The sequence below is a fragment of the Ruania rhizosphaerae genome (genome assembly GCF_009805705.1).
Lineage (GTDB): Bacteria > Actinomycetota > Actinomycetes > Actinomycetales > Beutenbergiaceae > Ruania > Ruania rhizosphaerae.
The window spans coordinates 115,344-219,337 of the sequence record NZ_VSMB01000006.1; the positions used below are offsets into that span (position 1 = coordinate 115,344).

The following is a 103,994-nucleotide window of genomic DNA, read 5'->3' on the forward strand; positions in this document are numbered from 1 at the left end:
GTCATCGTCGCCCTCAGTGACCAGCTCGGCTCGGCCGTCGATGCGATGGCTCCTAAGCACTACGAAGCCCTCCGCGCAGAGCTGACCGAACTTGGGCGAAGCGTCGGTCCTCTCGATCTCACCGACGACCTTCGACTTCGGCAGGCTGACCTCACACCTCGGCTCCTGTGGCTCCTTCGCCACGTCTCCACAGAGCGAACGCGAAGACAGATCGACAACCGCCTAGCGGTCGATCCCACTGCTGTCCTGCACCGCGCCGTAGGCGACTATCGCGAGTTCGCCCGGGTCGTCGGCTCAGTACGGACGCTCAAAGTGGACACGCTCCGAGGAGCGCGCGCAGTGCTACCCACCGGTGGATGGGCAAGCGACATCAAGCTCGGGTCAATGCGAGCAAAGATTGCGAGCGAGATCGTCGCCGATCCCGCGCAATGGCCTGCCGACATCGTCCAGCGTGCCATTGACCAACTCGCTGCCGGGTTCGCCAGGTCAACCCCGCCCCTTGCCGAAGTCGCCGAGCACGACCGTTGGTTCCGAGCCGACAAACTATGAATCCGAGGGCGGTTGGTCAGCCGCGTGACTGAACCGGCGACTGCTGCCAGTCTCCAGCGTACCCAGTGCGGTTCAAACCTTCAACCGACGAACCGACGTGTTGCGCTCGACCTTGGAAAGTGCCCTGTCATGCGTGCTCTTGGGCCTTCAACGAGCCCAAGCTTTCCGCACCATACGGGCGATTCCGTCTACCTGCCCATCCGTGTCGACCCACCAGTTTGAAGCGCCGAGGTGAAGTACGCGGAGCCAGCAAAGTTTCCCTCTATTCTGTCCCGCTTGATGACCAATTGCTTTGAACGAGATCCGACAAACGACGTTCGAGTTCTTGCAGGTCGTCGGGCTTCGCCGCAGCGCCATCTGCCAATCCTCGTCTGAGAACAGAACTGATGGTTGCTTGTTTAGAGAAGTAGCCGAGCTTGTTTACCACTGAATTAAGGGCCAGTTTCGGATCTACCAGCTGCCGCGAGTCCGACTCCCAACGCCCATTAATCTCCGATTCAACTTCGCGCCTGACGTCGTCAAAAGTTTCAGCGGCGCGGCTATAGATCGCGGAGCGTGTCCTTAGCCACTGCCTGCCGTGTTCTTTTCCTTGGGGGGCGTCCTGCTCGCGCTTAGCGCGCGCCAGAACCCTATCGTTGGCAGTCGTGCTGATGACCTCGCCGCGCAGTTCTTGGACCGCAGACTCTAAAGCTTCTCGTACTCTGCTCTCCTCCAAATCCCACCCGACGGCTCTATAGGCGGAAGATATCAGGTTTTCGCTTAGGTATACGCTCTCCAGGTCTCGTCCTTGCCACACAAATAGTTGAGGGTGCCTCATTGTGAGTTCAGCGACCTCTTCGGCGGTACGCAGGTCTCGATCGATTACGCAAATCCATTTTACCCAGGAGCCGAGCGAAGTCAGAGTATCGCAGTATTTTAGCGCTCGATTAACGCCGCCCGCTTTTACGATCCGGACTCGACTTGAGATCAAAGGGAAAACTGAGCTAATGAATTCTTCATCCGAGCGACCCTCAACGACTACTAGCGCGTCAACCCCCAGTAGTTCAGGCACGCTGACGCCGAGCTCGCTGAGTATGTCAAAGTTGGCGTCTTCCTTCGCCCAGCGCAACTGGGTCTCGCCGGACGCGTGCGGCTTATCTAATACGAGAACCCCTGTCCCAGCAGCGGCTGCGATCGCTCCTGCCGCGTGGGAAACTACAAATATCTGTGCCTCTGGTGCTAGCTCGACCATCGAGGCCATGAGGGGTGCAACGAGTGTTGGATGGAGATGTTGCTCAGGCTCGTCGATCAGTAGAATTCCGCCTTGGGTTGCTACGCGTCGAACGTAGAAGAGCAGGGAGAGCATTGCGCGCTCGCCACTACTTAAGTCGTTGACTGAGTGTCTTTCTCCGTCGGCCAGCGTGGCCTCGAAACGCGCGGTCGATCCGACGGCGACCGAGGGAGCAACGATTTTCTTGCCGGTCGCCGTTTCGAAGACTCTGACGACGCGCTGAAGTTCTCCTCCCGCGATTTTCTCCCTAGTGGCAAGTAGATCTAGGTAGTCCAGCGCGGTCAGTTGACTCGAGACCGTGGGAGTTAGGAGAGGCTCTCCGCGCGAGAGGGCTCGATCGATGCCTTCTTCTCGCGAGCGACGAACTCGCTCCGGGTCCAAGGAGTCAAGTTCGAGTACCCCATGCCCGTTGGCCTGCACCGCTCGCACCGCTGGTAGGAAGCTGAGATCGACGAAAGGGTGGGAATCCCGGAAGTCCTCGTCGTTGAGAAGCGTCCACGCCCATTCATCGCCGACGAAGTGGAATTCGTTCTTGCTTCCCTTGACGCTTAGCTGGGCGCGATTGGTTACCTCCCCTGCGTGGGGTGACCTGCGCGCAGCCAGCCAGTCGGCGGCAGCCTGTAGTTCGGCCTCGTCGAAAACCACCGTCACCGAGGCTTCAAATTCTGAACCCCATGGGCCGACTGGATTATTCATCGGGCCGCGGTTTGTTAAAACTAGCGTCATCGCCTCGAGGAGCAATGACTTGCCCGTCCCATTCCGACCGGTCACGGTCAACACCGATTGCTGAGCGAGGCCGTGCAGTTCGGCACGACGAATCCCGCCATAGTTGGCTATGCGCACTTTGTCTATTCGCATCGTTCTTCGCCCTTTCCTCCGGTGGACTGTAGACTAGAAGGTACATGAACCGAGCGACTCTTTGGGGGAAGGGCAGTGCCTTCACGGGGCTCCGTGACGCCCTGGCCGATATGTCGGTCACGGTCGGCCGCTCAGATGTAGTTCGTGGACTGCAGGCCGGGGAGACTGGGTGTGTATTGCCCTCGCCAGTGAGCAGAGGTGGCGGCGCGTTCGTTGGTAGGTGAGGAACTGCCAGCAGGGGCACTCGGATGCGGCGAGCGCGGCGACGTGTTCCATGACGACGACGCGGGTCGCTCGAAATTCAGGCTTCGGCGATGGTGGAGATGGGTTGCGTTGGAGAAATTGTGTTCGTGTTTGGTTGGTCTGCTCAGGTCGACCTCGCTACGCGGGCGCAAGTGTTGGAGACGTTCGTTCACTCAGCAAGGGCGCGATCTTCACGTTCGCTGCGCTTGACGGACGCCTGCGCTGCGATGTGCATCGGGCCGGAGGTACTGTCGTTGGTGCTCGTCGGCTCTCGGCCGATGCAACGACGGTTCCTGTCACCCGGGACGCCACCGGTACAGTCCACTGGAAACGCGGTTCCGAAGGATCTGCGGCTGTGGGCCGGGCCGTAGCGGCGGGATGGGACGACCTAGCAGTTTACATCCGCAAGTGGCGATGAGCCCTGAACGCCGACGACGGCCACTGCCGCGCGGCCTACGTCGTCGAGGGTGCTGGCTCTACGCAGTAATTCCGACCCCACTACCACGTGGCGACGAACTCGCTTGCAACCTCCTGCACCTGGCCGGCTACGCCGTCGGCGTGCTCGTCCACCACCTCAGCAAGCGCCGCCTCCACCTCCGCCGGCTGCTGCGGATCTACGTCAGCGAGCCCGGGCAGGTCCGACCCCACGACAGCCTCCGCCCAGCTCGCACGGGCCGCCTCCGTCTCTCCGCCCTCGCTCGCCAGCGCCTCCGCCGCCTCGATCGTTGCGGCACACACCGCCTCCAACTCGGGCAGTGGGCACTGCACCCGCAACGACTCGGCGATCCTGTGGTTCGCCTCAGCCGCATCGCCCTCGGCCCGGGCGGTCAGCAGCGTCGGCACGGTCCCGCAGTAGCGGCGCACGGTGGAGAGCGGCGCCGTGAGCCCGGCGCGCAGCCCGGCCAGGGCCGCCTGATCGGCCTCGAACTGCTCGCTCTCCTGCGCCGTCGGCTCCACCTCGGCTGGCGCGGCCGGCGGCCCGGGCGCGAACTCCACCTGGTCGCCGTAGGCGGTGAGCGTGGTGCACGCGGCGTTCATGGCGTCCGCATCCGCCGCCTCAGCGGCACCGCCGGCCCAGACCGGGCTCAGCCACGTGGCCGGACCGGGGGAGAGGTCGACCTCCTCGGGAGTTGCGAGCGCCGTCGTCTGCTCGGACTCCCAGGCGCGCAGGTCCGCGTGCCAGGCCTCGAGCGCGACGGTGCGTTCGCCGTCGGAGCGCTGGGAGAGCGCCACAGCGATGACCACGGCAACCACCACCACGGCGGCGGTGACGATCAGGACACGACGGGAGGGCACACGCTCACCGTAGCCGCGCGCGGCTCCTCAGCCCTGCCGCCCGGGTGAGAGACTGGGGGCATGACCGAACCGGAGGCCACGGACGAGGGCAGCACCACCGACGCGCAGGACATGCGCGACCGCGGCGCATTCACGCGCTACCGGATCATGGCGTTCATCACCGGCGGGATGCTCCTGCTGCTGTGCCTGGAGATGCTGCTGAAGTACGTGGTGCAGGTCAATGGGGTGAACGCCGACGGCAGCGCGCGCCCGGTGATCGGATCCTGGGTGGCCTTCGTGCACGGCTGGATCTACGTCGTCTACGCCGTGACGGTCTTCGACCTGTGGAGCCGGATGCGGTGGGGCTTCGGCCGGATCGTCCTCCTCATTGCCGGTGGCGTGATCCCGGTGCTCTCCTTCGTGATGGAGCAGAAGGCCGGCCGGTGGGTCACCGAAACGCTGCAGGCGCGCCAGAGCGCGAGTTGAGTCCTCTGCCGAACCTCGGCCACTGACGCCGCTGCGGAGGTTCGAGCGGGCCCGTGGGGCCACTATCCTTCTCGGGTGAGTGCCGCCACTGATCCTGCCCTGCCCCGGCCCGTCCTTGTCGTCGACTTCGGCGCCCAGTACGCCCAGCTGATCGCCCGCCGTGTGCGCGAGGCGGACGTGTTCTCCGCGATCGTGCCCCACACCATGCCGGTGGCGGACATGCTCGCCAAGGACCCGGCCGCGATCATCCTCTCCGGCGGGCCCGCCTCGGTCTATGCCGACGGCGCGCCGGCGGTGGACCCGGCGTTGTTCGAGGCCGGGGTGCCGGTGCTCGGCATCTGCTACGGATTCCAGGCGATGGCGCGGGCGCTCGGCGGCACCGTCGCCCACACGGGCACCCGCGAGTACGGCGGCACGACCGTCACGGTGGACGAGGCAGGAACGCTGCTGCACGGCTCGCCACAAGCACAGACCACGTGGATGAGCCACGGCGACGCGGTGCACGAGGCCCCGGACGGCTTCGACGTGCTCGCCACCTCGCCCGGATCGCCCGTGGCCGCCTTCGAGGACCACCAGCGCCGGCTCTACGGGATGCAGTGGCACCCCGAGGTCAAGCACTCCGAGCGAGGGCAGCAGGCGCTGGAGAACTTCCTCTACCGGGCCGCCGGCCTCGAGGCCTCGTGGACGGCGGGCAACGTGATCGCCGATCAGGTGGCAGCGATCCGTGCCCAGGTCGGGGATGCCAAGGTCATCTGCGGTCTGTCCGGCGGCGTGGACTCCTCCGTGGCTGCCGCCCTCGTGCAGCGGGCGATCGGTGACCAGCTCACCTGCGTCTTCGTCGACCACGGGCTCCTGCGCAGCGGTGAGGCCGAGCAGGTCGAAGAGGACTTCGTCGCGGCCACCGGGGTGAACCTCAAGGTGGTGGATGCCTCCGAGCGGTTCCTCAGTGCTCTGGCGGGGGTTTCGGACCCCGAGACCAAGCGCAAGATCATCGGCCGGGAGTTCATCCGGGTGTTCGAGCAGGCGGCGCGTGAGGTGGTCGAGGAGGCCCACCAGTCCGGTGGTGACGGTGGCGAGGTGCGCTTCCTCGTCCAGGGAACGCTGTATCCGGACGTGGTGGAGTCCGGCGGCGGCGAGGGTGCGGCCAATATCAAGTCCCACCACAATGTCGGCGGCTTGCCTGACGATCTGCAGTTCGAGCTGATCGAGCCCCTGCGCACCCTGTTCAAGGACGAGGTCCGTGCCGTCGGGCTCGAGCTGGGGGTACCGGAGGCGATCGTCTGGCGTCAGCCGTTCCCCGGCCCGGGTCTGGGCATCCGGATCGTCGGTGACGTGACCGCGGACCGGTTGGAGACACTGCGCGCGGCCGACGCCATCGCCCGGGCCGAGTTGACCGCCGCCGGGCTGGACCGGGAGATCTGGCAGTGCCCGGTGGTCCTGCTCGCCGACGTTCGTTCGGTGGGGGTGCAGGGCGACGGCCGCACCTACGGTCACCCGATCGTGCTGCGCCCGGTCTCCTCGGAGGATGCGATGACGGCGGACTGGACCCGCGTGCCCTTCGACGTGCTCGCGCGCATCTCCACCCGCATCACCAACGAGGTCGCCGAGGTCAACCGGGTGGTGCTGGACGTGACCAGCAAGCCGCCGGGCACCATCGAGTGGGAGTGAACGTCCCGGCGGCATGAGCTGACGAGCGGAGGGAGCGCATCGTGCGTATCGTCCACATCTCCGACTGCTACGCCCCGCGCGTGGGCGGCATCGAGAGTCAGGTGGAGGATCTGGCGGCGCACCAGGTCCAGCGTGGCCACGCCGTGCACGTGCTCACCGCCACGGCGGCCGAGCCTGGCTCGGACTCCGCCGTGGGCCGCTACCGCGAGTCGGTGACCCAGGCCTCCGGGGTGCGCCTGCACCGGATGGCCTCACCGGTGACCTTCGGCCTGCCCGTCCACCCACGCGGACGTGCCCTCGTGCGGCGTGCCCTGCAGGTGCTGGATCCGGACGTGGTGCACGTGCACGCAGGCGTCGTCTCACCGTTCGCCTACGACGGCGCCCGTGCAGCACGGGCACTCGGCCTGCCGGTGGCCCTCACCTGGCACTGCATGCTCGACGGCGTGGAGCCCCTCCTCGCACTGGGATCCCGGGCCATGGGCTGGCGGCAGGCTCCGGTTGCGCTGAGCGCCGTCAGCGGGGTGGCGGCCGAACGTGTGGCCGCAGCGCTGGGCCGCACGGACGTCAGCGTGGTGCCGAACGGACTGGACCTGACGCCGTGGCGAGCGGTGGCCGCCCGGGGCGAGCGGCCGCCGTCGGGGATCGGACCGTTGCGGGTGGTGGCCACGCAACGGCTGGCGCCGCGCAAACGTGCCGTGCCACTGGTGCGCACCGTGATCGAGGCTGCCGAGCGGCTCGGGCCCGACGGCGCAGGTCGCCCGCGCATCCATCTCACCGTGGCCGGGGGTGGGCCCGCCGAGCACGGGGTGCGCACCGAGGTGGCGTCGGCGGGGGCCGAGGAGGTGGTGACGGTCCTCGGCCGCGTCCCGCGGCCGACGCTGCCGACCCTGTACCGGGACCAGGACGTCTTCCTCACCTCATCCACGCTGGAGGCGTTCGGGATCGCTGCGCTGGAAGCACGCGCTGCAGGCCTGGCCGTCGTGGCGCAGGCAGGGACCGGGGTGAGCGAGTTCGTCCGGGATGGACGCGAGGGGCACCTCGTCCGCGGGGACGAGGCGGCCACGCAGGCGCTGGTGCGGCTCGCCGAGGATCGGGAGCTGCTGGCTGGGATCCGGCGGCACAACAGTTCCGAACCGCCGCCGATGTCCTGGGAAGACGTCATCGGGCGGGCCGAGCGGGTCTACGCACGAGCCCGGGAGGCGGTGGGCCTCCCGGGCTCGGGATGAGGATGCGGCCGTCCCGATCCGTCAGCTCTTGGGCCGTCAGCTCGTGGGCCGTTAGTTCTTCGGGCGGCCACGTGCGGCGGAGACGAGCGCCCCTACTAGCAGGGTCGCTCCCGCGATCGCCAGGATCCCGATGAACACAGTGGCCGGGTCGAGTCGTGCACCCAGGCCGATCGCGATCACCACCGCTCCGAGCAGGATCAGCACCAGACCCCACACGACGGTGCGCAGGCGCGTGCCTTCCCGGGCGGGCTCCGGCGCCGCGGCGCCGTTGTACTCGACAGTGCTGGTGGATGACATTGGAACGGTCTCCTCGCGATCGACATTCTGGTTCATGAGGTACTCCTGGGGGCGTGCGCCCTGCTGCTCGGCATTCATCGGAGTGTCCGGGCCGGTGTTCATGACCGCTCCTCGATCACGATCTCGCCGAATCCGAGATCGACCTCCAGCCGCAGGGGCTCGACACCCTCCGGCGACTCGGACTCCGGTGAGTTCAGGGTGATCTCCCGGTTCCCGCCGAAGCGCCAGCCGTAGTCCAGCTCACCGTCAACGGTCTGGGCGGACCGGCCCTCGACCTGCGCCGTCCAGCCGTCGAGGTTCCGGGTGCTGATCTCACCGGTGACTGAGGTCTCGATGCTGATCGGCATGCCCTCCGGTACCTGGACGATGATCTGGCCCGCACCCATCTCGACCTCCACCGGATCGGCGACCGTGACCCCCTCGAGATCACGGAGGTCGACCCGGAGCGCACCGCCTGCCAACTCGTCGAAGCCGTCGGCAGCCTCGGACGCGGTGCCCGGGCGCCACGTCTCGTCGCTGTAGGCGGTGGAGTCGTTCCAGTCGAAACGGTGCACGACGTCCGCCGAATGCACCAGTGCCATCGGGACGGCGACCAGGGCCACCAGGGTCCCCAGCACCCCGAGGCTGCCGGAGCGGCGTCCCATCAATCCGGCGAGCACTGCGCCGAGACCGAAGAGCGTGACGGCGGAACCCAGCGCGAGTAGTTCCACGCTCCAGCCGCTGCCGGAGATGGCACCAGCCCACGGATCGATCCACGCACTGCTGAGGCCGGTGTAGTCGGCCGCGAGCAGGAGGGCGATCACGAGCAGGACCAGACCGAGGGTGACGCGGACGAGGGTGGCTCCGGGCCCGGGAATGCGCGGTTTCGGCGGTGGCGGAGGGGTAGGGGCCGGTTGGGGAGTGGGCGGTTGCGGCGGACCGGCCGGCGGGATTGGCGGGGTTGGCGGGATCGACTCAGTGGTGCCACCGGGGCCGCCCGGGTGCTGAGACTGCGCGGTGGCGTCGTCGTGGGTGGTGCTCATGGTGTCGGTTGGATCGCTCTCGGTCGAATCGCTCTGGTGGGCTTCATCGTTGTGGCGGGACTCGGCCGGGTCACCCGGATCGCCGGTGCCGGAGGAACTCTCCTGCAGTGGTTCGGCTGGTTCCTCGTGTGGCTGCCCCGTCGTGCTGTCGGTCATAGCGCCGGCTTCGGACGCGCTGCCCTCGGACGCGCTGCCGGAGAGCGGCCCATCGACCGTCGCAGGTGCAGGGACCGCCCGGCTGCCTGCGGCCGCGAACGGGACGGTCAGGGCTGACGATGGCTGGTTGTCCGGGGCAGTGGCGGGCGGCGGGCCGCTCTCCGGCGGGGGAGGAGGCGAGCCTGCGCCGTCATGCGATGGGCCGGTGGCCCCACCCGCGGGCGCTGGCGAATCCGCCTCCCCGGCTGCCCCTGTCTGGCCGGCACGGCGGCCCTGCTGGATGGCGAGCACCACGACGGCGGCCAGGGCGATCAGTGCGATCAGCCCGACGCTGAACGCCAGCCCATCCCAGCCGCCCCACCAGAAGCCGGCCCGGGAGAAGCCGATGATCACCATCACGATCGCACCAGCGAGCGCGGCGTCGAAGCGCCCGCGGAAGGCCTCCTGCAGGTGGATCCTGGCGTCGGACCGCTCGGGCAGGAGCGCCCAGGCCAGGCCGTACAGCAGCAGGCCCAGTCCTCCGAACAGCGTCACCAGGAGCAGAGCCCCACGCACGATCAGTGGGTCGACGCCGAGCCTGTGGGCCAGGCCCGCGGCCACACCACCGATCCAGCGGTCATCGGTGCGGGCGACGCCGATGCGTCGCAGCGAGTCGAAGAAGCTGTCCGCTGCCTGTGGAGGCGGCGGGGCAGAGAAGTTCGAAGTCATGACCACGAGTCAACTCCTCCGCGGCTTCGGGCGGTATCGGGGGACACCCTGAACGACCCCTGAATCGGCCAGGCCCGGACCGGGGCGCGACCCTGATCCGCCCCTGAGGTGCTGCTCCGAGAGCGTCTGTGAGCGCCGCCGCGTGCCACGATGTTGCTGTGACCCAGGCCGAGACTCCGAGGACGCACCGTGGTGCGGTGCCGCTGCGACGACCTGTCCAGGGCCGGCTCCTGCTCGGGGTGAGCGCCGGACTGGCGCAGCACCTGGCCGTGCCCGTGACCGCCGTCCGGTGGTTCTTCGTGATCCTCACACTGCTGTTCGGTGCCGGGGCCGTGCTCTATGCCTGGTTCGCGCTCACGGTGCCAGGCGGGGACCCGCAGGAGGCGGCGGCGCAGGCCCGGCCCACCAGGTTGACCCGGCTGGTGCCGCGGCTGCGTGCGGCGACGGCCAGCACCCGCGGGTCCGACCTGGTGATCGGTGCCGCCCTCCTGCTCGTGGCGGCGCTGCTGCTGGCCAGCCAGGTGCAGGACTGGTTCGGTGGCGCCTGGCTGCTGCCGGTGGTCGTGCTGGTAGCCGGCGCCGCGCTGGCGTGGAGCCAGATCGAAGTGACGGAGCGGCAGCGTCGCACCGGGCAGCCGGTGCGCCGGATGTCGGTGCTGCTCCGCGTCGGTGGAGGAGTGGCGCTGGCGCTGCTGGGCGTAGTGATCTTCGTGGCCCGCGGCAAGCCGCTCGGTGACGTGGTCAACGGTGTGCTGGCTGGGTTGGCCATCCTGGCCGGCACGGCCTTCGTGCTCGCGCCACTGGGCCTGCGGTTGTGGCGCGACCTGGTGGCTGAGCGAGCCGCGCGGGCCCGTGAGTCCGAGCGCGCCGACATCGCCGCGCATCTGCACGACTCGGTGCTGCAGACCCTGTCGCTGATCCGCGCCCGGGCGGATGATCCGGCGTTCGTGCGCCGGATGGCGCGGGGGCAGGAACGCGAGCTGCGGGACTGGTTGTATGCGGACCGGCCTGAGCCCGGGGAGTCGATCGCGCAGGTGCTGCGCGAGGCCGCCGGTGAGGTGGAGGACCACCACGGCGCCGAGATCGATGTGGTGACGGCGGGGGACGCCGTGCCTGACTCAGGCACGGCTCCGCTCGTGGCTGCGGCGAAGGAAGCGATGGTCAACGCCGTGGTGCACGGAGACCCGCCGGTCTCGATCTACGTCGAGGTCGGGGAGAAGGCGACCGAGGTGTACGTCCGTGATCGCGGGGACGGGTTCGACGTCGACTCGGTGAGCGAGGACCGGCACGGGGTGCGGCACTCGATCTTCGGACGCATGCAGCGGCACGGTGGTAGCGCGGACATTCGCAGCGATAGCACCAGGGGCACGGAGGTGCGCCTGCGGATGCCCCATCAGGAGCGAGAAGACCCAGGGCGAGAATACTCAGGCAGCAATGATCCGGGCAGTAGCGATCCGGGTACAGGAGGGACAGCATGAGCTTGCGGGTAGTTCTGGTCGATGACCATCGGATGGTGCGCGTCGGGGTCCGCAGCGAGCTGGCCGAGGACCTCGTGGTGGTCGGCGAGGCTGCCGATGTGCCCTCGGCCGTGGCCACGGTGCACGAGCAGCGACCGGACGTGGTGCTGCTCGACGTGCACCTGCCCGGCGGTGAGGGCGGAGGGGGCGCCGAGGTGCTCCGCCAGTGCTCCGATCTGCTGGGCGATGTGCGGTTCCTGGCGCTATCGGTCTCGGATGCCGCGGAGGATGTGGTCTCGGTGATCCGGGCCGGTGCGCGGGGATACGTCACGAAGGCGATCGCCGGGAGTGATCTCTCGGACGCCATCCGCCGCGTGGCAGGCGGGGACGCCGTCTTCTCGCCACGACTCGCGGGATTCGTGCTCGATGCTTTCGGTACTGCGGCCACCGATGTGGCCGTCGCCGATGACGAGCTCGACCGGCTCTCCGCCCGGGAGCAGGAGGTGATGCGCCTCATCGCCCGGGGTTTCACCTACCGCGAGGTGGCAAGTGAACTGTTCATCTCGATCAAGACGGTCGAGACGCACGTCTCGGCCGTGCTGCGCAAACTTCAGCTGAGCTCGCGGCACGAGCTCACCCGGTGGGCGGCGGTGCGGCGGCTGCTCTGAGGGACCACGGCGCTCAAGCGATGGGGTGGTGCTTGCACTCGATCTGAGCAGATAAGGTGAGCCTATCCAAAGTTTGGGAGGTCTCGATGTCTGCTCCTGCTGTCCGGCTGCGACTCATCGCTGCCGTTGCCGGCACTGTTGCTGCTCTTGTCTTGTCTGCGTGTGGCGGGGGCGGGGCTGAGGCCTTGCCTGAGGGCGGCGGTCAGCAGGAGACGCGCACGGTGGACCATGCGCTGGGCACTGCGGAGATTCCCACCGATCCACAGCGTGTGGTCCTGATGAACTCAGCCGGATTGGACATCATGATCGCGTTGGGCATCGATCCCGTGGGTGCCGCTTTGTGGGGCGGAATCAGTGAGCTCCCGGACTATGTGAGTACGCATCTGCCTGACGACTTCACCGTGGTGGGAACGTCCACAGAGCCGAACCTTGAGGCAGTTGCAGCACTTGAACCCGATCTCATCATCGGCATCGACAACATCGTCAGCGACAATCTGAGTGTTCTCGAGGGCATCGCCCCCACTGTCGCCTACCACCGGCGAGATGAGCAGGGCGTGGCGCTCGGCTGGACCGAGCACATCAACGAACTCGGTGAGATTCTCGACCGCGCAGATGAGGCGGACCAGCGCATCGCGGCATTCGAGGACCGGGTAGCCGACGTTGATGCGCACCTTGCCGACAGCGGTGAGACCATCGCGATGCTACGGGCACGACCCGAGGAAGTGCGCTTCTACGACACCACCAGCACACTGAGCTCCAACGTTCTCCAGAGTCTGCAGCACGTCACCCTGGTCGACCCGCCGTTCGGTGAGCCAGTCGAGGGTGGCGCCGCTCCGTGGCGGGTCATCTCGACGGAGATGCTGACCGACGTCCCCAGCGACTGGATCTATGTCGTGCCCGATAGTGAGGTCGATCTGGAGGCGTTGCGTTCCCAGCCCCTGTGGGAGCAGGTCCCAGCAGTTCAGGAGGGTCAGGTCTGTGTGGCCGAGGAGTTCGCGGCATGGTTCCAGCCCGGTCCGCTGGCTGCCGAGATCGTGGCCGACGAAGTCGAGGCCTGCCTGACCGCGGGTTGATACTCGCGCGCATACATTGGGTAAGGTGAGCCTATCCAAATTTCATGGGAGGTGTCTGTGTCTGCTTCTGCTGTCCGGCTGCGCGGCGTCGCTGGTGTTGTCGCTGCTGCGTTCCTCTTGTCTGCCTGTGGTGGAGGCGGAGCGGATGCCTCGTCTGACGGCGGTGATCAGCCGGAGATACGCACGGTCGAGCATGCACTGGGCACGACCGAGATCCCGGCCGATCCGCAGCGGGTGGTCACGACGGGATCAGCAGAGCTGGGCCACATGATCTCCCTGGGGCTCACTCCTGTGGCTTCCACTCTGTTCGGCGGATTCAGTGAGTTACCGGACTACGTGAGTGCGCATCTTCCTGATGACTTCACTACTGTCGGCACGCCTCGAGAGCCGAATCTCGAGGCGATTGCAGCACTCGAACCAGACCTGATCGTCGGTGTCGACTTCATCGTCAGCGACAATCTGAGCGCCTTCGAGGCCATTGCCCCAACGATCGCCTACCACGGGTTCGATGAGCAAGGGCAAGCGACCGGATGGACTGGGCACATCACCGAACTTGGTGAGTTCCTCGATCGTGAGGCGGAGGCGGAACAGAACATCGCAGACTTCGAGGATCGTGTGGCCAGCGTCGACGCACACGTTCCCGACAGTGGTGAGACCATCGCGTTGCTACGGGCACGACCCGAGGAACTGCGGTTCTACAACACGTCCAGCACGTTGAGTTCGTCGGTGATCCAGCACCTGCAGCACCTCACCCTCGTCGACCCCACGTTCGGTGAGGAGGCTGAGAGTGGGTCTGCATGGTCGGTGATCTCCACCGAGACTCTGACCGAGATCTCCAGCGACTGGATCTACATCGTGCCCGATAGCGAGGCCGACCTGGAGGCGTTGCGTTCCCAGCCCCTGTGGGAGCGAGTCCCTGCCGTACAAGAAGGTCAGGTGTGTGTGGCCGAGGAGTTCGCGGCATGGTTCGAGGGCGGGCTGCTGGCTGCCGAGATCGTTGCCGACGAAGTCGAGGCCTGCCTGACCGCGGACTGACCCGGCCCCAACTCGTTCATGCGCTCGTTCGAGCGCCATACCAGTACGTGAAAGGAAGTCCTATGGCTCGCGCTCTCCTGCGGGACAGCGACGTCTATCCGGTCGCGCTCCGTGAGCTGCGCGTCCTGCGGATCAGTGATGTGAACTCCCGGATGCGCCGGGTGACGTTGACCGGAGAACAGTTGCGTCCCTTCGATACCGGTGCGGTCCAGGTGCCGGAGTTCCGCAGCACCGGCTTCGACGACCACATCAAGCTCTACTTTCCCTATCCAGGGGAGTCAGAGGTGCTGCTGCCGGTGCAGAAGGCAGGGCGTCTCGACTTCGGCACCGGCCAGCGGCCGCTGATGAAGAGCTACACGGTGCGGCGCTGGGATCCGGAGGCGGAGGAGCTGGACGTCGACTTCGTCCGCCACGGCACCGGCGTGGCTACGACCTGGGCGTACCGGTGCACCATCGGAGACCGGATCCACATCGCTGGGCCGGGTCGCAGTCTCGGGCTCCCGCACAGTACGGACTGGCTCCTCATCATCGGCGACGAAACGGCATTGCCCGCGATCGGCCGCTGCCTGGATGATCTGCCGGAGGGGTACCGGGTGCGTGCGCTCATCGAAGTACCGGACCACCTCCACGAGCAGGACCTGCCGACTGCCGCAGACGCCATGATCACCTGGATCCACCGGCACGACGCCGAACCTGGGCAGCTGCTGCACGAGGCCGTCACCGGGCTCGACTGGTGGCCGGGAGCCGCCTTCGCATGGGTGGCTGCTGAGACACAGGCGGTTCGCCGGATCCGCTGGCATCTCCTGGAGGATCGTGGTGTGCCGAAGGAGGCGCTTCAGCACGTCGGCTATTGGCGGCGCCGCGAGGTGCGCGCGCGCCGCGACGACCCCTCCCTTCCCGACATCAACGCGGCGGAGAAGCTCCCCGGCATCCGGTTCCAGGCCATGGCGAGCCTCGCCACGCCGTTCGCGATCCGGGCCGCTGCCTCGCTCGGGCTCGCCGAGCTGATCGCCCGTGGCGTGGACGACCTGGATCGGCTGGCTGACCACACCGGCTCGGACCCCGCCGCGCTCGGCCGGTTGCTGCGCTACCTGACCACGGTCGAGATACTCTCCCGCACGCCACAGGGGCGCTACCGCCTCACCGAACTGGGGGAGTTCCTCGCCCACGAGATCATTTCTGACCGGCTCGACCTGAACGGGGCTGAGGCCCGTCAGGACCTGGCGTTCGCCGACCTGCTGGACGCAGTGCGCGGTGACGGCAAGGCCCACCAGGACCGCGGGCTCCAGGGGGCCCAACTGCGTGAGGACCCGAGCTTCCAGCACGGGCTCCTCGAACAGGCAGGCAGACAGGCTCAGCTCTTCGCACCGGCCCTCGCGGCGAGTGCCGCACTCTCCGGGGTCACCCATCTGCTGGTGCACGCCGACGCAGCGCACGTGATTGCCCAAGAAGCGCTCCGCCGTCACGAGGAGATGCGGCTCACTCTGGTCGCTCACCCGGTGCAGACCGGGCCGCTGCGTGCTGAGCTGGAGGAATCGGTGACCGATGCGGTGCGGGATGGCCAGGTACAGGTAGTCGAGCAGCCGGATACAGCCGCCGGGGCGGAGCCCGATGCGGTGCTGTTCGTGCAACAGCTCAGCCGTCTCGCTGATGCTGATGCCGTGCGCGCGCTGCGCCGGGCCGCCCAGGACGTTCGTGACGGCGTACCGGTGCTGGTCCTCGAAGCTCCCCTCGACGTTGCCGCACCGGAGGAGGGGAGTGCGGCCGTCGATTTGCGTGATCTCGCCCTCTACGGGGCAGGGCAACGCACCGACGGCGAGTATCGGGCAGTCTTCGAGGCTGCCGGGCTGCAGGTGGCCGATGCTGATCTCGTCGGGCAGGAGAACACCGTTTACGTTCTCCGCCCGCAGGGGTGAGTGGGCAATGACGCCATCGACCACTACTGCACGCGCCACCGGCGCCTCGCCGCGTCGGGGCGTGGCGCGGACCAACAGGTGGCGCCTCACTGGCCTGATCCTCGCGCTCTGCGGGCTGGCCGCCCTCGCACTGCTGTCCGTTGCGGTCGGGTCCCGGCCAATTCCGCTGTCAGAGGTGCTGGACGCCGTCTTCAACTACTCAGGACAGATCGAGGAACACATCATCATTGCGCAGATGCGCATGCCCCGCACACTGGTGGGGCTCGCCGTCGGTGCCGCGCTTGGTCTCGCAGGTGCGCTCATCCAGGCGCTCACTCGCAACCCACTCGCCGATCCAGGGATCCTGGGCGTCAGTTCCGGAGCTGCCTTCTTCGTGGCGCTCGGCGTCTCAGTCTTCGGGGTTGGCACGATCCTCGGATACGTCTGGTTCGCCTTCGCGGGCGCCCTGGTGGTCACGCTCGCGGTCTATCTCATCGGTTCGGCGGGTCGAGGGTCGGCGGACCCGGTGCGACTTACCCTGGCCGGTGTGGCACTCGGGGCCGTCCTTTCCGGGCTCACCACGGCGATGACGCTGCTGGACCCCACCGCCTTCGACCAGATGCGCCACTGGAACGCGGGAGTGATCGCGGGGCGCGGCTACGACATCCTGCTCCCGGTGTTGCCGTTCCTCTGCGCCGGAGTGCTGATCGCGCTGCTGGTCGCGCGCCCGCTGAACTCCATCGCGCTCGGTGAGGACCTCGCCGCCGCGCTCGGCACCAACACTCTCTGGACGCGGATCGCCGTCGTCGCCGCGGTCACCCTCCTGGCCGGTGGTGCGACGGCGATCGCCGGACCGATCGGCTTCATCGGGTTGATGGTCCCGCATATCGCTCGCTGGATCGTGGGTCCGGCGCAACCGTGGATCCTCGGCTACACGCTCGTGCTCGCCCCCGCACTGTTGCTGATCTCCGATGTGATCGGCCGGGTGGTGCTGCGGCCCGGCGAAGTGCCGGTGGGGATCATCACAGCGTTCGTCGGTGCACCCGTGCTGATCCTGCTGATCCGCCGTCGCCGGGCCAGTGGTCTATGAGCGCGCAGACTCACAACCATGCGCGCAGCACTGCACGCGTCGACTTCGGGCATGCGGTGGTCCAGATCCGGGGACGCCGGCTGTCCGTGCGCTTCGCCGTCCGCAGCGTCGTGACGGTCGTGGTGCTGGCCGCGTTGGCCGGAACGCTCGCCCTGGTGGCACTCACTCTCGGTGACTATCCGCTCACTCTCGAGGAGGTCGTGCTCGCGCTGACCGGGCAGGACGCCGGGATGGCCAACCTGGTGGTGGTCGAGTGGCGAGCCCCGCGGGCGCTGGCTGCGCTCGCATTCGGTGCGGCTTTGGGCGTCTCCGGTGCCATCTTCCAGAGCCTGACCCGGAACCCGCTCGCGAGCCCGGACATCATCGGATTCGCTACGGGGTCCTTCACCGGTGCTCTTGTGGTGATCGTCATCATCGGCGGCTCCTATGTGCAGGTCGCCGGTGGTGCGCTGGTCGGGGGGATCCTGACCGCCGCCGCGGTCTACGCCTTGTCCTATAAGCGAGGTGTCCAGGGGTTCCGATTCATCATCGTCGGCATCGCCGTCTCGGCCATGTTGGCAAGCCTGAACACCTGGCTGATGCTCCGCGCTGAGCTCGAGGTCGCGATGAGCGCCGCTGTGTGGAACGCGGGAAGTCTCAACGGCATCACGTGGGCGCAGGCGGGCGCGGGATCAGTCGCAGTGGTTGTCCTGATGTTGCTGGCTGCGGCTCAGTCGCCCGGGCTGCGTCAGATCGAGCTCGGGGACGACGCGGCGAAGGCGCTCGGCGTATCGGTCGAGCCGGTGCGCCTCGGACTGGTCATCACGGGTGTGGCGCTGACCGCGGCCGTGACCGCAGCGGCCGGTCCGATCTCCTTCATCGCGCTGGCTGCACCGCAGATCGCCCGCCGGCTCGCCCGCACACCAGGGGTCACCCTGGCTCCGGCGGCAGCGATGGGGGCGCTTCTTCTGCTCGCTGCGGACGTCCTCGCTCAGCACGCACTTCCCAGTTCTCTGCCAGTCGGTGTGGTCACCGTCGTCATCGGAGGTAGCTACCTCGTCTGGCTCCTCGTCCACGAAGCAAGGCGGCAGGTATGACCATCTCCGACACGCAGACCGGGTCCATCGCGGACAAGACCGCTCAGCCACCGGCGCGTCTCTACACCGACCGGGCCACACTCGGGTACGACGGCCGAGTCATTTCTGATGCGCTTTCGGTCAGCGTGCCCGATGAGTCCTTCACTGTGATCGTCGGAGCGAATGCCTGCGGGAAGTCGACGCTGTTGCGAGGCCTGTCCCGGCTTCTGAAACCGGCCGCGGGGCAGGTCGTGCTGGATGGCGAGATGATCACGAACTACCGGGCGAAAGAGGTGGCGCGCCGGCTCGGGCTGCTTCCGCAGTCTTCCCTTGCTCCTGATGGGATCACCGTTGCCGACCTGGTCGCTCGCGGCCGGTACCCGCACCAGGGGCTGCTGCGGCAGTGGAGCGAGGACGACGAGCATGCGGTGGCACACGCCATGGACGCCACTGGGGTGACTTCCCTCTCCGGGCGACTGGTCGATGAACTTTCCGGTGGGCAGCGCCAGCGAGTCTGGGTGGCCATGGTGCTGGCCCAGCAGACGAACATCCTGCTCCTGGATGAGCCCACCACCTTCCTGGACATCGCCTACCAGATCGAGCTCCTCGAACTCTTCACCGACCTCCACCAGGAGGGTCGCACGCTGGTGGCGGTGCTCCACGATCTCAACCATGCGGCACGCTACGCCAGCCACCTGATCGCTATGAAGGACGGAGCGGTGGTCGCCGAAGGCTCCCCGTCCGATGTCGTGACCGCAGAGTTGGTCGAGGAGGTCTTTGGATTGCGGTGCCTCGTGGTTCCCGACCCGGTCGTCGGAAAGCCCACGGTGGTGCCGCTGGGCCGCGATCGCAACTGAAGTCTGCTGGTCGGTCGGCCACGCCGCGCTGGTGCCCGGGCAGCGCCTGATGAGCTCGCTGCTGGCGCTCCCGTTGGCTAATTTAGGTTAGCCTTGCCTTATTGTTGATCGCAGTCCTGGGTCGCGTCACATCCATGTCGCGCCACTTGCCATCACCTATCGAGGAGGAGCAACCAATGACCGCAGTCTTGCCGAGGCCGCACCTGGATCACATCCGGCATTCCACCCGCCGCGCACGCACCCTGTGCTCCCACTATTCATCGGTGCGGGCCGACATCACCCGCCGCCACCTGTTCGGACTGGGGGCAGTGACGACGGCGGGGGTGCTCGCCGGATGCGGCACCACTGACGAGACGGGCCCGGGGGCCGGGAGCGAACTGCTCGACTACGACTATCTGGAGTTCTCCGGGCAGATCCCTGCCGATCCGCAGCGCGTGCTCGTGATCGAGGGCCGCGCCGACCTGGAGTTCGCCCTGACCTGCGGGTATCCGGTCATTGCCTCCGGGTTCTACTTCGGCCGCGACGGCGCACTCTTCGACGAGCTGGGCGAGCTGATGCCAGCTGATCTGGAGACCTTCGATTTCGCCGAGACGAATGAACCCGACTACGAGAAGATCGCCTCGCTCGAACCGGATCTGATCGTGATGCGACAGCCCGCGTGGGCCGGTGACTTCTACGGGAGGTCGCGATTGTTGGAGATCGCGCCCGTCCTGGCGGTAGCGTCCGGGAGTACCGGATGGCAGCAGACGATGCGCGACCAGGCCACCATGCTCAGGCGTGATCAGGTCGTCAATGATGAGATCGAGCGATACACCGACCTCATCGAGGAGATTCGTGCACGCTCGGGCCCCCAGCTCGACGCGACGACGCTGATCTATGGCACCGCCCTCGACGACGGCGGAATGTACGTCATCACCGATTCTCAGGCCAACGAGGTCGCGGCCGATCTCGGAATCGACGTTCCGCGGTATGAACCCGGAGCCGACGAGAACGGCTATCACGAGTTGTCACCGGAGAACCTCGACCAAGTCTCCGAAGCCACCACGTTGGCCATCTATGCCTATGACGAACGCCCGGCTCTCGGCCAGACCCCGACCTTCCAGCTATTGCCTGCAGCCCAAAGCGGGAACGTGCACAGTCTCGACCTCACGCTGAACCAGGGGCTCGCCCGCGCCGCATGTGCGATGGCGCGACGGCTCGAGGAGATCGTCACCGCATGAGGGTGAGCGCCACGCCGGCCCCCTCCCTTCGGCGCCTGTTCCTGTCCCTGGCGTTCGTGCTATCCGTCGGTGCCGCCGCCGCGTGCGGGAATGACCCGGCCGAGTCGACCTCACCGGCTGAATCGGACGGCTCCGACCTCGCGGCGGGCTTCCCGACGACCGTCGAGCACGGACTCGGATCGGCCGCGATCGACGATATGCCGGAGCGGGTCGTGACGCTGGGTGACTACAACGATCTGGACTCAGTGCTTGCGCTAGGCATCGAACCGGTCGCGTTCGGCTTCACCGATGCCTTTGGCACTGGTTTGGCATCGTGGCAACTCGCTGCCGGTGCCGACTCGATCGACCAGTTCGACGTGAGCACTGGGATCAGCGTGGAGGCCGTGGCAGCGGCTGACCCCGACCTGATCGTCGGGATGACCTCTCAGGTGGAGCCACTCTACGAGCAACTGTCGGCGGTGGCACCGACGATCGCAGTGCCGTTCGACACCACCTGGCAGGGCCAGCTCCAGGTCATCGCGCAGGCGACTGGCCGGACGGCCCAGGCGGAGGCCCTGGAAGCTGACGTTTCCGCTGCGCTGTCCGATGGAGCCGCACTACTCGACGAGTACGCAGACCGTCCGGTCATGGTCGCCTCCTACTATGGCGACACCTTCTATATCCAGGGCGAGCAGAGTTCGATGACCGGACTCCTGCGGGAACTCGGTCTCACCGTCGTCACCACGACGGATGAGCAACTCGAGGAGCAGTCACTCGAGGCCATACCGGTACTCGATCAAGCTGAGATCATCCTGTCCCTGGCCACGGACCGGGCAGCCACGATCACCGCTCAGGACAACCCGTTGTGGCAGTCGCTTCCCGCTGTGGAGGCCGGACGCTACACCGCGCTCACCGGCGGTCAGGCGCGTGGGGTCAGCGACGGTTTCAACGCGCTCTCATACCAGACCGTGATCGACGAACTCGTCCAGGTCGTCACGGAGACGGCGGACGGCAATGGCACACCGCTCTCATAGCCCGCGCCAGACACTCAGAACTAGTCATACCGAAGAAGGGACGCACGTTGATCGCTCGAGAAGGTAGGAACCTGACACGGGGCCGGACGTTGGGTGCCGTCGCCGTCGGGGCGGTCCTCGCCTTGGTGGCCGGTTGCGCTGCTGACGAGTCGCCCTCAGAGGAGGCCGCGTCTGCGGAGACCCGCGTGATCGAGACGCACTACGGGGAGGTGACAGTTCCGGCTGATCCGCAGCGCATCGCCGCGGTCTCGTACAACACTGTCTGGCAATTGCAGTCGCTCGACATCCAGCCGGTAGCCTCGCAGGACTACAGCCGGTGGGCGCAGGAGTACACCGATGAGCAGAATGCGTTCATCGACGGCCTGGAGACGGTTGGGTCATTCGGGGAGCTGAACTATGAGGCAGTGGCCTCGGCTGAGCCGGACCTGATCGTCGGGGACGCGTATGAGATCGACGACGAAGCCTACGAGCGATTGTCTGCGATCGCGCCGACGGCGATCTACTTCGGCGACAGTCGCGGCGACTGGCAGACGGTCGTGACCGGCCTCGCCGACGCAACTGGTGCGCAGGAGGCGCTGGGCCGGAACCGCGACGCCTATGAGGCGCGTATCGCCGATCTGCAGCAGTCCTATGCCGAGGTCATCTCCGGCCAGCAGTGGGCCCTGATCACCGCCGGCGACGGTGATGCCGAGTTCGCCGTACTGTTCCCGACCGGGGAGATCGGAGCGACGCTGAGCGATCTCGGTGTCTCGATCGCTCCAGGTGTCCCAGAGCCGGATGAAGAGCGTGCCGCCTTCGGTTACGCGAACTACTCCTTCGAGTACCTCGACCAGTATCTGGGCGAGGCCGACATCATCCTGACCCCGGCGAACGCGGACGGAAGCACGTGGCCGCCGCTGGACGCCGTCTTCAGCAACAGCCTGTTCCAGGCGCTGCCGGCGGCGCAAGAGGGCGATGTCTACGAGGTCTATGCCGGCATTCGGAGCTATTCAGATGCGCTGGAGTATCTCGACCGGCTCGAGGATGAGGCACTTGCGCACGTCCATCCGTAAACAGCGCCGCGGCGATCCCGCCGGTCTCGGGAGAGGGTGGCTGACGCGATGGCTGCCGGTGTTCGGGCGGCCACCGCGGCAGGCACCCGCTGCCGCTCCGCTGGCGGCAGGTGAGGCGACGACAGCACGGCGATTCACGCTCCGGGTGATCGTCGCGGCCCCGCAGTTGACGATTCCCGCCGCACTCCTGTCCACCGTCCACCAGGTCGGCGAGGCGCTGGTTCCAGTGGTGATGGGGCTGGCGATTGACCGGGGACTGGCGAGCGGAGACATGCGGCAGGCCGGGTTCTGGCTGCTCGTGCTCGGCCTGAACTTCCTGATGCTCTCACTGGGGTTCCGCTTCGCCGCCTTGCTCTCCACCAGGGCCGTGCAGCTGACCCAGCACCGGCTGCGTTCGATGTTGTCGGCAGCTGTGCTGCACACGCGGCACCGGGCGGTCAGACAGGCCGACGGCGCGGTCCTGTCGACGACGACCAGCGACGTCTCGGGCCTGTCCCTGGCCGTGACGATCGGGGTATTCCCCGTCGGCGGTCTGGTGGGGATCGGTTTCATCGCCGCGACGCTGTTCGCCATCTACTGGCCGCTGGGCGTGGCCGTCGCGATCGGTGCACCCTTTGCGGTGGTGGCGATGGGTGCGCTGAGCAGCCCGTTCGCCCGCAGCAGGCACCGCTCGCAGACGCTGCTCGCCGCAGCAGTGGGGCAGGCAACCGACATGGTGGCCGGCTACCGGGTGATCAAGGGGGTCGGCGCCGAACAGGAGGCGACCGCGCGATACCGGCGTTCCAGCCGTACGGCGCTTGCCGGTGCACACAGCAGCATCGGTGCGCTGGGCAGGTATCTCGCCGGAAGTAACGCGGTCAGTGGTGCCTTTGTCGCCATTATGGCGGGTTTGGCCGGGTGGTTCGCCGTCGACGGGCGGATCAGCGTCGGTGAGCTGATCGCCGTCGTCGGCCTCGCCCAGGTACTGCTGCCGCCGCTGAACATGCTGACCTCGGAGACGGTCACCTGGTGGGCGACCGCCGTCGCCTCGGGTGGCCGGATCCTCGACCTCCTGGCGGAGCCGAACCGATCCGCGCCGCCGAGCGGACCCGACGCGCACGACGCCACGCTGTCCGCACTGCCGCCGGTCGAGGTCCAGCTCGACGGTGATGAGCAGATCCGAGTGGAGCCGGGTGAGCTCGTAGGTGTCCATGCCGACGATCGAGTGGCGGCACGGATCGTCGCGGCCCTGCTCGACCCGGCAGCGGGGGAGGGACGTGTGTTCCTCGACGGTGTCCCGGCCGGGCGACTCGACGAGGACATCTACCGGTCGCAGGTGAGGGTTGCACCACATGAGGCTGTGCTGTTCAGCGGCACGATTGCGGAGAACCTCGACATACCCGGCGCCCCGCCCGGACTCAGACAGGCCGCGCTGAAGGCGGCGGCCTGTGACGATTTCGCGACCGTCGCGCTGGGCGGCGGGGACCGCCAGGTCGGTCAGAACGGCGAGCAACTATCTGGCGGACAGCGACAGCGCGTGGCGCTGGCGCGAGCGCTCGCCACCGATGCGCCGGTCCTAGTGCTGCACGATCCCACGACGGCGGTGGACGCGGTGACCGAGACGGCCATCGCCGGGGGCCTGCGCGAGATCCGGAATGGACGTTCGACCCTCCTCATCGCCTCGTCACCGGCGCTGCTCGGCAGGTGCGATCGCGTCGTCGACCTGCGCCGCGCGACGGCGGGTGTGTCATGAGCACCTCGATCCTGCCGATCGCCGGGGCCCGGGAGGTCTGGACAGAGCTGCGCCGCGCGAGCCACGGGCACCGGCTCATGATCGCCGCCGCCATCGGCCTTGGCCTCCTCTCCGCCGGGCTGGGGCTGCTCTTCCCCGCACTGCTCGGTGCCCTCGTCGACCTCATCGACGACGATGCCGCAGATCTCGGCACCGTCGTCACGATCACGGTTGCAGCGGTCGGCGCCACCATCGCCGGCGCTATCGGAACAGCGGTGACGATCGTGCTGGCCGCCCGTGCCTATCAGAGCATCCTGGCCGATCTGCGCGAACGGCTGGTCGCCCGGGCGATGGGGCTGCCGCAGGGCGTCGTGGAGCGAGCAGGTACCGGCGATCTCCTCGCCCGCGCCGGCGACGACGTCGCCCAGATCGCCGATGCCGCGCCCCGGGTGGTCCCGGCCCTGACGAGCGCGGGGTTCACGATCGTCGTCACCCTCGGCGGGATGACCGCCCTCGACTGGCGTTACGGGGCGGCGCTTGCGGTCACGTTGCCCGTCTACTTCCTCACCCTGCGCTGGTACCTCGCCACCGCGCCGCCCGTCTACCAGGCCGAACGCTCCGCGATGGGCGTGCGTGCTCAGCACATCCTGGAATCGCTGCGCGGTCGCGATACTGTGCTCGGTTTCGGGCTCGGCGAACGCCGTCACCACACGGTGATCGGGGCGTCCTGGGCCGTCGTCGGTCACAGCCTGCGGGCCCGCACAGTGCAGAACATGTTCTTCGGGCGGCTCAACTTCGCTGAGTACCTCGGCATGGCGGGCATCCTCACGGCCGGTTACCTGCTGATCAGCGCAGGACACTCCACCATCGGCGCGGCCACCACGGCCATGCTGTTCTTCCTGCGGCTGTTCGGCCCTATCAACCAGCTGCTGATGGTCGTCGACGTGCTGCAGTCGGCGCTCGCGTCGCTGGGCCGGATCGTCGGGGTGATCGCCATGCCCGGACCCGGGCGAGGTGATGTTTCCGGCCCCGGCGCGGCTGGGCGGGCTGGGCAGGCCAGGCAGATCTCAGGGGTGGCAGATGTGGTGGTCCGGCTGCGTGGGGTCACTTTCGCCTACGACGGTGAGCACGTGCTCCACGGCGTCGACCTCTCGATCGGGGCGGGGGAGCGACTAGCGATCGTCGGCGCCTCCGGGGCCGGGAAGACCACCCTCGCCAGAGTGCTGGCGGGCATCTACGTTCCTGCGACCGGCTCCGTCCAGCGCCCCCGGAACACCGCCATGATCACCCAGGAGTCACACGTGTTCGCGGGCACACTGCGGGAGAATCTCACTCTCGCCGCCCCACAGTCCAGCGACGGCGATATCTGGACAGCGCTGGAGGCCACCGGTGCAGCTGGGCTGCTGGAGCTGCTGCCCGATGGTCTGGACACTGCACTGGGCGCCGCTGGTGTGGAACTGACCTCGGCGCAGGCTCAGCAACTCGCCCTGGCCCGGATCATGCTGGTCGACCCGGAGATGGTCATCATGGACGAGGCGACTGCTGAAGCGGGATCGTCTGACGCAGGCGTCCTTGACCGTGCCGCGCAGCGGGTGCTTGACGGGCGGACGGGACTGGTGATCGCGCACCGGCTCTCCCAGGCCGCTGCCTGTGACCGGATCGTCGTGATGGAGCAGGGTCGGATCGCCGAGACCGGCACTCACGCCGAGCTTCTCGCCGCGGACGGCGTCTACGGGCGGCTGTGGCGAGCCTCGAGGTCCGGGTCACCCGCCGGTACGGGGACATGAGGCAGCCACTGCCGGTGTCGGCTGCCAAAGAACTAAGGTTAGGCTTAACTCACTTGTGCGTGACCGTTGACACGCACCGCGTGTTCGACCATGAGAGACGAGCGATCGGGAGAGATGGCGTGAGCAGATTCGGCATTCGAGGGGCACAGACGAGCCGGGATCGGGTGGAGCCTCGCCGGGCTCCGCGCCGGCGGGCGGTCGGTCGTGCGATCCTGGCAGGGTCGGCGTCAGTGGTGCTCCTGGTCGCAGGGTGCAGCGCCGGCGACGACGGGGGAGAAGCGGAGGCTCCGAGCAGCGAAGCCACGTCCTTCCCGGTGACCATCGAGCACACCTACGGCAGTGCGACGATCTCCGAACAGCCGGAGCGGGTGGTGACGGTGGGTCTCATGGACCAGGATGCGTTGCTCGCCCTCGGGATCGTGCCGGTCGCCACCACGGAATGGTTCAGCGCGCAGCCCGGCTCCATCCATCCGTGGGCGACGGATGAACTGGAGGCCGCCGGTGGAGAGCTGCCGGAGGTGGTCGGTGATTCGAGCGCCATCAATTTCGAGGGCATCCTCGAGCAGGACCCGGACCTGATCCTGGCGCTGTACTCAGGCATATCCGAGGAGGACTATCAGAGGCTCTCCGACATCGCCCCCACCGTCGCCCAGCCGGAGGGGCAGGTCGACTACGGCATCGGATGGGAGGAGCTCACCCGCACCGTCGGCGAGGCCGTCGGGATGCCGGACGAGGCGGATGATCTCATCGCGGACGTCGAGGCCCAGTTTGAAGCGGCGCGTACCGAGTACCCGGAGTTCGCCGGCGCGACGGCGGTGATGGCCATGCCGTACGAAGGCGTCTTCGTCTATGGCCCCGACGATCCGCGTGGCCGGTTCCTGACCGAGCTGGGGTTCGAGTTGCCGGCGGGCATTGCGGACCTAGCCGGTGACTCGTTCGGGGCGAGCCTCAGTGAGGAGCAGGTCGACCTGCTCGATGTCGATGTGATCGTGTGGATCGACTCGAGCGAGACGGATGAGGTCGGCGGTCCGCTGTATCGGTCGCTGCCGGTGCACACCGAGGGCCGGGAGGTCTTCGCCGACTCTGAGGACCCGGTGGGCGTCGCGACCTCGTTCGTGACTGTGTTGAGCCTGCCGTTCCTGCTTGAGGAGCTCGTGCCCGTGCTGGCGGACCGCGTCGACGGCGGAGCGTCCGACTGACCGATCTCTCGAGATCACGCGGGCGCAGCCGTCCAGTGGACGGGTTAGCGTAGGGCTATGTCTCGAATCGCTGTTATCGGAGGGCACGGCAAGATTGCCCTCCTGCTCTCGAAGACCCTCGCCGATCGGGGAGACGAGGTCACCTCGATCATCCGCAACCCCGAGCACACGGCTGACGTCGAGGCAACCGGGGCGCACGCCCTCGTGGCCGACGTCGAGCATCTCAGCGCGACCCAGATCGCCGAGGCGATCGCCGGTCACGATGCGATCGTCTGGTCCGCCGGCGCCGGCGGGGGCAATCCGGCTCGTACCTACGCCGTCGACCGCGACGCCGCGATCCGCACCATGGACGCCGCCCAGCTCACCGGGATCTTGCGCTTCGTGATGGTCTCCTACCTTGGCGCGGGCCCGGATCACGGGGTGCCCGAAGATTCGAACTTCTTCCCCTACGCAGAGGCCAAGGCGGCGGCCGACGAGCACCTGCGCGCGACTGCCCTCGACTGGACGATCCTGCAGCCGAGCCGGCTGACCGACGAGCCGGGCAGCGGGCATATCGCCGTCAGTCAGGAGCGTGGCGAGATCTCGCGCCAGGATGTGGCCGCGGTCGCGGCCCGGGTGCTCGAGCGGGCCGACACGGTGGGTGTCTCGGTTCCGTTCGTCGGCGGCCAGGTACCGATCGATGCGGCGCTGGACTCCGTCGTCGGGAATCAGGGCTCCTGACGGCGGCGGCCTCAGGAAAGAGGACCGAGATCGCAGGCTCGCGTGCAGCTGCTGGTCACGCCCGTCTGGGGTGGGCGATGGGTCGAGCCGGATGATCGGCTGTCCATGGCCTGGGAGTGCGACTGAGGATCAGCGGGACAGTCGCGCTATCTGCTGCGCGAGCGCGATGAGATTGTCCACGTCGACCTCGGACAGCGGCTCGATGTCGGCGGCTCGCCTGACCTCGGCGTCCGCGGCGAGCCCGTCACAGATGTAGATCAGTGCGCGAGCGACGAGCCGGTCGGGGACGGCGCCGGCCAGCGTCTCCCGCCAGGCGTCCTGGGCGCGCACCAACGCACGTGCGGCGCTCTGGTGTGCTCCGCGCGCGAGTACGGCGATCGCCGCGTAGTAGAGCTCGAACTCGGAGTCGGCGCGCGCGGACGTGCGCACGATGTAGTCGACCGGACCTGCCTCGGCGCTGCGCATCTGGTCGGTGTCGGCCGCGACCAGCTCGCCGAAGACGTCGGCGAGGCCCTCCGTCAGGTCGTCCTTGGACGGGAAGTGGTAGAGCAGGCCTCCCTTGGAGACGGAGGCGCGATCGGCGACAGCGTCGAGTGTGGCGGCCCGCTCACCCTGGGTCACGAGGATCTCTGCGAATGCGTGCAGCACCTTCGCGCGTGCTGCCGGGGGTGGCGGCATGCCGATCAGGGTACGCCAGGTGTCGGAGATCACTCGTCACTCCACCGTCCAGCCGGTATAGTAACGAATGTTCGTCGATCGCCGGTCTCGTCGACCTGCGCTGTCCGGGAGGTGTCATCCATGTCGCTCACGTTCGACCCCCAGGTCGATCCAGGTCACGACCGCGCGCTCACGCCGGCCACGCCGCTCTCACGCCGACGCCGGTGGCTCGCCCTGGCGGTGCTGATGCTCCCGGTGCTGCTGGTGGCCGTGGACAACACCGTGCTCAACTTTGCGCTCCCGCAGATCAGCGAAGCGCTGCAGCCGACCGGCACCCAGCTGCTGTGGGTGATCGACATCTACCCGCTCGTGCTCGCGGGACTGTTGGTGCCGATGGGGGCCGCAGCCGACCGATTCGGGCGGCGGCGCATGCTGCTGATCGGTTCCGCCGGCTTCGCGCTCGTCTCAGTCGGCGCCGCCTACGCTCCCACTGCCGCGGCCCTCATCGCCGCTCGCGGGCTGCTCGGGCTGTTCGGGGCGATGCTCATGCCATCGACCCTGTCACTGCTGCGTCACATCTTCACCGACCGCCAGGAGCGCCGGACAGCCATCGCCGTCTGGGGCGCCGGTTTCGGAGGAGGGGCCGCATTGGGGCCGGTCGTCGGCGGGTTCCTCCTCGAACACTTCTGGTGGGGGTCGGTCTTCCTGCTCGCCGTCGTCGTGCTCCTGCCGTTGCTCGTCCTCGCACCGCTGTTCCTGCCCGAGTCGGCCGACCCGCGCGCCCAGCCGGTCGATGCGGTGTCGGTGCTGGTGGTCCTAGCCGGGATGGTGGCACTCGTCCTGGGGGTCAAGACCTTCGCCAAGGATGGGGCGAGCATCATCGCCTTCGGAACCTTCGCCGTCGGGCTGGGACTTTTGACGGCGTTCGCGCGCCGGCAGCGGCGCGTGCGCCATCCGATGATCGAGCTCGATCTGTTCCGTCGCGGTGGATTCTCCGGCGCGGTGCTGATCAACCTGCTCTCGGTGGTCGCGCTCGTCGGCTTCCTCTTCTTCGCCTCCCAGGATCTGCAGCTCGTGCACGGCCTTGCGCCGATGCGGGCCAGCCTGGTGCTGCTGCCCGGAGTGCTCGGGATGGTCCTGGCGGGGCTGCTGGCCGCCCGGCTGGCGCGGCGGGTCCGCCCGGTGGTCATCGTGACCGGGGGCATGCTGCTGTCGGCGGGCGGGTACCTGCTGGTGGCGCTGGGATCGGCCGACTTGACGCTGCTCGGTGTGGCGTTCGCGATGGTGGCGATCGGGATCGGGGCGGCCGAGACGCTCTCGAACGATCTCATCCTGTCGTTGGTCCCGGCGGAGAAGGCGGGGGCGGCCTCGGCTATCTCCGAGACTGCCTACGAGGTGGGGTCGGTGCTGGGGACGGCGATTCTCGGCGGTTTGCTGACCAGTGCGTACACCCGCTCGGTGGTCGTGCCGGACGGTGTGGCCGGTGGGGACGCGGCGGCGGCCCGCGAGACCCTCGGTGGTGCGATCGAGGTGGCCGGCAGGCTTCCGGCCGAGCAGGCGCAGGCCCTGGTGGCCTCGGCTCAGGATGCCTTCGCCTCCGGGATCTGGCTCACGTCGCTCATCGGCTCGCTGCTGGTGCTGGGTGCGGCGGGGATCGCCGTCGGTGCGCTACGACGGGCCAGCTGAGGGTCGCGAGCCCCCACCCTCGAAAATCGCTCGTCGATCTGGTTGACCAGATCGACGAGCGATTTCGCGAATGGGCTGGTTCTGACGTAGTGTCAGAATCATGGACATCGTGTACGGAATTGTGTTGGTTCTCCACCTCATCGGGTGGGCGATGGTGCTCGGCGGGGCGATCTACGGGATGCGTAGCGTCGAGCTGAGCAAGGGAATGCTGCACGGCATCCTGACGGCGCTGGTCGCCGGGATCGTCATGGTCGGCCTGGCCTCGGCCGGGGTGGCAGGCAACGAGCCCAACAACATCAAGATCGGCGTCAAGCTGATCATCGCGCTGGTGGTGACCGGCATAGTCATCTACGGCGGCCGCAACAGCGAGAAGGTGACCCGCGGCTACCTCGGAGGGATCGCCGGTCTCACCACTCTCAATGTCGCCATCGCAGTGCTCTGGAGCTGAGCAGCCGCGTCGTCGTGATCGGCTGTCGAGGCGCATCGCGCCTGCCCCGTGGCCGATCGACGAGACCCCTGTCACATTTTGCCTGATGTTCACCTGATGTTCATCTAACGTTCCCCGTCCTGCCGGCGCGCTGACCTCCCCGGCACCGGTTGACTTGGACCGTGCCCACGACTGACGGGATTGGCGAGATGAGCCATCAGCAGCCCGAGCGAGACGCCACCTCAGACCTCGAGAGCCCCGTCGCCGGCACCGCGGTTCTCACCGCGGGCGAGGTGAGCGCCGACACGGCCTCTGAGAGCCCGCTCCGTGGGCCGTTCGACTCACTGATCGCCGAGGGGCGGGCCCGGTCGGTCGTCAACTGGCTCTCCGTCGTCGTCTCGGTGTACGTCCTGATCTCCGCCGTCGGGGTGATCGGCGCCGGCTTCAAGGCGGCCACCGGCGGCCAGGCCGAAGCACTGTTCGGCTTCGCCAGCAACCCGATCGTGGCGCTCATGGTGGGTGTGCTCGCCACCGCGGCCACCCAGTCCTCCTCCACCACGACCTCCATCACGGTGGGTCTGGCTGCTGGTGGGCTGCCGCTGGAGATCGCGATCCCGATCATCATGGGTGCCAACATCGGCACCACGCTCACGAACACCCTGGTGAGCGTCGGAATGATCCGCAACAAGGATGACTTCCGGCGTGCCTTCGCCGCCGCGACCGTGCACGACTTCTTCAACCTCCTCGCCGTGGTCATCCTGCTGCCGCTGGAGATCGCCACGGGCTTCCTCGAGCGCGTATCCGGGTGGCTTGCTGGTGCGCTCACCGGGGTGGGCGGGGTCGACACCGACAGCGTGGACGTGGTCGGTGCGGCAACAGCTCCGCTGGAGAGTCTCGTCGGCTCGCTCACGGAGCCGATGGCCGCGCCCTGGGGTGGACTGGTGATGATCGCCGTCGGGGTGGCGCTCATCGTCCTGTCGATCACCTTCATCGGGAAGGTGCTCAAGGTCCTGATGGTCGGTCAGGCCAAGCGGGTCCTGCATGGCGCGATCGGCCGCGGCCCGATCAGTGGCATCGCCTCCGGGGCCGTGGTGACGGCGATCGTGCAGTCGTCCTCGACGGCCACATCGCTGATGATCCCGCTTGCCGGTTCGGGCACGTTCACACTGCGTCAGATCTACCCGTTCACGCTCGGCTCGAACATCGGCACCACGGCCACCGCGCTGCTGGCGGCACTGGGTCTGAGCGGGGTCGACGCCGCCCTCGGACTACAGGTCGCGCTGGTGCACCTGCTGTTCAACCTGGCGGCTACGGCGGTCATCTTCGGGATTCCCTTCTTGCGTGCCATCCCGATCAAAGGAGCTACCTGGCTGGCCGGCCGATCGGCGGAGAACAAGTCCTTCGCCGCGGTATGGGTGCTCGGGGTGTTCGTCCTCGCTCCCGGCTTGTTGATCGCTGCCACCACCATCTTCTGAAAGGCCGATCGTGAACTCCACCAGCGACCACGATCCATCCACCCCCGAACCGGCCGATGAGCAACCGCCCCTCACCGAGGAGGACATGCCGCGTTCCCTCGAGGAGATCGACGCGGCCCTCGTGCGCCTGATGGCCGAGACTGAGGCGACAGTCAACCGGCTCCGCGCCGAGTTGGCCGAGCGTCGACAGCACGAGGCACAGCATGCCGAGATCGAACGGCTCGAACATCACCTTGCCGAGGCCACGGTGAACTGGTCGAAGGTCAAGGAGTTCTTCGAGGAGGTGCTTCGTGAGCTGACCGGCCGGCAGGCGGCCGATATGGGCGAGGACGAGCGCCCGGCCGGCCGTCCCGAAGGTGAGAGGCGGAACGACCCGGGAACGGAGGAGCGATGACCCCGACGAACCGGCGCACTGCGACAGTCACGCTGGCGGGTGCGGCCGCACTGGCACTCGCCGCCTGCACTGGAGAGGCATCCGCCACCGACCGGATCGAGATCTCTGGATCGTCCACCGTGGCTCCCATCACCGAGCACGTCGCCAGAACGGCCGGGCATGAGGTGTCGGTGACGGCGGAGGGCACCGAGGACGGGTTCGTGCGCTTCTGCGCGGGGGAGTCCGCGATCAACAACGCCTCCGAGGCCATCCCGCAGGAGTTCCTGGACGCCTGCGCAGCCTCTGGGATCGAGTTCATCGAACTGCCGATCGCCTGGGACGCCCTCGCCGTGGTGGTGCATGCCGAGAACGACTTCGCTGATGACCTCACGCTCGAGGAGCTGGGCGCGATCTGGGCTCCGGACTCGAGTGTGCAGACGTGGCAGGACGTGCGACCCGAGTGGCCGGACTCCGAGCTCACCCGCTACGGGCGACCGGACGGGTCGGGCACCTTCGCGACCTTCACGCACCACGTCAACGGCGAGACCGGCGAGATCGTCGAGGGAGTGCAGTCCTCGGACGACATCACCGAACTCACCGGCTGGGTCGCGGACGACCCGGGAGCGATCGCCTTCATGGGCATCGGCAACTACCTCGGCAGCGCCGAGACGCGCGATGAGATGACCACCGTGAGCATCGACGGCGTGGCACCCTCGCTCGAGCGTGTGCAGGACGGCAGCTACGAGCCGCTGAGCCGGCCGCTGTTCATCTACGTCTCGACGGCTGCGCTGGAGTCAGAGGACGTCACTGGGTTCGTCGAGGCATACCTGGAGCAGGCGCAGGCGTCCGCGGCCCTGACGTTCTTCTACGCTCTGGACGACGAGCTCACCGCGGCGGCGGCGCAGCGGTTCGAGGCACGCGTGGTTGGGTCGGTCTTCGATGGTGACCCGTTCGGTGAGGTCGACCTGCTGGAGGCGCTCACGTCCTGATGCCGATGGGCCGATTCGGGCGGCTACCTGACCCAGCGGGATGCGGCACCATGGGGCGCAATGACTGAGGCAGCTGAAACCGAGGTTCGCTCGCGTGGTTCCGTGGGTGAGGTGTTCTGGATCTTCCTCCGGCTCGGCTTGACCTCGTTCGGCGGACCGGTGGCCCACCTCGGCTACTTCCGGGAGGCCCTGGTGCAGCGGCGCCGGTGGCTGACCGACGCCGCCTACGCCGACATCGTGGCGCTGTGCCAGTTCCTGCCCGGCCCAGCCTCCAGTCAGGTGGGTATGGCGCTCGGCGTGCGCCGAGCGGGCATCGGCGGGATGCTGGCAGCTTGGTTCGCGTTCACGATGCCCTCGGCCATCGTGCTGGTGGCCTTCGCCTATGGCGTGTCCGCGTGGGGAGATCTCGACGGCGCAGGCTGGCTTCTCGGGCTGAAAGCGGCAGCCGTGGCCGTGGTCGCCCAGGCGGTGCTCGGGATGGCCAAGACGCTCACCCCGGATGCGCCGAGGGCTACCATCGCCGCCGCCGCCATGATCCTGGTGCTGTTGGTGCCGAGCACAGTGGTGCAGGTGGTGGTGATCGCGGCGGGTGGTCTGGCCGGGCTGTTGTGGCTGCGGGCACGGGAGGATGCTGTGCCCGGCGACGACGGCGACCTGGCACTCCCCGTGTCGCGCCGCACCGGGGTGATCTGCCTGAGCCTCTTTGCCCTGTTGCTCGCCTGCCTGCCGCTCGTCGTGGCGTTCACCACCGATCCCACCCTCCGGCTGGTCGACCTGTTCTACCGGGCCGGGTCGCTGGTGTTCGGCGGCGGGCACGTGGTGCTCCCGCTGCTGGAGTCCGAGACCGTGGCCACGGGGTTGGTCGGGCATGACATCTTCCTTGCCGGGTATGGGGCCGCGCAGGCGGTGCCTGGCCCGCTGTTCACCTTCGCCGCCTATCTCGGGGCCAGTGCCACCGCGGGACCGACGGGAGTTCTCGGTGGCGCGATCGCGTTGCTGGCGATCTTCCTGCCCGCGGCGTTGCTGGTGCTCGGGGTGCTGCCGTTCTGGGAGCGGCTCCGGCGGGTGCGGGCCGCGCGGCGCGCACTGCTGGGGATCAACGCGGCCGTGGTGGGCATCCTCGCCGCCGCGCTGTACGACCCGGTGTTCACGCAAGGTGTGACCTCCGCGACCGCCCTGGCACTGGCCGTGGCGGTGTTCATCGCGCAGACCTGGTGGAAGGTGCCCGCCTGGGCGGCAGTGATCGGTGCTGGGGTGGTCGGCTTCGTGGTCCTCTGATCGGACGCGGCACGACCGGACAACGGACGGGCGATTCCACGGTTCGAGGGAAGCTACAGGGAAGAGATCGCGGCACTCTCAGGAAACAGATCGTGGAGTTCTATCCTGCCGCGGACACGATGTGCGCTGCGTTGTGGACACACGGCATTCGATGTCGGACCGAGCGCATAGGCTCGGGTCGCGATGACATCACTGTTCGACGACCTGCCCCTGTTCCCCTCCGCCACGGTTCCCGTTGGCGGCGACTCCCACCTGCCCGGTGTGCCCTCCCCGGCTGTTGACGATGAGAGGCCGGCCGAGGCTAGCCCCGCGGAGGCGACACCTGGGGAGAGTGAGGGGCCGCCGTCGTTGGCCGCCGAGGCACTCCTGGACGGGCTGAACCCCCAGCAGAAAGCCGCAGTGGAGCACACCGGCGGGCAGCTGCTGATCATCGCCGGTGCCGGCTCGGGCAAGACCCGGGTGCTCACGCACCGGATCGCCTACCTGCTGGCCACCGGGCGGGCGCGCCCGGGGCAGATCCTCGCGATCACGTTCACCAACAAGGCCGCCGCGGAGATGCGCGAACGGGTGGCCGAGCTGGTGGGCCCGCGCGCGGCGGTGATGTGGGTCTCCACCTTCCACTCCGCGTGCGTGCGGATCCTGCGGCGGGAGGCGAAGACGCTGGGGATCCGGTCGTCCTTCTCCATCTATGACGCCGCCGATTCCCAGCGGTTGATGACGCTCGTGTGCCGCGAGCTGGACCTCGACCCCAAGCGCTACCCGCCGAAGGCGTTCAGCCGTCGCGTCTCGGACCTGAAGAACGAGCTGATCGACCCTGACAGCTACGCCGGCGAGGTGAGCGAGTCGAACCCCTACGAGCAGAACCTGCTCGCCGCCTACCGGCTCTACAACGAGCGTCTCCGGCAGGCGCACGCGCTCGACTTCGACGACATCATCATGACCACGGTCAGCCTGCTGCAGGCCTTCCCGGCCGTGGCCGAGCACTACCGCCGCCGGTTCCGGCACATCCTGGTGGACGAGTACCAGGACACCAACCACGCCCAGTACATGCTGGTGCGTGAACTCACCGGTGTCTCAGCCGAGATCGCCGACGGCGCAGGTTCCGTTGCCGAGGAGGGCGCCCTGGCGACCCTCCCGCCTGCCGAGTTGACCGTGGTGGGTGACTCCGACCAGTCCATTTACGCCTTCCGCGGTGCCACGATCCGCAACATCCTCGAGTTCGAGGCCGACTACCCGAACGCGCGCACCATCGTGCTGGAGCAGAACTACCGCTCCACCCAGACGATCCTCACGGCCGCGAATGCGGTGATCGCGAAGAACTCCGGCCGGCGCGCGAAGAACCTATGGACGGATTCCGGCAGCGGCACCCAGATCGTGGGGTATGTCGCGGACAACGAGCACGAAGAGGCGCGGTTCATCGCCGAGGAGATCGACCGGCTGATCGACGCCGGCGAGCTCAGCCCGCGGGACGTGGCCGTCTTCTACCGCACCAACGCCCAGTCGCGGGCGCTGGAAGAGGTCTTCATCCGCACCGGGCTGCCGTACAAGGTGGTCGGCGGCACTCGCTTCTACGAGCGCAAGGAGATCAAGGACGCGATCGCGTACCTGCGGGCGATCGCCAACCCGGACGATTCGGTGAACCTGCGCCGCATCCTGAACGTCCCCAAGCGCGGGCTCGGGGACCGGGCCGAGGCGATGCTCGCCGCCCACGCCGAACGTGAGCGGGTGTCGTTCGGGGCGGCGATCGAGGATCTCGACAACGTGCTCGGGCTGGCCACGCGATCGATGACGGCCGCGCGTGGGTTCGCGGACATGATGCGCGAGCTGCGGGCGCTCGCGGACGGCGGGGCCACACCGGCGGAGGTGCTGGACGCCGCGTTGGACAACTCCGGCTATCTGGGCGAACTGCGCTCCAGCAACGACCCGCAGGACCACTCCCGGGTGGAGAACCTGGCCGAGTTGCACGCGGTGGCCGCCGAGTTCACCGAGAACGAGCCCGATGGCGACCTCGGGGACTTCCTGGAGCGGGTCTCCCTCGTGGCCGATGCCGACCAGATTCCCGACGACGATGCCGGCATGGTCACCCTGATGACCGTGCACACGGCGAAGGGTCTGGAGTTCCCGGCGGTGTTCGTCACCGGGATGGAGGACGGCACGTTCCCGCACCAGCGGGCGCTCGCCGACCCGGATGAGCTCGCCGAGGAGCGACGGCTGGCGTATGTGGCACTGACGCGCGCCCGGGAACGGCTGTACCTGACCCGCGCCGGGGTGCGGACCTCGTTCGGGATGCCGAACGAGCAGCCCGCGAGCCGGTTCCTCTCCGATGTGCCGCCCGAACTCCTGGACTGGAAGCGCGAGGAGTCCTCGATGGCGACCCTGCGTGCCGGGCGTGGGGGATATGGCGGGTTCGGGGGCCAGGGTGGGGCCGGTAGTCAGGGTGGGCGGCGAGGTTCGCGGGGCCCGTCAGGTCCTGCGGTGACCACCACCCGAGGGGAGCGGCCCGCGTCTTTCGGCTCGGCCACGCCGCGCGGGGACGTGCCCACGCTCGACATCGGCGACCGGGTGACCCACGACTCCTACGGCATGGGGCGGGTGGTGGCCCTCGAGGGAACGGGGAGCAACGCCGTCGCGAAGATCGACTTCGGTGACAGCGGGACCAAGCGACTGTTGCTGCGGTACTCGCCGGTGGAGAAGTTGTGAGCGTGCGTCGGTGCTGAGCGGATCGGCCGACCATAGCGACTTTGCGATCGGCGCCAGGTGCACTGTTGACGAGCCCGGTTGGCCATGTTTTAATCGTCATTAAGCAAAGTTGCTGGTCGGGGACGGGTTTGATGAAACGCTTCGCATCTTTGATCGTGGCGCTGGCGCTCGGTGCTGCTGGATTGACATTGGTTACGCCAACGTCCGCTTCTGCGTGGGTTTCCACCGGATGCACCTGGGACATCGTGTTTGTTCGCTATAACATCTCGTCCGGATCATGGTCGCCGGGCATCAATGCATGGAATGCGGAGAGTATCCCACGCACGTACACGTCGAGTCCATCGGATGCTGTCGTTGGGCTAGGTACGCTGAACAATTCATCGGTATCTTACGACGGTATTGCGAACTGGACGTGTTCGTCTGGGACGACGACCTCCGCTACCGGGCGGATCAACACGGCTTATACGTCTGGGTACAGTTCAACGAAACTCCGAAGCCTTACTGTACACGAGTTGGGTCACATCCTTGGCCTGGACCATCCGTCGAGCGGCTGCATGATTATGCGGTCTTCCACGTCGACGAGGTACGGGACGTGTGGTCTATCGACGCCCGCCTCAGATGATATTGCCGGAGTGAACGCAATCTACTGAAGGGGAAGGTGCGTATCATGCGTCGGGTTCTAGCCACTGGCGTGCTCGGAGTTGTTCTACTTGCCGCGTGCTCCGATCCTGCGGGGGAATCAGAGGGTGACCAATCAGGTTCGGCTGAGGCAAGTTGGGTACACGCGTACCCAACTCTTGAGGAGATGACCAATCACTCCGATCTCGTCGCTGAGATCGAAGTCGTCGATATCCAGGCGACGGGAAGTATTCCGTCCGATGCTGGCGACCTGCCTTACGTGGACTTCGATGCCACGGTGATGGATCTGCTCGCAGGTAACGGTGCGTCGGGTCGCGAGATTGTCATCCGGCAGACGGGAGCCTATGGAGCTGATGGAGAGGTCGAGTTCGAGATATCGGACGACCCATTGATTCGCGCAGGCGATGAGTTTGTTGCTTTCCTGCACGAGTCTGAGGAAGGTGTCTACTTCATCGGAGGCGGCCCGACAGGCCGGCTGCCTATCGAGGGGGAGCGCGTGTACCAGTTGGATGGCAGCGAATTGCGTGCCGATGAAGTGCCGGAGTCGCTCACCGAACTGAGCCAGGCGATCAGCACGCAGTGATCAGGGGAATCTGCGCTGGCGTTGATGGTCTTCTGGTCGGCCGCTGCGCTGGTTGGTCGTGGCGGCGACAGTGCCTGGCACAGGTGCGCCGGCGCGAGGTAGGGAGTTGACACGTGCCCTTGCCGGAGAACTTTGACGGGAGTGCTGCCAACCAGCCAACGCGTGGCGGTATTCCCGTCGAAGTTGTGCCGCGCCTGGCACCGGAGGGCGACTCGACGCCGGGGGCGACAGGACGGAGGCGCGACGCGCCCTGCGTCTGACCGGGGGCGGCACTCGCCGCGCACTAGCCTGAGTGCGAGGCGAGGAGGACGGCACGTGGTTGCGCACATCGACGCTGGCCGGGCGGCACCGGCGGCAGCGCTCCGAAGAGGACGGATCGAGGGCCTGGATGGCGTGCGCGCGCTCGCCATCATCGGCGTGCTCATCTACCACCTGCGCCCCCACAGCCTTCCCGGCGGATACCTCGGCGTGGACGTTTTCTTCGTCATTTCCGGCTTCCTCATCACCACCCTGCTGATCCGCGAGCTCCGCGCGAACGGACGTCTCGACCTGCGTTCGTTCTGGACCAGACGCGCGAGGCGGCTGCTCCCCGCGCTCGTGACCGTCGTGGTGGTCTCGGTCAGCCTCGCCTACTTCGCCGGCGACGACCTCCTCGTCAACATCGGCCGCCAGGTGCTCGGCGCGCTGACGTTCTCCAACAACTGGGTGGAGATCGGCGCCGGGTCGAGCTACTTCAACACCACCGCCCCGCAACTGTTCGTGAACTTCTGGTCGCTGGCGGTGGAAGAGCAGTTCTACCTGCTGTGGCCGCTGCTGTTCGTGGTGATCATGGCCGTGACCAAAACCGGCCGCCAACGTGTGGGAGTGCTGCTCGCGCTCGCCGCGATCTCGGCGCTGCTGATGGCACTGCTCTTCACCCCCGGCCAGGACGCCACCCGTGTTTACTACGGCACCGACACTCACGCATTCGGGTTGATGATTGGTGCCGCCCTCGCGCTGAGCGGCGCGGGGGAGTCAGCGAACCTGTTCGCCCAGGCCTGGTACCGGCGGCTGCGGGTGCTGCTCGGCATCGCAGGACTCGCCGGCCTGATCGCGCTGATGATCTGGCTCGACCCCACACAGACCATCGCCTACCGGGGCGGGATCCTCGCTGCCTCCCTCTGCACCGCCCTCGTGCTCGGTGCCCTTCCGGGCCGCCCCAACGTGATCCAAGGGTTGTTCCAGCTGCGTCCACTGGCATGGGTGGGAGAGCGGTCCTACGGGATCTACCTGTGGCACTGGCCGGTGATCCTGCTGATCGCGGCCTTTGCCCCTCCCACCGCGCCGGACTCGGTGGCGAGCTGGGTGCAACGCGGTGCCGCCCTGGTCCTCACCCTCGCCGTCTCCGCCGCCTCCTACCGGTGGATCGAGACGCCGGTGCGGCGTCACGGCTTCCGTGAGAGTGCGCGCCGGGTCGGCGCGGCACTTGCTTCCCCCGGTCGTCTCACCGCACCCCGGACGGCGTTGCTCGCCTCGACCGCCTGCCTTGCCCTGTTCTCGGTGGCAGTCGCAACGGCACCCGACCGATCCCAGGTGGAGATCGCCATGGACGAGGCCGCCGGTGTGGTCGACGCCTCTGGAGGTGGGACGCAATCCATCGCCGGGGAGACCGGCGACAGCTCAGAGCGCGCCCCCGAGGCCGAATCGTCGCCCACTGAGGACGGTGCGGGAGCAGGCGATACCGGCGAGAGCACTGACGACGCGGATGGTGCTGAGGAGGGTACGTCGGCGGGTGAGTCCGGGGACACGGGAACCGGGGGAGAGGTGGCTTCCGACGATGGTGAGGGGACGCCGTCGGGAGACTCCGAGGAGGAGACCTCGGACGCGCCTATCGGTGAGCGGATCAGCGGGTTCGGCGACTCGATGATGTACGTCGCCGCCCCCGGACTGACCGCCACGTTCCCGGGAATGAGCGTCGATGCCGAATCGAACCGGCAGTGGCCCGCCGTCGCGGAGGTGGTGCAGTCGGCAGCCGCCGATGATGCCGTACGGGACATCGTGGTCATCGCGGCCGGAACCAATGCGGGCGTGCGCGATCCCGGGCTGGTACGCGAGACCCTCGACGCATTCGGCCCGGACCGCAAGATCGTGCTCGTCAACATCTACGGCTCGTCCTTCTGGGTGGAGGAGTCCAACGACAATCTCGACGCCATCGCGGCCGACTACCCGAACGTGGTGGTCGCGGATTGGTACACCGCCGCGGTGGAGCACCCCGAAGACCTGCAGCCGGACGGGATCCACCCCGACATGGAGGGTATGTACCTCTACGCCGAGGTCGTCCAGGCCGCCTTGGACGAGTTGCTCGAGTAGACCCGCCGGTGACGGCGGAGCTCATGCCGGCGAGGAGCGTGCGCCGACGTGACACATCGCACTGCCACGACCTCGGATAGCGTTTACCGGAGCCCCGCGGCAGGTATTTCGCGCGGTAGGGTGACTCGGGGAATAGTCCCGAGCGTCCCGAGATCCGGGACCAGCGTGTGGCGAGGAAAGGCGAGGCGCAGGTGGACCTGTTCGAGTACCAGGCACGAGATCTCTTCGAGAAGCACGGAGTACCCGTGCTGGACGGTGTGGTCGCCACCACGCCCGACGAGGCACGCGCCGCGGCCGAGAAGCTGCTGAACGCAGGCAGCTCCGTCGTGGTGGTCAAGGCACAGGTGAAGGTCGGAGGCCGCGGCAAGGCCGGCGGTGTGAAGATCGCGAAGTCCGCCGACGAGGCCGCCGAGCGCGCCGGTGAGATCCTCGGGATGGACATCAAGGGGCACACCGTGCACCGGGTGATGATCGCCGCCGGTGCGGACATCGCCGAGGAGTACTACTTCTCGATCCTGCTGGACCGCTCCGAGCGCCAGTACCTGGCGATGTGCAGCGTGGAGGGTGGCGTCGAGATCGAGCAACTCGCGGTCGAGCGGCCCGAGGCGCTCGCCAAGGTGGCCGTCGACCCGCAGACCGGAGTGGACGAGGCGAAGGCTGCCGAGATCGCGCAGGCCGCCGGATTCGGTGCTGAGGACGCCGAGAAGATCGCCGCGGTGCTGCGCACACTGTGGACCGTCTTCTCCGCTGAAGACGCCACGCTCGTGGAGGTCAACCCGCTCGTCAAGACCGGCGCCGGGGACATCATCGCCCTCGACGGCAAGGTCACCCTCGACGAGAACGCCGACTTCCGTCACCCCGAGCACGCCGACCTGGCTGACAACTCCGCCACGGACCCGCTCGAGCTCAAGGCCGCCGAGAACGGCCTCAACTACGTCAAGCTCGACGGCGAGGTCGGCATCATCGGCAACGGCGCCGGGCTGGTCATGTCCACGCTCGACGTGGTCGCCTACGCCGGAGAGGCACACGGCGGCGTCAAGCCCGCCAACTTCCTCGACATCGGTGGCGGCGCGAACGCGCAGGTGATGGCCGCCGGGCTGGACGTCATCCTCGGCGACGAGCAGGTCAAGGCCGTCTTCGTGAACGTCTTCGGTGGGATCACCGCCTGCGACGAGGTCGCCAACGGCATCGTCGGTGCTCTCGACCTCCTGGGCGACGCCGCGACGAAGCCGTTGGTCGTGCGACTGGACGGCAACAACGTCGAGAAGGGCCGGGCGATCCTCACCGAGCGCAACCACCCGCTGGTGACTCTCGCCGAGACCATGGACGGCGGCGCCGACAAGGCTGCCGAGCTGGCCCACGCCGCCGCGCCGGCCACCGCCTGACCCGCCCCGACTGCCCGAAAGAGCGATACAGACATGTCGATCTACCTGAACTCTGACTCCAAGATCATCGTCCAGGGCATCACCGGCGGGATGGGTGCCAAGCACACCGCCCTGATGCTCGACTCCGGCGCCACGATCGTCGGCGGCGTGAACGCCCGCAAGGCCGGCACCACGGTTGAGCACAAGGACCATGACGGCAATGACGTCACGTTGCCCGTGTTCGGCACCGTGTCCGAGGCCATGGCCGAGACCGGCGCGAACGTCTCCGTGCTGTTCGTGCCGCCCGCCTTCACCAAGGACGCCTGCATCGAGGCCATCGACGCCGGCATCGACCTCATGGTGGTCATCACCGAGGGAGTGCCCGTCCAGGACACCGCCGAGGTGTGGTCCTACCTCGAGGGCAAGAAGACACGCATGATCGGGCCGAACTGCCCCGGCATCATCACCCCGGGAGAGTCGCTGGCCGGGATCACCCCGCACACGATCACCGGCTCCGGGCCGATCGGGCTGGTTTCCAAGTCCGGCACCCTGACCTATCAGATGATGTACGAGCTGAAGGATCACGGGTTCTCCACCGCCATCGGCATCGGCGGCGACCCGATCGTGGGCACCACCCACATCGACGCGCTCGAGGCGTTCGAGAACGACCCGGCCACCGAGGTGATCGTGATGATCGGCGAGATCGGTGGAGACGCCGAGGAGCGCGCCGCCACGTACATCAAGGACAATGTCACCAAGCCGGTCGTCGGCTATGTCGCGGGCTTCACCGCCCCCGAGGGGAAGACGATGGGCCACGCCGGTGCGATCGTCTCCGGCTCCGCCGGGACCGCTCAGGCGAAGAAGGAAGCGCTCGAGGCCGTCGGCGTCAAGGTCGGCAAGACCCCGTCCGAGACGGCGCAACTCGCCCGGGACATCCTCGCCGGCTGACGCGCCACACCACCGGCGGACGTCCACCATCCGCGAATTGCACGTCGATGTGGCGCCTACGGGACGACCAGATCGACGTGCAATTCGCCGGGGACGTGCGAGTGCAGACGACACGCCGCCCCGCCATCCTCATGGCGGGGCGGCGTTGCCGCACCATGGGACCAATGAGCCCTGCCCGTACCCCGGCCCCAGCGCACGATGCACCTCGCATCGTGCCCCGGGTGGTCGAGCACACCTCGACGCGGCGCGCACTACGTACCCCGGAGGGGGCACTGCGAGGTCTGCTCGCCGGTGCTGAGGCGGTGCTCCTGAGCTGGCTGGTGGTGGTCGTCCCGGCCATCGCCACCTATGTGGCCACAGCATCCGCACCGGCTCTCGGGTCGGCCGGCTGGCTGGAGGCGGCCCGCGTCGGAACCGCCGCCTGGCTGCTCGGGCACGGCGCCTCGGCCTCGCTCGACGGACTGGACCTCTCACTCGTCCCGCTCGGCGTCACAGTCCTGGCAGTTGCCCTGATGGCCGGGTCGGTGCGGCGCGCACGCCTGCCCGGCTGGCCGGCGGCCACCATCTCGGCCGCGGTGTACGTCGCCTTCGCCATCTTGTTCGTCATCTTCGTCGGACTGCCTGGCGCGAACCGCGCCCTGGTGGGAGCCGTGCTGGTGGCGGGTGTGGGAACCGTTCTTGGATTGCCGACGGCGTCCCTCCCCTCTCGTCTGCTGGCAGCCCTGGCGAGGGTCCCTGGTTGGATACGGACGTCGTTCGGTGGTTCGTGGCGGGCGCTGGCCCTGCACCTGCTGATCGCAACGGCGGCGGTGGTGACGGCCGTCGTCGTGAATTTCGGCCAGGTCCGTGACCTGCACGAAGGACTGCATCCGGACATCGTCAGCGGGATCGTTCTGGTCCTCGCGCAGCTGTTGGCGTTGCCGAACCTGGTGGTCTACGCCGCTTCGTTCCTGCTCGGCCCAGGATTCGCGGTGGGGGAGGGCACGGCGTTCGCCCCGTCTGGTGTGGAGGCCGGGCCGTTGCCGATAGTGCCGGTGCTGGGTGCGCTCCCGGGGCCGGATTCCCTGGCCGGCCAGTTGCCTGTGCTTGGTGTTGTGGGGCTGGTGTCCGGGGTGGCTGTGGGTGTATGGCTGGCCCGCCGGCTGCGGGCCCGGACGTTGGTCGACGCGGTCGCGACGACGCTCGGCACGGCCCTGCTCACCGGCGGCGGGATGGCCACCCTCGCAGCGCTCGCCTCCGGCGCGGCCGGCCCGGGCCGGATGGCCGTGATCGGGGCGGACCCGTTCAGCGTGGGCCTGGCGCTGCTGTGGCAGGTGGGAGCGCCCGCACTGGTGCTGGTGCTCCTCTCACACCGGAGCACCGTCGCATCGGCGGGTCAGTTGACCGCACGCGCGCGCCGGGCAGGCGGCACCTGGTGGGAGCAGGTTCGCGGATAGGACTGGCTACTCGGTGCCGAAACGCTCTGCCACAGCTTCAGCGAACTCGGTCTCGCACTGCTCCTGGGCACCGAGCGTCAGGGCTGAGTCCAGGCACTCCTGACGCTCCAGCTGTGCCTCCCACACCGCAATCGGGGCGAGCGAGCTGAAGGTCAGCATGCCCGCCATCGCCACTCCGACGGCGAGGAAGATCATGAACGGGCCCGTCAGCCCCACCTTGCGGTGCACCAGCAGTGCACGGACACCGAAGACGATCCCTGCGAGGAAGAACAATGGAGCCGCGACCTGCCACGGAATCGGCCAGCGCAGCGCCAGCAGCCCGCAAAACAGCAGGACGCCGAACTTCAGCACCGAGCCGCTGGCCTTGCGCGCCTCCTCCGGAGTGGGAGTGCGACGTTCCTTGGGCGTGCCGCCTGCGCCGCGTCCATCATGGCCCGGGCCGCCGGATCCCTGCTCACCTGGATCGCCGTCGGGACGTCCCTGCGTATCCCGCGGCGGCCAGTGCCGTTCCGGCGGCGGTGGCGCATTCGGGTCAGGCGGCGCGTAGGGGTTGGGCACTGCTCTCCTCGGGTCCGTTCTCCGAGGAGCATTGTCCCAGAGCCCGTGCGGCTGCCTGAACTCGTACTCGAATCCACCTGCGACGCAGGAATCCCGCTCCGTGCACCCGTTCGGGGACTCGAACGCCAGATCGGGATTCGAGTGCGGCTGAGGTTTCGTACTCCGGATCGGGACCAGAGCCAGGCCCCGAGTCGATCGTGGCTGCGATCTCGCCGGTAGGGTGACCGATCGTGAGCACCCCACCCGGCCAGCGCCTTGTCGTCCTCATCTCCGGCGGCGGGTCCAACCTCGCCGCACTCCTCGAGGCCACCCGGGATCCCGGCTACGGGGCGCAGGTGGTCGCCGTCGGGGCGGACCGGCCCAGCGCCGCGGGCCTGGACCTCGCACGCGAGGCCGGCATCCCCACCTTCGTGGAGCGGGTGGGCGACCACCCCGACAGGGAGGCCTGGGACGCAGCCTTGACGGCCGCCGTCGGGGAGCATGAGCCGGACCTGGTGATCTCGGCAGGCTTCCTGAAGCTGGTGGGGGAAGGTTTCCTCGACCAGTTCGGTGGGCGCTACCTGAACACGCACAACTCGCTGCTGCCCGCCTTCCCCGGCATCCATGGACCGCGGGAGGCCCTGGAGTACGGCGTGAAGATCGCCGGCGCCACACTGTTCGTGGTCGACGCGGGTGTGGACACCGGGGTGATCATCGCCCAGACCGCCGTTCCGGTACACGACGACGACACCGAGGACACCCTCACCGAGCGAATCAAGGTGGCCGAACGTGCCCAGCTGGTGGACTCCGTGGGCCGGTTGGCACGTGAGGGGTGGCGCGTCGAGGGGCGCCGGGTGATCATCGGGCGGTGACGGGACCGACACAGATGCGTCGAGCCGTGCACCACTGTGCCGGGGCTGACGCTGGGATGTCCCTCCCGTCACGAACTCCGGGAGCCACTATCGTCCGCGTGAGCCTGCCACCGGACCGGGCAGACCCGGTAGGCTGGTCCCGGCCGTGACTGGCGTGAGGTGGAGTACCACCGGGGAGCGGCCCGACAGCAGCGACTTCGTGCACCGGCCGCCTGGGTGCCACGTCCCGAGCCGGAAGCGACCCCGCGTCCGGACCACCCCTCGAGACCCACCAGGAGTACGCCGTGACTGACCAGATCCCCCTTCGCCGGGCCCTCGTCTCCGTCTTCGACAAGACCGGCCTCGACGCCCTCGCCACCGCGCTGCACGCCGCCGGAGTCGAGCTCGTCTCCACCGGGTCCACCGCCGGCACCATCGAGGCCGCGGGCGTCCCCGTCACCCGCGTGGAAGACGTGACCGGCTTCCCCGAGTGCCTCGACGGACGCGTGAAGACGCTGCACCCGCGCATCCACGCCGGAATCCTCGCCGACCGTCGTCTGCCCGACCATGTCTCCCAGCTGGAAGACCTGGACGTGCGGCCCTTCGACCTCGTGGTGGTGAACCTGTACCCGTTCGCCGACACCGTCGCCTCCGGAGCGAGCGAGCAGGACTGCATCGAGAAGATCGACATCGGCGGGCCCTCCATGGTGCGTGCCGCCGCGAAGAACCACGCCAGCGTGGCCGTGGTGGTCGACCCGGCACGCTATGACGACGTGATCGCCGCCGCGCAGGCAGACGGCTTCACTCTCGCCCAGCGCCAGGCTCTCGCCGCCGACGCATTCCGCCACACCGCCACCTACGACGTGCACGTCGCCTCCTGGATGGGCAACGTCGTCGCCCCCGACGACGACGGCTCCGGATTCCCCGGCTGGATGGGTGCCACCTGGGACCGCACCAGCGTGCTGCGCTACGGCGAGAACCCGCACCAGCGGGCCGCGCTCTACACCACCGGCTTCGGTGACGCCGGCCTGGCCGGGGCCGAGCAGCTGCACGGCAAGGCGATGAGCTACAACAACTACGTCGACGCCGACGCTGCCTGGCGGGCCGCCCACGACCACGGCGAGCAGCCGACGGTCGCGGTGATCAAGCACGCCAACCCGTGCGGTATCGCCGTCGGGGCCACGATCGCCGAGGCGCACGCGAAGGCTCACGCCTGTGACCCTGTCTCCGCCTTCGGGGGCGTGATCGCCGCCAACGCCGAGGTCACGGTGGAGATGGCTGAGCAGATCGCCCCGGTGTTCACCGAGGTGGTGCTTGCACCGTCCTACACGCCCGAGGCGCTCGAGGTGCTCACCCGGAAGAAGAACATCCGCGTGCTCACCGTGGCCACCCCGCCCAGCGGCGGCGGTCTGCGCGAGATCTTCGGCGGCGTGCTGGTGCAGTCCCCGGACAAGATCGACGCCGAGGGCGATGACCCCACCACCTGGACCCTCGCCGCTGGTGACGCGGCCGACGAGGCCACGCTCGCCGATCTCGCTTTCGCGTGGCGGTCGGTGCGTGCCGTGAAGTCCAACGCGATCCTGCTCGCCTCCGGCGGTGCATCCGTGGGGGTTGGGATGGGGCAGGTGAACCGGGTCGACTCCTGCAAGTTGGCCGTGGAGCGCGCCAACACCGGTGAGGTCGAGCGTGCGCGCGGCGCGGTCGCGTCCTCGGACGCGTTCTTCCCGTTCGCGGACGGGCTGCAGGTGCTGCTGGACGCCGGGGTGAAGGCCGTCGTGCAGCCGGGCGGCTCCATCCGCGACGAGGAGGTCATCGCCGCTGCGAACGAGGCCGGGGTGACGCTCTACCTCACCGGGACCCGACACTTCGCCCACTGACGCTGGATCTCCCGCTCCTCGCTCCCACCAGGATTATGAGTTACGCTCCAACTCATAATCTTGGTGGGAGGGATTATGAGATTGCCTCCGACAGCAGGTGCATGGCCAGCACTCCAGTGGGAAGAGCGAGTCTGGGTCCCTGCGGGGCAGTGGGGTGTGCGAGCGACCACTCGTGGTAGCGAGCAGAGGTATCACGCCGCCGTCCCCGCGATGGTTGCCCACCGGCTTCCCGAGCTCTCGGCCGATGTCGCACGTGCAGCTCGAGATGCGGAACACGAACTGAGCCGGCTCGATGCTGAACTCGGCGCGCGCGTGAGTTCTTTCGCCCCCGTCCTGCTGCGATCGGAGTCGGCATCGTCGTCACAGATCGAGATGCTCACGGCGTCGGCACGGGCGATCTTCAGCGCCGATCTCGGGGTGCGGACGGGGCGCAATGCCGAGCAGATCGCGGCCAATACGCGCATGCTGGAATCGGCGATCGTCCTCGCCGACGACTTCTCGGCGTCGACGATCCTGCAGATGCACCGGGTGCTGCTGGAGAGTCAGACCGTACACACCCCTGGTCAGTGGCGCGATGAAGCGGTATGGGTCGGCAGGCAGGCGGACAGTCCCGTGGGGGCCGACTATGTGGCACCGCACCATTCTCGGATTCCTGCCCTGATCGACGATCTGGTGGCCTTCGCGGCGCGTGAGGACCTCTCGGCCATCGTTCACCTTAGTCTTGTCCACGCCCAGTTCGAGACCATCCATCCGTTCACCGACGGCAATGGGCGGACCGGCCGCGCGCTGGCGCAAGCCATGTTGCGCCACGCCGGCGTGACCCGAAACCTCGCGATTCCTGTGTCAGCGGGTCTGCTGGCAGATGTCGAGGGGTATCACCGTGCGCTGACGGCATACCGTGCCGGCGATGTGGAGCCGATCGTGCTGGCCTTCGCGGATGCGATCGCACGCGCCGTCGCCAATACGCGGGCCTTGGTGAGCCAGCTCGATCTGATCCGGGCTCAGTGGGAGAACCGTCTGCACGTGCGGCGCGACAGCCATGCCTGGCGGTTGCTGGATGTCGTGCTGCGCCGACCGGTGGTCTCGGCAGCGGTGGCTGCGACAGAGCTCGGCATCCAGCAGCCGAATGTCTATCCGCCGTTGCGGGCGCTCTCCGAGGCAGGCATCCTGACCTCGAAGCGTGAGCATCGGCTCGGGCCGTTCTGGCGTGCGGACGAGGTGCTGGCAGCGGTGGATGCGTTCGCCGAGCGAGCAGGCAGACGCGAGTCCGGTTGAGCTGGATCCGGCCGAGCTGGAGCACAGCCGTCGAGGTCACGGTTCGGTGGCGACGGCCTTCTTCAGTGGCGTGGCCGGGTCTGCCGCCAGGGCGCGATCCAGTCGCGGCAACTCACCCCGCCCGAGCAGCTTGCGCACCGCCGCCACCTCCCGTGGGACGTCAGCGATCACAGCACCGGTGAGCCGATCCCCCTCGAACGCCAGCGTCGTCCACGGTCCGCTGTCAGGATCGCCCCGGGTGACCTGATCGTCGGTCAGCCGCCCGAACACGGTCAGATGGTGGCCGAGCTGGGTGGAGTACACATAGGGGGCAGGCTCGGGCCGGCCATCCTCGGCCGTTCCCAGCAGCGTCCGGGCGAGCCGCGCCGGGTCCAGCAGCGCGGCCGACCAGTGCCCGCCAGGCGTCGGCCCGAACACCGGGTGCTCCCGTTCGGCCACGTCACCCACCGCCCACACGCGCGGGTGAGTCGTACGCCCAGAGGCATCCACCGGCAGGTGACCGGACGCCGTCAGCGGGAGAGTATCCGCGAGCCAGGCCGAGTTCGGTCGCGCACCGATCGCGCACAGCACCGTGTCGGCCTCCAGGCGGGTTCCGTCGTCGAGGGTCACGACGGCGTCCCGTGCGCTGGCCACGGTGGCATGAGTGCGCAGGTGGACGCCCTGGGCGGCGTACCAGGGGGTGGTGCGGGCGCCCAGGCCGGGGCCGAGCTGGCGGTTCAGGGGGCTGGGCCCGGCCTCGACGACCGTGACCTCACATCCCACGTCCGCCGCGACGCCGGCGACCTCGGCGCCGATCCACCCCGCCCCGACGATCACCAACCGGGAGCCGGGGGTGAGGCGCTCGCGCAGGCGAGCTGCGTCGTCGAGGGTGTGCAGGGTGAGCACACCGGACCAGTGGGCGGGCAGGGCGGCGTGCGAACCGGTGGCCACCACGATGGCGTCGGCTTCGAAGCGTTCGCCCGTGGCGGTCTCGACGGCGGGGAGGTCGCCCAGGTCGAGTCGCGTGGCGCGTGTGCCGAGGCGGACATCGTCGGCCAGAGTCAGGAGGTCCTGCGCGAGGTCGTCGGCGAGCCACACCGGGTCGGGGCGACTCAGCAGCTCCTTCGACAGCGGTGGGCGGTCGTAGGGGAGATGGTGCTCGCCGCCGAGGATGCGCAGGTGCCCAGTGAATCCGGACTCGCGTAACTCGGCGGCAGTGCGCAGGCCCGCGAGCCCGGCGCCCACCACCAGGACACGTTCTGGGAGCGGCGGTAGCGGTGTGGTCACCCGGTCACGCTACCCGCGGCGGTAGGCTCACTGGCGATGATCAGCACCCGGCCCGTCAGGCGGCCCGTCGAACCCGGCCACTGGCGCCGCTACGTGGTGATGTGGGTGGCGCTGGCGTGGATCGTGGTCGCGATGGTGACGATGAGCGTGGTGGGCGTGCGCGCCGGGATCCTGGTGCTCGCTGCGGAGCTGCTGGTGCTCGGGTTCGTCCGGGCGGTGTCACCCGCGCCCGGGCCGTACGGCATCACCAGTCGGTCGCGGGCGTTCGATGTCGCGATCCTGATGCTCAGTGGTGCTGCCATCGTGGTGCTGGCGCTCACCGCGACGGGGCTCGACCCCGCCTGGCCGGGCTGAGCAGAGACACAACCGACGGCCCTCAGCAGGTCTGTGCCAGATGTGGCACAGCCGGGCTGAGAGCCGTCGACTTGTGACGGTCAGGACTGCTTGGGCTCGCCCTCCGGCGCCTCGCCCTCGTCTTCCTGAGGGGACGTGAGGTCCGCGTCATCCAGCGTGGCGACGTCGAAGTCCTCGGTGAAGGCGTCATCGCGGTCCGGAGCCTGAGCGTCTGAGGACTCCTCCGCCTCCTCGGCGCCGGTCGGCTCGACGGATTCGTCGTCCGCGATCACCTCGACCGGCTCGTCGTCGCTGAGGAGATCGTCGTCCTCGTCCCAGTTCTCGTCGTCCCACTCGGCGTCGGCGGCCAGCGGCTCCGGCGCGAAGACGGTGAAGAGCATCGCCGCCAGCGCCGCACCGATCAGCGGGGCCACCCAGAACAGCCACAGATCACCGAGCGAACCACTCTCGGCGAAGATCGCCGCAGCCGCGGCACGCGCCGGGTTCAGCGCACCTCCGGTGAGGGTGTAAGTGGCGACCGACAGGCCCGCATAGGCCAGGCCGATCACCACCGGCGCGCCGAGAGCCCCGCGGCGCAGGTTGCGGCCGGCGGCCAGTGCGATCGCGACGAACAGTGCCGTGGAGATCGCCGAGATCAACAGCGTAGGAACGATATCGGTGGAGACGGCCCCGTCGGAGAGTCGGCCGAGCACCGAGTTCTCGCCGACGCCGCCCGCCAGTGGGGTGAACATCGACCGCGTCGAGGCCTGCCCGACAGCAGCGGGGAGTGCGGCCGGTACGGTCACGAACAGCAGCGCGGCGGCGCCGACGCCACCGATGAGCTGTGCCACCCAATAGGGGAGCAGATCAGCCCAGGAGATCCGGCCGGTGATGGCAGCGCCAAGCGACACTGCCGGGTTCAGGTGCCCGCCGGAGACGTGGCCGATGATCGCGATCGCCGCGATCGCTCCGGCGCCCCAGGCCAGCAGCTTCGCGCCGTCGTCGGGCGTTGAGGTCACCCCGGCGTACAGGGTGGCCCCGAAGCCGACGAGGACGAGGATGAACGTGCCCAGGATCTCGGCGCCGAAGCGTGGCAGCAACGGCCGCTCGGCTGGGGCGAGCTCGGGTGTGGACTCCGGTGCGGACATACGTCTTCCCATCGGTCGGATATGCGGCGTGCGAATCGCGATCGCCGGGCGAGCCTCCCAGCCGAACCTGGGAGTTTCCCGGGAGCCGGACCTGAGTGGTCACTCGTCCCTGCAGACGGTACAGGTCCATTAGCCTGGGACCACCGGGCGCCGTCGCGCCCTCAGGCCGTCAGCGAGGGCCGCTGCTACCTCAGGAGGAGACCTCAACCATGACTCAGCCCGTCAATGTGACCGTCACCGGAGCCGCCGGCCAGATCGGCTATGCGCTGCTGTTCCGGATCGCCTCCGGTCAGATGCTCGGCCCCGACACCCCCGTGAAGCTGCGCCTGCTGGAGATCCCGCAGGGTGTGAAGGCTGCGGAGGGCACCGCGATGGAGCTCGACGACTGTGCGTTCCCGCTGCTTGCCGGGATCGACATCTTCGACGACCCGACCACCGGGTTCGACGGCACCAACGTGGCCCTGCTGGTGGGCGCCCGCCCGCGTGGAGCGGGCATGGAGCGCGGTGACCTGCTCGAGGCCAACGGCGGCATCTTCGGCCCGCAGGGCGCGGCCATCAACGCCGGCGCCGCCGACGACGTACGCGTGCTCGTGGTGGGCAACCCGGCCAACACCAACGCGCTGATCGCCTCCGCGCACGCCCCGGACGTGCCAGCCGAGCGGTTCACCGCGATGACCCGGCTCGACCACAACCGGGCACTGAGCCAGCTGGCGCAGAAGACCGGCACGCCCGTAGCCGACATCGCGAACCTCACCATCTGGGGCAACCACTCCGCCACCCAGTACCCGGACATCTTCCACGCCACCCTCGCCGGCAAGCCCGCGGCCGAGGTCGTCAACGACCAGGACTGGCTGGAGAACACCTTCATCCCCACCGTGGCCAAGCGTGGTGCGGCGATCATCGACGCTCGTGGTGCCTCCTCCGCCGCCTCGGCGGCCAACGCGGCCGTGGACCACGTCCACGACTGGGTGGCCGGCACTCCCGAGTCCTCCTGGACCTCCGCGGCCATCCCCTCGGACGGGTCCTACGGAGTGCCCGAGGGGATCATCTCCTCCTTCCCGGTTCGCTCCACCGGCGGAGCCTGGGAGATCGTGCAGGGGCTGGACATCAACGACTTCTCCCGCGGCAAGATCGATGCCTCGGTGAACGAGCTGGTCGAGGAGCGGGACGCTGTGAAGGGGCTCGGTCTGCTCTGATCAGACTCCTCCTGAGTCGCTCGATCTCAACAAGATGCGCGAGGCCGCACCGTTCTCGGTGCGGCCTCGCTGCATGCCGGGCAGTGCCCATCGTTCTCGCCTCCGCGAACGGCTAAGTTGGATCGTGGCCGACGCCGTCCTACCCGAAGGTTGACCGTGCACGATACGACTGCCCGCACCGAGCACCGCCTGCGCCGCTTCATCGCCGAACGCCTGCTCCCGGCGAAGTACCGCGCCCGGGCGCCCCTGGCGATCACTGCCTGGGAGGTGCCGGACGAACCTGTGCCGTTCACCGAGGCGGTGAACCAGGAGTACCGGCCATTCGAAGTCGGCACCCCGTGGGGCCGCCCGTGGAGCACCGTCTGGTTCCGGCTCACCGGCGCCGTGCCTACCGAGTGGGCGGACCAGATCGGCGAGGAATGCGAGCTCGAGCTGGTGGTCGATCTCGGTTTCACGACGGCGCAACCCGGCTTCCAGGCCGAGGGGGCGCTCTGGTCACCGGACGGGCGCATCCTCAAGGGCCTCGAACCGCGCAACCAGCACCTCGGCCTCGCCGCCGACACCCACGAGCTGGACGTGTACGTCGAGGCCGCGGCCAACCCCGACGTCCCGGACGGGCAGTGGATCAAGCCCACCCCGATGGGCGACAAGGCCACAGCCGGCACGAACCCCATCTACACCTTCACCGCCGCCGACGTGGCGCTGCTGGACACCGACGTCTTCGGCCTCACTGCCGACGTCCTCGCCCTGCAGGGCCTGATGCTCGAGCTGAACCCGGCCTCCCCGAGGCGTGCGCAGATCCTCCGTGCCCTCGAAGACATGATGGACGCCGTCGACCCCGACGACGTCGCAGGTACCGCCGCACAGGGCCGTCGCCTTCTGGAAGGGGTGCTGAGTGCCCCGGCGACGGCGTCCGCCCACCAGGTGCACGCCGTCGGGCATGCGCACATCGACTCCGCGTGGCTGTGGCCCGTACGCGAGACCGTACGTAAGTGTGCTCGCACGTTCTCGAACGTGCTTGACCTGATGGACCGTGATCCGGAGTTCACCTTCGCCTGCTCCTCCGCGCAGCAGTACGCCTGGATCAAGGAGTACTACCCCGAGTTGTACGCCCGGATCGCCGAGCGAGTGCGTGAGGGCCGGTTCATCCCTGTGGGCGGCATGTGGGTGGAGTCCGATACCAATATGCCCGGCGGGGAGGCGATGGCCCGGCAGTTCGTGACCGGCACGCAGTTCTTCATCGACGAGTTCGGGGTGGAGCCGCGCGAGGTGTGGCTGCCCGACTCATTCGGCTACTCCGGCGCACTGCCGCAGATCGCCAAGGCCAGCGGGAAGGAGTACTTCCTCACCCAGAAGATCTCCTGGAACGACACGAACACCATGCCCCACCACACCTTCGACTGGCAGGGCATCGACGGCACCCGCATCTTCACCCACTTCCCGCCGGTGGACACCTACAACTCGATGCTGGACGCCACCGAGCTGGCCCGCGCGGAGCGGCAGTACGCCGAGAAGGGACGAGCCAACACCTCGCTCGCCCCGTATGGCTACGGCGACGGCGGGGGAGGGCCCACCCGTGAGATCGTCGCCCAGGCGCGCCGGGTGGCGAACCTGGAGGGCTCTCCGCAGGTGGTGCTCTCCACACCCGACACCTTCTTCGACACCGCCCGCGCCGAATACCCGAACCCGCCGGTGTGGACCGGGGAGATGTACCTGGAGTACCACCGCGGCACCTACACGTCCCAGCACCGCACCAAGGCTGGCAACCGGCGCAGCGAGCACCTGCTCCGTGAAGCCGAATTGTGGGCGAGTACCGCGACCGTGCGGGTGGGCGCCGAATACCCCGCCGAGGCGTTGCAGCGGCTCTGGCGGCTGGTGCTGTTGCAGCAGTTCCATGACATCCTCCCCGGCTCCTCGATCGCCTGGGTGCATCGCGAGGCCGAGCGGCACTACGAGGAGATCGCCGCGGAGCTGAACCAGATCATTGAGACCGCCATCGGCCACCTGGTGGGGGCCGGGGACAGGGACCTTTCCCTGAATGCCGGACCGTACGCCGTCGGGGGTGTGCCTGCCCTGGGCGGGGCGACCACGGCCGAGCCCCACGCTGAGGCACGGGTGGAGGCCGTGGGTGGCGACTGGGTGCTGACCAACTCCCGCGTGCGCGTGACGGTGGACGAGCGCGGACTGATGACGTCGCTCGTCGATCTGGCGACCGATCGTGAGGTGATCCCGGCCGGGCGCGCGGCGAATCTGCTGCAGGTACACCGGGACATCCCGAACGAGTGGGACGCCTGGGACATCGACGCCCACTACCGCCACGTCGTGATCGACCTGGTGGAGGCGGACGAGATCACCACCGAGACCCACGGACACACGGTGGCGGTGGTGGTGCGGCGCTCCTTCGGATCGTCCACGATCACCCAGCGCATCGAACTCGCCGCCGAGGGGGACGTGCAGATCACCACCGAGGCGGACTGGCACGAGCGGCAGAAGCTCCTCAAGCTGGCCTTCCCGCTGGACCTGACCGCCGAACGCGCCACCTCCGAGATCCAGTTCGGGCACATTCATCGCCCGACGGCGGTCAACACCTCCTGGGACGCCGCACGTTTCGAGACGGTCGCCCACCGCTGGGTGCACGTGGGGGAGCCGGACTTCGGCGTTGCCGTGGCCAACGACGTGACTTACGGTCACGACATTCACGCCGACACCGACGACGCGGGGAACCCGATCACGGTGGTGCGGCAGTCGCTGCTTCGCGCCCCGCTCTTCCCGGACCCGGACGCCGATCAGGGCATGCATGTGCTGCGCACGACGCTGGCTGTCGGGGTGGGCATCGATGGGGCCGTGCGTGCCGGGTACGTGACGAACCTGCCGGTGCGGCGCGTGCACGGGGAGCGTGAAGTCGCACCGCTGCTGGCCGTGGACCACCCGGGTGTGGTGGTGGAGGCGGTCAAGCTCGCCGAGGACGGTTCCGGTGACGTGGTGGTACGGCTCTACGAAGCCCACGGGCGGCGTGCCGAGGCGGTGGTGACAGCTGGGTTCGGGACCACTGGCGCAATGGAGACCGACCTGCTGGAGCGGCCGGGGCCGACGCGAGCCGGGGTGCGGGCCAACGGAGAACGGGCGCACCTGAGTCTGCGCCCGTTCCAGCTCTGCACCCTGCGCTTCCCCCGGTCCTGACTGCCTCCGCTGGGCTCGTCCTGGGTTCGCCCGGTCTGCTCTGCGCGCGTCCCGCCCTGGTGCCGAGCGCTGAGTTGTTCGGCGTCTGGCGCCAGAACGCCGACCAACTCAGCGCTCGCGCCAGGTGGATGGGGAGATCTCTCAGGCTTCGCTGGGTGTGCCGCGCGGCGGGTCTCGCTACAGTGCGCATATGGCGCAGCGATTCAACCCACCTCCGGGCTGGCACGTTCCTGCCGGCTTCACACCGACTCCGGGCTGGCAGCCGGATCCGTCGTGGCCGGCGGCTCCGACGGGCTGGAACTTCTGGGTGGACGACGCTGCCGGCTACGGCTCGGCCGAGTACGACTCGGCCAGTGGATATGGCATGGGCGGTGGATATGGAGGTACCGGTGGGTATGGCCAGTCCGCCGCCGGTCCGGGCATGCACCACGCCGGCGGCCCTGGGATCGAGGACCCGCGCAACCCCGGGATGCGCGCGGCGGGCTCGCCCGGTGTGCACAGTCCCGGTGGTGCGTACGATCCCGCCCCTTCCACCGGCGCGGCAGGACCGTACGATGCGGGGCACGCAGGCTCACACGGGAACCCGTACGACCCGTCTCCGAACACCGGGCAGCCGGGCCAGTACGACCCGTCGTCGGTGTCTGGCAGCGCTCATCTGGCAATCGCCGAGAAGAAGGCGAAGGCCGCCGGTAGGCAATCGTTGATGGGCATCGTCTTCGTCGCGCTTGCGGTGGTCATCAACCTCGTGAGCGGCGAACGCGCAACGTTTCTGTGGGGAGTCCTGCTCGTCGGGGTGTTCATCACGATCCGCGGGATTGTGGCTTATGTGAAGGCGAAGAAGGAACTCGCGGCCGCTCGTGCCGCAACCGGGGGTGGACTCTACGGATCCGAGATGGGCGGAAGCGATCTTCCAGGGTTCGGCGGCAGCCGGAACGACGACCTCTACCGCTGACGCGCGTCAGCACCACGTGGCAGCCCACATGGCTCGACCGTCGCGGCTCGCGCGGCCCGGAACCGTCGCGTATCGCCATGCTCCGCCGCGTGCCCGTTCCTTCACCTGCCCACCGCCTCCACCTGCCCGTCCCTCCGCTTACCCATGCCCGTCCACGGGCCGAACTATCGACCCCTTCTCGGGTTCGACCCTGAATTTCGGACCCTCCAAGATGGGGCCACGTCTGGGCCCGAGCACTGCGGCAGATGAGGTGGTCAGCGCCGGCCGAACCGAGCACTCAACAGGAACCGACGGGGAGATCTCCCCGTCGGGGCGATGCGAGGATCGGGTCATCACTCGGTACTGTCAGCACCATGACACAGCGCTTCAATCCGCCGCCCGGCTGGCAGGTCCCTGCTGGATTCACGCCGCCACCAGGGTGGCAGCCGGATCAGTCCTGGCCGGCAGCTCCGGCCGGCTGGAGTTTCTGGGTGGACGATGCCGTCGGCTCCGCAACTGCCGGTGCCTATGGTTCGGGAGCTCCCGGCGCGGCCATGTCTCCCGGAATGGCTGACGCGGGGACCCCGGGAGTGCACGCTCAGGCGGGCGCCTATGACCCGGCGCCCAGCACGGGGCAACCAGGAACCTATGCGAGCGGTCAGCCGAGTGCGTACGGTCAGGCAGGTTCGTACGATCCCAGCCCCGCTACCGGTGCTGGTGCTTTCAATCCGGCGTCGGCCCCCGGTGCCGGCGGATTCGACGCCTCACAAGCGGCGGGCGGCGCCAGTATGGCGTTGGCAGAGCAGCAGGTGAAGAGCCAGAAGCGCACGATGCTCATCGGGTTCGGGGTGGCACTCGCGGTCATCCTCGTGGCCGTCATCTCGTTCGCGATCGCGGCGTCATCGCCCACCGGTGGAACATGGTACTTCCCCTGGTACTTCGGCCTTCTCGGCCTCGCGCTGGGAATCCGCGGCGCCATCATGCACCGCAAGGCGAAGAAGGAGCTGATGGCCGCGCAGGCAGCAGCAGGCGGGGGACTGTACGGCTCCGGGATGGGTGGCACGGAGTTGCCGGGTTCGGGTAGCAACCCGAACGGCGACCTGTACCGCTGACCCCCTGATGGGGTCCAACAAGCTCCAGCCTCGTCGACAGACTCTCGACTCGACCATCGGCAATCTCTCGACTGAGGAGCCGACAATCTCGCGACTGGTGATGTCGACAGATCTCTGGCCCATCGTGTCGCCAGGGTGAGACCTGTAGTGCACGCACTCGTCGTGCACCTGGTATCCGGGCGTGCCGGGTGACAGCCCGCCGGACTGAGCGTCAGCGGAAGATGACGGTGCGGTGCCCGTTCAGCAGCACTCGGTGCTCGGCGTGCCAGCGCACCGCACGGGCGAGCACGCGCCGCTCGACGTCCTGGCCGATCGCCACCAGCTCAGTGGCGTCGTCGGCGTGGGTGACGCGCTCGACGTCCTGCTCGATGATCGGGCCCTCGTCCAGCGACGCCGTGGCGTAGTGGGCGGTGGCACCGATCAGCTTCACGCCGCGGTCGTGTGCCTGGACATAGGGGCGGGCACCCTTGAAGCTCGGCAGGAACGAGTGGTGGATGTTGATGACCCGGCCGGCCAGGGCGGTGCACACCTCGTCGGAGAGGATCTGCATGTAGCGGGCCAGCACCACGAGCTCGACGTCGAGCTCCTCAACGAGCGCCAGCAGCCGCGCCTCCGCCTCGGCCTTCGTCGCCTTCGTCACCGGCACGTGATGGAAGCCCACCCCGTAGAACTCGGCCAGCGGTCGCAGCACCGTGTGGTTGGAGACCAGCCCGACGATGTCGACCGGCAGCCGCTGGGACTGCTGACGGAACAGCAGGTCCCCGACGCAGTGCTCGGTGGTCGAGCCGAGCATGAGGGTGCGCATCGGCCGGCCCACCCGGTCCACCAGCCACGACATCCCGAACTGCCCGGCGACCGGCTCGATCGCCGCCTCCAGCTCGCCCTGCGTCAGGTCTCCTTCGACCTGCACCCGCATGAAGAACAGCCCGGTCTCCGGATCGCCGAACTGCTGCGACTCGGTGATGTTCCCGCCGCTGGTCGCGATCGCACCCGCCACGGCGTGCACGATCCCGGGCCGGTCCGGGCAGGAGAGGGTCAGTACCCAGTGGGTGGCAGGTTCGGGATTGGCTGCATTCGTCACATCCGCGAGCGTAGTGCGCCACAGGTCACGAGGTGGACACGCTCGCCCGATGCGGTACGCACGGAGTGCTCGGGGATGGAAGGATGGGCGCCATGGATGAGCTGAAGATCGACGTCGTGGACGCCGAGCAAGCCGGTGAGTTGCTCACCGTGCGCCGTGCCGCATTCGTGACCGAGGCCCAGCTCTACGACGATCCGCACATCCCTGCACTCACTCAGACCCTCGACGAGCTCGTGGAGGATCTGGAGCGCCCTGATGTCGTCACCCTTGGCGCCTGGGACGGTTCGCGCCTGGTGGGGTCGGTGCGGGTCGGCCTCGAGGAGGACCGTGCTCTGCTCGGCCGGCTCGCCGTCGCCCCAGACCTGCAGGGCCAGGGCATCGGCACGCAGTTGCTGATGGCGGTGCTGCACTACCTGCCCGAGCAGACCCAGGAGGTCTGGGTGTTCACCGGTCAGGACTCCAAACAGAACCTCTCGCTCTACGCCAAGCATGGGTTCGAGCACCAGTACGACCAGAATGCCGGCGACCTCACCTACGCCTACCTGCGCAAGATCCTCGGGGGGATGGCAGGCGAGGAGGAGAGTTCCGCCGTCGGCGGCTGAAGAACCTCACGACGGCGGCCCTCACCCTGGCTAGGCAAGGTGCCACGTGCGGGATGCCGGGGTGGCCATGCGCCTGGGTGAGGTGAACGCGAAAAGCAGGTGTTCGCCGTCGGCGGCTCTTGCTAGGCTGATCCCATCGCGACTGGCGCAGGTGGATCACCACCGGGGAGCGATGCAGAAGACGAGCCTCACGGTCGCCCGCCTGGGCCGCGAGGGACCCGCCGATGCATCCACCTGGAGGATTCATGACCCAGTCCGCCGTGCACCCGTCCACCCCGGTGCGTGACCAGAGCCTCGCCGAACTCGACCCCGAGATCGCCGCCGTCCTCGAGGGGGAGCTGGGCCGCCAGCGCGACACCCTCGAGATGATCGCGAGCGAGAACTTCGTCCCCCGCGCCGTCCTGCAGGCCCAGGGTTCGGTACTCACGAACAAGTACGCCGAGGGCTATCCCGGCAAGCGGTACTACGGTGGCTGCGAGCAGGTTGACATCGCCGAGAACCTCGCCATCGACCGAGCCAAGGCGCTCTTCGACGCCGAGTACGCGAACGTGCAGCCCCACTCGGGAGCGACGGCCAACGCCGCCGTGCTGCACGCCTTGGCCACCCCGGGCGACACCATCCTCGGGCTGTCCCTCGCCCACGGTGGGCACCTCACCCACGGGATGAAGATCAACTTCTCCGGCAAGCTCTACAACGTGGCCGCCTACGGCGTGGATCCCGAGACGCACCGGGTGGACATGGACGCCGTGCGCGAGGCTGCGCTCGAGCACAAGCCGAAGGTGATCATCGCCGGCTGGTCCGCCTACCCGCGCCAACTCGACTTCGCCGCCTTCCGCGAGATCGCCGACGAGGTCGGCGCCTACCTGTGGACCGACATGGCGCACTTCGCAGGCCTGGTGGCAGCGGGGCTGCACCCGAGCCCGGTGCCGCACTCCGACGTGGTTTCCACCACTGTGCACAAGACTCTTGGCGGCCCGCGTTCCGGCCTGATCCTGGCCCGGGACGCCGAGGCCTTCGGCAAGAAGCTGAACTCGGCTGTCTTCCCCGGCCAGCAGGGTGGCCCGCTGATGCACGTGATCGCCGCGAAGGCGGTCGCGCTCAAGGTCGCCGCGGGCGAGGAGTTCAAGGCGCGCCAGGAGCGCACGATCGAGGGTGCGCAGATCCTCGCCGAGCGGCTCACCGGATCCGACGTCGCCGGCGCCGGGGTGTCGGTGCTCACTGGCGGCACCGACGTCCACCTCACCCTGGTGGACCTGCGCGAGTCCGCTCTCGATGGGCAGCAGGCCGAAGACCTGCTCCACACTGCCGGCATCACCGTGAACCGCAACGCCGTGCCGTTCGACCCGCGCCCGCCGCGGGTGACCTCGGGTCTGCGGATCGGTACCCCGGCGCTGGCCTCCCGCGGGTTCGGCGAGACCGAGTTCCGCGAGGTGGCCGACATCATCGCCACCGTGCTCGCAGCCGGCCAGGGCGCGGACATCGAGGCCGCGACGGCACGCGTGAAGGCGCTGACCGACGGCTTCCCGCTGTACCCGGGACTGCAGCAGTGAGCGCGGGCGTGACCGGGCAGAGCGGTGCCCGGATGCTGCCAGGCAAGCCGGTGGCCGAGGCGGTGCTTGCTGACCTCGCGCCACGGATCGAGGCGCTCGTCGCCGCTGGGCACAGGCCAGGGCTGGGCACGATCCTGGTGGGCGACGACTCCGCCTCAGCCGGGTATATCCGGATGAAGCAGGACAAGGCCGCCGAGCTCGGCTTCACCTCCCCGCACATCCACCTGCCGCAGGATGCGACGCAGGCGGACGTGTTGGCGGCGATCGCGGAGATGAACGAGGCAGACGACGTGGACGCGGTGCTCATGCAGCACCCGACCCCGCCGCAGATCGACTTCGATGCTGCGCTGCTCGCCCTCGACCCGGACAAGGACGTGGACGGTCTGCACCCGGTGAACATGGGGCGACTCGCGCTGGGCATGCCCGGTCCGGTTCCGTGTACGCCGGCTGGGATCGAGACGCTGCTGGCGCACTACGAGATCCCGATCGCTGGTCGTGAGGTGTGCATCCTGGGCCGGGGAACCACGCTGGGGCGTCCGCTCGCTCTGCTGCTCTCCCAGAAGCGCCCGACGGCGAACGCGGCCGTGACCGTGGTGCACACGGGTGTTCCGAACTGGGCCGACTACACCCGACGTGCGGAGGTGGTCATCGCCGCGGCCGGCGTGCCGGGCATCCTGCAGCCGGAGCACCTGACGGCGGGGGTCACCGTGGTCGGGGGAGGCGTGCGTTACGAGGGGCGCAAGTTGCTCCCGGATGTGGATGAGGCGTGCGAGGCCGTAGCCGGCGCGATCACACCGCGTGTGGGTGGTGTGGGACCGACGACGATCGCGATGCTGTTCAAGAACGCCGTCGAGGCTGCCGAACGCCGGGCGGGGACCGGCGGTCGGTAAGTACATCGCCGGGCGGGGACCGGCGCTTAGCAGAAATCGCTCGTCGATCTGGTCGCCAGATCGACGAGCGATTTCTGTCTCCGGTGCTGCTCAGCCGAGGAAGCGGATGAGGAGTCTGCGCAGGTCGGCGAGCTCGGCGTGGTCAAGATCGTGCGTGACGAGCCCGGCGATGGCGTCAGGAACGTTGAGTGCAGTGAGTGCGCCGTAGCCCTCGCCGGTGATCTCCACGATGTGCCGGCGGCGGTCATCGGGGTGGGGGGAGCGGCGCACATATCCGGAACGCTCGAGCCCGGCGACGATGCGGCTGGTGGTTTGCTCCGTCACGTCGAGGTGCTCGGCGATCTCCCGCTGGGAGCGCGCCCCGCCGGCGAGGATGGCCAGCACCGGCACCGAGGCGTGGCTGAGTGACCACTGGGCGAGGTAGGCGTCCCAGGCTCGTTCGACTCGTCTCGCTGCGGCAGACAACAACCGCCCGGTGGGCCACGCCTCCGGGGGGTCGGCAACGCCGGGCCCTGGTGTGGGCTCGTCGTGGTCAGGCGGGGACGGGTGGGGCACGGTTCCATCCTGGCACGCAGGGTTGGCCGGGTTGGCCGGGTTGGCTGCGTTAGCCGGGAATCGACTGGCTATCCGCCAGCTCGTGCCGTCGGGGGCGACAAGGCGGTATCCCCGTCACGTTCTCCCGCTTGCGTCGAAGGCGGCACCGTGAGCACAATACTCAGCATGCTGACCAATTCGCGTCGCGGCACCCTGCTTCGCTCTCTTCTCGTCGCGTGCGCCCTCGTGGCCTGGCTGGCGGTCGGTGCCTTCGGTGGGATGGCTCAGGGGCAGCTATCCACCGTGCAGGAGAACGATCCCTCGGTATTCCTGCCCGAGAGCGCCGAGTCCACCCGCGCTTCGGAGATCATCGACGAGTTCTCCGTTGACGAGACCTTCCCAGCGCTGGTGGTCATCGAACGCTCCGACGGAGGCGCCCTCGACCAGGACGATCTCGCGGCTGTCGGTGACATGGCCCAGTCGATCCCGGGGCTCGATCTGCCCGATGGCGGCTCGATTGAGGACTACCTGAGCGCCGAGCAGGTCCCCGCGATCCCGAGCGAGGACGGTGAGGCGGCGCTGCTGCCGGTCTCGCTGGACGCCGCCACGGCCAGTGACCTCATCGAGGAGGAAGACCGGGTCTCGGTCGCCGTCGTGGATCGGCTGCGCGCGGAGGTGAGCCAGACACTGCCCGACGCCGGGCTCGAGGGGTGGGTGACCGGGCCCGCTGCCGGTGCGGCCGACCTGGTCTCCGCCTTCGCCGGCATCGACGGAATCCTGCTCGGCGTAGCACTCGCAGTGGTGTTGGTGATCCTCGCGTTCGTCTACCGCTCGCCGCTGCTGCCGTTCGCGGTGATCCTGACGTCGGTGTTCTCGCTGTGCTTGGCGGCGCTGGTGATCGTGCCGCTCGCCGGGGCGGATGTACTGCTTCTGAACGGGCAGAGTCAAGGCATTCTCTCGATCCTGGTGATCGGTGCGGCCACCGACTACTCGCTGCTGCTGGTGGCGCGCTATCGCGAGGAACTCACCCGCCACGAACATCCCGCCGCAGCGATGCGGGCGGCCTGGCGGGCGACGCTGGAGCCGATCGCTGCCAGCGCCGGCACCGTGATCGTGGGGCTGCTATGCCTGCTGCTCTCGGACCTCGGCTCCAATGCGAGCCTCGGCCCGGTGGCCGCTATCGGCATCGTCGCTGCCGTGTTCGGGGCGCTCACACTGCTGCCGGCGTTGCTGCTCATCCCTGGTTCCAGGGCCAGGGTGATGTTCTGGCCCAAGCGGCCCGTTCTCGACGGCGCAGGTCGCCACCGCGAGCAAGGTTCCCTCGGTCTGTGGGCGCGGGTGGCAGACGTGGTCAGCCGCCGGGCCCGGCGGGTGTGGGTCCTCACGGCGATGGCGCTGCTCGCCCTGGCCGCGTTCGTCCCCACCTTCGACGCCGCAGGCACCAGCGATAACGACGTCTTCCTCAACGAGACCGAGTCGGTCACCGGGGAAGAAGTGCTGGCCGACCACTTCGCTGTCGGGACTGTGCAGCCGGTCGAGATCGTCGCGGACGAGTCGGCTACTGCCGACGTGGTCGCAGCCGCTGAGCAGGTGCCCGGAGTTGTGAGCGCATCGGTGCTCACGGACTCCGACCAAGGGAACTCGGACCAAGGCGGATCACCACCGGGTGGGCCGGACGAGGCAGGATCGGGTGAGGACGGCTCTGGTGAGGGAGCGCCCGCAGAGGGTGAGGCGCTCGTGGTCGAGGGCCGGGTGCTCGTGGAGGTCATCACCTCCGACTCCGCCGAGAGTCAGGAGGTGCTGACCACGGTGACCGCACTGCGGGAGGCGATGGCCGCCGTCGAAGGGGAAACGTTCGTAGGCGGGGCGGCAGCGGAACGCCTGGATACCCAGGAGACCGCGGAGCGGGATCTGCGCACGATCGTGCCGGTCGTGCTCGTGGTGATCGCGCTGATGCTGATGCTGCTGTTGCGTTCGCTCGTGGCGCCACTGGTGCTGCTGGCCGCCAACGTACTCTCCTTCGCTGCCACGATGGGACTGGCGGCGATCGTCTTCAACCATGTGCTCGACTTCCCGGGGGCCGATGCCACCGTGCCGCTGTACGGGTTCGTGTTCCTCGTCGCGCTGGGCATCGACTACTCGATCTTCCTGATGACGCGGGTGCGTGAGGAGTCCTTGCAGCTGGGTACCAGGCAGGGGGTGCGACGGGGCTTGGCAGTGACCGGGGGAGTGATCACCTCCGCCGGACTGGTGCTCGCGGCCACCTTCTCGGCGCTGTGGGTGATCCCGCTGCTGTTCCTCGCGCAACTGGCGTTCATCGTGGCGGTGGGTGTGCTGATCGACACCTTCGTGGTGCGCAGCCTGCTGGTGCCCGGTGTTGTTCACGACCTGGGGCGTCGCTCGTGGTGGCCGTGGGCGAAGCGGGTGCCCTCCGACCCTCAGTGACATCGCACGTCGATACGGTCGCCATATCGACGTGCAATTCTGTGGGTTGGTGGGCTGGGGCGAGGTGTTGGTGGGTGTGTCGGTGGGTCGTGATGGGATGGATCCATGCCGACAACCTCGCTGAGTATCGCCACGTTCAACGTCAACGGGATCCGCGCCGCCTTCCGGCGTGGGATGGACGCATGGTTGGCCAAGCACTCGCCTGATGTGCTCCTCCTGCAAGAGGTGCGCGCCACCGACGAGATCGTTGAGGGCTACCTCGGAGAGGGCTGGCACCTCGCCCACGAAGAGGCCAGTGACAAGGGCCGGGCCGGGGTGGCGATTGCCTCCCGGCTCCCGCTCGACGGCGTCCGGTTCGGTGTGGGCGATCCAGCCGCCCGGGCCGATGGTGAAGTGGGCCGTTGGGTCGAGGCCGACGTGCAGGAGGGGGGCCGGCCGGTCACCGTGATCTCGACCTACATCCACTCCGGGACCGTGGGGACGCCGTCGATGGATGAGAAGTACGCCTTCCTGGACAAGGTGACCGCGCGGATGGGGGAGCTGGCTGAGCAGGGCAGGGCCGCCGTCGTCGCGGGGGACGTGAACATTGGCCACACCGAGCGTGACATCAAGAACTGGAAAGGAAACCGGAAGAACGCAGGGTTCCTGCCCGAGGAGCGTGCCTACCTCGATCGATGGACCGCGGAACTCGGCTGGGTGGACCTCGGGCGGCGTTTCGCCGGGGATGTCGACGGGCCATACACGTGGTGGTCGTGGCGGGGCAAGGCATTCGACAACGACTCCGGCTGGCGTATCGACTACCAGTTCGCCAGCCCCGCGCTTGCGCCGTTCGCGGCTGAGGCGGTGGTGGACCGCGCGCCGGCCTACGACCAGCGGATCTCCGATCATGCGCCACTGCGGGTCAGGTACGAACTCGAGGGGGCAGCGTGAGCGAGTGAGCGTGCTCCGTGTGCGGGGGATGCGTAGACTTCCGGCTCGTGCAGTTCGATACCCGGTTCGCCGCCTATGGCGTGATCATCGAGTCCCGCCGCGGCAGCGAACACATCCTGCTTGCGCTCTGGAACGAGTCCGACCGACCTCGCTGGAGCATGCCCGGGGGTGGAGCGGAACTCACTGAGACCGCCGAGCAGACAATCGTCCGGGAGGTGTGGGAGGAGACTGGCTATACGGTCGAACCAGGCCGGTTGCTCGGCATCGATACGCACCATGTGCCTGCTGAGCGGCGCCTGCACGGTGTCGGCCCGATGAAGGCAGTGCGGGCGATCTACGGGGCCACGATCATCGGTGGCGAACTACGGCACGAGATTGATGGCAGCACCGACGAGGCGCGTTGGATCCCGCTCTCGGACGTGCACACCCTGGACCGGGTGGAACTCGTGGACGTGGCGATCGACCTGTGGCGATCCGAGACGCACTAGACATGTCGCGGTCGGAGCCTCTCGTCTACCGTGGAGGGTGAGCGGAAGGGGCGGACCACCATGTCGGATCAGCTACCCCGCGCACCCGGCGCGGCAAGGGCACGTGCGGATGAGGTGAGTCGGCGTCGGCTCATCGTCCACGCGATCAGGCTCGTGGTACCCGCCATCGGACTCGGTTGGGCACTTGGTCTGATGTTCCTTGCTCCCGACTCCTCAGTGCTTGTCGGGCTCGGGTTGGTGGGGATCATGGCTGCTGCCATCTGCGACGCTCTCCGGCGTCTGCTCCGCGACATGACGGGATATCCCTGGCGAGAACTGAACGTCACAATGTGCGCATGGCTCGCGGTAGCGGGGATCACCGCCGTGGCTGGCTCGGTCACGCAGTTCTGACGACGGGGCTGTTGGGCTCGGATGGCACGAGGCTAGGCGCGGCTCAGGGCGCGTCCTGCTCGTGCTCTGGAACGAGTCAGACCGACCGCTCTGGAACTAGTCCGACCGCGCTGGAGCATGCTCGGCGACGAAACCGACCCGCCGAGATCGCTTCCGCCCGGGCCGGAGTACCGCGCTGGTAGGTGACGACGATCGTCGGTTCCGCGGTGACAGAGCGACAGGCGATGGCGCCTCGGACACCGCTCGACGCGGTAGGCGGTCTTCCGGGTCGGTGGGTGTCAGCCGCTGTCGGTCCGGTGCGTCGGTGACGAGAACTGATGGCGCCTACCCGGCACGAGAACTGATGGTGCCTACCCGGGCTGGAGGCCCGGATCAGTGCGCCGGGCCCGACGCGGTCGCCGTCAGGAACGCCGGCGCACCAAAACCGGCGTCCGCAAAAGCCTGCTTGACCGCCGCCGACACGGCCTCACCGGTACCTGCCTCGATCAGCGCGATCGCAGATCCGCCGAACCCGCCGCCGGTCATCCGGGCGCCCAGTGCGCCAGCCGAGCGAGCGGCCGTCACAGCCACGTCGAGCTCCGCGCACGAGACCTCGTAGTCCTCGGCGAGGGACGCGTGCGAGGCATCCATCAGGGGCCCCACCTCACGAACCCGTCCGGCGTCGAGCAGGGCGACGAACTGCTGCACGCGCTCGATCTCGGTGACAACGTGCCGCACCCGCTTACGCGACTCCTCGTCGGGCAGGGCGGCCAACGCCCCGTCCAGCCGGTCTGGCGAGATTTCCCGCAGTGTCGGCACCTCGAGCGTCTCCGCCGCTGCTTCACAGGTCGCGCGCCGTTGCGCATACTGACCGTCCACGAGGCTGTGCTCTGCTTTGGTGTCGATCACCAGCAGTTCCAGCCCCGCCTCGGTGAGGTCGAACGGGATGTGCCGCACGGACCCGTCCCGGCAGTCCAGGAGCAGCGCGTGACCTTCTCGGGCGCGCAGCGAGGCCGCCTGGTCCATCCCGCCAGTGTTGGCACCGGCGATCTCGTTCTCGGCACGGATGGAGGCGTCTACCAGCTCGACGCGCCCGGAATCCGTGCCGGCGTCCGGGCCCGTCCAGCCCGGCACATCGGCGAACGCGACTGCGAACGCGCACTCCAGTGCCGCCGAAGAGCTCAGCCCCGATCCATACGGGACGCATGAGGCCACCGCAGCGTCGAAACCGCCGACCCGGTGCCCGGCCTGCTCCAGCGCCCAGGCCACCCCGACCGGATACGCTCCCCAGCCCTGAACGGCGCCGGGCGCGACCGCGTCCAACTCGGCCGACCACACGCCAGGCTCCCGCTCGGAGACCAGCTGGGCTGCGCCGTCATCGGTGCGCCGTAGCGCCACGTACGTGCGGTGGGGCAGTGCGATCGGCAGGCACAGGCCACCGTTGTAGTCGGTGTGCTCACCGATGAGGTTCACCCGGCCTGGCGCCGACCACACGCCATCGGGCTCGCCGGTGAAGGTGCCGGCGAAGGTCTGGCGGGCTTGGGCCGCGCCCTCGTCCTCGGTCCAGGCGTGGACGGTGGTGCTCACGCTGTGCCCTCCTCGCGTGCCGCTGCCTCGCTGCGGCAGGTCTCGTTCCTTGCCCTACCTCCGCGGGGGCTCCGCGCGTTCACGAAATCTCCTTGAGCCGGTCGGCAATCTTCTCCGGGGTGGTGTCGCTGATCCAGGCTCCCATTCCGGACTCCGACCCCGCCAGGAACTTCAGCTTTCCGGGCGCGCGGCGGATCGAGAACAGCTGCAGGTGCAGGCGCAGATCGTCCCGGCCGTGGACCACGGGAGCCTGATGCCAGCCGGAGATGTAGGGCAGCGGCATCGGCGTGCCGTCGGCGTCGACGAAGAACTGGTCCAACCGGCGCAGCAGGTTCAGGTATAGCTCGGCGAAGTCGGTGCGTTCGGCGTCGGTGGTGGCGGGCAGGTCCGGTACGTCCCGGCGCGGTGCCACGTGCACTTCGACCGGCCAGCGCGCCGCCGCCGGAACGTAGGCGACCCAGTGCTCGGACTCGCCGACGATCCGCCGTCCCGAAGCCAGCTCGCCCTCGAGCACGTCCTTGAGGAGGTTGCGCCCCGTGCGCTGGCGGTGCGCGACGGCCTGGTGCAGCATCGTCTGGGTCTTCGGGGTGAGGAACGGGTAGGCGTAGATCTGCCCGTGCGGGTGGTGCAGCGTGACGCCGATCTCCGCGCCGCGGTTCTCGAAGCAGTACACCTGCTGCACGCCATCGATCGCGTGCAGTGCCGCAGTCCGGTCCGCCCACGCCTCCACGATGGTGCGCATCCTCGTGGGACTGACTGAGCTCAGCGAGGCGTCGGCGTCCGGGGAGAAGCAGATCACCTCACACCGCCCGACGGCGGGGCGCACCGGGTACAGATCGTTGCCATCGAGGCGGGTGGTCTCGTCCGGTTCGCCGGGGACCCGCATCAGTGACGGGAAGCGGTTCTCGAAGACGACGACGTCATAGTCGGTGGCAGGGATCTCACCGTCGGTGTAGTCGGCGCCGGGCTTGGCCGGGGCGAGCGGATTGGTGTCCGGCCCGGGTAGGAACGTGCGATTCATCCGGTGCGAGGCCATCGGGATCCACTCGCCGGTGAGCACGTCGTAGCGCATCTGCGGGCCGGTGACGGGCTGCGTCGATCCGTCCGGTCCCTCGATCGGGGCGAACCTGTCCGGCAACGGGCGCGGATCGTCCAGGCGGCGGGTGTGCTCGCCCGAGACGTACGGCTCGGAATCGTCGTAGTAGAAAAACTCACGACCGTCGGCCAAGGTGGTGGGTGTGCGGCGCACGCGCGTGGTGCTGAGGTCCGGGAGTCCAGTCACACCACCAGTGTGTCACAAGTTCGCACTAGTTCGCACACAATGTGACATGGCGGTAGGAGGGGATCAGTGGTCAGCGAGGTCGTGCACAATACGACGATGAGGTTCCGGCCGAGTCCCCGACGGAGCGTGCGATGACGCACGGCCAGTCGACGACGATACGCGCGAGCGACCCTGTTGCGTCCGAGACGGCAGCGACGAGCGCTCCCGACCCGACCGTGCCTCCACCGCCGGTCGGGGTCCCCGTCCCACCCGGCCATGTGCGCATCGGCGTCGCCATCCCTGTGCCGGAGCCGTATGCCGCCAGCCTCACCAGGGCGAGGTTGCGTGCCGACGACCCGCTGGCTCGTTCGATTCCCCCGCACATCACGCTGCTGCCTCCCACCGACATCCCGGAGGACGCAATCGCCGACGTACAGGCCCACCTCGCGCGGATCGCCACCGATCAGCGGCCCTTCGTGGTCGAACTCAACGGCACTGACACCTTCCGGCCGGTCTCGCCGGTCGTGTTCGTTCAGCTCAGCACCGGAACCGATGCCTGCGCCGCGTTGCAAGAGGCGGTCAACGACGGGCCGCTGGCACAGCGGCTCCGCTTCCCGTTCCACCCGCACGTCACCCTGGCCCATGCCGTGGACGAGTCCGCCCTGGACGAGGCGGCCGACACCATGGCCGAGTTCGACGCGGTCTTTCCTGTGGCGCACTTCTGTCTCTACGAGCATGGCGAAGACGGCGTCTGGCGCGACGTGTGCACCTACGCCCTGACCTCCTGACGGCGTTCGGGGCACATTCCGGACGACACCGACGGGAACATGCCACGCGGGCCGCGCAGAGCACTCGATGGCGGTGTACCGGTCAGTTCCATTCCTGACAGGTAGATGCATCGTCGGCCCGGTTTCGACATGCTGGACCCATGGCAGGCACGAACACCGGACTGGCAGGCTTCATCGACTGGCTGAAGAAGACCCGCGTGATGCGGGCGCTCTCGAGATACGGGGCAGCCAACGGCAACCTCCTCGCGGGCGGGATCGCGTTCGCCGGGTTGTTCTCGGTGTTCGGTGCCCTCACCATCGCCTACACCGCGTTCATGAAAGTGCTGGGCGGGAACGAGGAGCTGCGTCAGCAGGTGATCGACGCTGCGGCCGAGTCGCTACCCGGACTGATTGAGACCGAGGAATTCGACAGAGGCCTGATCGACCCCGCCAGCCTCGAGTTCGACACCGGCACCGGGATCGCCGGGATCGTCGCCACCCTTGTCCTGATCAACATGGCCTTCCGCGTGCCCGCTGCGCTCCGGTCCTCGATTCGCACCATGTTCGGTCTCGTCTCCCCGCCCGAGCATCCGGTGCTCGGCAAACTGCGCGATGTGCTCGGGTTCGTGGGGCTGGTGCTCTCGGTGATCCTCACCTCCGCCATGGGCATCGCCGCCGGAGCGGCCGGTGAGTGGCTGCTCTCGCTCGCCGGCTGGGAGAGCACCAGCGCCGGGCAGTGGCTGCTGCGCATCTTCGGGCTGGTGATCGTGCTGCTCGTGGACTGGGCCGTGTTCATGTGGGTCTTCCGCACCCTGGCCGGAGTGAGGCCCCCGAGGCACGACCTCGTGCTCGGGGCTCTGCTCGCCGCGATCGGTGCCGGTGCGCTGCGCTACCTCGGCACCTCCGTGGTCGGGGGCAACCTCAGCGAGAACCCGATCTTCGCCTCCGCGGCCGTGCTCGGCACCCTGCTGCTGTGGATCAACCTGGTGGTGCGAGTCACGTTGATCGTGGCGGCGTGGACCGCGAACGCGCCCGCCCACCCCGAGGTGGCGGACGAGATGATCACCCACTTCGACGAGACGCCGAACTACGTCACGCTCAGCGATCCCAGGACCCTCGAGTGGCAGCACGACCCGGTCACCGGGCGGGTGCAGCCCGAGTTCCCGCCACCGCCGGAGCCCTACTGGGGCGGCCTGATCGGCTGGGTCGGGCGCAAGATCAGCGGCGCGCGGCGGGCCTGAGCGTTCGGGCGCGTACGGGTGGGTACGGAATCGACGGCCGTGACCGGTGCCGTGCCACATGAGGCACGGTGTGGCTGAGGATCGTCAGTTCGGTACGGGTGGATAGGCTCGGCCGATGACGCAGTCCTTTCATGCCATCGTGCCTGCCGGGGGAGCAGGGACCCGCCTGTGGCCGCTCTCGCGGCAAGGGAACCCGAAGTTTCTCCACGATCTCACCGGCACGGGCCGCACCCTGATCCAAGGCACCCTGGACCGGCTCGCCCCCCTCAGCGACAGCGTGCTCGTGGTCACCGGCGAGCCTCACGTCGACGCGGTCGCCGACCAGCTGCCCGAGCTCCCCGCCGAGAACGTCCTCGTCGAACCCTCCCCGCGGGACTCCATGGCTGCGATCGGGCTGGCTGCCGCTGTGCTGACCAGGCGCCATCCCGGCACCGACGTGATCCTCGGTTCCTTCGCCGCCGACCACGTCATCACCGATCACGCCGCCTTTGCCGCCGCCGTACGCACTGCCGTGGCCACCGCTGCCGAGGACTATGTGGTCACTATCGGCATCAGGGCCACGGAGCCGTCTACCGCGTTCGGCTACATCCATGTCGGCGATCCGATTGCCACCGGTGCCCACCAGGTGCTCGGCTTCACTGAGAAGCCCGACGCGGAGACCGCCGCCGGGTATCTCGCCACCGGTGCCTACCGGTGGAACGCGGGGATGTTCGTGGTGCGGGCGCGCGTGCTGCTCGACCATCTCGCCCGGCTCCAACCAACCCTCGCAGCCGGGCTGGAGGAGATCGCGGCTGCATGGGACACCGCGGACCGCGACGCCGTCCTCACCCGGCTCTGGCCCACTCTGACGAAGATCGCCATCGACCATGCGATCGCCGAACCTGTGGCCGCGGCCGGGGGAGTGGCCGTGGTGCCGGGCGAGTTCGACTGGGATGACGTCGGCGACTGGCGCTCCCTCGGACGGCTGCTGACCACCGGGGCCGATGGTGTGCGCACGCTCGGTGACCCGCAGGACGTGCTCTCCCTCGATTCGCCAGGATCGGTCGTGGCTCCCACCCCCGGACGGCGCGTGGTGCTCCTCGGGGTGCCGGACGCCGTCGTGGTGGACACCCCGGACGCCCTGTTGGTGACGACCCGCGACCAGGCACAGCGGGTCAAAGACGTGGTCGACCGGCTCGCCTCCGAGGGTGGAAGCCTCATCTGATCGCCGACGGCGCAGGTCACCGCTGCGGGCCCGGCGCCCGGCGCGGTGGTCACCTCGCAGGTACCCTCAGGCAGGTGCACACCAACACCCGCCGGCTCGCCACGATCCTCGACGACCTCGCCCATGAGCTGATCGCGTTCCGCCGAGACGTGCACGCCCACCCCGAGCTTGCTCGCACCGAGAAGCGCACCAGCGACCGGCTCGCCGAACGGTTCGAGCTGGCGGGACTACACGTGCACCGGTTCACCCCGACCGGGCTCGCCGTCGATATCGACCCACCTGGGACCAGCGCGGGACCAGCATCCCGCCGCCATCGCCGCGTGGCGCTGCGGGCCGATCTGGACGCCCTCCCGGTGCAGGAGGCGACGGGCCTGGAGTTTGCGTCGACGGTCCGCGGGGTGAGCCACGCGTGCGGGCACGACGTGCACACCTCCGTGGTGCTCGGCGCGGGCCTGGCTCTCGCCCGGCTCGCCGAGGAAGAGGGGCTCCCCTCCGGTGTGCGGTTGCTGTTCCAGCCGGCCGAAGAACTGCAGCCGGGCGGTGCGCTGGATCTGCTCAAGGCCGGGGCACTCGAAGGCGTCGACCGGATCTTCGCCATCCACTGCGACCCGAAGCTGGACGTGGGGCATGTGGGCACGCGGATCGGTCCGATCACGTCCGCCTCCGACACGGTTTCGGTCACTGTCACCTCCTCCGGCGGGCACACCTCGCGCCCGCACCTGACCTCCGACGTCGTCTACGCCCTCGGGCTGGTGGCCACCACCACCCCGGCAGTGCTGGGCCGGCGCCTGGATCCGCGGGCCGGGGTCAATCTCACCTGGGGCGCGATCAAGGCGGGTACGGCATCGAATGCGATCCCGACCACCGGCACCATCTCGGGGACGCTGCGCTGTCTCGACGTGCGCGCCTGGGATCAGGCCGAGCACCTGCTGCGGGAGGTGGTCGAGCAGATTGTCGCCCCGACCGGGGTGGAGGTGGACGTGCAGATCGTGCGCGGCGTGCCGCCGGTGGACAACGACGGCGAGAGCGTGCGGCTGATGGAGGACGCGGCCGAGGCGATCCTCGGCGAGGACGCGGTGCAGCTCACGGAGCAGTCGCTCGGCGGTGAGGACTTCGGCTGGTACCTCACCCACACCCGGGGGGCGATGGCGCGGCTGGGGACCCGCACCCCTGGCGGACGCAGCTACGACCTGCATCAGCCTGAGCTGATCGTGGACGAGCGAGCGATCGGCGTCGGGGCGAGGTTCCTGGCACAGGTCGCCCTGGACGCAGGCCGTCGATTGCACGAGGATCATGGCGCTACCAGCGAAGTACCAGTTCGATAACAACTGCCTCTGGTATCTCAGCATGTAACACAGCGGTCGGTGTGCCGGGCTATGGTCACAGACAGCCGCTCGGACGGACCGATGCCGAGCCGTCTCTCACAAGGAGTAGCGACGTGAAGAAGACCCTTCCCGCAGCCCTGGTGGCTGCAGCAGCCCTGACCCTCGCCGCCTGTGGCGCCGCGCCCGAGGAGGAGCCCGAGGCCACCGGTGAGGAGACCACCGCGGGGGAGGAGACCGGTGGCGAGAGCACCGACTTCACCGCATGTCTGATCTCTGATGAGGGCGGCTGGGACGACGCTTCCTTCAACGAGTCGGCGTTCAACGGCCTCACTCAGGCCGAAGCCGATCTCGGGATCGAGGTCCGCGATGCCGAGTCCACCGACCCGGGCCAGTACGCCGCCAATGCCGACGCGATGGTGCAGGCCGGATGCTCGCTGACGGTCGGCGTAGGCTTCGCCCTCGAAGACACCATCCAGGAAGTTGCCGAAGCGAACCCGGACCTCAACTTCGCCCTCGTCGACTCCGCGTTCTCGGACGCCGAGTTCAACCCCGTCGAGCTGGACAACGCCAAGCCACTGCTGTTCAACACCCAGGAGGCCGCGTTCCTGGCCGGCTACCTCGCTGCCGGGATGACCGAGACCGGCACCGTGGCCACCTACGGCGGCCAGCCGTTCCCCTCGGTGACGATCTTCATGGACGGCTTCGTCGACGGCGTCGCCGCCTACAACGAGGCGAACGGCACCGACGTCCAGGCGCTGGGCTGGGACAAGGAGGCCCAGAACGGGTCGATGACCGGTGACTTCACGAACACCGAGAACGGCTACAACACCACGCAGCAGTTCATCGCCGACGGCGCCGACATCATCCTCCCGGTGGCCGGTCCCGTGGGATCTGGATCGCTGCGTGCCGCCGCTGAGCACGAGGGCGTCTCGGTGATCTGGGTCGACTCGGACGGGTACGAGCAGCCGGCGAACGCCGACTACCAGCAGCTCATCCTCACCTCAGTGCTCAAGCAGATCCAGACTGCTGTCTACGACACCATCGACGCCTCGGTGGGCGGCGAGTTCTCGGCCGAGCCGTACGTGGGCACCCTGGAGAACGGTGGTGTGGGCCTGGCCCCGTTCCACGACTTCGAGGATGCAGTGCCGGCGGAGCTGCAGGCCGAGATCGAGGACCTGCAGGCGCAGATCATCGCCGGTGAGCTCGAGGTCACCTCGCCCAGCGCCAACTGATCGAATGACAGTGACGCGTGGCCCGGGTGCGAGAGCACCCGGGCCAGGCGTGTCTGCGGTGACGATGCGGGCTAGAGTGCGGCGAGACGGCACCGGCGCCGCAGGAGACAGGAAGGGACGAGATGACGCTCGAGCTTCGCGGGATCACCAAGCGTTTCGGCTCTCTCGTGGCCAACGACCGGATCGATCTCACCTTCGAACCGGGCCGCATCCACGCACTCCTCGGGGAGAACGGCGCCGGTAAGTCCACGATGATGAACGTCCTCTACGGGCTGTACACCCCGGACGAGGGCCAGATCCTCATCGACGGCGAACCCGTGACCTTCCACGGACCCGGAGACGCCATGGCCGCCGGGATCGGCATGGTGCACCAGCACTTCATGCTGATCCCCGTCTTCACCGTCGCCGAGAACGTCGTGCTCGGGCACGAACCCACGGGACCGTTGGGCATCATCGGCCTGGAGCAGGCACGCACCCTGGTGCGGGAGATCTCGGCCCGGTTCGGTTTCGACGTGGACCCGGATGCGAAGATCGAAGATCTGCCGGTCGGGGTGCAGCAGCGGGTGGAGATCATCAAGGCGCTCTCCCGGGACGCGAAGGTGCTGATCCTGGACGAGCCGACGGCGGTGCTCACCCCGCAGGAGACCGACGAGCTGATCGAGATCATGCGTCAGCTGCGGGACTCCGGCACGGCCATCGTGTTCATCACGCACAAGCTGCGGGAGGTGCGCGCCGTCGCCGACGAGATCACTGTGATCCGGCGAGGGAAGGTTGTTGGTACGGCCTCGCCGACCGACTCCCAGGCCGAGCTCGCGTCACTGATGGTGGGCCGGGATGTCTCGCTCGGTGTCGAGAAGGGTCCAGCCGAGCCGAACGAGCAGGCTCTGGAGGTTGCCGGTCTCAGCGTCCTGGACGCTGTGGGTTCGCCCGTGGTGCGGGACGTGTCGTTCACTATCCGGGGCGGTGAGGTGCTCGCCGTGGCCGGTGTGCAGGGCAACGGGCAGTCCGAGCTCGCTGAGGTGCTCCTCGGGCTACGTAAGGCCACCGCAGGCTCGATCACCCTGGACGGGACCGAGCTGCTGGGCAAGAGTGTGGATCAGGTGCTGCGCGCGGGTGTGGGATTCGTACCCGAGGACCGCAGCAAGGACGGACTCATCTCCTCGTTCTCGATCATCGAGAACTTCGTGCTGGACCAGTACGCCCAAGAGCCCTACGCGAAGGGTCCGGCGATGCAGTTGGGCGTCGGGCGGCAGAAGACAGCCGAGGCTGTTGAGGCCTTCGATGTCCGCACCACCTCGATCGACGATCCGGTCAGCACGCTCTCGGGCGGGAATCAGCAGAAGGTCGTCCTCGCCCGGGAGATGTCCCGCCCGCTGCGGCTGTTCGTCGCCTCCCAACCCACCCGCGGCCTCGATGTGGGATCGATCGAGTTCGTCCACCAGCGCATCATTGCCGAGCGCGACGCAGGAACCCCGGTGCTCATCGTGTCCACGGAGCTCGATGAAGTGCTCTCCATCGCCGACCGGATCGCCGTGATGTACCGCGGGTCGATCGTCGGCATCGTCGAGGCCGGCACCGATCGCGACGTGCTCGGATTGATGATGGCGGGCGTGCCACCCGAGGAGGCACGGCAGGAGGCCGTGGAGCACCCGACGGCGATGCACGAGGTCGAGGGCGAGGAACCGAGTTGAGCGAGAACAACGACGGGCGCGAGAAGCCTGAGAGGACGGGTGCGCAGCCGGACGCGGCGCAGCCGGATGCCGACGCACCCTCCCAGGCAGCCGCGCCCCAGCAGCCTGAAGCGCACACGGAAGCCGAGCCTGATGGCAGGGGGCCCGAGGACTCCGGTCGTGCCCGTCGGGCCGCCCAGGCCCCGGCCGTTCCGGACACCTCACCGCGACCGCACCCGGTGGACGACGGGCCGACGAGCAGCCAAGCACGCTGGGCGACGTTCCGGCACGAGATGCTCACTGGCAGCTGGCTCCTGACGCTACTGGCGATCGTCGCAGCCCTGGTGATCAGCTCGGTCCTGATCGCGGTGGCCGATGCCGATGTCCGCGCCTCGGCCGGGTACTTCTTCGCCCGCCCCGCCGATCTGCTCTCCGCCGCGTGGTCGAGCATCGCCGGCACCTACGTCGCTCTGTTCCGGGGCTCGGTCTTCGACTACACGGTGCTCACGGGCGGCGGGGTGGCCGAACTGGGCCGTGCGATCTCGCCGCTGACGAAGACGATGGTGGAGGCGACCCCACTGATCCTGGCGGCACTGGGCATCGGGATCGGGTTCCGATCCGGGCTGTTCAACATCGGCGCTCAGGGGCAGGTCCTCATGGGGGCCGCAACCGCCTCCCTCGTGGGATTCACGTTCGTCCCGCCCGGCACCGGCCCCTTCTCCTCCCTGCTGCACCTGGTACTGGCCCTGGGTGCGGCGGTGCTCGTCGGTGGGTTGTGGGCGGGGATCGCCGGCATCCTCAAGGCCCGCACCGGCGCCAACGAGGTGATCGTGACGATCATGCTGAACTGGATCGCCACCTACCTCGTGGCCTACCTGCTCACCACTGCGGTGTACCGAGTGCAGGCCAACCGCCCGATCGCACCGCACGTGGCCGAGACTGCCGAGCTGCCTTCACTCCTCGGCAGCTGGTCGCCGCTGCACTGGGGCTTCCCCCTCGCACTGCTCGCCGCCCTCGGCGTGTGGTGGCTCATGGAGCGTTCGACGATCGGCTTCCAGTTCCGGGCGGTCGGGGCGAACATGCACGCTGCCCGCACCGCCGGCATCTCCGTCAACCGGGTATTCGTGATGGTGATGGTCACCGCCGGTATGCTCGCCGGCGCCGGTGGAGCGATGCAGATCCTCGGTGTCGAGGGCACCTTTCGCGCCAGCAGTGCGGGCACGATCGGCTTCGATGCGATCACTGTGGCGTTGCTCGGGCGCAACCGCTCCGGCGGGATCGTCGCCGCGGCGATGCTCTTCGGGGCGTTGCGCGCGGGCGCCGCTCTGATGCAGACCGTGGCCGACACCCCGGTCGACATCATCCTCGTGATCCAGGCGGTGATCGTGTTGTTCATCGCGGCTCCGCCGCTCGTGCGGACGCTGTTCAGGCTGCCCGATCCGCAGCGCACGCGAGTCGCGGCCCGTGCGAAGGAGGCCACCAGATGAGTGTCAGCGCTCCTACCCGCCCGACGCGCGATCCCGTCCTTCTTGCCCCGATCTCCTGGCGCACGCCCATCATCATGACTGTGCTGGCGGCGCTCGCGTTGTTCGGGTTCGCGCTGTTCACACCGGCTGGGCTCGAGTCGACGATCGAACTCACTGGTGCGAGCGCCGCGTGGCAGTTGCCAGACCTGGTGATCGGCTCCCGCGCGGCGGCTCTGGCGCTGGTTCTGGTGGCGTTCGCCCTGGCTGGGCTGAGCTTCTGGACCGCGCAGAACCGTCGTCGCTCGATGGCCGTGCCGGTGGTGTTCGGGATCTGCCTGGTGTTCGCGTTCCTGATCTGGGCCGTGGCCGGGAATGCCTCTGGTCTCCCCTTGCCGTTCCTGCTCAGCACGGCCATGACGGCGGCGCTGCCGCTGATCTTCGGCGCATTCGCCGGGCTCCTGTGCGAGCGTTCCGGCGTCATCAACATCGCGATCGAGGGGCAGCTGCTCGCCGGTGCCTTCCTCACCGCCGTCCTGGCGACTGTGGCCGGCAACGCCTACGTCGGGCTGATCGCCGCCCCGGTTGGCGGTGCCCTCGTGGGACTGATTCTCGCTGTCTTCTCCATCAAGTACCGGGTGGATCAGATCATCGTCGGCGTGGTGGTCAACGTGTTGGTGCTGGGGCTGACCAGCTACCTGTTCTCCACGGTGCTCTCTGACGATCCGCTGCGTCTGAACAACCCTCCGCAGCTGCCTGCATTGCGTATCCCGTTGCTGGCGGACATTCCGGTGGTCGGTGAGGCCCTCTTCAACCAGAACATCATCGTCTACGCCATGTACGCGGCCGTGGTGGCCCTGCACATCGGCCTGTTCCGCAGCCGCTGGGGACTGCGCGTGCGGGCCGTGGGTGAGCACCCGAAGGCAGCCGACACGGTCGGTATCGACGTCAACCGCACCCGCTATCGCAACGTCGTCTTCGGCTCCGCCGTGGCAGGTTTCGGCGGTGCGTCGATGGTGGCGGCCGGGCTGGCGTTCACCAAGGAGGTCACCGAGGGGCGCGGCTACATCGCGCTGGCCGCGATGATCCTCGGCCGGTGGAGCCCCACGGGGGCGCTCGCCGCCGCCCTGCTGTTCGGCTTCGCCGACTCCCTGAACCGGGTGCTGAACAACATCGGCTCTCCGGTGCCGTACGAGATCCTCGCCATGCTGCCCTATCTGGCCACGATCTTCGCGGTGGCCGGCCTGGTCGGGCGGGTGCGCCCGCCGGCGGGCGCAGGGAAGGCCTACCCCTCATGACGGCGGAGCCTCCCGGCGAGGTGACCTCACCCGGCGGGGGGAGGGACGCCGTCGACTGGGACGCGTTGCGGGAGGCAGCCCAGCAGGTGATGCGGCGTGCCTACGTGCCCTACTCGCGCTATCCGGTCGGGGCGGCGGCGCTCACGGACGCAGGGGACGTCGTCGTGGGCTGCAATGTGGAGAACGCCGCGTACGGGGTGACCCTGTGCGCGGAGTGCTCGCTGGTGTCGGCACTGATCACCGGGGGCGGTGGTCGACTGGTGGCCTTCACGTGCGTCGACTCGCGCGGAGAGCAGATCATGCCGTGCGGGCGCTGCCGGCAGCTGCTGTGGGAGCACGGCGGCCCGGAATTGCTCGTCGATTCGGTGGCCGGGATCTGCACGATGAACGAGGTGCTCCCGGGCGCCTTCGGGCCCGAGGACTTGGGCCGGGGCCAGCGCGAGACCTGAGCCCACCGAAATCCGTCGTCGATCTGGTCGCCCACGGTAGCCAAATCGACGAGGGATTCCGGACCGATGCGAATCGCTCGTCGAATTGGTCGTTGAGAGGTAGCCAGATCGACGACGGATTCCGGGGGAGGCGGTCGTAAGGTGAGGCCATGAGCCACGACGCAGTCGACGTGATCCGGACCAAGCGCGACGGCGGGCAACTCTCGCCCGACCAGATCGACTGGGTGATCGACGCCTACACCCGCGGCGACGTGGCCGAAGAGCAGATGTCGGCGCTCGCGATGGCGATCCTGCTGCGCGGGATGACTCGCGCTGAGGTGGCACGGTGGACCGGCGCGATGATCGCCTCGGGGGAGCGGATGGACTTCTCCGGCCTGACCCGCCCGACTGTGGACAAGCACTCCACCGGCGGCGTGGGGGACAAGATCACGCTGCCGCTGGCGCCGCTGGTGGCCGTCTTCGACGTGGCCGTGCCGCAGCTCTCCGGCCGCGGGCTGGGGCACACCGGCGGCACGCTGGACAAGCTGGAGTCGATTCCCGGCTGGAGGGCGGCGCTGAGCAATGCCGAGATGCTGGCTCAGCTCGACGACGTCGGGGCCGTGATCTGTCAGGCAGGCTCGGGGTTGGCCCCGGCTGACCGCAAGCTCTACGCGCTGCGGGACGTGACCGGCACTGTGGAGTCCATTCCGCTGATCGCCTCCTCGATCATGAGCAAGAAGATCGCTGAGGGCACCGGTGCCCTGGTGCTCGACGTCAAGGTCGGATCCGGGGCCTTCATGAAGGACCTCCAGGACGCTCGCGAGCTCGCCCGCACCATGGTGGACCTTGGCACCGACGCTGGTGTGCGCACCAGCGCCTTGTTGACCGACATGTCCACGCCGCTGGGCCTGACTGCCGGCAATGCGCTCGAGGTGCGCGAGTCCATGGAGGTGCTCGCCGGGGGAGGCCCGCCGGATGTCGTCGAGCTGACCCTCGCGCTGGCACGGGAGATGCTGGAGGCAGCAGGTCGGCCCGACGCCGACCCGGCGGCGGCGCTTGCCGACGGCAGGGCGATGGATTCCTGGCGGGCCATGATCATCGCGCAGGGTGGCGACCCGGACGCACCGTTGCCCACCGCCCGGCATACCGAACACCTGCTCGCGCCCGCGGACGGGGTGGTGATGGAGATGGACGCCTACGCCGTCGGGGTGGCAGCCTGGCGGCTCGGCGCCGGCCGGGCGCGCAAGGAAGATCCGGTGCAGGCGGCGGCCGGAGTGGAACTGCACGCCAAGCCCGGCGCCATGGTCCGGGCCGGGGAGCCGCTGATGACGCTGCACACAGACACCCCGGAGCGCTTCACCCGCGCGATGGCGGTGCTCGACGATGCTGTGCAGCTGGCCCCCGAAGGAGCGCGCCCGGCCCGAGCCGGTATCGTGCTCGATCGGATAGGAAGCTGACGAGAGGGAGGCAGCAGGAGTGGAGCCGGCCGAGTACGACGACGAGCACGACGACCCGGACGAGGCCCGTTCCGCCGAGGGGGACGATGGCGGCGCCGAGGAGGAGGAGACCCGTCGTCCGCGCTCGGTGTATGGGGTCGGCACGGAACCCGATGTGCGATTCTCGCTCGCGAACGAGCGCACCGCGCTGGCGTGGCTGCGCACCGGTCTGACCCTCGTGGCCGGTGGTGTCGCCCTCACCACTCTCGCCTCCTTCGGTGAGGGCAACGAGGTGCTCGACATCATCGCCGGGATGGCCTGCCTGGCCGGTGGTGTGCTCGCACTGGCAGCGATCTCGGGCTGGCGACGGCGCGAGCGGGCGCTGCGCCTCGGGGAGCCGTTGCCCGCGCCACGGATCCTGCCGGTGCTGGTGGCGGCGGTTGCCCTGTTCGCTTTGGCCATGGCCGGGTATGCGGTCTACCAGGTGGTGACGTGAAAACTCCCGTGACCACGGCCGGGCTGGAGGGAGACTCTGGTGCGCAACCGCAGCGCACGATGCTCTCCTGGCACCGGACCGTGCTCTCGGTGACGCTTGGAACCCTGGTGGTTTCGCTCACCGCGCAGCGTCAGGAGCACTCGATCATCGCGGCGATCGCGGCGCTGGCGGCGTTCGCCCTGCTGGCCACCGTGCTGCGGAGCCTGCGACGGTGGGGGCCGTACGCCCCCGCCCGGTGGGATGTCCTGCGGCTGACGTGCGGCGCCGTGGTGGTGCTGGGGGGAATGGGGCTGATGCTCGCGATGGCGAACCTGCTGGGCTGAGGGAAGCCGACGGGCGTCTCCCGCGCATTCGAATCCCGCTGCGTCGCTGGAATCCCGCTCGAGGTAGCAGTACCGGGATTCGATCGAGGTAGCGGGATTCCCATGCGGTTGTGACTCGCGGATAGGCTCGGCTCATGACGCTCTCCCCGGACACCATCGCCGCACTGCCGAAGGTCCTGCTGCACGACCATCTCGATGGCGGGCTGCGCCCGGCCACGATGATCGAGCTCGCCGCCGAGGTGGGCCACGAGCTACCCGCCACCAACCCTGACGAACTCGGTCGCTGGTTCGTTGACGCCGCCGACTCCGGCACGCTGGTGCGCTACCTCGAGACCTTCGAGCACACCGTGGCCGTGATGCAGACCGAGGAGGCGCTACACCGGGTGGCCAAGGAGGCGGTGCTCGATCTGGCCACCGATGGCGTCGTCTACGCCGAGCAGCGGTACGCGCCTGAGCAGCACCTGCGCCGGGGCCTGAGCCTGCAGCAGGTGGTCGATGCCGTGCACGCGGGGATTGCCGACGGCGTAGCCCAGGCTGCCGAGGAAGGCATGCGTATCGAGGTGGGGACGCTGCTCTCAGCGCTGCGGCAGGCTGACAATGCCGACGAGATCGCCGAGCTCACGCTCGCGAACCGCGATGCCGGGACGGTCGGGTTCGACATCGCCGGGCCGGAGGACGGCTTCCCGCCCTCACGCCAGCTCAGCGCGTTCCGGATGCTGCGCGAGGCGAACATGCCCTACACCGTGCACGCCGGGGAGGCGGCCGGCGTGGAGAGCGTCTGGGAGGCGCTGCAGGTGTGTGGTGCGCTGCGGTTGGGCCACGGGGTGCGCATCATCGAGGACATCGAGGTCGAGACCGTGGAGGACGGGCTGGACGCCACCTTCGGTCAGGTGGCCGCCTGGGTGCTGGACCGCCAGATCCCGCTGGAGGTGTGCCCCTGCTCGAACCTGCAGACAGGCATTGCGCCGACGATCGCCATGCACCCGGTGAGCACACTGCGGGACCTGGGCTTCGCCGTCACGATCAACACCGACAACCGGCTCATGTCCGGCACGTCGATGACCCACGAGATGCAGCTGCTGACCGGCGAGGCCGGCTGGGACCTGGACGATCTGGAGGAGGCGACCCTGCAGGCCGCGTGGAACGCATTCGCGCCGTATCACGTGAAGCAGGCGATCGTCACCGACCAGATCATCCCCGGGTTCGAGGCGGCACGCGGCTGACACGCCGCACGAAGGGACGCCGGGCTCCATCTCGCGCGTGGGCTCCGGCTACACCTCGTCCACTTCGAGATTCCGGCGCAGGATCGGTACGCCCGGCCCGTCCAGTTCGTCGACGTAGGCGGTGCGGCCGGCCATGCTCATCACCAGGGCGAGCGTCGACCCGGTGACCAGGGGGCCGGATCCGGCGGAGAAGGCGCTGTCGTGCGCACGCAGTTCCACGTTCCGTACGTGGGTGCGGCTGTTCACCGCGAAGTCTCGCCGGGCGAAGAACTGCGCCACCGGTATCAGGGCCTCGGTGCTCGGGGTGTGAGGCAGGCCCAGCGGGCGTCGGATGACCTGCGCGTGGACGACGATCTCACCCAGATACGCCGCCGTGTGGCCCGAGGGCGCAGTGGTGCTGCCGACGATGCGGCGAAACCGGTCGAGCGTATCTGCTGGGGTCGGTCCGCGGTGGTCGGCGATCCGGCGGTCGTTGTGCACGTCGGGACGAAAGCGGGCGCCGAGCATACTGCGCAGCCAGCTCCATTGGTTCAGGCTCGCTGCGGTGATGAGGTGGGCCACGACGTCTTCGACGTCCCACTGGCTGCACAGGCTCTGGTGGCGCCACTGTTCGCTGCTCAGGCTGGCGAGATCCTCCGCGAGAGCGCTTCGCTCGTCACGTGCCAGGGCCCACAGGTCATCGTCCTGCCACGTTGTTGCTGTCTGTGCCACCACGGCTCCTTCTGCTGGGGGCTGACGAGAACCCCTCGCGCCTCTCGGAAACTATGAATAATGAAGTCAACACTTCGATAGTCATAGTACAATCTGGTCATGGTGTCTCGACGGTCGTACGGTTCGTACAACGACGGCTGCGCGTCTGCCCACGCGCTCGATCTCGTCGGGGACCGATGGACGCTGATCGTGGTCCGGGAACTGCTGCTGGGCCCCAAGCGCTTTTCCGACCTGGAGCGGGACATCATCGGAATCGGACCGGCCGTCCTCACCCAGCGCTTGCAGGACCTGACCGCCCGGGGAATCGCCGAACGCCGCCGGCTGCCCGGCCCGGGGCGGGCCGACGCCTACGAGCTCACCGCGTGGGGCTATCAGCTGGAAGCGGTCAATACGGCGCTCTCGGCCTGGGCGGTCGGCTCCCCAGGTCTTCCCCGCGATGCGGATATGAGCCCCGACACCCTCGTCCTGGCGATGCGAGCCCATGCACGGCCACTTCCCGGACTTACACACGAGTGGCGTGTGAGCCTGAACCTGAGTGACTCCCGGCGCGCCGACGCCGAGCCGGTGGAGTATCTGGCCCGAGTCGCCGAGCACGGTGCGGAGGTGGTCAAGTCGTTCTCCCCGCAACAGGTGGCCGCCACGGTCGCGGCCACCACGCGGGAGTGGAAGTCGTGCGTGATCGGCGGGGTCGCGCTCGAGGATGTCCCGGGTCTCCACGTCGAGGGGAGTGTTGATGCGGTGCACCGGCTGATCGACGCGACCTCACTTGCGGGCCCGAGCCTGCAGGCGTAGTCGCAGGCGTCCTGCGACGATCGCGCGTGCGTGAGACACCTCACCGCACGGTGCGGGTGGCGGCTGTCGATGACATACGCTCATCGGAGCTCAGCTCATCGATACGGCTGCGATCCAGCTATCACCCCGAGGAGATCACCGTGCGCGTACGCGCTCTCATCCCCGCCGTTGCACTCGCCCTCACCCTCGCGGCGTGCACGGACCCCAGTGGCAGCACCGACGGCGACGAGAGCCCCGGCGCCACCGACGCCTCGTCGCAGTGCGACGCCGGTGCCCTGCCGACCATCACGGATGGCACGCTCACCGTCGGAACGTCGGTTCCCTACGAGCCCTGGTATGTGGGCGAGGACCCAGCCACCGGTGAGGGTTTCGAGTCGGCGCTGGTGTACGCCGTGGCCGAGGAACTGGGCTACAGCGTCGATGACGTGGTGTGGGAAGAGGTGACCTTCGAGCAGATCGTCGCCCCGAGCATCAAGCCGTTCGACTTCGCGGCCTACCAGACCACCATCACCGAGGAGCGGGCCGAGGTGGTGGACTTCTCCTCCCCGTACCTGACCACCGCCCAGGGCGTGGTTGTGGACGAGTCGGGTGACTATGCGGACGCTGCGGCGCTCTCCGACTTCGAGGGCGCCCGGGTGGGCGTGACGGCCGGCCAGACCTCGATGCCGATCTCTGAGGCCGCGTGGGGTGACGCCGTCGAGCTCGTGCCCTATGACGATGCCGGCCAGGCGATGCAGGCGATGACCAACGGGCAGATCGACGCTGTGGTGATGGACGTCAACCAGGCGATGGCAGCTTCGACTGTGTACTTCCCGGATTCGGACGTGGTCGGCACGCTGCCCGAGGAGGGGGACCCGTCTCAGCTCGGGTTCGTGCTCGACCGGGACTCCGAGCTGACCTCGTGCATCTCGGCCGCTGTGGAGGCGCTCGAGGAGGACGGGACGATCGCTGAACTGAGCAGCGAGTGGCTGGGGACCGAGGGGATCCTCGAGCTCGGCTGATCCGACTCGCATGACCACCTGGCAGCCGTCCGAGAGAGCACTGCAGCGTGCCGCCTACCGGGCGGGACGCCGTCGGCGTTCCTTCGGCGTGGCGCTGCTCAGCACCGTGGTGGTGGCGGCCCTGGCGTGGTGGGTGCTGGTGACCTCGCCGGGCTGGGAGCGCGCACGGGAGACTTTCTTCGACCCGGCCGAATTCACCGACGTGCTGCCCGGCATCGCCGAGGGCCTGTGGCTGAACCTGCGGGTCTGGCTGATCGCCGGGGCAGTCTCGCTGGTGCTCGGATTGCTGCTGGCGATTGCCCGGACCACTACCGCGCCCGCACTGTTCCCGTTACGTGCCGCGGTGGTGGGGTACGTGGACATCTTCCGTGGTGTGCCGGTGCTGCTGGTGCTGCTGTTGGTGGGCTTCGGACTGCCGGCGCTGCGGCTGCCGTGGCTGCCGAACCAGGCGGCGTTCCTCGGCTCCCTCGCTCTGGTGCTCACCTATTCGGCGTACCTGTCGGAGATCTTCCGCGCCGGGATCGAGTCGGTGCACCCGTCCCAGGTGGCAGCCGCCCGGGCACTGGGTCTCACCCGTGGGCAGACCACGCGGCGGGTCGTGGTTCCGCAGGCGGTGCGCAACGTGGTGCCGGCGCTGCTGAACATGGTGGTGGCGTTGCAGAAGGACTCGGGGTTGATCTCGGTGCTGGGCGCCGTCGACGCGATCCGGGTGGCCGAGATCGCGGTGACCGGCAGCTACAACTTCACCCCGTACGTGGCCGCGGGCTTCCTGTTCCTGTTGGTGTCGGTGCCGCTGACGCGGGCAGTGGATGCGTACAACGCTCGCCGGGGCTGGCGGGGCGCGCGCGGTGCTGCGGTGGGCATCCGATGAGCACGAGGAGCACGACGGCGCCCCCTCCTTCCTCGTCCGGCTCACCTTTGCTGCGGGTGAGCGGGCTACGCAAGTCCTTCGGTGATCACGTGGTGCTCGACGATCTCGACCTGGAGGTCGCTGAGCACGGCTGTGTGGTGCTCATCGGGGCCTCCGGCTCGGGAAAATCAACCCTGTTGCGGGCGATCGACCTGCTGGAGGAGGTCGACGACGGGTCGATCGAGCTGCGCGGTGTGGACCTGGCCGACCCGTGGGTGGACGCCGATGCGGCCCGGGCGCGGATGGGGATGGTGTTCCAGGCCTACAACCTGTTCGGCCACATGAGCGTGCTGGACAACGTGACCCTCGCGCCGCGCCTGGTGCACGGGCGGGACAAGCGGGAGGCCGAGGCGGCTGCGGTGGAGATGCTGACCCGCGTGGGCCTGGCGGACAAGATCCGCGCCTACCCGGACCAGCTCTCCGGCGGTCAGCAGCAGCGCGCGGCGATCGCCCGGGCCCTGGTCAATGACCCGGAGCTGCTGCTCCTGGACGAGGTGACCTCGGCGCTCGACCCCGAACTCGTGGGGGAGGTGCTGGAGCTGCTCGCCGAACTACGCCGCGAGGGGATGACGATGCTCATCGCCACCCATGAGATGGCGTTCGCCCGGGACGTCGCCGACCAGGTGTGCTTCTTGCACGAGGGACGCGTGCACGAATCGGGCACTCCGGCGCAGGTGCTGGGAGGCCCGCAGCGGACCAGGACGCGGGAGTTCCTCGCGCGGCTGCACGCGTGAGCTGAACGCGTAGGGCGGCTGGTTTTCCACAGTCTTGCGGACATGTGCAGCACATGAAACCCTGATCGGGTGAAGATGCTTCAGGTACGCAACCTCCCGGACGAGCTGCATGCAGCCCTACGGGAGCGTGCCCGAAGCGAAGGGATGACGATGTCGGATTACGTGACGAAGGTGCTGGAGCGAGACTTGTCCAAGCCGTCGCTCGCGGAATGGATTGCCGAGCAGAGGCGGAACAATGAGCCGCGTCGGGAGATCGATGTGCTCGCTGCGCTGGATGCTGCGCGTACCGAGTACGACCCTGACGAGCGCTTCGACCTGCCCCGGTGACGACGTCCGTCAATCAGGTCAGCCGCTTCTCGAAGATGAGCGACGGCAAGCCTGCGGACACGGTTGTTCCGATCGGGACGAAACCTAGCGAAGTGTAGAGCGTGACAGCTGCTCGTTGCTGCTCCGTCGTATCGAGCACGAGCCGACGGAATCCGCATGCCCTCGCTCGGTCTTCGAGTGCATGGGCGATGGCACGACCTATTCCTCGACCTTGAATCCGTGGCAGTACGCGCATCCGCTTGATCTCGGCTGTCACGCTGTCGATCGGTCGGAATGCGCCCATCCCGACGACACCGTTTGCGAGCGTCGCCACCAGGAACTCCCCGCCCGCTTCCAGGTAGGTGGCATCGATCTTGAGCAGATCGTCGTCCCACGGCCCGGGTCCGGCATGGGCACCCGAGGCCAGCAGCGCCTCGTGGTGGAGGCTGAGCACCTCCGGAACGTCCTCGATGACGATCCGGCGGATGACTAGCCTCACATCCCCTTCGGGTGCCACACCGTCTTCGTCTCGGTGAACGCGAGGATCGACTCCAGCGACTGCTCGTCCTTCCAGTTCGGTTCGCTCTCACCGGCCGGCCGTCGCACCCGCTTGAGGTTCTCGGCGGCGTCCGCCTCCAACTCGCCCCAGGTCACGTCGGCGGCCCCGACGACGCCTGCCAGCTCGAGGGCGTTCACGTCCAGGTGTCGGGCCAGGGGAGAGGCGAGCTCCGCCGTCCCGCCGGTGAGCACGTTGACCACCCCGCCAGGCACGTCGGAGGTGGCGAGGACCTCACTGAGCGTGATCGCTGGCAGCGGGCGGTCCTCGGAGGCCACGAGCACCACGGTGTTGCCGGTCACCAGGATCGGCGCGAGCACGGACACCAGTCCGAGCAAGGAGGACTTCTGTGGGGCGATGGCAGCCACCACGCCGGTGGGCTCGGGCACCGAGAGGTTGAAGTACGGGCCGGCCACCGGGTTCGCGTTCCCGGCTACCTGGGCCACCTTGTCGGTCCAGCCCGCGTACCAGACCCAGCGGTCGATGGCGGCGGAGACGGCATCCTCTGCTCGCCGCGCCGAGAGCCCCTCACCGGCGGCCACATCGGCCACGAACTGGGCCCGGCGGCCTTCCAGCAGCTCGGCCACCCGGTACAGCACTTGCCCGCGGTTGTACGCCGTCGCGCCGGCCCATCCGGGTTGTGCCGCGCGGGCGGCGCGCACCGCGTCCCGGGCATCCTTGCGGGAGGCCTGCGCGGCGTTGGCCGCGAACCGCCCCTTGGCGTCGGTCACCTCGTAGGTGCGCCCGGACTCCGAGCGGGGGAACTTCCCGCCGATGAACAGCTTGTAGGTCTTGCGCACGTCCACCCGTGCCGCCGTCGTGGTGCTCGTCGGTGTCATCGCGACTCCCTCTGGTCTGAGCGCTGCGGTGCCTCGCTCCGGAGGCCCTCGTTCCTCACGCCGCCTATTCGTGGGCTCCTCGCGCTCATCCGATCCCTCCCTTGAGGTAGGGCGCCAAGCCGTGCCGCCCGCCTTCGCGCCCGTACCCGGACTCCTTGTAGCCACCGAACGGGCTGGTCGGGTCGAACCGGTTGAAGGTGTTCGCCCACACCACACCGGCGCGCAGCTTGTCCGCCATCGCGAGGATGCGCGACCCCTTCTCGGTCCAGATGCCGGCCGAGAGGCCGTAGGGGGTGTTGTTCGCCTTCGCCACCGCCTCGGCCGGGGTACGGAACGTCAGCACGCTCAGCACCGGCCCGAAGATCTCCTCCCGGGCGATGCGGTGCGCGGCGGAGACGTCGGTGAACACCGTCGGGGCGAAGAACCAGCCCTTCTCCGGCAGCGGGCAGTCGCTGGTCCATCGGGTGGCGCCCTCGTCCTCCCCGGCCTGCGTCAACTCGCGGATCCGGTCGAGCTGACGGGCCGAGTTGATGGCGCCCACGTCGGTGTTCTTGTCCAGCGGATCGCCCACGCGCAGCGTGCCGAGGCGGTCCTTGAGGCGGTCCACCAGCTCGTCCGCGATCGACTCCTGCACCAGCAGCCGGGAGCCGGCGCAGCACACCTGCCCCTGGTTGAAGAAGATGCCGTTCACGATGCCCTCGATGGCCTGATCCACCGCGGCGTCCTCGAAGACGATGTTCGCGGCCTTGCCGCCCAGTTCCAGCGTGGCCGGCACTCGTGATCCCGCCAGTTGGCGGGCGATCTGCCGCCCGACGGCGGTGCTCCCGGTGAAGGCCACCTTGTCCACTCCCGGGTGGGTCACCAGGGTCTGGCCGGTCGGGCCGGCGCCGGTGACGATATTGACCACTCCGGCGGGCAGGTCAGCCTGGCGCACCAGGTCGGCGAAGAGCAGTGCCGTCAGTGGGGTGGTCTCCGCCGGCTTGAGCACCACGGTGTTCCCGGCGGCGAGCGCTGGTGCGATCTTCCATGCCAGCATCAGCAGCGGGAAGTTCCACGGGATCACCTGCGCGGCCACGCCGCGGGGCTGCGGGTCCGGGCCGAAGCCGGCGTGCTCGAGCTTGTCGGCCCAGCCGGCGTAGTAGAAGAAGTGCGCCGCCGCCGTCGGCACGTCCACATCGCGTGCCTCGCGGATCGGTTTGCCGTTGTCGAGGGTCTCCAGCACCGCGAACTCGCGGGCGCGTTCGGCCAGCAGGCGGGCGATGCGGAACAGGTACTTCGCTCGTTCGGAGCCCGGCATCGGGCCCCAGACCTTCTCTTGGGCCTTGCGGGCCGCGCGGATAGCTCTTTCAATGTCCGCCTCGTCAGCTTCGGCCACCTCGGCGAGGACTTCCTCGGTGGCTGGGTTGACGGTCTTCATTGCCTGCCCGGAGGCGGCCTCGGTGAACTCGCCGTCGATGAACAGCCCGTAGGAGGAGTCGATGTCGACGACGGCGCGTGACTCCGGGGCAGGTGCGTACTCGAAGCGGGACATAGCAGCCTTCAGTCTCAGTCGATCGTGACGTAGTCGGGGCCGGAGTAGGCGCCGGTGGCGAGCTTCTGACGCTGCAGCAGCACATCGTTGAGCAGCGAGGAGGCGCCGAACCGGAAGAACTCCGGGTCCAGCCAGGCTTCCCCGGCCACCTCGTTCACAGCCACCAGGTACTTGATCGCGTCCTTGGAGGTGCGGATCCCGCCGGCGGGTTTGACGCCCACTTGCACGCCGGTGGCGGCGAGGAAGTCGCGCACGGCTTCCAGCATGAGTACGGTCACCGGCAGGGTGGCGGCGGGGGAGACCTTCCCGGTGGAGGTCTTGATGAAGTCGGCCCCGGCGAGCATCGACAGCCAGGAGGCGCGGCGGACGTTGTCGTAGGTGGCGAGTTCGCCGGTCTCCAGGATCACCTTCAGGTGCGCGGGTTCTCCGGCTCGCTGCTGGCAGATCTCACGGACGGCGATGATGTCGTCGTAGACCTTGCGGTAGTCACCGGAGAGGAATGCGCCGCGGTCGATCACCATGTCGATCTCCTCGGCGCCGGCCTCCACGGCGTCGGTGGTGTCGGCGAGTCGGGCGGTTCGACCCGCGCGACCGGCGGGGAACGCCGTCGCCACGGCGGCCACGTTGATCGGTGCCGATCCCAGGGCCTGCTTCGCCACGGTCACCATGTCCCCGTAGACGCAGACGGCGGCCGGTCGCGGGCAGCTCGGGTCGCCCGGTTCGGGGTTGAGTGCCTTCGCGACGAGTGAGCGCACCCGGCCGGGGGTGTCGGCACCCTCGAGGGTGGTCAGATCGGTCATGGCGATCACCGTGTCGAGCGCCCACGCCTTCGACGTGGTCTTGATCGAGCGGGTGCCGAGCACGGTCGCACGCCCGTCCAGGCCCACCTGATCCACGCCGGACAGACCGTGCAGGAAGGTGCGCAGGGCGCGGTTGCTCAAGTCTGCCGAGCCGACGACGGCGGTCGCGTCCGCAGCGACCTGATCGGCCGTGCGCGTGGCCGGGTGGGTGCCGCCGCTGGTCGAGCGCGCCGGGGTGGTCGAGCGCGCGGGGGACGTCGCAGTCATGCGCCCGAGTCTACGTCCTGTGCGACGCGGTGCCCGGGGTAGCGGGCGTGGGGTAGGAGCGAACGCGGTGCGCGTGCTGCCGGCTGGCCGGCGACTGCCACTGTGCGGTTCTCCGCGGTCATGGGATGACTGCACAGAACCGCATAGTGGATGTCCCGGCGTAGGTCCGCGTGCACATGTGGGTAGCGAGGCGGAATCGGGCCACTCGGTGGTCGCGAGGCTCGCTCGGTCAACGCCCGGAGGTGTTCGACCCGAACGCCTGCAGGTAGCGCGGTCCACGAGTGGAGAGCTCGGACTTGAACTGGCGCGCCCAGGCCGAGTACGGGCGGGCGGCGAGCTGCTCGTTGGCGAACCGGTCGTCGTCGGAGATCTCGGTGGTGCAGAACGCCGGGATCGTCAGATCGGTGACGGGGCTCTCGCGCTCGCATTCGGCGATCACCAGCGGGGCGTTCGTGCCGAGGAACTGGTCCAGCACCCAGCCGTCCTCTCCGAGCCAGACGGCGTGCCGGAGCTTGATCACCTTCGCCCCGCCGCGACGCACCATCTCCTCGGCCACGATCGGGTCCAGCTCGCGCTCGGCCTCGTAGCGGGTGCCACCCGCAGCCGGGCCCTTCGCGGTGAGGGTGCACAGCTCCCACTGCCCGGTGAGCTCGTTGAGGACCGTGGCGGCGTCGGTGGCCGTGTCGGCGCGGGCGAGTAGCGCAGGGGCGGGTGCCTGCAACCGCACCCGCAGCGCGTACCCCTCGGAGGCGAGGAAGTAGGACTGCACGATCACGTCCGGCGTCGGCTCGTCCCACAGGTCTGTGGGCAGCGTGCGCACGAAGAACTTGCGCTCGAACTCGAAGTCGCCGTATCCGGCCTCACTCATGGGGCACACGCTACCGCCTGCCCCGGAATCGCCTCAGATCCCGCGCCGGAGGATGCTCGGATGGATCGAGATGCACTCTGGATGTTCGTTGGCGTCGATGAGAGGGTGGAGAGCGTGCGCACGAAGGTCACCAACGCCGGCGTGGGCGAGACCCGGACTGTCGTCGCGTTGCCGGACTTTCACTATGAGGGTGGGCTCCAGCCGCATGTCGATCTCTATGACAAGGACCTGATGGCCGACCTCGAATCTTGGCCCACGGCCTGAGCAAACGGTCGGCGCGTCAGGTGCGCGTCTCGTGCCGTACTGGCTTGAGCCGCTGCGGTGCATCGGTGGCCGGGCTCCATTCGCAGGTGAAGGTGCCGCGGTAGCCGAACAGGAACCCGAACACCGAGTTCACCACCCGCAGGTCGATGTGGAACTGTTCCTCATCGTCGTCGTACCACTCCCGCAGGCGCGCTCGTCCGCTGAACAGCATCGGGAAACTGAACCCGACCGGGCCGGCGTAGAAGCGTTGGGCATCTGTGGTGATGACCAGTCTGCCGCGATCGTCGGCGTGCATCTGCAGATCGACGGCGAGATGCTGGTGCGTGCCGAGGTAGTCCACGATGTCACCGCCGGCGAGGGTCATGGTGGCATCGAATCGTCGCGGCCGGCCGCCGATCGTGTACTCACGCACCATGGTCACGGTCTCCCGGCCGAAGGGGTCGCGGTAGGGATAGTTCTCGATCGTGAACGGCACGTCCCGGCCCACGTCCGGCACCAGGATGTTGCGCAACCGGCCGATCTGCAGGAACGGGACCGTCCACCACGGTCCGCGGCGGATCTCCCACATCACCCCGCGCCCCGTGCAGGCCTCGCCGGAGTTCAGCCCCACACCGAACCGGCGCTGCAGCATCGGGTGCAGGCGCTCGAACTCCGGGCCCATCGCGCGGGCGAAGATCGACGTCATCGGTGGTGTCCCTTCGGGTCGGCCAGCGAGGCGAGCGTGGCAGGTGCATCCGCCAGGTTGTCGGCCCGACGACGTCCCCCGGCCCACCGGGCGTGCAGGGCTGGGTCCTGGCTCAACTGCCAGACCCGCTCGGGGGGTGCCGCGATACTGATCTCCACATAGATCCCCCGGTGCCCCATACCTGCCGAGCGTACGCCCGGGCGAGCCGTGATCGCCCGGGCGTGCTCCGCCGTCATGGTCTATACCCACTGCACCAGCTGGAAGATCACCCCGTTCGGGTCGCGCATCTGGAAGTAGCGCTCGCCCCAGGATTCGGTCTCGATCGGGGTGGCGATCTCGACCCCCTCGCCTCGTAGCCGGGCGTACTCGGCGTCGATGTCATCCACCACGAAGACCACCAGCAGGCCATCGGCGTGGCCGGCAGTCGAGGGCGGCTGGAAGGTGGACAGGCCCGTGCGCAGGTAGATGAGGTTGAACCCCGCCTCGGGGTGGGTCAGGGAGGCGAACCCGTCGGCTGACATCTCCTCGGCGAACCCCAGGTGGCGTGTAGCCCACATGGCCGAGGCGGTGACGTCGTCGACATTCAGGCTCAGGGCGGTGGCGGTGATGGGCATATGTGACTCCAATCTCTGTACGATGTACGGAGATAAGAAAGCTGGGAGGGGAGGATCTATTCCATGGCCGATCCAGATCGCTTGCTGACCTTGCTGTGGCGTCACGACCTGCCCACGCATCGTCGGCGCGGGCCAGTGCCTGGGCATTCAGTTGATGAGCTCGTGCGCGCTGCAGTGGCCCTCGCAGATCACGACGGCGTCGCTTCGGTCACGATGCGCGCCCTCGCCCGGGAGGTCGGGATCGCCCCGATGTCTGTCTACACGCACGTACCCGACCGGGAGGCGCTGCTGGCACTGATGGTCGACCACGTGCTCGGTGAGCTACCGACCGCCTCGTGGGGCCGCCTCGGATGGCGGCGCCGGGTGCGGCAGGTAGCCGACGCGCACCTGGCCCTGCTTGCGGCACACGCCTGGCTCACCGACGCCGACGCCCTGAACCGGCCCTCACTGGGGCCGGGCGGCCTCGGAGCCTATGAGTGGGAGCTGGGAGCGTTCACTCCCCTCGGGCTCGACGATCTGAGCACCGACCGCGCCCGGGCGCTGGTGCTCGCCTTCGTGCGGGAGAACGCCCGGTCGGGCCGGCAGGCGCGAGCTGCTGCGGCTGCGCAGAGTGATCAGGATTGGTGGGACGCACACGGGCCGGTGCTCGCGCGCGTGGCCACCGCGGACCGGTATCCGCTCGGGACCCGCATCGGCTCGGCGGCGGGTCAGGCGCAAGGGTCGGCCTATGACGGCGACGGGGCGTACGAGTTCGGGGTGGAACGGATCATTGACGGTCTCGCGGCGTCCGTCTCGAGGAGGCTGGGTCAGGGGCCGAGTAGCGCGAGCGGCACGACAGCGACGCCATCGTCACGACGATAGGCATAGGGGCCGGTGGTGACGATGACTCGGTCGATCAGCGCGTCGCCCAGCTTGTCGTGCAGCCAGTTGAGATGCCGGACATCACGATCGTTGATGGCCTCGGTCAGTTTCACCTCGATCGCGATCACGTCGCCATCATCTGTCGTGAGAATGATGTCGACCTCGTGGTCACCCCGGTGGGTGCGTAGGTGTGCGACTTCTAGCTCCAACGGCTGGGCGTAGACGCGGACACTGAGCGTCACGAGCGACTCGAACAAGGAGCCGAGGAGTGGGCCATCCCGGAACTTCCGATACTCCGGCCGGCGGTCGACGTCCGTGGTGCCGCCATAGAGCGACTTCTCGGTAGCCCCAAGCAGCCGCGCTGTCAGCGCAGGGTCGGCCAGTTGGTGTTTCGGGGCCCGGCCGAGTCCGGAGATTCCCGCGCCCCGGGGTTCCCATGCAGGGACCGGGTCCAGTAGCCAGAGCTGTGTCAGCACATCTCGGTAGTCGATGACTGTGCTCCGCGTCGGGCGCGATGTGGGGGACACGGCGTCCGCGATTGCCTCGAACGAGGCTGTCGTCGAGGTGGCGGCCGAATAGGCGCGGAGCCAGCCGCGCAGGGACTCAGGTCGTCGGATGATGTTCCCGAGCGCTGGAACCTCCTCAGTGAGAGCGTGGTCGAGGTAGCTCGTCAGCTGCCGTCGTCGGAATGCTGGTGCGTCTGAGCGGATCCCTGGTAGCCCGGAGGCGAGGATTTCGCGGGTGTAGTCAGCGAGCGTCAGAGTCGTATGGCCCTCGATCCTGTCGTCGTTGCCGTTGACGAGATCGGCCAGGCTCACGCTCGTGGACTCGAGCTGACGCTCTGCGAAACTGAGTGGCCGCATCCGTAGATTGACGATGCGTCCGGCGCCCGAGTGGATTCGCGTGTCTCGAGGGATTGCGCTCCCTGTGAGGATGAACCGTCCCGGGCTCCTGTCGAGGTCGACGCTGCGACGGACCGCGTCCCACACAGGAGGATCGAGCTGCCACTCGTCAATGAGAACGGGGGGATCGAGCCGATCGATGACGCCTCGGTCGCCTCGGAGTGTTGCCAGTTGAGCGGGCCGGTCGAGTTCGAGCGTGGTTGCGGCCAAGCGCTGTGCGCTCGCGGTCTTGCCTACACCTTTCGGGCCTTGGACGGCGATGGCTGGTACGCCGCCGACGAGAGCAACGAGCTCGCCGTCGATTGTGCGGTCCACGTAGGAAGCCATGCTCGGACGCTACAGGATCGCGGGCTCAAACTCTACAATTTTGTACCTTGTAACTGTACAAATTCGTCCCACCATACTTGACAGATTCGTCGACGACGATCACCTTCAGGTGAAAAACCGGAACAACGGCGAGTCCGGGGAGATCACCTCGTAGTGGAGCCCGGAGGCATCCATCCGCTCGCGGAGGGGCTCATAGCCGTCCGCCGAGCCGAGCGTCAGACCCACGAACGCCGGCCCGGTCTCCCGGTTGGAACGCTTGGTGTACTCGAACAGGGAGATGTCGTCGTCCGGTCCGAGCACGTGGTCCAGGAAGCGGCGCAGGGCTCCGGGCTCCTGCGGGAAGTCGATCACGAAGTAGTGCCGCAGGCCGGAGTGGAGCAGGGCACGCTCCTCCACCTCGGCGTAACGGGAGATGTCGTTGTTCCCGCCGGAGAGCACGCACACCACGGTCTGGCCCGGGTGGATCTCCACCGGGGCCCCTGATCCGGCTGGGCCCACGGCAGCGAGTGCGAGCGTCCCGGCCGGCTCGGCGACGATCCCCTCGGTCTGATACAACGCCAGCATCTCCGCGCAGAGCCTGCCCTCAGGCACCGTGGTCATCACCAACTGCAGTGCCGAGGCGATCTCGAACGGGACCTGGCCGACCTGACGCACCGCGGCGCCGTCGACGAAGGTATCGATCTCCTCCAGCCGCACCGGTCCACCGGCCGCCAGCGCAGCCGCCATACTCGCCGCCCCGCCCGGCTCCACGCCGACCACGCGTGTGCCCGGGCACGCATCGGCGAGATAGGTGCCCATCCCGGCGATCAAGCCACCTCCGCCCACCGGCACGACCACCAGATCCGGAGCATGGCCCAGCTGGTCGTGCAACTCTTTCGCCACCGTGCCCTGCCCAGCGATCGTGCGCGCGTCGTCGAACGGGTGCACCTGCACGGCACCGTCCGCCTCCGCGAAGTCCCGCGCCGCGGCCGACGCTTCATCGAATGTCGACCCCACGGGCACCAGCGTCACCTGCTCGCCACCCAGTTCGGCGATCCGTTCCAGCTTCTGTTTCGGCGTGGTCCGAGGAACGAAGATCCGCCCGGCGATGTCCAGCTCGTGGCAGGCCTTCGCCACACCCTGCGCATGGTTCCCTGCACTCGCGCACACCACCCCGCGAGCCCGCTCGGACTCGGTCAGGCGCAGCATCAGGTTGAAAGCGCCCCGCACCTTGTACGAGCGCACGCTCTGCTGATCCTCACGCTTGAGCAGCACCGCGGCGCCGGTGGCGATGCTCATCCGCTCCCACCGTTGCAGCGGGGTGCGTTCGACGGCGTGCTGGACCCGTTGCGCCGCCTCCCGGACGGCAGCAGCGGTCACGGTGGGAGAGAGCGCGGGCATGAACCGGAGTCTAGAAGGTGGTCGCGGCGGGCGCCGATTCCGTCTTGTCGGGGGCATGTGTTAGACCGGGGGCATGGATGCCTGGCTCGTTGCCCTGATCGCGATCGCCGCCGCTGTGGCGGGTGTGGTGGTCGTGCTCCTCATCGCCAACGTGATGCTGCTGCGCATCGGGCGCCGGATCCGCCTCGTCCGCACCGCCTGGTTGAAGATGCGACGTCCGCTGGCCGCGCTGCTGCTCTCGATCGCACTGCGCGTGGCGGTATCCCAGACGCTGGAGGACTCCACGCTGCGGACGGTGGCGATGCACGCGCTGCTGATCGCCATCCTCGTCTCAGCCGTCTGGTTCGTCGAACGGCTCGTCCTGGCCTGGCTGGTGCACCTGCAGGAGCACATGATGGCGCGGATGCACGACGACGATCGCGCACGACGCCGGGTCGAGACGCAGATGATCCTCATCCGCCGCATCGTGGATGTCGCCTTTGCAGTGATCGCCGTGGCGATGGTGCTGCTCACTTTCCCGGGCGTAGAGCGGATCGGTGCGACCGTCCTGGCCTCGGCCGGTCTGTTCTCCGTGGTGCTCGGTATCGCCGCTCAGTCCACCCTCGGGAACGTCTTCGCCGGTCTGCAGCTCGCCTTCACCGATGCGATCCGCATCGGGGACGTCGTCGAGGTCGACGGTACGTGGAGCACGATCGAGGACATCACCCTCTCCTACGTGGTGGTCAGCATCTGGGACGAACGCCACAAGGTGCTGCCCTCCACCTACTTCACCACGACCCCGTTCATCAACTGGAGCCGCACAGGTGACACCGTCACCGGTGTCATCTACTTCTCGCTCGACTGGCGGGTCGATCTGACCCGTCTGCGTGCGGCCTTCGAGAAGATCGTCGACGAGAGCGGACTGTGGGACGGGCGCGCGCGCTCGATCCTGGTCACCGACTCCACCGGGGATCGGCTGACAGTGCGGGCGCTCGTGACCAGCGTCAACAGCGACGCCGACTGGACCCTGCGTTGCTATGTGCGTGAGCACCTGGCGATGTGGGTACGTGAGAACAACCCGGAGGCACTGCCCGTGCAACGGGTGATCCTTCCCGACGAGCTCGAACGCGCCACCGTGGAACGACCGGCCGTTCGACGGGACTGAGGGGTCGCCGACCTCCCGGGGATCTGGCCGCAGCACGGCCACCGGCCCGAGATCGCACCAGCCCGGGACGGCACCCGTCCGGTTCAGAGACCGGCTGCCTCGCTCACGTCGGCGATGAGGTCCTGCAGCCTGGCCGCCGCCCGAGCACGTGCCGACGCCACCGGTTCGCAGTCCTCCACCGGTTCGACCACCTCCAGGTAGCACTTGACCTTCGGCTCGGTGCCGCTGGGGCGCACGATCACGCGGTCCCCGGCCTCGGTCAGGTACAGCAGCCCGTCCGTGGGCGGCAGGTCCGGCTCGCCTGGAGCGCCGCCGTCGCGCAAATCCACCGACTTCACGACGGCGGAGCCCGCCAGTGCGGTCGGCGGCGCCTGCCGTAGGCGCTCCATCGTGCGGGAGATCCTGGCCAGATCGCTCACGCGCACCGTCAGTGGTGCTGTGGCGTGCACTCCGTGCGTGCGTGCTAGATCATCGAGAGCGTCGAGCATCGTTCGCCCCTGCGCATGCAAGCCGGCGGCCAGGTCCGCGATCCGGACGGCGGCGCTGATGCCGTCCTTGTCGCGGACGGCGCCGGGGTCGACGCAGTAGCCGAGCGCCTCCTCGTAGCCGTACACCAGGCCCGGGACTCGGCTGATCCACTTGAAGCCGGTGAGCGTGGCACGATGCCGCAGCCCGTGCGCAGCGGCGATCGAGGCCAGCATGCGCGAGGAGACGATCGAGCTGGCGAGGACGGGGACCCCGACTGCACCGACCACAACCTCACCCCGGGTGAGGTTGTGGTCGGTGTGGGTCGGATAATCGACGTCAACTTCACCCCCGGCGAGGTTGCCGTCGGTTCGAGGGGGTCCGCCGACGGCCAGGCGTGCCGCCTGCTCCCCGAGCAGGGCGCCGACCTCGTCGCCGGTGAGCTGCCTCCAGCCGCCCTCGGCTGCTGGATCCGGGACGGCCACCGAACACCGGTCCGCGTCGGGGTCGTTGGCGAGCACCAGGTCCGCATCCTGCGCTCGCGCCGCCGCGAACGCCAGGTCGAGTGCCCCGGGCTCCTCCGGGTTGGGGAAGGTGACGGTCGGGAAGTCGGGATCGGGGTCAGCCTGCTCCCGGACAAGCTGGACGTCGCTGAACCCTGCCGTCCGCAACACCTCATGCGCAAGCGCGCCACCCACCCCGTGCATGGGAGTGAGCACGATCCGCAGCCCTGCCCGGGCCCGATCCGACACCTCGTCATTGGTGAGGGATGCGGCCCGGGTGAGGTACGCCGTCGTGAGATCCTCCCCGAGCACCTCGATCGTGCCGCCGGTGCGCTCAGCATCCTCGGCAGCACGCGGGACGGACGCCACGGAGGCCACCGCCGCGATGTGAGCCGCGATCTCAGCATCGGCCGGTGGCACGATCTGCGCCCCCTCACCGGAACCTGTGACGACCCGTCCGCCGAGGTAGACCTTGTACCCGTTGTCCTCGGGTGGGTTGTGCGAGGCGGTCACCATCACCCCGGCATCGGCACGCAGATACCGGACGGCGAAGGCGAGCACCGGCGTCGGCAGCGCCCCGGGGAGCAGCAACGCCCGCCCTCCCGCACCCGCGACCACCTCGGCGGTGTCCTGTGCGAAGGCCTGGGACCCGTAGCGGGCGTCGTACCCGATCGCCACCGTCGGAGCGGCGCCCCGGAGAGACTCGCGCAGGAACGCTGCCAGCCCCGCGGCGGCACGGATCACCACCGCCCGGTTCATCCGGTGCGGACCCGCGCCGAGCCGTCCGCGCAGCCCCGCGGTACCGAACGTCAGCGGCCCGGAGAACCGGTCAGCGAGGCCGGCCAGCGCGGCGTCGCGCTCGGATTCCTCCACCCCGCCGCCCTCGGCATAGGCCAGCAACTCGCGCAGTTCATCCACCGAGGCCGGGTCGGGATCGTCCTCGATCCAGGTGCGCACCTGGGTGAGGAGCGCCTCGTGGTCGCCCCCGGCGTTCATGGCAGCGCCCGGCGCACGATCTGGGCCAGCAACTCCGAGATGCGGGGTGCCGCAGCCTGACCCGCTTCGATCACCTCCGCGTGCGAGAGCGGTTCCGGCGAGATCCCCGCCGCCAGGTTGGTCACCAGCGAGACGCCCAGCACCTCCAGCCCTGCGTGCCGGGCCGCGATCGCCTCCAGCGCCGTCGACATCCCCACCAGGTCGCCCCCGAGCCGGCCGGCCATCTGCACCTCCGCGGGCGTCTCGTAGTGCGGGCCACGGAACTGGCAGTAGACGCCCTCGTCCAGGCTCGGATCCACCTCTTGGGCGATCCCGCGCAGCCGCGGGGAGTACAGATCGGTGAGATCGACGAACGTCGCGCCCTCGAGCGGGGAGGTCGCGGTGAGGTTGAGGTGGTCGCTGATCAGTACCGGCGTGCCGGGCGCCCACTCCGCGCGGAGCCCGCCGCACCCGTTGGTCAGCACCACGATCGAGGCGCCGGTAGCCGCCGCTGTTCGCACGCCGTGCGCCACCCGCCGCACGCCACGGCCCTCGTAGAAGTGCGTTCGCGCGCCCAGCACGAGAGCGTGCCGGCCGGTGCCCGCGGCGTCGGTGTAGCGCACCGAGCGCAACGTGCCGGAGTGGCCCGGTACCCCCGAGCGGCTGAAACCGGGAACCTCCTCGGCCGGGATCTGCGCGATCGTCTCGCCGAGCACGTCCGCCGCCGGTCCCCACCCGGAACCGAGGACGAGGGCGATGTCGTGCCGTTCGACCCCGGAGCGGTCGGCGATCACGGCAGCTGCCTGCCGCGCTGCCTCCATCGGGTCGGTCGCGGGGTCGTCAAGGTCGAGGGGAGTGCCGGTCTCGGGCGTCGTCTTGCTCACAGGAGCGAAGATACCTGCGCAGACGGCACAATGGGCCGGGTGACGACGACACCAGATGCACCAGCAACGTCCGAGCAGAGCAGTGGAGTGGGCAGGTCCAGCACGCGGGAGGGGTCCCGCGTCGTCATCGTCGGGGGAGGACCAGGCGGCTACGAGGCGGCGCTCGTCGCGCGCCAGCTCGGTGCCGACGTCACCCTCGTCGAACGCCAGGGCCTCGGCGGATCCGCCGTGCTGACCGACGTCGTCCCCTCCAAGACCCTCATCGCCACCGCCGAGTGGATGACCCTCACCGAGAGCGCCGGCGAGCTCGGCATCCGGCCCCGAGCCGACGAGGAGATCTCCTACGACGCCGACTTCGGCACCGTCAACGCCCGTGTCATGGCGCTCGCGAACAAGCAGAGCGCCGACATCCGCACCCGGCTCGAACGCGAAGGCGTCCGCGTGATCGACGGCACCGGGCGCCTGAACGGCCCGCACGAGGTGATCGCCACCACCCGGCACGGTCAGATGCAGCTTCCCGCCGACGTGGTGCTGCTCGCCACCGGCGCCAGGCCGCGTGAGCTGGCGACGGCGCAGCCCGACGGCGAACGCATCCTCACCTGGACCCAGCTGTACCACCTGAACGAGATCCCGGAGCGACTCATCGTCGTCGGTTCCGGGGTGACCGGGGCAGAGTTCGCGGGAGCCTACAACGCCCTCGGCGCCGACGTGGTGCTGGTCTCCAGCCGCGACCGGGTCCTACCCGGTGAGGATGCCGACGCCGCCGAGCTGATTGAAGAGGTTTTCAAGAGGCGAGGGATGGAGGTGCTCTCCCGATCCCGCGCAGCGTCCGCACGGCGGACCGAGGACGGGGTGGAGGTCGAGCTCGCCGACGGGCGGATCGTGACGGGGTCGCACTGCCTCATCGCCGTCGGCGGGGTGCCCAATACCGAGGATCTCGGACTGGCCGAGGCCGGGGTCGCAGTGAACGAGCGTGGCCACATCCAGGTCGACCGCGTCTCCCGTTCGACCGTCCGGGGTGTGTACGCGGCCGGCGACTGCACCGGCGTCCTGCCGCTGGCCTCGGTGGCCGCGATGCAGGGTCGGATCGCGATGTGGCACTCGCTCGGGGATGCGGTCTCACCGCTCGACCTCGGGCAGGTCTCAGCGAACATCTTCACCGCCCCGGAGATCGCCACCGTCGGGATCGCGCAGCACAAGATCGACTCCGGCGAGGTGGACGGGGCCGTCACCACGCTTCCCCTGGCCCGCAACCCCCGGGCGAAGATGCTCGGCATCAACGAGGGATTCGTGAAGCTGTTCTCCCGCCGGACCTCGGGCACCGTGATCGGCGGTGTGGTCGTCGCCCCGCGCGCGAGTGAACTGATCTTCCCCATCACCCTGGCTATCTCGAACCGGCTCACCGTCGATCAGGTAGCCGGAGCGTTCACCGTCTACCCGTCGTTGTCCGGCTCGATCGCCGAAGCGGCGAGAACGTTGCACGACGCCCGCGGATAGCGGCCCCGGAGCAGATCCGTGAAGGCGGCGAGTTCATGGGCGAGTTGAGTCGGCGAGGGTGGCCTGGGTGTCGAAAATCCGCGGTGGATTCATACGGTCGTTGCGACAAGTGGTGATCGTGGGAGGTCGTGATGG

94 protein-coding genes and 2 riboswitches (1 of these 96 only partly in view) are annotated in these 103,994 nt (G+C 68.5%); of the genes, 69 read left to right on the forward strand and 25 right to left on the reverse strand.

Features of this window, described 5'->3' with window-relative positions; translation table 11 throughout:
• On the forward strand, window positions 1-549 hold the end of the coding sequence (locus FV560_RS10465; RefSeq protein WP_159621476.1) for an HNH endonuclease. Its footprint begins 2,904 nt before the window's first position; only the last 549 of its 3,453 coding nucleotides appear in the window; its start codon lies off the left edge, out of view; its stop codon occupies window positions 547-549.
• A gap of 262 nt (window positions 550-811) precedes the next feature.
• Here the strand turns inward: FV560_RS10465 and FV560_RS10470 are convergent, their stop codons facing one another.
• Together FV560_RS10470 and FV560_RS10475 are read right to left on the reverse strand one after the other, a co-directional pair.
• Window positions 812-2,662 carry an AAA family ATPase gene (locus FV560_RS10470; RefSeq protein ID WP_159621477.1) on the reverse strand — a complete coding sequence of 617 codons (1,851 nt, stop codon included), beginning with the start codon at window positions 2,660-2,662 and terminating at the stop codon, window positions 812-814.
• A gap of 756 nt (window positions 2,663-3,418) precedes the next feature.
• A complete protein-coding gene (locus tag FV560_RS10475; RefSeq protein WP_159621478.1) occupies window positions 3,419-4,216 on the reverse strand; it encodes a hypothetical protein in 798 nt (265 codons plus the stop codon).
• 60 nt (window positions 4,217-4,276) lie between these two features.
• Between FV560_RS10475 and FV560_RS10480 the strand changes: the two genes are divergently transcribed.
• From FV560_RS10480 to FV560_RS10490, 3 genes are all read left to right on the forward strand, one after another.
• Window positions 4,277-4,681: a DUF3817 domain-containing protein gene (locus FV560_RS10480; RefSeq protein ID WP_159621479.1), complete on the forward strand. Its 405-nt coding sequence runs from the start codon at window positions 4,277-4,279 to the stop codon at window positions 4,679-4,681.
• A 75-nt stretch (window positions 4,682-4,756) separates the two neighbouring features.
• Window positions 4,757-6,349 (forward strand): glutamine-hydrolyzing GMP synthase, encoded by a 1,593-nt coding sequence (gene guaA, locus FV560_RS10485; protein ID WP_159621480.1) that lies wholly within the window; start codon window positions 4,757-4,759, stop codon window positions 6,347-6,349.
• Between the two features lie 41 nt (window positions 6,350-6,390).
• Entirely contained in the window at window positions 6,391-7,575 is a 1,185-nt protein-coding gene (locus tag FV560_RS10490) for a glycosyltransferase (RefSeq protein ID WP_159621481.1), read from the forward strand.
• Window positions 7,576-7,626: 51 nt separating this feature from the next.
• Here FV560_RS10490 and FV560_RS10495 read toward each other — a convergent pair whose 3' ends face one another.
• Window positions 7,627-7,974, reverse strand: coding sequence for a hypothetical protein (locus FV560_RS10495; RefSeq protein WP_159621482.1), 348 nt, complete (start codon window positions 7,972-7,974; stop codon window positions 7,627-7,629).
• Window positions 7,971-9,758 (reverse strand): PspC domain-containing protein, encoded by a 1,788-nt coding sequence (locus FV560_RS20115; protein ID WP_200837605.1) that lies wholly within the window; start codon window positions 9,756-9,758, stop codon window positions 7,971-7,973. Before FV560_RS20115 ends, FV560_RS10495 begins: the two co-directional genes overlap by 4 nt.
• A gap of 197 nt (window positions 9,759-9,955) precedes the next feature.
• On the opposite strand from FV560_RS20115, the gene FV560_RS10505 reads away from it, so the two are divergent.
• The 15 genes from FV560_RS10505 to FV560_RS10575 all read left to right on the forward strand — a co-directional run bounded on the left by FV560_RS10505 (window position 9,956) and on the right by FV560_RS10575 (window position 27,590).
• Window positions 9,956-11,236: an ATP-binding protein gene (locus FV560_RS10505; RefSeq protein WP_235020056.1), complete on the forward strand. Its 1,281-nt coding sequence runs from the start codon at window positions 9,956-9,958 to the stop codon at window positions 11,234-11,236.
• Window positions 11,233-11,883 carry a response regulator gene (locus tag FV560_RS10510; protein ID WP_159621483.1) on the forward strand — a complete coding sequence of 217 codons (651 nt, stop codon included), beginning with the start codon at window positions 11,233-11,235 and terminating at the stop codon, window positions 11,881-11,883. Before FV560_RS10505 ends, FV560_RS10510 begins: the two co-directional genes overlap by 4 nt.
• Before the next feature lie 86 nt (window positions 11,884-11,969).
• Window positions 11,970-12,956, forward strand: a complete 987-nt coding sequence (locus FV560_RS10515; protein WP_159621484.1) for an ABC transporter substrate-binding protein — start codon at window positions 11,970-11,972, stop codon at window positions 12,954-12,956.
• A gap of 57 nt (window positions 12,957-13,013) precedes the next feature.
• Window positions 13,014-13,991 (forward strand): ABC transporter substrate-binding protein, encoded by a 978-nt coding sequence (locus tag FV560_RS10520; RefSeq protein WP_159621485.1) that lies wholly within the window; start codon window positions 13,014-13,016, stop codon window positions 13,989-13,991.
• A gap of 62 nt (window positions 13,992-14,053) precedes the next feature.
• Window positions 14,054-15,907: a siderophore-interacting protein gene (locus FV560_RS10525; RefSeq protein WP_159621486.1), complete on the forward strand. Its 1,854-nt coding sequence runs from the start codon at window positions 14,054-14,056 to the stop codon at window positions 15,905-15,907.
• Window positions 15,908-15,914: 7 nt separating this feature from the next.
• Window positions 15,915-16,976 carry an iron chelate uptake ABC transporter family permease subunit gene (locus tag FV560_RS10530; RefSeq protein ID WP_200837607.1) on the forward strand — a complete coding sequence of 354 codons (1,062 nt, stop codon included), beginning with the start codon at window positions 15,915-15,917 and terminating at the stop codon, window positions 16,974-16,976.
• Complete coding sequence (locus tag FV560_RS10535) at window positions 16,973-18,052, forward strand: FecCD family ABC transporter permease (protein ID WP_159621487.1); 1,080 nt, start codon at window positions 16,973-16,975, stop codon at window positions 18,050-18,052. Before FV560_RS10530 ends, FV560_RS10535 begins: the two co-directional genes overlap by 4 nt.
• Complete coding sequence (locus FV560_RS10540) at window positions 18,049-18,888, forward strand: ABC transporter ATP-binding protein (protein ID WP_159621488.1); 840 nt, start codon at window positions 18,049-18,051, stop codon at window positions 18,886-18,888. The genes FV560_RS10535 and FV560_RS10540 overlap by 4 nt, the downstream gene beginning before the upstream one ends.
• 176 nt (window positions 18,889-19,064) lie before the next feature.
• Window positions 19,065-20,108 (forward strand): ABC transporter substrate-binding protein, encoded by a 1,044-nt coding sequence (locus tag FV560_RS10545; RefSeq protein ID WP_159621489.1) that lies wholly within the window; start codon window positions 19,065-19,067, stop codon window positions 20,106-20,108.
• A complete protein-coding gene (locus FV560_RS10550) occupies window positions 20,105-21,121 on the forward strand; it encodes an ABC transporter substrate-binding protein (RefSeq protein ID WP_159621490.1) in 1,017 nt (338 codons plus the stop codon). Before FV560_RS10545 ends, FV560_RS10550 begins: the two co-directional genes overlap by 4 nt.
• Window positions 21,122-21,306: 185 nt before the next feature.
• On the forward strand, window positions 21,307-22,173 hold the full coding sequence (locus FV560_RS10555) for an ABC transporter substrate-binding protein (RefSeq protein WP_159621491.1): 867 nt from the start codon (window positions 21,307-21,309) through the stop codon (window positions 22,171-22,173).
• Window positions 22,154-23,905: an ABC transporter ATP-binding protein gene (locus FV560_RS10560; RefSeq protein WP_200837608.1), complete on the forward strand. Its 1,752-nt coding sequence runs from the start codon at window positions 22,154-22,156 to the stop codon at window positions 23,903-23,905. The genes FV560_RS10555 and FV560_RS10560 overlap by 20 nt, the downstream gene beginning before the upstream one ends.
• Window positions 23,902-25,671: an ABC transporter ATP-binding protein gene (locus FV560_RS10565; RefSeq protein WP_159621493.1), complete on the forward strand. Its 1,770-nt coding sequence runs from the start codon at window positions 23,902-23,904 to the stop codon at window positions 25,669-25,671. The genes FV560_RS10560 and FV560_RS10565 overlap by 4 nt, the downstream gene beginning before the upstream one ends.
• A gap of 119 nt (window positions 25,672-25,790) precedes the next feature.
• Complete coding sequence (locus tag FV560_RS10570) at window positions 25,791-26,870, forward strand: iron-siderophore ABC transporter substrate-binding protein (RefSeq protein ID WP_200837609.1); 1,080 nt, start codon at window positions 25,791-25,793, stop codon at window positions 26,868-26,870.
• Window positions 26,871-26,927: 57 nt separating this feature from the next.
• Window positions 26,928-27,590 (forward strand): SDR family oxidoreductase, encoded by a 663-nt coding sequence (locus tag FV560_RS10575; RefSeq protein WP_159621495.1) that lies wholly within the window; start codon window positions 26,928-26,930, stop codon window positions 27,588-27,590.
• Window positions 27,591-27,719: 129 nt separating this feature from the next.
• Here FV560_RS10575 and FV560_RS10580 read toward each other — a convergent pair whose 3' ends face one another.
• A complete protein-coding gene (locus FV560_RS10580; RefSeq protein ID WP_235020057.1) occupies window positions 27,720-28,268 on the reverse strand; it encodes a TetR family transcriptional regulator in 549 nt (182 codons plus the stop codon).
• A 120-nt stretch (window positions 28,269-28,388) separates the two neighbouring features.
• Between FV560_RS10580 and FV560_RS10585 the strand changes: the two genes are divergently transcribed.
• The 13 genes from FV560_RS10585 to FV560_RS10645 all read left to right on the forward strand — a co-directional run bounded on the left by FV560_RS10585 (window position 28,389) and on the right by FV560_RS10645 (window position 44,494).
• Window positions 28,389-29,933, forward strand: a complete 1,545-nt coding sequence (locus tag FV560_RS10585) for an MFS transporter (protein ID WP_159621496.1) — start codon at window positions 28,389-28,391, stop codon at window positions 29,931-29,933.
• Between the two features lie 100 nt (window positions 29,934-30,033).
• On the forward strand, window positions 30,034-30,381 hold the full coding sequence (locus FV560_RS10590; RefSeq protein ID WP_159621497.1) for a hypothetical protein: 348 nt from the start codon (window positions 30,034-30,036) through the stop codon (window positions 30,379-30,381).
• A gap of 161 nt (window positions 30,382-30,542) precedes the next feature.
• Window positions 30,543-31,835 (forward strand): Na/Pi cotransporter family protein, encoded by a 1,293-nt coding sequence (locus FV560_RS10595; protein ID WP_235020058.1) that lies wholly within the window; start codon window positions 30,543-30,545, stop codon window positions 31,833-31,835.
• Window positions 31,836-31,845: 10 nt separating this feature from the next.
• Window positions 31,846-32,229, forward strand: coding sequence for a hypothetical protein (locus tag FV560_RS20120; protein ID WP_200837610.1), 384 nt, complete (start codon window positions 31,846-31,848; stop codon window positions 32,227-32,229).
• A complete protein-coding gene (locus FV560_RS10605) occupies window positions 32,226-33,197 on the forward strand; it encodes a substrate-binding domain-containing protein (protein ID WP_159621498.1) in 972 nt (323 codons plus the stop codon). Before FV560_RS20120 ends, FV560_RS10605 begins: the two co-directional genes overlap by 4 nt.
• A gap of 60 nt (window positions 33,198-33,257) precedes the next feature.
• Window positions 33,258-34,475 carry a chromate efflux transporter gene (gene chrA / locus FV560_RS10610; RefSeq protein WP_159621499.1) on the forward strand — a complete coding sequence of 406 codons (1,218 nt, stop codon included), beginning with the start codon at window positions 33,258-33,260 and terminating at the stop codon, window positions 34,473-34,475.
• 183 nt (window positions 34,476-34,658) lie between these two features.
• A complete protein-coding gene (gene pcrA, locus FV560_RS10615; protein WP_159621500.1) occupies window positions 34,659-37,175 on the forward strand; it encodes a DNA helicase PcrA in 2,517 nt (838 codons plus the stop codon).
• A 131-nt stretch (window positions 37,176-37,306) separates the two neighbouring features.
• Complete coding sequence (locus FV560_RS20670) at window positions 37,307-37,825, forward strand: matrixin family metalloprotease (RefSeq protein WP_159621501.1); 519 nt, start codon at window positions 37,307-37,309, stop codon at window positions 37,823-37,825.
• 155 nt (window positions 37,826-37,980) lie between these two features.
• Complete coding sequence (locus FV560_RS10625) at window positions 37,981-38,397, forward strand: hypothetical protein (RefSeq protein ID WP_159621502.1); 417 nt, start codon at window positions 37,981-37,983, stop codon at window positions 38,395-38,397.
• A gap of 315 nt (window positions 38,398-38,712) precedes the next feature.
• The gene (locus tag FV560_RS20125) at window positions 38,713-40,746 is read left to right on the forward strand and encodes an acyltransferase family protein (RefSeq protein WP_235020059.1); all 2,034 of its coding nucleotides are present in this window, start codon (window positions 38,713-38,715) and stop codon (window positions 40,744-40,746) included.
• Window positions 40,747-40,937: 191 nt separating this feature from the next.
• Window positions 40,938-42,131: an ADP-forming succinate--CoA ligase subunit beta gene (sucC, locus tag FV560_RS10635; protein WP_159621503.1), complete on the forward strand. Its 1,194-nt coding sequence runs from the start codon at window positions 40,938-40,940 to the stop codon at window positions 42,129-42,131.
• A gap of 33 nt (window positions 42,132-42,164) precedes the next feature.
• The gene (gene sucD, locus FV560_RS10640) at window positions 42,165-43,058 is read left to right on the forward strand and encodes a succinate--CoA ligase subunit alpha (protein ID WP_159621504.1); all 894 of its coding nucleotides are present in this window, start codon (window positions 42,165-42,167) and stop codon (window positions 43,056-43,058) included.
• A gap of 164 nt (window positions 43,059-43,222) precedes the next feature.
• The gene (locus FV560_RS10645) at window positions 43,223-44,494 is read left to right on the forward strand and encodes a cell division protein PerM (RefSeq protein ID WP_159621505.1); all 1,272 of its coding nucleotides are present in this window, start codon (window positions 43,223-43,225) and stop codon (window positions 44,492-44,494) included.
• Between the two features lie 6 nt (window positions 44,495-44,500).
• Here FV560_RS10645 and FV560_RS10650 read toward each other — a convergent pair whose 3' ends face one another.
• The gene (locus tag FV560_RS10650) at window positions 44,501-45,052 is read right to left on the reverse strand and encodes a hypothetical protein (RefSeq protein WP_159621506.1); all 552 of its coding nucleotides are present in this window, start codon (window positions 45,050-45,052) and stop codon (window positions 44,501-44,503) included.
• Window positions 45,053-45,282: 230 nt separating this feature from the next.
• Between FV560_RS10650 and purN the strand changes: the two genes are divergently transcribed.
• The 3 genes from purN (at window position 45,283) to FV560_RS10665 (ending at window position 49,034) form a co-directional block, all read left to right on the forward strand.
• The gene (gene purN, locus FV560_RS10655) at window positions 45,283-45,903 is read left to right on the forward strand and encodes a phosphoribosylglycinamide formyltransferase (protein ID WP_159621507.1); all 621 of its coding nucleotides are present in this window, start codon (window positions 45,283-45,285) and stop codon (window positions 45,901-45,903) included.
• 135 nt (window positions 45,904-46,038) lie between these two features.
• Window positions 46,039-46,128: riboswitch (ZMP/ZTP riboswitch) on the forward strand.
• 59 nt (window positions 46,129-46,187) lie between these two features.
• Window positions 46,188-47,759, forward strand: coding sequence for a bifunctional phosphoribosylaminoimidazolecarboxamide formyltransferase/IMP cyclohydrolase (purH, locus tag FV560_RS10660; RefSeq protein ID WP_159621508.1), 1,572 nt, complete (start codon window positions 46,188-46,190; stop codon window positions 47,757-47,759).
• A 156-nt stretch (window positions 47,760-47,915) separates the two neighbouring features.
• Window positions 47,916-49,034 (forward strand): Fic family protein, encoded by a 1,119-nt coding sequence (locus tag FV560_RS10665; protein WP_235020060.1) that lies wholly within the window; start codon window positions 47,916-47,918, stop codon window positions 49,032-49,034.
• A gap of 36 nt (window positions 49,035-49,070) precedes the next feature.
• On the opposite strand, the gene FV560_RS10670 is transcribed toward FV560_RS10665, so the two are convergent.
• Window positions 49,071-50,300 carry an NAD(P)/FAD-dependent oxidoreductase gene (locus FV560_RS10670; protein ID WP_159621510.1) on the reverse strand — a complete coding sequence of 410 codons (1,230 nt, stop codon included), beginning with the start codon at window positions 50,298-50,300 and terminating at the stop codon, window positions 49,071-49,073.
• 36 nt (window positions 50,301-50,336) lie between these two features.
• Here FV560_RS10670 and FV560_RS10675 point away from each other — a divergent pair, with 36 nt between their 5' ends.
• Entirely contained in the window at window positions 50,337-50,654 is a 318-nt protein-coding gene (locus tag FV560_RS10675; RefSeq protein WP_159621511.1) for a DUF3017 domain-containing protein, read from the forward strand.
• 80 nt (window positions 50,655-50,734) lie between these two features.
• On the opposite strand, the gene FV560_RS10680 is transcribed toward FV560_RS10675, so the two are convergent.
• The gene (locus tag FV560_RS10680; protein WP_159621512.1) at window positions 50,735-51,781 is read right to left on the reverse strand and encodes an MIP/aquaporin family protein; all 1,047 of its coding nucleotides are present in this window, start codon (window positions 51,779-51,781) and stop codon (window positions 50,735-50,737) included.
• 209 nt (window positions 51,782-51,990) lie between these two features.
• Here FV560_RS10680 and FV560_RS10685 point away from each other — a divergent pair, with 209 nt between their 5' ends.
• From FV560_RS10685 to FV560_RS10700, 4 genes are all read left to right on the forward strand, one after another.
• Window positions 51,991-52,977, forward strand: coding sequence for a malate dehydrogenase (locus FV560_RS10685; RefSeq protein WP_159621513.1), 987 nt, complete (start codon window positions 51,991-51,993; stop codon window positions 52,975-52,977).
• A 156-nt stretch (window positions 52,978-53,133) separates the two neighbouring features.
• Window positions 53,134-56,157: an alpha-mannosidase gene (locus FV560_RS10690; RefSeq protein ID WP_159621514.1), complete on the forward strand. Its 3,024-nt coding sequence runs from the start codon at window positions 53,134-53,136 to the stop codon at window positions 56,155-56,157.
• A gap of 190 nt (window positions 56,158-56,347) precedes the next feature.
• Window positions 56,348-57,109, forward strand: a complete 762-nt coding sequence (locus FV560_RS10695; RefSeq protein WP_159621515.1) for a hypothetical protein — start codon at window positions 56,348-56,350, stop codon at window positions 57,107-57,109.
• 353 nt (window positions 57,110-57,462) lie between these two features.
• A complete protein-coding gene (locus FV560_RS10700; protein ID WP_159621516.1) occupies window positions 57,463-58,200 on the forward strand; it encodes a hypothetical protein in 738 nt (245 codons plus the stop codon).
• A 211-nt stretch (window positions 58,201-58,411) separates the two neighbouring features.
• On the opposite strand, the gene purU is transcribed toward FV560_RS10700, so the two are convergent.
• The gene (gene purU, locus FV560_RS10705; RefSeq protein WP_159621517.1) at window positions 58,412-59,281 is read right to left on the reverse strand and encodes a formyltetrahydrofolate deformylase; all 870 of its coding nucleotides are present in this window, start codon (window positions 59,279-59,281) and stop codon (window positions 58,412-58,414) included.
• Between the two features lie 83 nt (window positions 59,282-59,364).
• Here purU and FV560_RS10710 point away from each other — a divergent pair, with 83 nt between their 5' ends.
• The 3 genes from FV560_RS10710 to FV560_RS10720 all read left to right on the forward strand — a co-directional run bounded on the left by FV560_RS10710 (window position 59,365) and on the right by FV560_RS10720 (window position 62,323).
• The gene (locus FV560_RS10710; protein ID WP_159621518.1) at window positions 59,365-59,883 is read left to right on the forward strand and encodes a GNAT family N-acetyltransferase; all 519 of its coding nucleotides are present in this window, start codon (window positions 59,365-59,367) and stop codon (window positions 59,881-59,883) included.
• A 128-nt stretch (window positions 59,884-60,011) separates the two neighbouring features.
• Window positions 60,012-60,098, forward strand: a riboswitch (ZMP/ZTP riboswitch).
• A gap of 30 nt (window positions 60,099-60,128) precedes the next feature.
• The gene (gene glyA / locus FV560_RS10715) at window positions 60,129-61,433 is read left to right on the forward strand and encodes a serine hydroxymethyltransferase (RefSeq protein ID WP_159621519.1); all 1,305 of its coding nucleotides are present in this window, start codon (window positions 60,129-60,131) and stop codon (window positions 61,431-61,433) included.
• 8 nt (window positions 61,434-61,441) lie between these two features.
• The gene (locus FV560_RS10720) at window positions 61,442-62,323 is read left to right on the forward strand and encodes a bifunctional 5,10-methylenetetrahydrofolate dehydrogenase/5,10-methenyltetrahydrofolate cyclohydrolase (protein ID WP_235020062.1); all 882 of its coding nucleotides are present in this window, start codon (window positions 61,442-61,444) and stop codon (window positions 62,321-62,323) included.
• Window positions 62,324-62,413: 90 nt separating this feature from the next.
• On the opposite strand, the gene FV560_RS10725 is transcribed toward FV560_RS10720, so the two are convergent.
• The gene (locus FV560_RS10725; RefSeq protein WP_159621520.1) at window positions 62,414-62,878 is read right to left on the reverse strand and encodes a MarR family winged helix-turn-helix transcriptional regulator; all 465 of its coding nucleotides are present in this window, start codon (window positions 62,876-62,878) and stop codon (window positions 62,414-62,416) included.
• A 165-nt stretch (window positions 62,879-63,043) separates the two neighbouring features.
• Here FV560_RS10725 and FV560_RS10730 point away from each other — a divergent pair, with 165 nt between their 5' ends.
• From FV560_RS10730 to FV560_RS10745, 4 genes are all read left to right on the forward strand, one after another.
• Window positions 63,044-65,302, forward strand: a complete 2,259-nt coding sequence (locus FV560_RS10730) for an MMPL family transporter (RefSeq protein ID WP_200837612.1) — start codon at window positions 63,044-63,046, stop codon at window positions 65,300-65,302.
• 105 nt (window positions 65,303-65,407) lie between these two features.
• Window positions 65,408-66,232, forward strand: a complete 825-nt coding sequence (locus FV560_RS10735) for an exodeoxyribonuclease III (protein ID WP_159621522.1) — start codon at window positions 65,408-65,410, stop codon at window positions 66,230-66,232.
• 47 nt (window positions 66,233-66,279) lie between these two features.
• Window positions 66,280-66,720, forward strand: coding sequence for an NUDIX hydrolase (locus FV560_RS10740; protein WP_159621523.1), 441 nt, complete (start codon window positions 66,280-66,282; stop codon window positions 66,718-66,720).
• Between the two features lie 192 nt (window positions 66,721-66,912).
• Entirely contained in the window at window positions 66,913-67,110 is a 198-nt protein-coding gene (locus tag FV560_RS10745; protein WP_159621524.1) for a hypothetical protein, read from the forward strand.
• Between the two features lie 372 nt (window positions 67,111-67,482).
• On the opposite strand, the gene galK is transcribed toward FV560_RS10745, so the two are convergent.
• Both galK and galT read right to left on the reverse strand, forming a co-directional pair.
• Complete coding sequence (gene galK, locus FV560_RS10750) at window positions 67,483-68,676, reverse strand: galactokinase (RefSeq protein WP_159621525.1); 1,194 nt, start codon at window positions 68,674-68,676, stop codon at window positions 67,483-67,485.
• 79 nt (window positions 68,677-68,755) lie between these two features.
• Entirely contained in the window at window positions 68,756-69,958 is a 1,203-nt protein-coding gene (galT, locus tag FV560_RS10755; protein ID WP_159621526.1) for a galactose-1-phosphate uridylyltransferase, read from the reverse strand.
• 131 nt (window positions 69,959-70,089) lie between these two features.
• Here galT and FV560_RS10760 point away from each other — a divergent pair, with 131 nt between their 5' ends.
• The 13 genes from FV560_RS10760 to FV560_RS10820 all read left to right on the forward strand — a co-directional run bounded on the left by FV560_RS10760 (window position 70,090) and on the right by FV560_RS10820 (window position 84,043).
• Complete coding sequence (locus FV560_RS10760) at window positions 70,090-70,725, forward strand: 2'-5' RNA ligase family protein (RefSeq protein ID WP_159621527.1); 636 nt, start codon at window positions 70,090-70,092, stop codon at window positions 70,723-70,725.
• 140 nt (window positions 70,726-70,865) lie between these two features.
• A complete protein-coding gene (locus FV560_RS10765; RefSeq protein ID WP_159621528.1) occupies window positions 70,866-71,945 on the forward strand; it encodes a YihY/virulence factor BrkB family protein in 1,080 nt (359 codons plus the stop codon).
• A 115-nt stretch (window positions 71,946-72,060) separates the two neighbouring features.
• On the forward strand, window positions 72,061-73,149 hold the full coding sequence (locus FV560_RS10770) for a mannose-1-phosphate guanylyltransferase (protein ID WP_159621529.1): 1,089 nt from the start codon (window positions 72,061-72,063) through the stop codon (window positions 73,147-73,149).
• Window positions 73,150-73,223: 74 nt separating this feature from the next.
• Window positions 73,224-74,474: an amidohydrolase gene (locus FV560_RS10775; protein ID WP_159621530.1), complete on the forward strand. Its 1,251-nt coding sequence runs from the start codon at window positions 73,224-73,226 to the stop codon at window positions 74,472-74,474.
• A gap of 113 nt (window positions 74,475-74,587) precedes the next feature.
• Window positions 74,588-75,706 (forward strand): BMP family lipoprotein, encoded by a 1,119-nt coding sequence (locus FV560_RS10780; RefSeq protein WP_159621531.1) that lies wholly within the window; start codon window positions 74,588-74,590, stop codon window positions 75,704-75,706.
• A gap of 122 nt (window positions 75,707-75,828) precedes the next feature.
• Window positions 75,829-77,397, forward strand: coding sequence for an ABC transporter ATP-binding protein (locus FV560_RS10785; RefSeq protein WP_159621532.1), 1,569 nt, complete (start codon window positions 75,829-75,831; stop codon window positions 77,395-77,397).
• Window positions 77,394-78,863, forward strand: a complete 1,470-nt coding sequence (locus FV560_RS10790; protein WP_235020063.1) for an ABC transporter permease — start codon at window positions 77,394-77,396, stop codon at window positions 78,861-78,863. Before FV560_RS10785 ends, FV560_RS10790 begins: the two co-directional genes overlap by 4 nt.
• On the forward strand, window positions 78,860-80,137 hold the full coding sequence (locus tag FV560_RS10795; protein ID WP_159621533.1) for an ABC transporter permease: 1,278 nt from the start codon (window positions 78,860-78,862) through the stop codon (window positions 80,135-80,137). The genes FV560_RS10790 and FV560_RS10795 overlap by 4 nt, the downstream gene beginning before the upstream one ends.
• The gene (locus tag FV560_RS10800; RefSeq protein ID WP_159621534.1) at window positions 80,134-80,586 is read left to right on the forward strand and encodes a cytidine deaminase; all 453 of its coding nucleotides are present in this window, start codon (window positions 80,134-80,136) and stop codon (window positions 80,584-80,586) included. The genes FV560_RS10795 and FV560_RS10800 overlap by 4 nt, the downstream gene beginning before the upstream one ends.
• 149 nt (window positions 80,587-80,735) lie before the next feature.
• A complete protein-coding gene (locus tag FV560_RS10805) occupies window positions 80,736-82,022 on the forward strand; it encodes a thymidine phosphorylase (RefSeq protein WP_159621535.1) in 1,287 nt (428 codons plus the stop codon).
• A 19-nt stretch (window positions 82,023-82,041) separates the two neighbouring features.
• Window positions 82,042-82,497 (forward strand): YidH family protein, encoded by a 456-nt coding sequence (locus tag FV560_RS10810; protein WP_200837614.1) that lies wholly within the window; start codon window positions 82,042-82,044, stop codon window positions 82,495-82,497.
• Window positions 82,494-82,820: a DUF202 domain-containing protein gene (locus FV560_RS10815; protein ID WP_159621536.1), complete on the forward strand. Its 327-nt coding sequence runs from the start codon at window positions 82,494-82,496 to the stop codon at window positions 82,818-82,820. Before FV560_RS10810 ends, FV560_RS10815 begins: the two co-directional genes overlap by 4 nt.
• 134 nt (window positions 82,821-82,954) lie before the next feature.
• Window positions 82,955-84,043: an adenosine deaminase gene (locus tag FV560_RS10820; protein WP_159621537.1), complete on the forward strand. Its 1,089-nt coding sequence runs from the start codon at window positions 82,955-82,957 to the stop codon at window positions 84,041-84,043.
• Window positions 84,044-84,091: 48 nt separating this feature from the next.
• On the opposite strand, the gene FV560_RS10825 is transcribed toward FV560_RS10820, so the two are convergent.
• Window positions 84,092-84,754: a maleylpyruvate isomerase family mycothiol-dependent enzyme gene (locus FV560_RS10825; protein WP_200837616.1), complete on the reverse strand. Its 663-nt coding sequence runs from the start codon at window positions 84,752-84,754 to the stop codon at window positions 84,092-84,094.
• A 99-nt stretch (window positions 84,755-84,853) separates the two neighbouring features.
• Here FV560_RS10825 and FV560_RS10830 point away from each other — a divergent pair, with 99 nt between their 5' ends.
• The 5 genes from FV560_RS10830 to FV560_RS10850 all read left to right on the forward strand — a co-directional run bounded on the left by FV560_RS10830 (window position 84,854) and on the right by FV560_RS10850 (window position 88,518).
• Window positions 84,854-85,546: a winged helix-turn-helix transcriptional regulator gene (locus FV560_RS10830; protein ID WP_159621538.1), complete on the forward strand. Its 693-nt coding sequence runs from the start codon at window positions 84,854-84,856 to the stop codon at window positions 85,544-85,546.
• 140 nt (window positions 85,547-85,686) lie between these two features.
• Window positions 85,687-86,547 (forward strand): ABC transporter substrate-binding protein, encoded by an 861-nt coding sequence (locus tag FV560_RS10835; protein WP_159621539.1) that lies wholly within the window; start codon window positions 85,687-85,689, stop codon window positions 86,545-86,547.
• A 10-nt stretch (window positions 86,548-86,557) separates the two neighbouring features.
• Window positions 86,558-87,418: an amino acid ABC transporter permease gene (locus FV560_RS10840; RefSeq protein WP_159621540.1), complete on the forward strand. Its 861-nt coding sequence runs from the start codon at window positions 86,558-86,560 to the stop codon at window positions 87,416-87,418.
• Window positions 87,415-88,191, forward strand: a complete 777-nt coding sequence (locus FV560_RS10845; protein WP_159621541.1) for an amino acid ABC transporter ATP-binding protein — start codon at window positions 87,415-87,417, stop codon at window positions 88,189-88,191. The genes FV560_RS10840 and FV560_RS10845 overlap by 4 nt, the downstream gene beginning before the upstream one ends.
• A gap of 75 nt (window positions 88,192-88,266) precedes the next feature.
• The gene (locus FV560_RS10850) at window positions 88,267-88,518 is read left to right on the forward strand and encodes a FitA-like ribbon-helix-helix domain-containing protein (protein ID WP_235020067.1); all 252 of its coding nucleotides are present in this window, start codon (window positions 88,267-88,269) and stop codon (window positions 88,516-88,518) included.
• 13 nt (window positions 88,519-88,531) lie between these two features.
• On the opposite strand, the gene FV560_RS10855 is transcribed toward FV560_RS10850, so the two are convergent.
• From FV560_RS10855 to FV560_RS10875, 5 genes are all read right to left on the reverse strand, one after another.
• A complete protein-coding gene (locus FV560_RS10855) occupies window positions 88,532-88,996 on the reverse strand; it encodes a GNAT family N-acetyltransferase (RefSeq protein WP_159621543.1) in 465 nt (154 codons plus the stop codon).
• The gene (locus FV560_RS10860; RefSeq protein ID WP_159621544.1) at window positions 88,993-89,892 is read right to left on the reverse strand and encodes an aldehyde dehydrogenase family protein; all 900 of its coding nucleotides are present in this window, start codon (window positions 89,890-89,892) and stop codon (window positions 88,993-88,995) included. The genes FV560_RS10855 and FV560_RS10860 overlap by 4 nt, the downstream gene beginning before the upstream one ends.
• A gap of 85 nt (window positions 89,893-89,977) precedes the next feature.
• Window positions 89,978-91,423: an aldehyde dehydrogenase family protein gene (locus tag FV560_RS10865; protein ID WP_159621545.1), complete on the reverse strand. Its 1,446-nt coding sequence runs from the start codon at window positions 91,421-91,423 to the stop codon at window positions 89,978-89,980.
• 14 nt (window positions 91,424-91,437) lie between these two features.
• A complete protein-coding gene (gene deoC / locus FV560_RS10870; RefSeq protein WP_159621546.1) occupies window positions 91,438-92,490 on the reverse strand; it encodes a deoxyribose-phosphate aldolase in 1,053 nt (350 codons plus the stop codon).
• A 229-nt stretch (window positions 92,491-92,719) separates the two neighbouring features.
• Window positions 92,720-93,358, reverse strand: coding sequence for a CYTH domain-containing protein (locus FV560_RS10875; RefSeq protein WP_159621547.1), 639 nt, complete (start codon window positions 93,356-93,358; stop codon window positions 92,720-92,722).
• A gap of 60 nt (window positions 93,359-93,418) precedes the next feature.
• On the opposite strand from FV560_RS10875, the gene FV560_RS10880 reads away from it, so the two are divergent.
• Entirely contained in the window at window positions 93,419-93,622 is a 204-nt protein-coding gene (locus FV560_RS10880) for a hypothetical protein (RefSeq protein WP_159621548.1), read from the forward strand.
• Between the two features lie 16 nt (window positions 93,623-93,638).
• Here FV560_RS10880 and FV560_RS10885 read toward each other — a convergent pair whose 3' ends face one another.
• From FV560_RS10885 to FV560_RS10895, 3 genes are read right to left on the reverse strand one after another with little or no spacing between them, the layout of a single operon-like run.
• Window positions 93,639-94,307 carry a DUF4166 domain-containing protein gene (locus FV560_RS10885; RefSeq protein WP_159621549.1) on the reverse strand — a complete coding sequence of 223 codons (669 nt, stop codon included), beginning with the start codon at window positions 94,305-94,307 and terminating at the stop codon, window positions 93,639-93,641.
• Window positions 94,304-94,543 carry a hypothetical protein gene (locus tag FV560_RS10890; protein ID WP_159621550.1) on the reverse strand — a complete coding sequence of 80 codons (240 nt, stop codon included), beginning with the start codon at window positions 94,541-94,543 and terminating at the stop codon, window positions 94,304-94,306. The genes FV560_RS10885 and FV560_RS10890 overlap by 4 nt, the downstream gene beginning before the upstream one ends.
• A 3-nt stretch (window positions 94,544-94,546) precedes the next feature.
• Entirely contained in the window at window positions 94,547-94,921 is a 375-nt protein-coding gene (locus FV560_RS10895; protein WP_159621551.1) for a VOC family protein, read from the reverse strand.
• A 63-nt stretch (window positions 94,922-94,984) separates the two neighbouring features.
• Between FV560_RS10895 and FV560_RS10900 the strand changes: the two genes are divergently transcribed.
• Window positions 94,985-95,782, forward strand: coding sequence for a TetR/AcrR family transcriptional regulator (locus FV560_RS10900; RefSeq protein ID WP_159621552.1), 798 nt, complete (start codon window positions 94,985-94,987; stop codon window positions 95,780-95,782).
• Here the strand turns inward: FV560_RS10900 and FV560_RS10905 are convergent.
• Window positions 95,728-97,011, reverse strand: a complete 1,284-nt coding sequence (locus tag FV560_RS10905; RefSeq protein ID WP_159621553.1) for an ATP-binding protein — start codon at window positions 97,009-97,011, stop codon at window positions 95,728-95,730. The genes FV560_RS10900 and FV560_RS10905 overlap by 55 nt on opposite strands.
• A gap of 105 nt (window positions 97,012-97,116) precedes the next feature.
• A complete protein-coding gene (gene ilvA, locus FV560_RS10910; RefSeq protein WP_159621554.1) occupies window positions 97,117-98,391 on the reverse strand; it encodes a threonine ammonia-lyase IlvA in 1,275 nt (424 codons plus the stop codon).
• 73 nt (window positions 98,392-98,464) lie between these two features.
• Here ilvA and FV560_RS10915 point away from each other — a divergent pair, with 73 nt between their 5' ends.
• Entirely contained in the window at window positions 98,465-99,535 is a 1,071-nt protein-coding gene (locus FV560_RS10915) for a mechanosensitive ion channel family protein (RefSeq protein ID WP_159621555.1), read from the forward strand.
• An 83-nt stretch (window positions 99,536-99,618) separates the two neighbouring features.
• Here FV560_RS10915 and FV560_RS10920 read toward each other — a convergent pair whose 3' ends face one another.
• Window positions 99,619-101,499 (reverse strand): phospho-sugar mutase, encoded by a 1,881-nt coding sequence (locus FV560_RS10920; protein ID WP_159621556.1) that lies wholly within the window; start codon window positions 101,497-101,499, stop codon window positions 99,619-99,621.
• Window positions 101,496-102,299, reverse strand: a complete 804-nt coding sequence (locus FV560_RS10925; protein ID WP_159621580.1) for a purine-nucleoside phosphorylase — start codon at window positions 102,297-102,299, stop codon at window positions 101,496-101,498. Before FV560_RS10925 ends, FV560_RS10920 begins: the two co-directional genes overlap by 4 nt.
• 93 nt (window positions 102,300-102,392) lie before the next feature.
• On the opposite strand from FV560_RS10925, the gene FV560_RS10930 reads away from it, so the two are divergent.
• Window positions 102,393-103,859 (forward strand): NAD(P)H-quinone dehydrogenase, encoded by a 1,467-nt coding sequence (locus FV560_RS10930; protein WP_159621557.1) that lies wholly within the window; start codon window positions 102,393-102,395, stop codon window positions 103,857-103,859.
• Window positions 103,860-103,994 lie beyond the last annotated feature (135 nt).

Excerpts from the sequence above, each read along its gene's own strand:
- FV560_RS10895 (WP_159621551.1), bottom strand. The coding sequence starts at position 94,921 with ATGCCCATCACCGCCACCGCCCTGAGCCTGAATGTCGACGACGTCACC.
- FV560_RS10645 (WP_159621505.1), top strand. The coding sequence starts at position 43,223 with ATGAGCCCTGCCCGTACCCCGGCCCCAGCGCACGATGCACCTCGCATC.
- FV560_RS10540 (WP_159621488.1), top strand. The coding sequence starts at position 18,049 with ATGACCATCTCCGACACGCAGACCGGGTCCATCGCGGACAAGACCGCT.
- chrA (WP_159621499.1), top strand. The coding sequence starts at position 33,258 with ATGACTGAGGCAGCTGAAACCGAGGTTCGCTCGCGTGGTTCCGTGGGT.
- FV560_RS20670 (WP_159621501.1), top strand. The coding sequence starts at position 37,307 with ATGAAACGCTTCGCATCTTTGATCGTGGCGCTGGCGCTCGGTGCTGCT.
- FV560_RS10850 (WP_235020067.1), top strand. The coding sequence starts at position 88,267 with ATGCTTCAGGTACGCAACCTCCCGGACGAGCTGCATGCAGCCCTACGG.
- FV560_RS10840 (WP_159621540.1), top strand. The coding sequence starts at position 86,558 with ATGACCACCTGGCAGCCGTCCGAGAGAGCACTGCAGCGTGCCGCCTAC.
- glyA (WP_159621519.1), top strand. The coding sequence starts at position 60,129 with ATGACCCAGTCCGCCGTGCACCCGTCCACCCCGGTGCGTGACCAGAGC.
- FV560_RS10545 (WP_159621489.1), top strand. The coding sequence starts at position 19,065 with ATGACCGCAGTCTTGCCGAGGCCGCACCTGGATCACATCCGGCATTCC.
- FV560_RS10745 (WP_159621524.1), top strand. The coding sequence starts at position 66,913 with ATGTTCCTTGCTCCCGACTCCTCAGTGCTTGTCGGGCTCGGGTTGGTG.
- FV560_RS10680 (WP_159621512.1), bottom strand. The coding sequence starts at position 51,781 with ATGTCCGCACCGGAGTCCACACCCGAGCTCGCCCCAGCCGAGCGGCCG.
- FV560_RS10920 (WP_159621556.1), bottom strand. The coding sequence starts at position 101,499 with ATGAACGCCGGGGGCGACCACGAGGCGCTCCTCACCCAGGTGCGCACC.
- FV560_RS10930 (WP_159621557.1), top strand. The coding sequence starts at position 102,393 with ATGGGCCGGGTGACGACGACACCAGATGCACCAGCAACGTCCGAGCAG.
- FV560_RS10800 (WP_159621534.1), top strand. The coding sequence starts at position 80,134 with ATGACGGCGGAGCCTCCCGGCGAGGTGACCTCACCCGGCGGGGGGAGG.
- FV560_RS10765 (WP_159621528.1), top strand. The coding sequence starts at position 70,866 with ATGGCAGGCACGAACACCGGACTGGCAGGCTTCATCGACTGGCTGAAG.
- FV560_RS10785 (WP_159621532.1), top strand. The coding sequence starts at position 75,829 with ATGACGCTCGAGCTTCGCGGGATCACCAAGCGTTTCGGCTCTCTCGTG.
- FV560_RS10575 (WP_159621495.1), top strand. The coding sequence starts at position 26,928 with ATGTCTCGAATCGCTGTTATCGGAGGGCACGGCAAGATTGCCCTCCTG.
- FV560_RS10565 (WP_159621493.1), top strand. The coding sequence starts at position 23,902 with ATGAGCACCTCGATCCTGCCGATCGCCGGGGCCCGGGAGGTCTGGACA.
- FV560_RS10905 (WP_159621553.1), bottom strand. The coding sequence starts at position 97,011 with ATGGCTTCCTACGTGGACCGCACAATCGACGGCGAGCTCGTTGCTCTC.
- FV560_RS10760 (WP_159621527.1), top strand. The coding sequence starts at position 70,090 with ATGACGCACGGCCAGTCGACGACGATACGCGCGAGCGACCCTGTTGCG.
- FV560_RS10675 (WP_159621511.1), top strand. The coding sequence starts at position 50,337 with ATGATCAGCACCCGGCCCGTCAGGCGGCCCGTCGAACCCGGCCACTGG.
- FV560_RS10700 (WP_159621516.1), top strand. The coding sequence starts at position 57,463 with ATGACACAGCGCTTCAATCCGCCGCCCGGCTGGCAGGTCCCTGCTGGA.
- FV560_RS10845 (WP_159621541.1), top strand. The coding sequence starts at position 87,415 with ATGAGCACGAGGAGCACGACGGCGCCCCCTCCTTCCTCGTCCGGCTCA.
- FV560_RS10710 (WP_159621518.1), top strand. The coding sequence starts at position 59,365 with ATGGGCGCCATGGATGAGCTGAAGATCGACGTCGTGGACGCCGAGCAA.
- FV560_RS10875 (WP_159621547.1), bottom strand. The coding sequence starts at position 93,358 with ATGAGTGAGGCCGGATACGGCGACTTCGAGTTCGAGCGCAAGTTCTTC.
- FV560_RS10730 (WP_200837612.1), top strand. The coding sequence starts at position 63,044 with ATGCTGACCAATTCGCGTCGCGGCACCCTGCTTCGCTCTCTTCTCGTC.
- FV560_RS10580 (WP_235020057.1), bottom strand. The coding sequence starts at position 28,268 with ATGCCGCCACCCCCGGCAGCACGCGCGAAGGTGCTGCACGCATTCGCA.
- FV560_RS10890 (WP_159621550.1), bottom strand. The coding sequence starts at position 94,543 with ATGACGGCGGAGCACGCCCGGGCGATCACGGCTCGCCCGGGCGTACGC.
- FV560_RS10480 (WP_159621479.1), top strand. The coding sequence starts at position 4,277 with ATGACCGAACCGGAGGCCACGGACGAGGGCAGCACCACCGACGCGCAG.
- pcrA (WP_159621500.1), top strand. The coding sequence starts at position 34,659 with ATGACATCACTGTTCGACGACCTGCCCCTGTTCCCCTCCGCCACGGTT.
- FV560_RS10585 (WP_159621496.1), top strand. The coding sequence starts at position 28,389 with ATGTCGCTCACGTTCGACCCCCAGGTCGATCCAGGTCACGACCGCGCG.
- FV560_RS10625 (WP_159621502.1), top strand. The coding sequence starts at position 37,981 with ATGACCAATCACTCCGATCTCGTCGCTGAGATCGAAGTCGTCGATATC.
- FV560_RS10735 (WP_159621522.1), top strand. The coding sequence starts at position 65,408 with ATGCCGACAACCTCGCTGAGTATCGCCACGTTCAACGTCAACGGGATC.
- FV560_RS10770 (WP_159621529.1), top strand. The coding sequence starts at position 72,061 with ATGACGCAGTCCTTTCATGCCATCGTGCCTGCCGGGGGAGCAGGGACC.
- FV560_RS10795 (WP_159621533.1), top strand. The coding sequence starts at position 78,860 with ATGAGTGTCAGCGCTCCTACCCGCCCGACGCGCGATCCCGTCCTTCTT.
- FV560_RS10535 (WP_159621487.1), top strand. The coding sequence starts at position 16,973 with ATGAGCGCGCAGACTCACAACCATGCGCGCAGCACTGCACGCGTCGAC.
- FV560_RS10805 (WP_159621535.1), top strand. The coding sequence starts at position 80,736 with ATGAGCCACGACGCAGTCGACGTGATCCGGACCAAGCGCGACGGCGGG.
- FV560_RS10530 (WP_200837607.1), top strand. The coding sequence starts at position 15,915 with ATGACGCCATCGACCACTACTGCACGCGCCACCGGCGCCTCGCCGCGT.
- sucD (WP_159621504.1), top strand. The coding sequence starts at position 42,165 with ATGTCGATCTACCTGAACTCTGACTCCAAGATCATCGTCCAGGGCATC.
- ilvA (WP_159621554.1), bottom strand. The coding sequence starts at position 98,391 with ATGCCCGCGCTCTCTCCCACCGTGACCGCTGCTGCCGTCCGGGAGGCG.
- deoC (WP_159621546.1), bottom strand. The coding sequence starts at position 92,490 with ATGACTGCGACGTCCCCCGCGCGCTCGACCACCCCGGCGCGCTCGACC.
- FV560_RS10590 (WP_159621497.1), top strand. The coding sequence starts at position 30,034 with ATGGACATCGTGTACGGAATTGTGTTGGTTCTCCACCTCATCGGGTGG.
- FV560_RS10885 (WP_159621549.1), bottom strand. The coding sequence starts at position 94,307 with ATGACGTCGATCTTCGCCCGCGCGATGGGCCCGGAGTTCGAGCGCCTG.
- FV560_RS10860 (WP_159621544.1), bottom strand. The coding sequence starts at position 89,892 with ATGACACCGACGAGCACCACGACGGCGGCACGGGTGGACGTGCGCAAG.
- FV560_RS10685 (WP_159621513.1), top strand. The coding sequence starts at position 51,991 with ATGACTCAGCCCGTCAATGTGACCGTCACCGGAGCCGCCGGCCAGATC.
- FV560_RS10495 (WP_159621482.1), bottom strand. The coding sequence starts at position 7,974 with ATGAACACCGGCCCGGACACTCCGATGAATGCCGAGCAGCAGGGCGCA.
- FV560_RS10550 (WP_159621490.1), top strand. The coding sequence starts at position 20,105 with ATGAGGGTGAGCGCCACGCCGGCCCCCTCCCTTCGGCGCCTGTTCCTG.
- FV560_RS10525 (WP_159621486.1), top strand. The coding sequence starts at position 14,054 with ATGGCTCGCGCTCTCCTGCGGGACAGCGACGTCTATCCGGTCGCGCTC.
- FV560_RS10695 (WP_159621515.1), top strand. The coding sequence starts at position 56,348 with ATGGCGCAGCGATTCAACCCACCTCCGGGCTGGCACGTTCCTGCCGGC.
- FV560_RS10605 (WP_159621498.1), top strand. The coding sequence starts at position 32,226 with ATGACCCCGACGAACCGGCGCACTGCGACAGTCACGCTGGCGGGTGCG.
- FV560_RS10510 (WP_159621483.1), top strand. The coding sequence starts at position 11,233 with ATGAGCTTGCGGGTAGTTCTGGTCGATGACCATCGGATGGTGCGCGTC.
- FV560_RS10515 (WP_159621484.1), top strand. The coding sequence starts at position 11,970 with ATGTCTGCTCCTGCTGTCCGGCTGCGACTCATCGCTGCCGTTGCCGGC.
- FV560_RS10915 (WP_159621555.1), top strand. The coding sequence starts at position 98,465 with ATGGATGCCTGGCTCGTTGCCCTGATCGCGATCGCCGCCGCTGTGGCG.
- FV560_RS20115 (WP_200837605.1), bottom strand. The coding sequence starts at position 9,758 with ATGACTTCGAACTTCTCTGCCCCGCCGCCTCCACAGGCAGCGGACAGC.
- FV560_RS10880 (WP_159621548.1), top strand. The coding sequence starts at position 93,419 with ATGGATCGAGATGCACTCTGGATGTTCGTTGGCGTCGATGAGAGGGTG.
- FV560_RS10865 (WP_159621545.1), bottom strand. The coding sequence starts at position 91,423 with ATGTCCCGCTTCGAGTACGCACCTGCCCCGGAGTCACGCGCCGTCGTC.
- FV560_RS10830 (WP_159621538.1), top strand. The coding sequence starts at position 84,854 with ATGGTGTCTCGACGGTCGTACGGTTCGTACAACGACGGCTGCGCGTCT.
- FV560_RS10925 (WP_159621580.1), bottom strand. The coding sequence starts at position 102,299 with ATGGAGGCAGCGCGGCAGGCAGCTGCCGTGATCGCCGACCGCTCCGGG.
- FV560_RS10820 (WP_159621537.1), top strand. The coding sequence starts at position 82,955 with ATGACGCTCTCCCCGGACACCATCGCCGCACTGCCGAAGGTCCTGCTG.
- FV560_RS10900 (WP_159621552.1), top strand. The coding sequence starts at position 94,985 with ATGGCCGATCCAGATCGCTTGCTGACCTTGCTGTGGCGTCACGACCTG.